The 115,343-nt window shown below is 61.3% G+C and carries 105 protein-coding genes and 2 pseudogenes (1 of these 107 running past the window's edge); 41 read left to right on the forward strand and 66 right to left on the reverse strand.

The window, feature by feature from the left end; all coding sequences use genetic code 11:
- Nucleotides 1–18 precede the first annotated feature (18 nt).
- A complete protein-coding gene (locus FJ938_RS01745; protein WP_246673133.1) occupies nt 19–489 on the reverse strand; it encodes a response regulator in 471 nt (156 codons plus the stop codon).
- A gap of 151 nt (nt 490–640) precedes the next feature.
- On the opposite strand from FJ938_RS01745, the gene FJ938_RS01750 reads away from it, so the two are divergent.
- A complete protein-coding gene (locus tag FJ938_RS01750) occupies nt 641–1,276 on the forward strand; it encodes a response regulator (RefSeq protein ID WP_140608619.1) in 636 nt (211 codons plus the stop codon).
- Nucleotides 1,277–1,889: 613 nt separating this feature from the next.
- Nucleotides 1,890–4,937, forward strand: a complete 3,048-nt coding sequence (locus FJ938_RS01755; RefSeq protein WP_140690643.1) for a PAS domain S-box protein — start codon at nt 1,890–1,892, stop codon at nt 4,935–4,937.
- Between the two features lie 29 nt (nt 4,938–4,966).
- Here FJ938_RS01755 and FJ938_RS01760 read toward each other — a convergent pair whose 3' ends face one another.
- From FJ938_RS01760 to FJ938_RS01855, 20 genes are all read right to left on the reverse strand, one after another.
- Nucleotides 4,967–5,854 carry an alpha/beta hydrolase gene (locus tag FJ938_RS01760; protein ID WP_140690645.1) on the reverse strand — a complete coding sequence of 296 codons (888 nt, stop codon included), beginning with the start codon at nt 5,852–5,854 and terminating at the stop codon, nt 4,967–4,969.
- Nucleotides 5,855–6,080: 226 nt separating this feature from the next.
- Entirely contained in the window at nt 6,081–7,601 is a 1,521-nt protein-coding gene (locus FJ938_RS01765; RefSeq protein ID WP_140690647.1) for a mechanosensitive ion channel family protein, read from the reverse strand.
- Between the two features lie 266 nt (nt 7,602–7,867).
- Entirely contained in the window at nt 7,868–8,233 is a 366-nt protein-coding gene (locus FJ938_RS01770; RefSeq protein ID WP_140690649.1) for an EthD family reductase, read from the reverse strand.
- A 19-nt stretch (nt 8,234–8,252) separates the two neighbouring features.
- On the reverse strand, nt 8,253–9,341 hold the full coding sequence (locus tag FJ938_RS01775) for a hypothetical protein (protein ID WP_140690651.1): 1,089 nt from the start codon (nt 9,339–9,341) through the stop codon (nt 8,253–8,255).
- Entirely contained in the window at nt 9,338–9,979 is a 642-nt protein-coding gene (locus FJ938_RS01780) for a HupE/UreJ family protein (RefSeq protein WP_246673134.1), read from the reverse strand. Before FJ938_RS01780 ends, FJ938_RS01775 begins: the two co-directional genes overlap by 4 nt.
- Nucleotides 9,963–11,480, reverse strand: coding sequence for a DUF4331 family protein (locus FJ938_RS01785; protein WP_140690653.1), 1,518 nt, complete (start codon nt 11,478–11,480; stop codon nt 9,963–9,965). Before FJ938_RS01785 ends, FJ938_RS01780 begins: the two co-directional genes overlap by 17 nt.
- A 33-nt stretch (nt 11,481–11,513) precedes the next feature.
- On the reverse strand, nt 11,514–12,464 hold the full coding sequence (locus FJ938_RS01790; protein WP_140608604.1) for an NAD(P)H-binding protein: 951 nt from the start codon (nt 12,462–12,464) through the stop codon (nt 11,514–11,516).
- 83 nt (nt 12,465–12,547) lie between these two features.
- A complete protein-coding gene (locus FJ938_RS01795) occupies nt 12,548–12,907 on the reverse strand; it encodes a hypothetical protein (protein WP_246673135.1) in 360 nt (119 codons plus the stop codon).
- A gap of 173 nt (nt 12,908–13,080) precedes the next feature.
- Entirely contained in the window at nt 13,081–14,451 is a 1,371-nt protein-coding gene (locus FJ938_RS01800) for an NAD-dependent succinate-semialdehyde dehydrogenase (protein WP_140690655.1), read from the reverse strand.
- A 35-nt stretch (nt 14,452–14,486) separates the two neighbouring features.
- Nucleotides 14,487–15,860 (reverse strand): peroxidase, encoded by a 1,374-nt coding sequence (locus FJ938_RS01805; protein ID WP_140690657.1) that lies wholly within the window; start codon nt 15,858–15,860, stop codon nt 14,487–14,489.
- A gap of 66 nt (nt 15,861–15,926) precedes the next feature.
- Nucleotides 15,927–16,556 (reverse strand): hypothetical protein, encoded by a 630-nt coding sequence (locus FJ938_RS01810; protein WP_140608595.1) that lies wholly within the window; start codon nt 16,554–16,556, stop codon nt 15,927–15,929.
- Nucleotides 16,557–16,602: 46 nt separating this feature from the next.
- Complete coding sequence (locus FJ938_RS01815; RefSeq protein WP_140608593.1) at nt 16,603–17,226, reverse strand: hypothetical protein; 624 nt, start codon at nt 17,224–17,226, stop codon at nt 16,603–16,605.
- Between the two features lie 341 nt (nt 17,227–17,567).
- A complete protein-coding gene (locus FJ938_RS01820; RefSeq protein ID WP_210241952.1) occupies nt 17,568–18,326 on the reverse strand; it encodes a sulfite exporter TauE/SafE family protein in 759 nt (252 codons plus the stop codon).
- Nucleotides 18,327–18,382: 56 nt separating this feature from the next.
- Nucleotides 18,383–18,751 carry a Rieske (2Fe-2S) protein gene (locus FJ938_RS01825; protein ID WP_140608589.1) on the reverse strand — a complete coding sequence of 123 codons (369 nt, stop codon included), beginning with the start codon at nt 18,749–18,751 and terminating at the stop codon, nt 18,383–18,385.
- 20 nt (nt 18,752–18,771) lie between these two features.
- On the reverse strand, nt 18,772–20,505 hold the full coding sequence (locus FJ938_RS01830; protein WP_140690659.1) for a GMC family oxidoreductase: 1,734 nt from the start codon (nt 20,503–20,505) through the stop codon (nt 18,772–18,774).
- A gap of 102 nt (nt 20,506–20,607) precedes the next feature.
- The gene (locus tag FJ938_RS01835; RefSeq protein ID WP_140608585.1) at nt 20,608–21,186 is read right to left on the reverse strand and encodes a transcriptional regulator; all 579 of its coding nucleotides are present in this window, start codon (nt 21,184–21,186) and stop codon (nt 20,608–20,610) included.
- Between the two features lie 480 nt (nt 21,187–21,666).
- Nucleotides 21,667–21,921, reverse strand: coding sequence for a DUF680 domain-containing protein (locus FJ938_RS01840; protein WP_140690661.1), 255 nt, complete (start codon nt 21,919–21,921; stop codon nt 21,667–21,669).
- 152 nt (nt 21,922–22,073) lie between these two features.
- Nucleotides 22,074–22,301 (reverse strand): DUF1127 domain-containing protein, encoded by a 228-nt coding sequence (locus FJ938_RS01845; protein WP_246671457.1) that lies wholly within the window; start codon nt 22,299–22,301, stop codon nt 22,074–22,076.
- Nucleotides 22,302–22,514: 213 nt separating this feature from the next.
- Complete coding sequence (locus FJ938_RS01850; RefSeq protein WP_140608581.1) at nt 22,515–22,709, reverse strand: hypothetical protein; 195 nt, start codon at nt 22,707–22,709, stop codon at nt 22,515–22,517.
- Nucleotides 22,710–22,750: 41 nt separating this feature from the next.
- On the reverse strand, nt 22,751–22,981 hold the full coding sequence (locus FJ938_RS01855) for a DUF680 domain-containing protein (protein WP_140608579.1): 231 nt from the start codon (nt 22,979–22,981) through the stop codon (nt 22,751–22,753).
- A 628-nt stretch (nt 22,982–23,609) separates the two neighbouring features.
- Between FJ938_RS01855 and FJ938_RS01860 the strand changes: the two genes are divergently transcribed.
- A complete protein-coding gene (locus tag FJ938_RS01860) occupies nt 23,610–24,293 on the forward strand; it encodes a hypothetical protein (RefSeq protein WP_140608577.1) in 684 nt (227 codons plus the stop codon).
- 71 nt (nt 24,294–24,364) lie between these two features.
- Here the strand turns inward: FJ938_RS01860 and FJ938_RS01865 are convergent, their stop codons facing one another.
- Nucleotides 24,365–25,039, reverse strand: coding sequence for a TetR/AcrR family transcriptional regulator (locus FJ938_RS01865; protein ID WP_140690663.1), 675 nt, complete (start codon nt 25,037–25,039; stop codon nt 24,365–24,367).
- Between the two features lie 229 nt (nt 25,040–25,268).
- On the opposite strand from FJ938_RS01865, the gene FJ938_RS01870 reads away from it, so the two are divergent.
- The gene (locus FJ938_RS01870) at nt 25,269–26,351 is read left to right on the forward strand and encodes an HlyD family secretion protein (protein WP_246673150.1); all 1,083 of its coding nucleotides are present in this window, start codon (nt 25,269–25,271) and stop codon (nt 26,349–26,351) included.
- 30 nt (nt 26,352–26,381) lie between these two features.
- Complete coding sequence (locus FJ938_RS01875) at nt 26,382–27,995, forward strand: MDR family MFS transporter (RefSeq protein WP_140690666.1); 1,614 nt, start codon at nt 26,382–26,384, stop codon at nt 27,993–27,995.
- A 227-nt stretch (nt 27,996–28,222) separates the two neighbouring features.
- Here FJ938_RS01875 and FJ938_RS01880 read toward each other — a convergent pair whose 3' ends face one another.
- The 7 genes from FJ938_RS01880 to FJ938_RS29300 all read right to left on the reverse strand — a co-directional run bounded on the left by FJ938_RS01880 (nt 28,223) and on the right by FJ938_RS29300 (nt 35,209).
- The gene (locus tag FJ938_RS01880; RefSeq protein ID WP_140690668.1) at nt 28,223–29,002 is read right to left on the reverse strand and encodes an alpha/beta hydrolase; all 780 of its coding nucleotides are present in this window, start codon (nt 29,000–29,002) and stop codon (nt 28,223–28,225) included.
- Nucleotides 29,003–29,312: 310 nt separating this feature from the next.
- Nucleotides 29,313–30,029 (reverse strand): hypothetical protein, encoded by a 717-nt coding sequence (locus FJ938_RS01885; RefSeq protein WP_140690670.1) that lies wholly within the window; start codon nt 30,027–30,029, stop codon nt 29,313–29,315.
- 115 nt (nt 30,030–30,144) lie between these two features.
- Nucleotides 30,145–31,041 carry an enoyl-CoA hydratase/isomerase family protein gene (locus FJ938_RS01890; protein ID WP_140690672.1) on the reverse strand — a complete coding sequence of 299 codons (897 nt, stop codon included), beginning with the start codon at nt 31,039–31,041 and terminating at the stop codon, nt 30,145–30,147.
- A 364-nt stretch (nt 31,042–31,405) separates the two neighbouring features.
- Nucleotides 31,406–32,728 carry an HlyD family secretion protein gene (locus tag FJ938_RS01895; RefSeq protein WP_246673136.1) on the reverse strand — a complete coding sequence of 441 codons (1,323 nt, stop codon included), beginning with the start codon at nt 32,726–32,728 and terminating at the stop codon, nt 31,406–31,408.
- 12 nt (nt 32,729–32,740) lie between these two features.
- Nucleotides 32,741–32,944: a DUF1656 domain-containing protein gene (locus FJ938_RS01900; RefSeq protein ID WP_140608564.1), complete on the reverse strand. Its 204-nt coding sequence runs from the start codon at nt 32,942–32,944 to the stop codon at nt 32,741–32,743.
- Complete coding sequence (locus tag FJ938_RS01905) at nt 32,941–34,884, reverse strand: FUSC family protein (protein WP_246673137.1); 1,944 nt, start codon at nt 34,882–34,884, stop codon at nt 32,941–32,943. The genes FJ938_RS01900 and FJ938_RS01905 overlap by 4 nt, the downstream gene beginning before the upstream one ends.
- A gap of 181 nt (nt 34,885–35,065) precedes the next feature.
- Entirely contained in the window at nt 35,066–35,209 is a 144-nt protein-coding gene (locus FJ938_RS29300) for a hypothetical protein (protein ID WP_181168996.1), read from the reverse strand.
- Nucleotides 35,210–35,500: 291 nt separating this feature from the next.
- On the opposite strand from FJ938_RS29300, the gene FJ938_RS01910 reads away from it, so the two are divergent.
- The 8 genes and pseudogenes from FJ938_RS01910 to FJ938_RS01945 all read left to right on the forward strand — a co-directional run bounded on the left by FJ938_RS01910 (nt 35,501) and on the right by FJ938_RS01945 (nt 42,489).
- Nucleotides 35,501–36,157 carry a VOC family protein gene (locus FJ938_RS01910; protein ID WP_140690674.1) on the forward strand — a complete coding sequence of 219 codons (657 nt, stop codon included), beginning with the start codon at nt 35,501–35,503 and terminating at the stop codon, nt 36,155–36,157.
- A 300-nt stretch (nt 36,158–36,457) separates the two neighbouring features.
- Nucleotides 36,458–37,759 carry an epoxide hydrolase family protein gene (locus FJ938_RS01915; protein WP_140690675.1) on the forward strand — a complete coding sequence of 434 codons (1,302 nt, stop codon included), beginning with the start codon at nt 36,458–36,460 and terminating at the stop codon, nt 37,757–37,759.
- A gap of 380 nt (nt 37,760–38,139) precedes the next feature.
- Nucleotides 38,140–38,229: pseudogene (locus FJ938_RS29765) on the forward strand (FAD-dependent oxidoreductase); the annotation flags it as partial.
- 55 nt (nt 38,230–38,284) lie between these two features.
- The gene (locus tag FJ938_RS01925; RefSeq protein WP_140690677.1) at nt 38,285–38,527 is read left to right on the forward strand and encodes a type II toxin-antitoxin system prevent-host-death family antitoxin; all 243 of its coding nucleotides are present in this window, start codon (nt 38,285–38,287) and stop codon (nt 38,525–38,527) included.
- Entirely contained in the window at nt 38,527–38,952 is a 426-nt protein-coding gene (locus FJ938_RS01930) for a type II toxin-antitoxin system VapC family toxin (protein WP_140690679.1), read from the forward strand. Before FJ938_RS01925 ends, FJ938_RS01930 begins: the two co-directional genes overlap by 1 nt.
- Before the next feature lie 408 nt (nt 38,953–39,360).
- The gene (locus FJ938_RS01935; protein ID WP_246673138.1) at nt 39,361–40,236 is read left to right on the forward strand and encodes an FMN-binding protein; all 876 of its coding nucleotides are present in this window, start codon (nt 39,361–39,363) and stop codon (nt 40,234–40,236) included.
- 25 nt (nt 40,237–40,261) lie between these two features.
- Nucleotides 40,262–40,981 (forward strand): FAD:protein FMN transferase, encoded by a 720-nt coding sequence (locus FJ938_RS01940; RefSeq protein WP_246673139.1) that lies wholly within the window; start codon nt 40,262–40,264, stop codon nt 40,979–40,981.
- Nucleotides 40,978–42,489: an RnfABCDGE type electron transport complex subunit D gene (locus FJ938_RS01945; protein WP_140690683.1), complete on the forward strand. Its 1,512-nt coding sequence runs from the start codon at nt 40,978–40,980 to the stop codon at nt 42,487–42,489. Before FJ938_RS01940 ends, FJ938_RS01945 begins: the two co-directional genes overlap by 4 nt.
- 7 nt (nt 42,490–42,496) lie before the next feature.
- Here FJ938_RS01945 and FJ938_RS01950 read toward each other — a convergent pair whose 3' ends face one another.
- The 6 genes from FJ938_RS01950 to FJ938_RS01975 form a co-directional block, all read right to left on the reverse strand.
- Nucleotides 42,497–43,840 carry a HAMP domain-containing sensor histidine kinase gene (locus tag FJ938_RS01950; protein ID WP_140690685.1) on the reverse strand — a complete coding sequence of 448 codons (1,344 nt, stop codon included), beginning with the start codon at nt 43,838–43,840 and terminating at the stop codon, nt 42,497–42,499.
- Complete coding sequence (locus FJ938_RS01955) at nt 43,840–44,505, reverse strand: response regulator transcription factor (RefSeq protein ID WP_140690687.1); 666 nt, start codon at nt 44,503–44,505, stop codon at nt 43,840–43,842. Before FJ938_RS01955 ends, FJ938_RS01950 begins: the two co-directional genes overlap by 1 nt.
- Nucleotides 44,502–44,831, reverse strand: coding sequence for a PepSY domain-containing protein (locus FJ938_RS01960; RefSeq protein WP_140690689.1), 330 nt, complete (start codon nt 44,829–44,831; stop codon nt 44,502–44,504). Before FJ938_RS01960 ends, FJ938_RS01955 begins: the two co-directional genes overlap by 4 nt.
- Nucleotides 44,832–45,038: 207 nt before the next feature.
- Nucleotides 45,039–47,315, reverse strand: coding sequence for a xanthine dehydrogenase family protein molybdopterin-binding subunit (locus tag FJ938_RS01965; protein WP_246673152.1), 2,277 nt, complete (start codon nt 47,313–47,315; stop codon nt 45,039–45,041).
- A gap of 50 nt (nt 47,316–47,365) precedes the next feature.
- Nucleotides 47,366–48,343 (reverse strand): xanthine dehydrogenase family protein subunit M, encoded by a 978-nt coding sequence (locus FJ938_RS01970; protein ID WP_140608544.1) that lies wholly within the window; start codon nt 48,341–48,343, stop codon nt 47,366–47,368.
- Nucleotides 48,340–48,885 (reverse strand): 2Fe-2S iron-sulfur cluster-binding protein, encoded by a 546-nt coding sequence (locus tag FJ938_RS01975; protein WP_140608542.1) that lies wholly within the window; start codon nt 48,883–48,885, stop codon nt 48,340–48,342. Before FJ938_RS01975 ends, FJ938_RS01970 begins: the two co-directional genes overlap by 4 nt.
- Before the next feature lie 434 nt (nt 48,886–49,319).
- Between FJ938_RS01975 and FJ938_RS29770 the strand changes: the two are divergent.
- Nucleotides 49,320–49,684: pseudogene (locus FJ938_RS29770) on the forward strand (IS1 family transposase); the annotation flags it as partial.
- A 571-nt stretch (nt 49,685–50,255) separates the two neighbouring features.
- On the opposite strand, the gene FJ938_RS01990 reads toward FJ938_RS29770, so the two are convergent.
- Entirely contained in the window at nt 50,256–50,609 is a 354-nt protein-coding gene (locus tag FJ938_RS01990; RefSeq protein ID WP_140608540.1) for a hypothetical protein, read from the reverse strand.
- A gap of 441 nt (nt 50,610–51,050) precedes the next feature.
- Between FJ938_RS01990 and FJ938_RS01995 the strand changes: the two genes are divergently transcribed.
- Nucleotides 51,051–51,575: a DUF1993 domain-containing protein gene (locus FJ938_RS01995; protein WP_140690696.1), complete on the forward strand. Its 525-nt coding sequence runs from the start codon at nt 51,051–51,053 to the stop codon at nt 51,573–51,575.
- 49 nt (nt 51,576–51,624) lie between these two features.
- On the opposite strand, the gene FJ938_RS02000 is transcribed toward FJ938_RS01995, so the two are convergent.
- The 5 genes from FJ938_RS02000 to FJ938_RS02015 form a co-directional block, all read right to left on the reverse strand.
- A complete protein-coding gene (locus FJ938_RS02000; RefSeq protein WP_140690698.1) occupies nt 51,625–53,415 on the reverse strand; it encodes a thiamine pyrophosphate-requiring protein in 1,791 nt (596 codons plus the stop codon).
- A gap of 168 nt (nt 53,416–53,583) precedes the next feature.
- Complete coding sequence (locus FJ938_RS29305) at nt 53,584–53,733, reverse strand: hypothetical protein (RefSeq protein WP_181165557.1); 150 nt, start codon at nt 53,731–53,733, stop codon at nt 53,584–53,586.
- Nucleotides 53,734–54,144: 411 nt separating this feature from the next.
- Nucleotides 54,145–54,327 (reverse strand): hypothetical protein, encoded by a 183-nt coding sequence (locus FJ938_RS02005; protein WP_140690700.1) that lies wholly within the window; start codon nt 54,325–54,327, stop codon nt 54,145–54,147.
- Between the two features lie 42 nt (nt 54,328–54,369).
- On the reverse strand, nt 54,370–54,690 hold the full coding sequence (locus FJ938_RS02010) for a plasmid stabilization protein (RefSeq protein WP_140608534.1): 321 nt from the start codon (nt 54,688–54,690) through the stop codon (nt 54,370–54,372).
- 288 nt (nt 54,691–54,978) lie between these two features.
- Nucleotides 54,979–56,916: an AI-2E family transporter gene (locus tag FJ938_RS02015; RefSeq protein WP_246673153.1), complete on the reverse strand. Its 1,938-nt coding sequence runs from the start codon at nt 56,914–56,916 to the stop codon at nt 54,979–54,981.
- A 352-nt stretch (nt 56,917–57,268) separates the two neighbouring features.
- On the opposite strand from FJ938_RS02015, the gene FJ938_RS02020 reads away from it, so the two are divergent.
- Complete coding sequence (locus FJ938_RS02020) at nt 57,269–57,472, forward strand: CsbD family protein (RefSeq protein WP_140690704.1); 204 nt, start codon at nt 57,269–57,271, stop codon at nt 57,470–57,472.
- A 243-nt stretch (nt 57,473–57,715) separates the two neighbouring features.
- On the opposite strand, the gene FJ938_RS02025 is transcribed toward FJ938_RS02020, so the two are convergent.
- The 6 genes from FJ938_RS02025 to FJ938_RS02050 all read right to left on the reverse strand — a co-directional run bounded on the left by FJ938_RS02025 (nt 57,716) and on the right by FJ938_RS02050 (nt 69,938).
- Entirely contained in the window at nt 57,716–59,746 is a 2,031-nt protein-coding gene (locus FJ938_RS02025) for a response regulator (RefSeq protein WP_246673140.1), read from the reverse strand.
- Nucleotides 59,747–59,756: 10 nt separating this feature from the next.
- Entirely contained in the window at nt 59,757–65,192 is a 5,436-nt protein-coding gene (locus FJ938_RS02030; protein ID WP_140691012.1) for a HAMP domain-containing protein, read from the reverse strand.
- Between the two features lie 232 nt (nt 65,193–65,424).
- The gene (locus tag FJ938_RS02035; protein WP_140690706.1) at nt 65,425–65,682 is read right to left on the reverse strand and encodes a hypothetical protein; all 258 of its coding nucleotides are present in this window, start codon (nt 65,680–65,682) and stop codon (nt 65,425–65,427) included.
- Nucleotides 65,683–65,919: 237 nt separating this feature from the next.
- The gene (locus FJ938_RS02040; RefSeq protein WP_181168985.1) at nt 65,920–68,094 is read right to left on the reverse strand and encodes a molybdopterin cofactor-binding domain-containing protein; all 2,175 of its coding nucleotides are present in this window, start codon (nt 68,092–68,094) and stop codon (nt 65,920–65,922) included.
- Nucleotides 68,095–68,108: 14 nt separating this feature from the next.
- Nucleotides 68,109–68,570 (reverse strand): (2Fe-2S)-binding protein, encoded by a 462-nt coding sequence (locus FJ938_RS02045; protein ID WP_140690711.1) that lies wholly within the window; start codon nt 68,568–68,570, stop codon nt 68,109–68,111.
- A gap of 297 nt (nt 68,571–68,867) precedes the next feature.
- On the reverse strand, nt 68,868–69,938 hold the full coding sequence (locus FJ938_RS02050; RefSeq protein ID WP_140690713.1) for an aldo/keto reductase: 1,071 nt from the start codon (nt 69,936–69,938) through the stop codon (nt 68,868–68,870).
- 108 nt (nt 69,939–70,046) lie between these two features.
- On the opposite strand from FJ938_RS02050, the gene FJ938_RS02055 reads away from it, so the two are divergent.
- Nucleotides 70,047–70,946 (forward strand): LysR family transcriptional regulator, encoded by a 900-nt coding sequence (locus tag FJ938_RS02055; RefSeq protein WP_140608520.1) that lies wholly within the window; start codon nt 70,047–70,049, stop codon nt 70,944–70,946.
- A gap of 101 nt (nt 70,947–71,047) precedes the next feature.
- On the opposite strand, the gene FJ938_RS02060 is transcribed toward FJ938_RS02055, so the two are convergent.
- Nucleotides 71,048–71,464: a DoxX family protein gene (locus tag FJ938_RS02060; protein WP_140608518.1), complete on the reverse strand. Its 417-nt coding sequence runs from the start codon at nt 71,462–71,464 to the stop codon at nt 71,048–71,050.
- An 88-nt stretch (nt 71,465–71,552) separates the two neighbouring features.
- Nucleotides 71,553–72,206: an isochorismatase family protein gene (locus FJ938_RS02065; protein WP_140608516.1), complete on the reverse strand. Its 654-nt coding sequence runs from the start codon at nt 72,204–72,206 to the stop codon at nt 71,553–71,555.
- A gap of 106 nt (nt 72,207–72,312) precedes the next feature.
- Between FJ938_RS02065 and FJ938_RS02070 the strand changes: the two genes are divergently transcribed.
- Both FJ938_RS02070 and FJ938_RS02075 read left to right on the forward strand, forming a co-directional pair.
- A complete protein-coding gene (locus FJ938_RS02070) occupies nt 72,313–73,173 on the forward strand; it encodes a LysR family transcriptional regulator (protein WP_140690716.1) in 861 nt (286 codons plus the stop codon).
- A 185-nt stretch (nt 73,174–73,358) separates the two neighbouring features.
- On the forward strand, nt 73,359–73,838 hold the full coding sequence (locus tag FJ938_RS02075) for a TetR/AcrR family transcriptional regulator (protein WP_140690718.1): 480 nt from the start codon (nt 73,359–73,361) through the stop codon (nt 73,836–73,838).
- A gap of 14 nt (nt 73,839–73,852) precedes the next feature.
- On the opposite strand, the gene FJ938_RS02080 is transcribed toward FJ938_RS02075, so the two are convergent.
- On the reverse strand, nt 73,853–74,515 hold the full coding sequence (locus FJ938_RS02080) for a TetR/AcrR family transcriptional regulator (protein ID WP_140608510.1): 663 nt from the start codon (nt 74,513–74,515) through the stop codon (nt 73,853–73,855).
- A gap of 540 nt (nt 74,516–75,055) precedes the next feature.
- Between FJ938_RS02080 and FJ938_RS02085 the strand changes: the two genes are divergently transcribed.
- Together FJ938_RS02085 and FJ938_RS02090 are read left to right on the forward strand one after the other, a co-directional pair.
- Complete coding sequence (locus tag FJ938_RS02085; RefSeq protein WP_140608508.1) at nt 75,056–76,705, forward strand: ABC transporter substrate-binding protein; 1,650 nt, start codon at nt 75,056–75,058, stop codon at nt 76,703–76,705.
- 108 nt (nt 76,706–76,813) lie between these two features.
- On the forward strand, nt 76,814–77,857 hold the full coding sequence (locus FJ938_RS02090) for a GlxA family transcriptional regulator (RefSeq protein ID WP_210243404.1): 1,044 nt from the start codon (nt 76,814–76,816) through the stop codon (nt 77,855–77,857).
- Nucleotides 77,858–78,067: 210 nt separating this feature from the next.
- Here the strand turns inward: FJ938_RS02090 and FJ938_RS02095 are convergent, their stop codons facing one another.
- The 6 genes from FJ938_RS02095 to FJ938_RS02120 form a co-directional block, all read right to left on the reverse strand.
- A complete protein-coding gene (locus FJ938_RS02095; RefSeq protein ID WP_181168986.1) occupies nt 78,068–78,817 on the reverse strand; it encodes an SDR family oxidoreductase in 750 nt (249 codons plus the stop codon).
- 35 nt (nt 78,818–78,852) lie between these two features.
- On the reverse strand, nt 78,853–79,173 hold the full coding sequence (locus tag FJ938_RS02100; RefSeq protein WP_140690724.1) for a putative quinol monooxygenase: 321 nt from the start codon (nt 79,171–79,173) through the stop codon (nt 78,853–78,855).
- Between the two features lie 30 nt (nt 79,174–79,203).
- The gene (locus tag FJ938_RS02105; RefSeq protein ID WP_246673141.1) at nt 79,204–80,922 is read right to left on the reverse strand and encodes a GMC family oxidoreductase N-terminal domain-containing protein; all 1,719 of its coding nucleotides are present in this window, start codon (nt 80,920–80,922) and stop codon (nt 79,204–79,206) included.
- Nucleotides 80,923–81,186: 264 nt separating this feature from the next.
- A complete protein-coding gene (locus FJ938_RS02110; RefSeq protein ID WP_140690726.1) occupies nt 81,187–81,468 on the reverse strand; it encodes an NAD(P)H-dependent oxidoreductase in 282 nt (93 codons plus the stop codon).
- Between the two features lie 65 nt (nt 81,469–81,533).
- Nucleotides 81,534–81,986 (reverse strand): nuclear transport factor 2 family protein, encoded by a 453-nt coding sequence (locus FJ938_RS02115; protein ID WP_140690728.1) that lies wholly within the window; start codon nt 81,984–81,986, stop codon nt 81,534–81,536.
- 161 nt (nt 81,987–82,147) lie between these two features.
- Nucleotides 82,148–82,354 carry a DUF680 domain-containing protein gene (locus FJ938_RS02120; protein ID WP_140690730.1) on the reverse strand — a complete coding sequence of 69 codons (207 nt, stop codon included), beginning with the start codon at nt 82,352–82,354 and terminating at the stop codon, nt 82,148–82,150.
- A gap of 141 nt (nt 82,355–82,495) precedes the next feature.
- On the opposite strand from FJ938_RS02120, the gene FJ938_RS02125 reads away from it, so the two are divergent.
- Entirely contained in the window at nt 82,496–83,410 is a 915-nt protein-coding gene (locus tag FJ938_RS02125; RefSeq protein ID WP_140690733.1) for a LysR family transcriptional regulator, read from the forward strand.
- Here FJ938_RS02125 and FJ938_RS02130 read toward each other — a convergent pair.
- From FJ938_RS02130 to FJ938_RS02140, 3 genes are read right to left on the reverse strand one after another with little or no spacing between them, the layout of a single operon-like run.
- The gene (locus FJ938_RS02130) at nt 83,368–83,727 is read right to left on the reverse strand and encodes a hypothetical protein (protein ID WP_140690735.1); all 360 of its coding nucleotides are present in this window, start codon (nt 83,725–83,727) and stop codon (nt 83,368–83,370) included. The two genes, FJ938_RS02125 and FJ938_RS02130, sit on opposite strands and share 43 nt — an antisense overlap.
- Nucleotides 83,728–83,731: 4 nt before the next feature.
- The gene (locus tag FJ938_RS02135) at nt 83,732–84,061 is read right to left on the reverse strand and encodes a nitrate reductase (RefSeq protein ID WP_140690737.1); all 330 of its coding nucleotides are present in this window, start codon (nt 84,059–84,061) and stop codon (nt 83,732–83,734) included.
- A gap of 31 nt (nt 84,062–84,092) precedes the next feature.
- Nucleotides 84,093–85,055: a GTP-binding protein gene (locus FJ938_RS02140; protein ID WP_140690739.1), complete on the reverse strand. Its 963-nt coding sequence runs from the start codon at nt 85,053–85,055 to the stop codon at nt 84,093–84,095.
- A 326-nt stretch (nt 85,056–85,381) separates the two neighbouring features.
- Here FJ938_RS02140 and FJ938_RS02145 point away from each other — a divergent pair, with 326 nt between their 5' ends.
- Nucleotides 85,382–86,026, forward strand: coding sequence for a HupE/UreJ family protein (locus FJ938_RS02145; RefSeq protein WP_348642263.1), 645 nt, complete (start codon nt 85,382–85,384; stop codon nt 86,024–86,026).
- Nucleotides 86,027–86,102: 76 nt separating this feature from the next.
- Nucleotides 86,103–86,804: a hypothetical protein gene (locus FJ938_RS02150; RefSeq protein ID WP_140690742.1), complete on the forward strand. Its 702-nt coding sequence runs from the start codon at nt 86,103–86,105 to the stop codon at nt 86,802–86,804.
- Nucleotides 86,805–86,846: 42 nt separating this feature from the next.
- Here the strand turns inward: FJ938_RS02150 and FJ938_RS02155 are convergent, their stop codons facing one another.
- From FJ938_RS02155 to tssH, 4 genes are all read right to left on the reverse strand, one after another.
- Entirely contained in the window at nt 86,847–87,650 is an 804-nt protein-coding gene (locus FJ938_RS02155; protein WP_210243405.1) for a metal ABC transporter permease, read from the reverse strand.
- The gene (locus FJ938_RS02160; RefSeq protein ID WP_140690744.1) at nt 87,634–88,428 is read right to left on the reverse strand and encodes an ABC transporter ATP-binding protein; all 795 of its coding nucleotides are present in this window, start codon (nt 88,426–88,428) and stop codon (nt 87,634–87,636) included. The genes FJ938_RS02155 and FJ938_RS02160 overlap by 17 nt, the downstream gene beginning before the upstream one ends.
- Nucleotides 88,425–89,306: a zinc ABC transporter substrate-binding protein gene (locus FJ938_RS02165; RefSeq protein ID WP_210242630.1), complete on the reverse strand. Its 882-nt coding sequence runs from the start codon at nt 89,304–89,306 to the stop codon at nt 88,425–88,427. The genes FJ938_RS02160 and FJ938_RS02165 overlap by 4 nt, the downstream gene beginning before the upstream one ends.
- Nucleotides 89,307–89,820: 514 nt before the next feature.
- Nucleotides 89,821–92,655, reverse strand: coding sequence for a type VI secretion system ATPase TssH (tssH, locus tag FJ938_RS02170; protein WP_140690748.1), 2,835 nt, complete (start codon nt 92,653–92,655; stop codon nt 89,821–89,823).
- Nucleotides 92,656–92,980: 325 nt separating this feature from the next.
- Between tssH and tssA the strand changes: the two genes are divergently transcribed.
- The 17 genes from tssA (at nt 92,981) to FJ938_RS02255 (ending at nt 112,999) form a co-directional block, all read left to right on the forward strand.
- Nucleotides 92,981–94,156, forward strand: a complete 1,176-nt coding sequence (gene tssA, locus FJ938_RS02175; RefSeq protein ID WP_140690750.1) for a type VI secretion system protein TssA — start codon at nt 92,981–92,983, stop codon at nt 94,154–94,156.
- 5 nt (nt 94,157–94,161) lie between these two features.
- Entirely contained in the window at nt 94,162–94,698 is a 537-nt protein-coding gene (gene tssB / locus FJ938_RS02180; protein WP_140608481.1) for a type VI secretion system contractile sheath small subunit, read from the forward strand.
- A gap of 3 nt (nt 94,699–94,701) precedes the next feature.
- On the forward strand, nt 94,702–96,207 hold the full coding sequence (tssC, locus tag FJ938_RS02185; RefSeq protein ID WP_140608479.1) for a type VI secretion system contractile sheath large subunit: 1,506 nt from the start codon (nt 94,702–94,704) through the stop codon (nt 96,205–96,207).
- A gap of 83 nt (nt 96,208–96,290) precedes the next feature.
- Nucleotides 96,291–96,740 (forward strand): Hcp family type VI secretion system effector, encoded by a 450-nt coding sequence (locus FJ938_RS02190; protein WP_181165554.1) that lies wholly within the window; start codon nt 96,291–96,293, stop codon nt 96,738–96,740.
- The gene (gene tssE / locus FJ938_RS02195; RefSeq protein ID WP_140608475.1) at nt 96,727–97,479 is read left to right on the forward strand and encodes a type VI secretion system baseplate subunit TssE; all 753 of its coding nucleotides are present in this window, start codon (nt 96,727–96,729) and stop codon (nt 97,477–97,479) included. The genes FJ938_RS02190 and tssE overlap by 14 nt, the downstream gene beginning before the upstream one ends.
- Before the next feature lies 1 nt (nt 97,480).
- Nucleotides 97,481–99,355, forward strand: a complete 1,875-nt coding sequence (gene tssF / locus FJ938_RS02200; RefSeq protein WP_140608473.1) for a type VI secretion system baseplate subunit TssF — start codon at nt 97,481–97,483, stop codon at nt 99,353–99,355.
- Nucleotides 99,319–100,386 (forward strand): type VI secretion system baseplate subunit TssG, encoded by a 1,068-nt coding sequence (tssG, locus tag FJ938_RS02205; RefSeq protein ID WP_140608471.1) that lies wholly within the window; start codon nt 99,319–99,321, stop codon nt 100,384–100,386. The genes tssF and tssG overlap by 37 nt, the downstream gene beginning before the upstream one ends.
- Nucleotides 100,383–101,840: a type VI secretion system-associated FHA domain protein TagH gene (tagH, locus tag FJ938_RS02210; RefSeq protein WP_140608468.1), complete on the forward strand. Its 1,458-nt coding sequence runs from the start codon at nt 100,383–100,385 to the stop codon at nt 101,838–101,840. Before tssG ends, tagH begins: the two co-directional genes overlap by 4 nt.
- A gap of 3 nt (nt 101,841–101,843) precedes the next feature.
- Complete coding sequence (gene tssJ / locus FJ938_RS02215) at nt 101,844–102,296, forward strand: type VI secretion system lipoprotein TssJ (RefSeq protein WP_140690752.1); 453 nt, start codon at nt 101,844–101,846, stop codon at nt 102,294–102,296.
- Between the two features lie 39 nt (nt 102,297–102,335).
- Complete coding sequence (gene tssK, locus FJ938_RS02220; RefSeq protein ID WP_140608464.1) at nt 102,336–103,670, forward strand: type VI secretion system baseplate subunit TssK; 1,335 nt, start codon at nt 102,336–102,338, stop codon at nt 103,668–103,670.
- A 4-nt stretch (nt 103,671–103,674) separates the two neighbouring features.
- A complete protein-coding gene (tssL, locus tag FJ938_RS02225) occupies nt 103,675–105,003 on the forward strand; it encodes a type VI secretion system protein TssL, long form (protein WP_140690754.1) in 1,329 nt (442 codons plus the stop codon).
- A gap of 1 nt (nt 105,004) precedes the next feature.
- Nucleotides 105,005–108,544, forward strand: coding sequence for a type VI secretion system membrane subunit TssM (tssM, locus tag FJ938_RS02230; protein WP_140608459.1), 3,540 nt, complete (start codon nt 105,005–105,007; stop codon nt 108,542–108,544).
- Entirely contained in the window at nt 108,526–109,068 is a 543-nt protein-coding gene (gene tagF / locus FJ938_RS02235; protein ID WP_140608457.1) for a type VI secretion system-associated protein TagF, read from the forward strand. The genes tssM and tagF overlap by 19 nt, the downstream gene beginning before the upstream one ends.
- A complete protein-coding gene (locus FJ938_RS02240) occupies nt 109,068–110,168 on the forward strand; it encodes a DUF2169 domain-containing protein (protein ID WP_140690757.1) in 1,101 nt (366 codons plus the stop codon). The genes tagF and FJ938_RS02240 overlap by 1 nt, the downstream gene beginning before the upstream one ends.
- Entirely contained in the window at nt 110,165–111,187 is a 1,023-nt protein-coding gene (locus FJ938_RS02245) for a 3-oxoacyl-ACP synthase (protein ID WP_140690759.1), read from the forward strand. The genes FJ938_RS02240 and FJ938_RS02245 overlap by 4 nt, the downstream gene beginning before the upstream one ends.
- Nucleotides 111,187–112,146 (forward strand): DUF4150 domain-containing protein, encoded by a 960-nt coding sequence (locus FJ938_RS29775; protein WP_226890552.1) that lies wholly within the window; start codon nt 111,187–111,189, stop codon nt 112,144–112,146. Before FJ938_RS02245 ends, FJ938_RS29775 begins: the two co-directional genes overlap by 1 nt.
- 10 nt (nt 112,147–112,156) lie before the next feature.
- Nucleotides 112,157–112,999: a hypothetical protein gene (locus FJ938_RS02255; RefSeq protein WP_140690761.1), complete on the forward strand. Its 843-nt coding sequence runs from the start codon at nt 112,157–112,159 to the stop codon at nt 112,997–112,999.
- Here FJ938_RS02255 and FJ938_RS02260 read toward each other — a convergent pair.
- The 3 genes in view from FJ938_RS02260 to tssI are tightly spaced (at most 9 nt apart) and all read right to left on the reverse strand, a layout consistent with a single transcriptional unit that may run on beyond the window.
- Nucleotides 112,990–113,358 (reverse strand): hypothetical protein, encoded by a 369-nt coding sequence (locus tag FJ938_RS02260; protein ID WP_140690763.1) that lies wholly within the window; start codon nt 113,356–113,358, stop codon nt 112,990–112,992. The genes FJ938_RS02255 and FJ938_RS02260 overlap by 10 nt on opposite strands.
- Complete coding sequence (locus FJ938_RS02265) at nt 113,358–113,783, reverse strand: DUF6484 domain-containing protein (RefSeq protein ID WP_140690765.1); 426 nt, start codon at nt 113,781–113,783, stop codon at nt 113,358–113,360. Before FJ938_RS02265 ends, FJ938_RS02260 begins: the two co-directional genes overlap by 1 nt.
- Before the next feature lie 9 nt (nt 113,784–113,792).
- Nucleotides 113,793–115,343 carry the 3' portion of a type VI secretion system tip protein TssI/VgrG gene (gene tssI / locus FJ938_RS02270; protein WP_140690767.1) on the reverse strand. The gene runs 777 nt beyond the window's last position, so the window shows 1,551 of its 2,328 coding nt (coding positions 778–2,328); the start codon falls outside the window, past its right edge — the gene reads right to left on this strand; its stop codon occupies nt 113,793–113,795.

Consider the following 115,343-nt stretch of genomic DNA (forward strand, 5'->3'; position numbering starts at 1 on the left):
CGAAGCGGGATCATAAGCTCATGCTTGTTCAGCCCGCGTGAGAGCCGCGCGAAGGCACTCCGTCAGTTTCTGTTCATCAACCGGCTTGCGAAGGTAGCAGAGAACTCCATCATTCGCGGCACGGATCTGGTCAGCGTCATCGGGGTAGGCCGTTACGAGGATCGTCGGTATGGTGCTCTCTTGTTCGACGAGGTGCCGGAAGAGTTCAATCCCGGTCATCTCGGGCATGTTGACGTCGGCGATCAGGCACCCCGTTTCGGCGAGATAGGGAGATGCCAGCAACTCGGCCGGCGACGCAAAAGCTTCTGCGAAATAGCCAAGCGATTTGATGAGTCTTCGCATGGATTCGCGAAAGTACCGATCGTCGTCGACCACCGAAACCAATTGCTTTTTGGTCATGCTGCCTCCGACAGCGCGCTCGAGCCAGTCGTGCCGGCAGACAATGCCTAGCTCCTCACGTTCTAGTTTGATTTGTACGAGGAATGCCATTGGCGCGCTGGCGCCTTGCCATAAATCTTGGTTTAGGTGACGTGCGCAAGAATTGGGGTGTTCAGGCTCACGGACAGCCACTAAAATAGCCGTATGGCGAAGCAGCCGAACCGAGCCTATTTCAGTGATCTCTTAATTCCGAGCAACAGCGATGTCTGACGCAAATTCCCGCGTCTTGGTCATCGACGACGACCCGGACCTACGTGCCTCGGTCGGTCGTCTGTTGCGTTCGGTCGGCATCGATTTTCAGCTCTTTGCGTCTATTTCCGATTTCCTCGGAGCCGAACTGCCCGATGTCCCCATCTGCTTGGTGCTGGATATCAGAATGCCGGGACAAAGCGGTCTCGATCTGCAACAGGAACTTGGTCGGGCAAAAAGGGACCTGCCGATCATCTTCATCACTGGGCATGGCGACATTCCGATGTCCGTCCAGGCGATGAAAAGGGGGGCCATTGAATTCCTGACCAAGCCATTCCGCGATCAGGACCTCCTCGACGCCATTCAAGTTGGCTTGTCACGCGATCGGGCGCGACGCGAAAGTGATCAAGCCCTAGCGGACCTGAAGAAGCGTTTCGCATCGCTGAGCCCGAGAGAACGCGAAATCTTGATCCAGGTGGCGCGCGGCCGTCTCAGCAAACAAATCGCGTACAATATCGGCATCGCGGAAGCCACCGTCAAAGTGCATCGCAGCAGAGCGATGCAGAAGATGAAGGCGGGTTCGCTTCCGGAGCTCGGGCAGATGGCCGACAAACTCAAGCTGATAGTCGACGAGCCGCTACGCTCCTAGGGCAATTCCAGGATTGCGTGAAAGCAAAGAGTTAGAGCGGGTCGTTCTCCATCAAACGCTGAACCGCTCCAAGTCGCAAAACCATCCACTTCGGGCGACACAATGGTCGCGCCGACGGACCAGCGGTCTCCCAGGGCAACAATCTGGTGTGTGGCAGCAGCCGGGTTCGGTGACATCGTCGCGCGTCGCGCATATAAACTTTGGCTTACGAGTCTCAACCACTTTGTCATCGCCCGCTACCCGCGTGCAATAGCTGACACTCCCTCCAGACGGTCAATATCCTTACCTGTAGACCAGCTTTCAAACTCAACTTTCGAAGGACAAGTGAGGTTGCCATGCGCTCATCAAGCCTTCGCGAATTCGACGACTGCGACACCTGTCCAAGGGCCTCACGCATGAGGCCGGAGGAGGTTGTCGAAGAGTGGACCAGCGTTCGAAATTGCATCGGACACCGAGCCTGCCGTCCATATCTAAGCAAGGCGGGAAACCCGGGCACGTGAATGCAATGATGCTGTGTTCGATTCACCGACAGAACAACTCAAAGTGTTTAATCAAGCTATTTTGTACGTTTGCGATGCGCTGACGCATCGTGCATTCGAAGGGATGCGAAAGAATGGCCACGGGGGACATCGATCTCGGCCGCGTTTTTGACGCGCTATCAATCATGGTATGGATGGCCTTACCCGACGGACAGATCGATTTTGTCAATCGATGCTGGTCGGAATTCATCGGCCTCGGCCTGGAAGATATCCGTGCATCGAAATGGCAAGCTTTCGTTCACCCGGAAGATCTCGAGCGGCTGCTTGAAAGATGGCGATTGATCGTGGCATCCGGCACGGCGGGGGAGATGGAGGCGCGTGTTGGTCGCTTCGACGGGCAGTATCATTGGATCAACTTCCAATGCAATCCAATCCGCGGCACGGCCGGAGACATTCTCAAATGGTGTGGAGTGGCCACAGACGTCGAGGATGCACGGCGCGCCGAGGAAAAGCTGCGGCGGCGTAGGCTTGATCTCCAGACAATCATCGACAGCATTCCAATTCCGGTCGCGGTAACGACACCTTCGGGCGAGGTCGAGGGACTCAATCAACTTACACTCGACTATTTCGGTAGAACGCTCGATGAACTCAAAGGTTGGAAGAGCTCGGACGTTGTGCACCCGGACGACCTGGAGCGGACGGTGGCCGCACAGTTGGAAGCGCATCGGACGAGCACTCCCTACAATGTCGAGAGCCGCCATCGTCGTGCCGACAATGTTTACCGCTGGTACAACGTTCTGGGGCTGCCTCTTCGGGATTCGCAAGGCGAGATCGTCCGCTGGCTTCACCTGCTGATCGACATCGATGATCGAAGACGAGCGGAGGATGCGCTACGTGAAAGCGAGCGGAATTCGAAGCTGATCGTCAACACCATCTCAGCAGGATTTTGCGTCTTGTCGCCAACCGGCGAAGTCGAGGCACTGAACGATCAATTGCTCGAATACTTCGGCAAATCGAAAAAGAAATTGAAGCATTGGCAAAACGCCGACGTGGTTCATCCTGATGACCGTCAGCGCATCACTCAAACGATCGAGCACTCGTTCGCGACAGGTGACCCATTCGATACGGAACAAAGACTTCGCGGAAAGGATGGCGTCTACCGTTGGTTTCGAGTTCGCGGTTTGCCTATCCGGGATACGGACAACCGGATCGTCCGGTGGTACGTCCTGCACATCGACATCGACGAAAAGAAACGGGCCGAGCAGGCTGTCGCAACCAGCGAACGCAATCTGAAAGCCATAGTCGACACCATTCCAGTGTTGGCCTGGTCCGCGCGGCCGGATGGATCCGCCGAGTTTTTCAACCAGCACTATCTCGATTACATCGGTCTTTCCGACGAGCAGGCTCAGGGCTGGGGCTGGGCGGCCACGGTTCATCCAGATGATATGCCCGGGCTGGCCGGCACCTGGCAGGCCATATTGGCAGCGGGCGCCCCGGGCGAAGCAGAAGCGCGCCTTCGCCGCCACGATGGTGAGTATCGACTGTTCCTGTTCCGGGCTAATCCGCTGCGCGATGAGCACGGCACTGTCGTCAAATGGCATGGCGTCAACATTGACATCGAAGATCGCCGGCGCAGCGAAGAAAGTTTCCGCACCATCGTCGAAACCACGCCCGAATGCGTCAAAGTGGTCGCGCGTGATGGGACCGTGCTAAGGACCAATCAGGCTGGCGCGATAATGGCGGGCGTGCCCTCGCCTGACGTCGTGGTCGGACACAACTTCTTCGATTTCGTGGTCCCCGAGCATCGCGATCAATATCGTTTATTTCACGAGCGTGTCTGCGACGGACAGAAGGGCTTTCTGGAGTTTGACCTCGTCAGTCTGCAAGGCGTCCTCCGGCACGTCGAAACCCATGCTGCTCCCATGCTTGGCAGCGATGGCTCGGTCATGCAACTTGGAGTCACGCGCGACATTACCGAGCGGAAAAAGGCCGAGGAGAGATTGCGACGCAGTCAGGCCTTTTTGGCCGAAGGTCAGCAACTGGCTCGCATGGGAAATTTTTCGTGGTGCATCTCTGCAGGCGAGATCGTATGGTCGGAGCAACTTTACCGCATCTTTGCGTTCGATTCAAAAGACCCTGTGACGATGGAGCTAGTCGCATCGCGGCTCCATCCTGAGGATTTGCCACTCATGGCTGATTTTCTGGAACGTGCGCAATATGGCGCGCATGACTTGGATTATCAGCTTCGCATTTTGATGCCCGACCGCTCAGTCAAGTACCTGCATTTGATTGCGCATCTGGCACGGGATCATCCCGGTCGCCTGGAATACACCGGGGCCGTTATGGACATCACTCAGCGCCGGCTGGCAGAAGAAGCGCTCAGCAAGGCTCAATCGGAACTTGCCCACGTCACCAGGGTTACAAGTCTGGGAGTTTTGACAGCGTCGATCGCCCACGAGATCAATCAGCCACTCTCGGGTATTGTCACGAATGCCAGCACCTGCCTTCGCATGCTGTCTGCTGCCCCCCCAAACATAGCAATGGCGCAGGAGACCGCACGACGCACCATGCGCGATGGGAACCGCGCCGCTGAAATGATCGCACGACTGCGTTCGCTATTTAGCAAGAAAACTGTCGAAATCGAACCGGTAGATCTCAACGAGGTGGCGCGCGAGGTGATCGCTTTGGCCAAAAATGACCTTCAGCGAGACAAGGTGGTTCTGCATACCGAACTTGCGAATGGCATCAGGCCTGTTGGCGGTGACCGTGTGCAGCTTCAGCAGGTGATCATGAACCTGCTGCGTAACGCATCCGATGCAATGGCCAGCGTCGTCGACCGCCCAAGACGCCTGCTTGTTCGAACGGAGCCGGCCGACAATGATCAGGTGAAGTTGATGGTGCAGGATGCGGGTGTTGGATTCGGGCCGGAGGGAACGACACGCCTGTTTGAGACTTTCTACACCACCAAGAGCGACGGCATGGGGATCGGCTTATCCATAAGCCGCTCGATCGTCGAAAGCCTCGGCGGGCGGCTGTGGGCCGAAGCGAACGCCGGCCCGGGAGCCACATTCTCGTTCTCTATCCCGGAATATTCCGGGGACGGGGTGCAGGACAACTTTGCCATCCTCCCCTCCGTCCGCAATGGGCGAGGTTCAATGGAACTTCGTGCCAGTCATCATTGACGCCAAATCGGCACAATGTGGCTGGGTGCCTACGATGTGGATTGCGGTTCGGCTGCAGGACCCCTGGGGCGGCGGCGGTCGGCTATGTAGCCTCCATCCCACCAAGAGGTGACAAAGCCCGCATACGCGTCGGCGGCGTCCTCCCAAATGAAATGTCCTGCCTCGATGATCGCAAGATCACTGTTGGGCAGGCGTTCAACCAGGAACTCTGCATTGGCCAACGGAACAACCTGATCGTGACGGCCAGCAATCACGCGCACCGGAGTTGGTATCTGCCGCAGCAAGTCACGGAGTATCGGGAGGTCGCGAGGGTACGCCCGGACGTACTGCATCGATTCGGCAAAGCGGGTGCCTGCGTATGAAGCCAGGTAGTCCTCGAATGCAGCTTGCGAGAGTGTGTATCGTTCGAGCGTACTCGTGGCGGCGCGCACGATATCGCGGCCATCGATGCGACGATATGGATCCAGGGAAGGCGCCTCAACCCAATCCTTCAACACCCCGCCAAGTTGCAGGGGAACGGCAGTGCCGCCTGTCCCGACGATGATACTGCGGAATCTCTCAGGCGTGCGGGCGGCCGCGAAAAGCACCGCGGGAGTGCCAACGTCGGGTCCAACGACATGTGGTTGCTCCAGTCCCAATTCATCCGCCAGTCTTATGATGAATTCGCCCATCGCCGACGGTGACATCAGCGAGTCCCGTCGTTCCGACTGGCCAAACCCCGGCAAGTCGACCGCGATGAGATGTGCGTGCTCGGCAAGCCGCGACCATGTCGCTCCGAAAGCGTATATGCTTTCGGGCCAGGGGCTGAGCAGGAGCGCTTGCACCTTGCCACGCTCTTTCGAGCTCTCGGCGATGCGGATGGACAACCCATCGATCGAATGAAACAGGGGCTGGATGGAAAGATGCGAAGCTTGCATGAGCTCATTCCTTCAAAACGAAGTCTCTCTTTTCAAAATCCCCGCGCAGCATTTCAAATGAGCTGAAAACACTCAATTGCACAAAGGTATGCGCGACACCTTTGTATCGATTTCAGGGAAAAAGCGGAGAACACCGATGCCGAAGCACGGCTTTTCGTTGCGAGAGCCCCGGTCTGGAGACGGCGCCGAAGTGCCCTCAATGCTGAAAACTGACTCTAAGACACGTTCAGAGATTGAACAAATGTCTGATCCTGGCGGTCAGATGCGGAACGGATTTCAGGGCCGCGCCGCCATGGCGTTGATCGAATTTGGACAGCTCGACAGCCGTTTTCTTCGACAGAAGGGCGCCGAGCTCGTCGGCGATGGCCGGTCGGTCCCGTATCAGCGGTGCCAGCCCTTCTTGGGTAATTTCGTACACGACGACGGCAGTGAGCGCGGTGATGGACCCGAACTCGCCCGCACCAGTCAGCAGACCACCCTCTCCGAAGAAGTCGCCCGGCGCTAGCCTCGTGAGTTCGGTCGTTTCGCCCGCCGTGTCGTCGCTCCGTCGTGTGACAATTGCCACACCGCTGCGCATGATCATCAGCGACTTCGACACATTTTTCTGTTCGATCAGCACGTCGCCCTTGCGAAAGGTGCGACGCGTCATGGTCAAAGCGAGGGTCTCCTTCTCTTCCTCGGTCAGGTGGGCAAACAGCGGAACCACATCCAGCAATCGCAACTGCGTGGTACGCAAACCGGCTCGCACCGCGCCCGTGGCCGACGCGGCGGCTGTAACACCGCCATTCGCGGGCTGGGCAAGAACCAGTCCTGCAGCCTTGGCATGGCGGTAGATCAGATCGAATACTTCTGTTCTCGCCGTGCCCACGGCCGACACGTCGGCAACCCTGGACGTCACCTCCAACTCGACCGCATTCGCATCGAGAGCTGTCACGTGGATGCTGGGTTCGGGAAGCGTCAGGATTGAATTGCTGCTCAGCAGGACTGAACGCATCACCTCGACCATGGCCGATGGCGCGGTCGACGGTCGGAAGCGTACGCTAAGCGTCATGCCGTGGCTGGGCTCGGGGCTGCTGAGATTGGTGAGCCTCGCTTTGGCTAGCTCGCTATTGGGAACGATGACGAGATCATTTGCGCTGGTCAGCAGATGCGTTGCTCTCCAGTTTGTCTCGACAACCTTGCCTTCGACCGCATCGCCGAGGGCGAGCCAGTCACCGACCCCATAGGGCCTGTCGAGACTAAGCGCGATCCCGGAAAACACGTCGCTCAAAGTGCTTTGCAGGGCAAGCCCAAGGATCAGCGCCACGATGCCGGACGTGGCAATCAACGTACCGACCGGCGCATTGAAAACATACGTCACGATGGACAGCACGGCGCCAATGTAGATCACGCCAACAATGAGATCCTGCAGGAATCGGCCCTCGCGGGCTCGCCCCTCGAAAATCAGAAAAACACGGACGGCGCTGATCAGCGCCCATGCAGCGCTGGTCCACCATGTGATCTTGGCGAGCCCGAGGAAAAAACGCTGGAAGCTGGACGCGCCCGGCGGCCCCGGCGCGTACGGTACGATGCCGTGGGACATCAGAAGGATGGTGAGAACAGCCAACAAGGCCAATTGGCCGATGAGGTGGAACCGGGGGCGATTGCGAAGCATCACCCGTGTGGTGACGGCACCGATGACGGCAAGCGCTCCCGTCCTCACGATAGGGTCGGCGACCACCTGGGTGATGTCACCATAACTCGGCATTGGCTCCGGACTCCGTGCGCGGCTACTATTGCCTGAGAAGGTGCGACCACCGCTGCCGGTCATCTGGCGGCAGTTGAACGCCGGCAGAGACTCTAGGTGAACGAAAAGTCGCTCAGATCGGCGGCGATCATAGGCAGGTCGCGTACCAAGACGTCTTTCAAAAGGTCATTCATGGCTTGCAGCCGGGGATCCCGTTTGTTCGCGTCCGGCGCGTGAACCGTATTGGTGAGCTCGCGCGTATCGTCGCGGATTTTCTTGACCCGCAGTCATGGTGAGCGGGCAGAATGTCGTAGCGCTTCGGTCTCGCCTCTGGCCGAGTTCTCGACCACGACTTCACTGATTTGTACGATCGGCGTCCGATCGGTGAAATTGCGGATGTCGCCCGAGATCTCCTGGGCGTGCGGGCCATACGCGGACTGGTACGCCTGCACTGAATCGCAGAGCAGGTGACACGTTGCGACATACGTAGCCGGGATCTCTGCCATCCCGTCCGCCAGCTTCCTGTCGATCGCGTAATATTTCAAGGCCGGCCCCATCCTGCTCTTGATGAGCGGCAGGTGTCTGTCGCGATAATAGTCGTGATCGAACCGCGTCCCGAGGCTGGCGGGGTACATGACACTGACTTTGATCATCGCTTCTCTCCGTGGGTAGTCATTCGGGCACTTGCACGTGGGGCGCTTTCGCCTGGGTCGCCACGGTTGTGACTTTGGCTTTTGACACGATGGCATGCGCCTGCTGGAGCGCATGGCGTGTCGGCCGGTTCGCGATATTGGCGCGCGCGAGTTCGAGCGCCCGTTTCAGGTTGTTTCCGCTGCCGGCGTAGAACTCCGCGGCATGGTCCGCGAATGCGAGCAAATGTGTCTCAAGAAGCTTTTCGAAGCCAAATCGTGCAGCCTCGAGCTGTGTCTCGGCCTCCTCGAATCTCTCTTGCGCGATCAAAACGTCGGCAAGACGCCACCGCACTTCCGGATCGCTGCTCGAGAGCACTGGCAGGAGTAGCGCCTCCACCTTACCAGTCCGGCCTTGACTGGCATGTATTTCCGCAAGGTGCACGCGGGCCCTCACATAGACCGGCACGTAAGCGATGGCGCGCCGATACCAGCGCGCGGCCAGATTGAGGTCCGGTACCGGATTGAGTTCACCCCACAACATGCCAAGCTGAAAGCAGACCCAGGCCGGCGGGAAAGGCGACGTGCCGGCATATGCATCAAATGCTTGCTGATACACCGCCTCCGCTTCGGTGAAGCGCTCCAGATCGGCAAGCACGGCACCGAGAGGCAGGAGATCCTCAAGTCGCGCGCCCGCTCTTGCAATGCGGCGCCGGGCGTCAAGCACGCGGTCAAGCTCCATGCCACGGGCCTGGTCGATCGACAGCGCCTGGCGGTCTGCTGCCTCGCGCGGCGCGCCCAGCACGGTGGCGCGCGCCAAGTGCATCGTTGCGTCCGCGAAGCGATGCCCTGTCGAGGCGACCTCGGCCTGAACGAGTGCCGCCCGAAAGGATTCTTCCGCATCTGAAAGTCGAGCGGCGAGTGCTTCCAGGCGGTCGAGCGCTTCCACGTCCCCAGCGAACTGGATCCTCAGCCTCTCCATATCCACGATTGCTTCGGCAATATCTGGAAGCGTCGGGTCTTGCCGGAAGCGCATCCATGCATGGCGGCGCGCACTTTCCAGGTTGATGACCGCAATTTCCCCGTCGGTGGCCTGCGGCCAGGACGCTGTCGATGAAGCCGCCGCGCTCATGGCAAAATCAGGAGAGCGATGCCCGCGAACGAAATGGCAGCGCCAGCGACCTGTGCCAGTTGACGGCCCGTGGCCGGACCGGTCCTGCCAATCGCGATACCCAAACCAACGCCGGTCGCGTGAAGCAGCGCGGTGGCGCAAATGAAGCCAAGCCCGTAGGTCAGCCCCGACATACTTTCCGGCATTTCTGTGCCGTGAGCGTGACCATGAAAGATTGCGAAAAATCCAACAAGGAATGTGGCAACCAGCGTCGGCACGCTAAGCTGAAACGCGACGGCCAGACCCAGCACGATAACCGACATGGCGATGCCGATTTCCGCGAATGGTAGTTTGACGCCGGCCATGCCGACGATGCCTGCCAGCGTCATGACGAAAACAAATGTCAAAGGCACCAACCACCGCGCCCGGCCTCCCATATGAGCGGCGAACAAACCGACCGCGATCATTGCCAGAATATGGTCCATCCCGCTGAATGGATGTGTCCAGCCGGACGCAAAGCCGTGCGTGAGGCCAACAACGCCGGGATGAGCCGACGCAGCGACGGGCACGAAGACGATTGCGGCGGCGCAAGCCCCCAGGATAGCGCGGTTCATTGCCGTTCGGCCTCCAGTTCGGTTCAGTTCAATGATTGGGGTCATGTCGCACCTCCAAGCGGGATTTCAGGCTTCCCAGACCGGTTTTGAGCAGCGTCGCCACCCTGGCTCTCACGACGATATCGGGTTGATTGTCGGCCTGGTACTGCACGCTCCATTCGGCGACGCAACAGTCGCCCCTCGGCGTGACCTTTATCGTGCCGGTGTAATGGCAAGCGGGAATCCCGGCCACCAGGGTGTAGCGATAGAGCCGTTTCGCGTTGTCGACCTCCTCAAGCCGTTCGACGACTTCCCCGCCATCGCGCGTCTCGATCCTTCGGAGTTGACCAGTACCGGCGCCGGTCAGGCGAACCTGGGCGACCAACGGATGCCAGTCGAGGTTGAACTGTCCGATGACCGACCACACCGCGTCGGCGGCCGCCGCAAGCTCGACGCAATCATCGACGCTTTGCAGGTCTGTGTTGGGCATCGCGAAATACGGAAACACCTTCATGCCGGGCTTCGTCGCTTGGGTCGCCCCACCCTGGAGAAACTTCCGATCGTGGTTGACGAGCCAGGTGAGCAGGATGTCGATCACGTTCGCATCGATCGTGCGGCCACCGCCGGTCTGATAAGGTCGGCCGTAAAGCGTGCTCTTCTCGATTTCGAGATGGCTTTCGTCAGTGATCGGCTTCGCCACATCGAACAGCAGAAAATCGTCGAGGAAGATGTTGGCGTTGGCGGAGAGCGCTTCCGGCGTCCAATCGGCTTTGCCGTCACGCATGTCCCAGTCGGCGAAGCTGTCCTTCAGGCGCTGAAGGAAAAGCGGTTGCAGCTCTTTCGAAATCTCGAATGGCTTCTGCTGATTCCACAGGTCGCGGATGTCCTCCGCGCCCCGCAACCCGGGATTGGTGAGGCGAATATTCGTCTGCTCTGGCTTTCCGACCCAATCGATGCGGGCAACCGGATGTGAGACGTTGCCTGCCGGCGAGCGGGCGGGGACAGTCTCGGCGATCGCCCCGAACAATGAGCCGGCAGCGGGATTGAGTAGGCGATGTGTGTCGAACTCGACGACCACGCAGAGCACGTTGTCGTGCTGGAGCAGATTTGGAACCCTCCTGAGATCGGAGGCGATTACCGCGAGATAAAAGGGGTCGGAGCGCAGCCCGGCGAACACGCGCACATCGCCTTCCGGAGTCGATGCGCCCTTTTCGTCGTTCACAATGAGCGACAGCTCGCGACCGTCCGGCAAAGTGCACGTGCCGCGCTGGATGACATTTCCCGCGGCATCGCGCTCCAGCACCTCGAACCTGAAGCTGAAGCGAATTTCCTCGTGCGCAGGTTGAAACTTCGCCGCCTCGCCAACGCCGGCAACGGTCACGCGGCGAACTGCAATCGCGTGATCGATGACGTTCGAGAAGATCGCACTTTCGCCGGCGGAAGGGAAAACGCACATCGCAAGCACGGTGCGCACCGGGTTCTCCGGACTGATGAAGGCGAAGAGGTCGGTGACGTCGGCTGGGGGATCGCCGATCGAGCGCGGACCGTCAACATGATCTGACATCATCAACCTCCATTCATCGGCTCGGTCGCCACGACTTCAAGCCGACTCCAGCGGATGCGCCGGTTCATGCTGCTTGAACTCAGCGGCATGGAGATTGACGAAGTCGCGCATGCTCGTGGGTGCTTCGCCGGTGAGTTTGCGCAGGGTGTCCGTCATGCGGTCGTAACGCCCCTGCTTGGTCAGCTCAGTCATGGCTGAGAGATGCCTGATGACGAATTCAGGAAACCGCATCTGACGAAGGTTTTCGCTCCACCCTGGGAGTGGGACGTCGTGATATCGGATCGGCCGGCCGAGCGCCTCGGAGAAGAGACGCGCGTAGTGGTCCAGATCGGCCGATTCCGGCCCGGTCAAATCGTAGATCTGCCCGATATGCGGGGTGGGATCGTCGAGGATCACCGCCACCGCGCGCGCCACGTCCACCGCGGAGATCGGCGAGGTCTTGCCGCTGCCGAACGGCAGAGCCAACGCATCGGAGGCCCGCACACCGGCGGCGGCGAGTTGAAGAAAGAAGCCCTCGAGGAAGACTGTCGGCCGCATGGTGACAACCGGCAGTCCCGACCACGACAGAGCCTGCTCCGACAGCCAGTGCAGCTTGTGCTGCGGACTGTCGGTAGTCTCGCTAATGCTCATCTGGGAGACCGTCATCTGCGACATGTTCACGAACACCTCGACGCCGTAATGGCGCGCCACCGCGGCGGTGTTGAGTGTGGCTTCCAGGTAGGCCGCCGAGGTAGACATTCCAAAATAGATGCGCCGGCAGCCTTGGATGGCGCGATGCATCGAGGCAAGGTCCGTCAGGTCGCCCACAACGACCTCCGCGCCGATTCGTCGTAAGGCCTCGGCGCGCTCGTCCTCACGCCGAACCATGGCGCGCACCTTGTACCCCCTCGCGAGCAGAAATCCCGTGAGGTTGCGCCCGATGCCACCCACAGCGCCGGCTGCTCCGGTCACGAGAATCGGGTTGTTATGTCTATGTTTGGTCGTCATGTCGCTGGCCTTTGGATACATTCAAAAGACGAACTGGTGGGATCTCCGCGCCTGGGTCGAGTCACTTGCGATCCGCCGAAGCTCTAGTTCGAATATTCCCAGAAATCGTCTGGAATAGAGCTTCCCATGGCAGCCCGCATGGCATCCCGAAACAGTTTCGCTGCCGGCATTGGACGAAAAGCTATTGCGCGATCGACGATGAGCCCCTCATCGTTTTCTTCGATAATATCGAAGCTTTCCAGCTCGTGACCCTGAATTTTTCCCTTCCATCTCAGCAGGGTTCTTCGGTCGTCCAGCTTCCACTCGCCCGTATAGGCACCTTCTCGTAGTGTAGTCGAGGTCGCGAAGATCTTGGCAACGACCGCACGACCCTCGATGGTCCGAATTAATACTGGGCTGTGAAAAACAACATTTGCAGCGAGAATTGCCTCGTAGTCAGCCACGGTGGCGTGGCCTGACTCCCGAAGTTTTCGAATTGCATGCATGGCGGATGATCCTTCGATGGGTAACGACCCCACGGTTGCTTCTTGGTGATGTTGGCGGGTCAAGCCGGCATCACCCGTCTTAAAAAGCCGCGTCAGGAGACAACAACATGGTTGGACATCTTACCGTCCCTTCAAGCCGCAACGCGGATCAGCTTTTTGTTCACAAATTCGCCGATGCCCAGATGCGACAGCTCGCGGCCATACCCGGAGTTCTTCACGCCCCCGAACGGGAGGTCAGCTGCGGTGCCGGTCACCTCGTTGATGAAAACCATTCCGGACTCGATCTGGCGCGCAACGCGTTTTGCGCGTTCGATGTCTTTGGCAATCACCGTCGCACCGAGGCCGAAGGGTGAATCATTGGCCAGTTGCACGGCCTCTTGGTCACTCTTGACGCGAAAGACCATGGCGACCGGGGCGAAGAACTCCTGTCGATAGGCGGGATTGTCCGGCTTTACGTCGACGAGGATAGTAGGGGCGAGGAAGAACCCGCGCTGATCGAGCTTCTTTCCGCCCAGCAACACCTTGGCGCCCCTTATAACTGCAGTGTCGATCTGGTTCAGGACGTTGTTGAGCGCTCCGTCCGTACAAAGGGGCGCCAGCGAGGTTTCAGGGTCCATGGGATCACCAGCCTGCAGTTTCTCAAACCCGGCCTTGAATCCGTCAAGGAACGCGTCGGCCATGCTTTCCGGAACGATGAAGCGCTTTGCCGCGATGCAGGTTTGACCGGCGTTTTTCATTCGACCGAACACGGCCAATTCCACGGCCGTGTCGAGGTCGGCATCATCAAGGACGATGAATGGGTCGCTGCCGCCGAGTTCCATCGTGCTCTTCTTCAATGCCTGGCCTGCTTCGGAAGCGACTGCCGACCCCGCCCTTTCACTGCCGGTCAGCGCAACGCCCCTGATCCGTCCATCTGCGATGATCTGTGCCGCTTGCTCGTTGGTCGCAAACACATTTGTCCAGGTTCCTTCCGGAGCGCCGGCGTCGAGAAAAAGCTTCTCGAACGCCAGCGCGCATTTCGGCACATTCGGAGCATGCTTGCAGATGATGGTGTTGCCGAGCATCAGGTTCGGCGCCGCTACGCGAACCAGCTGATAGTAAGGGTAGTTCCAGGGCTCGATGCAGAAAAGCACGCCCAACGGCGCGTTCTCGATAAAGGCCTCCCCGTTTCTGACCTGGAGTTTCTCCGGAGCAAGGAACGCATCCGCGTTATCCGCAAAGTAGTCGAGGATGTCTGCACACAGCCCGACCTCGGACCGCGCTTCTCGGAACAACTTGCCCATCTCGAGAGTGCTGAGTTTGGCGTATCTCTCGACGTCGTCGCGCAGAATCGAGGCCGCCTTCTTGACGACGGCTTTGCGAGCCGCAAGCGATCTCCGGCTCCAGTCGGTCGCGTATACCGTCTCCGCTTTGGCGATAATCGTTTCGATTTCGCCATCAGTGTGCAGCGGGAACGTTTGAACCAGATGCTCGGTGTAGGGATTAATCGTTTGATACAGCATGGAAGGCTACCTCTGCTTCCTTTGGGTTGCCGTTCTCAGCCACCCTGATTCCCGATCCACTTCAATGCGGACATGCTCGGCATGAAGAAATACTCGCCGCCCTTGAGCACGTTGAACGTTTGGATGCCGTGGACGCGCCGGCGGACGGGCGCCTTCGGGATCGTGAAGGTCGCGTCTTCCGGTTGGAGCCCGACGATTGGATCGCGCTCGTTGTTCGCGCCGATGAAATCGCCGTCGTTGATCCACTCCTTTTGCAGGAATTCGATCGTGTCCATCGCCTTGGCGCTCATGAACAGGAAGATGGCGCCGCGCGGCACGTGATCGTCTTCGTCGGACAGTTGGTTCGGGTCGTAGGGCCGTCCGTAGGTCGTGCCGCGCCGGATCAGGCGATGGATGTTGACGTCAGTCAGCCGCTGAAGCTGCGTGTCCCTCGGATTCATGCGCCGGATGTGGGAGCTAAAGGGTATCTGCTGGCCCCGGGAATCGCTCGCATAGTCGAAATCGTTGTTGCGTTGTGGATCGGCGCCGAGCGCTGGATTGTCCTTGTCAGGCGCCAGTGCCAGCGGCGCGCCGCTGCGCCAGCGGCCGACCAGCTTGGCGGCCAGCAATTCCCGCTCTTCCTCAGTGCTACCGTGCTCCCGCAGGAAGCGATTGAACGAGGCGACGAGCGAATGATACTTGCGATAGCCGACATAGGTTCCATTGCGACCAAGGATATCGGGTTGCGGCATCGGCAACGGGACGCCGGTCTCGCCGGGGTATCCCAGGATGAACTCCCCCGCCTTGATCGGGCGGCCCTGGCCCGGTAGCGGATCGACGCCGCTGCCCTCGACCGGCGGCTGGTCGATGCCGTCCTTATAACCCAGCGAATTGCGGTCATCCGGTTGGGCGCCGAAATCCTGCATCACCACGACGCTGACGCCCGAGAAACCCTCGTACTGATCGCGTGCGACAGCAAGCGCGCGCTGGCGCATCTCCTCGGTATCGCTGAATGCACTGATCCCGATGTGGACCTGAGCGTTGCCGTACGGCGCATCCCAGTGTTTCGGATCGTTCAGATCCACATCGCCAAGTTCCTTGGCGCGGGCTGCCATCCCAACACGGAATGTTTCGGGAAAGCTCTGCAGGGAGTCTTGGGGGAGACCCAGTGCTTCCAGGCCCGCATAAGTGATCCCAACCCCGAGCCAGGCATTTGCGGCGATCCGCCAGCCGGCGGCAGAGTCGACGTAAGGTGTCAGCCGCCGAAGAAAGGCCCGGCCCGCCGCCGCATCATCGACCCGCAGCAGAATGTGCATGCCGAAATATGGCGCCGGCCTCTGTCTGAGCACAGTTGCCTGGATCTCATGCAGATCGAGCGTTGGAACGTGCGCCGGCAGGTTCTCGCCGACGGAGTCCTTGATGGACAACATGGACTTATTCCTTACGAGCCTGAGGAGTTGCGTTCCGCATGGACCCAAGCGAGTTCGCGGCTGCGGCTATCCGATTTCATCGAGGAATTCGTCGACGGCCTTGCCGAGCTTTTCGAGCCTTCTTGCCTCCGGGACGGTGAGGTTCGGCGAAGCGACATACCAGGCGTCAGCAGTAATCTGATTGCCAGCGATCCAGTCCTTGATCGCGGGATCATGCATCCCCTTTGGCGGATATCCCACCATATTGCTGAATAGGACGTCGAGCGCGTCGGGAATCTTGGTAGAGAAGTCGTCGATATAGGCGTCCCAGTCGCCGTCATACGTTGTGGCAAACAGCAGCCTCGTGTCGTTATCGAGGAATACGAAGCGCATGTCGTGCAAGGTACCCACCTTGTCCGCGCCCTGGAAATTGCCGCCCAAGACTTTGAGCAGAGCCCGGAGCCGCTTGGCGCCTCCCGGTGCAAAGGTGACAATGGACGTGAGTTCGGACACCTTGCCCTGACGCAGCCCGGTACGCCCTGCGCTCGCGGCTCTCTGCTGCCCATCAGCGGCCGCGGTGCTGAGTTCGGCGACCATCTTTTCAAGTCCGATGCGGCCCACCTCCGGCGCGTCGGCGTAAAGCCCGCGTACCTTGTCGATCAAGTCAGCGACCGTCTCGTGTTCCGACATCGTGCGTGCCTGTGCTTGCGCTGCCATTGTACTTCTCTCTTTGCGTTTCGGTGGTTCGTCCCCTCGCGATCGCCTAGCCGATCTTGTCCAGGAATTCGTCCACGGCCTTGCCGATGCGCTGGAGCCGCTGAATCTCGGCTACCGTCAGATCCGGATAGGCGACATACCAGCCCTCCGCCGTGATCTGGTGCTTGACGAGGTAGTCCTTCGCTCCCGGGCTGCGAATGCCGGGCCAGCCATCCCAAGCGGAGTCGATGATGTCGAGATAGTCGGGAATTTTCGCCACGAAGTCGTCGATATAGGTGTCCCAATCGCCATCGTAGGCCGTGGCGAAAAGCAATCTCGTGTCGTTATCGAAGAACACGAAGCGCATGGTGTGAAGCGTGCCGACCTTGTCGGCGCCTTGCGAAAGGTTGCCACCCAATAGCCTCAGGAACGCGCGCAAACGCTGCGCGCCACCTTGTGCGAGCGGGACGATGATCGTCAGCTCAGAGATCTTGCCGAGGCGCGCGCCGACACGACCGGCGCTTTCTATCGGCGGCGGCGGATCCGAAGCTTGGGACTTCAGCACTTGAACTGCGTTCTCCAGTGCCTTCTTGCCGATCTCCGGTGCATCAGCGAACAGTTCCCGGAACTGCTGGATCTTCTTCTCGACCGTCGAGTCCTGTTCTGGTTTAAGTGCGGTGGCGGTGGCCATTTGAATCTCCCGGTTGTCAGCCTTGGCCTCTAATTGGCCCCGAAAGTGCCGCAGGGACCAGTAAAGCCATGCAAATCGCGCCAAATTCTTGCTAAGGTTACGCTGGATCGGGGTGCGTCGGATCAGATACGCTTCGTCTTGAGGGATTCCGGATCAGAGCCTGCACTGGCGTGGCGCGCCGCTGATGAAAGTGCTCCGGCCATATTGGAAATGGTCACGGGGAGCCGCAGGCCCAGCTGCCGCCAGGCAGTCGACGGGTGCTGGTCTCAGCGACGCCCAATTGGCTCGCCGTGGAGACTGCCGGGATCACATGTCGGCATTTGCGCCAGCGCAGGCCAAATTCACGCGAGATAGCCGGAAACGCCGTCCCACAACAATTTCAACGCCGTCACGACCAGCAATCCGTAGCAGGCCCTGTAAAGCTGACGTTGGTCCAACCTTCCGTGCATCCGCCAACCAAGCCAGACCCCGGCGGGGATGGCAGGCAGGCAAGCCGCCATCAATATCCAGACGTTGCCTTCCGGTTTCACCAGCAGCAGCCACGGCATCGCTTTGGTCGCGTTGCCGACAGTGAAGAACAGGCTCGTCGTGCCCGCGTAGACTTCCTTGCCGAGGCCAAGCGGCAATAGATACATCGCAAGCGGAGGTCCGCCCGAATGCGCCACCATGGTGGTGATGCCCGATGCCAGACCGGCGGCAACTGCCTTTGCCGACGAACGCGGACGGATACTCACAGTCGCGCCTCCGACAAACCATAGACCGACAAAGAGCAGGGTGATGGCCGCCATCACGATCGCTATGGCGCGGTGGTCCAGGACACGAAACAGCAGATAGCCCAGCGCTATCCCGATCACGAGTCCCGGTAACAGCAGCACAAGGTCCTGCTTCGACCAGGTCGAGGGCTTCCAATAGCGCAACGCGAACAGGTCCATCGCGATGAACAGCGGCGCGAGGAGGCCACCGGCTGTCACCGGGTCCATCACGATCGACAGCAGCGGAATGCCAATGATGGCGAAGCCGCCGCCGAAGGCACCTCTCATGAAACTGATCAGAAACACCCCGACAGAGGCGACAAGAACCGTGGCAGCCGTCAATTCCAAGCGTCCGCCTCCAAAGAAATATTCAAGTTCCATGGGGCGCGTCGTTACTTTGCCGGCTACCGACGAGACTCCCATGCAATCGTTGACGCGCCCATGCGGATTTGAATGTCGCCTCCGACCTCCCGCGCTTCGTAGACGTTGAGCGGCCTGATCGCCGGGCCGTCGATCACCGCTCCGGTCGGAATGTCGAACCGGGAGCCGTGGCATTGGCACATGACGGTCTTCCCGGTGAGCTGGCCGCCGGACAGCGGGCATGCCTGCGGAGCGCACGTGCACAGGTCGTCGAACGCGTAAAGGCGATCGTCAATCCGCACGAGAGAAATTCGCAGTTTGTGATCGTCCAGATAATAGGGGACGACCAGGTTGTTGGGGATCGCGACGCCCGGCCCGATCGAAAGCAGAATATCAGCAGCGAGCGTCGCCATCGCCTTCTCCTTCAACGGGTTCAATAAGGATACTCGGGGATGATGTCGGACTTCTTGGCGTCGAGGCGCAACTCGCCTGGAGCCCCGGCGGGCACGAACGGGCGGTGCGGCATGATCGGGGCGAGGCGTATATAGCCGGCCCCCAGCGGAGGCCTTGTGTCCGGATCTCCCTTGTTCGGCCAGAGCGACATTGCGCGCTCGGCAAGAGCCGTGATCGTGAGCGACGGGTTCACACCGGGATTGGCCGGCATCACGCTCCCGTCCATGACGTGAAGCCCGGGCTGCCCGAACACGCGTTGATAGGGATCGACAGCGCCAGTCATACTGCTGTCGCCAAGCGGAATCCCGCCAGTGAAATGGGCCGTGGCCGTGCGGTTGATGACCTCGGTGACCAGCGCCCCTTCGCCGCTGTCCATTTTCTTTGCCAGTCGGTCGGCGAACTCCTCGACGACCGGAATGTGCACCGAGGGCGGCGCCCCGGAGCCGCGCCGGCTCCGCAACAGGCCGTCGTGCCAGTACAGGTCGATCGACGTATCGGTCGTCTGCATGCACAGCATGATGGCCGCCCGCTCTGGCCAGTGACGCGGATCCGCGACGCCAAGCACCTGGGCCGGGTGTTCGACCAACTCCTTGAGCCACGACAGCGTCGGATGCTTTTGCTCGCCATGCTGATGGTGGGTGAAAAGGAGCGCGAATAGCGAGCTCCCGGTCCCGTAGTAGACGGGCTCGATGCTCGTCACCGGATCTGGCCAGACGCCGCAAGTGATTGCGACAGATCCCGGCGTGATGTGAATCTTTTCCGGATCGCGCTTCCATTGTCCGTAAGGCCGGGTGATCTCGAGGAGCTGTTCGGAATTCGTCCGTGCCCGTTTGCCCAGCTCACTCGATAGACCCCTCAAGCGGCCTTCATGCTGCGTGTGATGAAGGAGCTTCGACGAGCCATACGCGTGGGCAGCGACGATCACCTGCTCGGCGGTGTATGTGTGGCGGTGCAGATGCGCCGCGCGCTGGGCCCAACCGGGATGGCGCGCATGCACCTCGAACCCGTCACCATCGAGCGGGGAGAGGTCGTAAACTTCGTGCAGCTCATGGATCTCCGCGCCGAGCTTTTCCGCCAGATAGAGATAGTTGGTCGTCACCTTGTTCTTGGCGTTGTGGCCACACCCGACTTGGCAGTTGCCGCATGAAATGCATCCGGTGCGCCGAGGTCCGACACCGCCGAAATACGGATCATCCTCCTCGACGCCCGGCCGACCGAAGTACACCCCCACCGGTGTCTTGTTGAAGGTTTCCCCTCTCCCCATCTCGGTCGCGACCTGCTGCATGTAGCGATCGACGTCGGTCGGCATGTACGGGTAGCGAACGACGCCGAGCATCCGCCTTGCCTGGTCGTAACAAGGCGCCAGTTCGTCGGCCCAGTCGGTGATACCTGCCCATCCTGGCGCATCGAAGAACTTTTTCGGAGGGACATAGAGGGTGTTGCCATAGACATGCGAGCCGCCGCCGACGCCCGACCCACAGAGGAGGAGCACGTCGTCCAGATACTCCATCCTCTGGATCCCGTATAACTCTGCGGCGGGGAACCACAGATAGTCCTTCAGATCCCAGTTGGTCTTCGCAATGTCTTCGTCTTTCCAGCGCCGGCCGGCCTCCATGACGCCCACACGGTAGCCCTTCTCGGCGGCGCGGAACGCGGCAACGCTTCCACCGAACCCGGAGCCGATGATCACCACATCATAGTCGAAGGTGGCCATGAACACTTTCCTTCCGGCTTGTTGGTGGACCCGATGATCTAGCACTCAGGTCCCGAGGAGGGCCCGATCGGGGTCGGGCGGCTGGAATAAACCGCGGCTGCGCTACGTGGGGCCGCGGTCTGAAAATGTGGCGGTTTCCAGGCACCCTCCAAGCTTCGGCGCCGTTCGACTTACAATCGCAAGCGGCGTTCTTCGGTGATGCGCCTCGGCGACCGAGGCTACGAACTTGTAGCCACGCCCGGGGATGTTGATGATGAAGCGGTTTCCGTCTCGTCCGTCACGCAGCGTCCTGCGCAATGCGGAAATATGGACCGTCAAATTGGCGGGCCCCACAAAGACATCGGGCCAAACGCGCGCCATCAATTCTTGCTTGCTAATCAATTCGCCAGGACGTTCGAGCAAGGCAATCAGGATTTCCAGCGCGCGGCTTCCCAACGGCGCTGGTCTGTCGCCCTCCAGCAGAAGAAACTGTGCCGGAAGCAGACGAAATGGCCCGAATGAAACTTCGGTTGGCGCGGTGCGAACCGGCTCGGCTCCGTTCGTCAAGAGTGGCCCCTCCACGTCCGGAGTTTGAACGACGCGTCCATCATGAAGCCCCTGCTCGCGATGGAATTCAGACACCGCCGGCGCCTGGGGCCAGCGCGAATATCCGAAGTCCGGTGCTGATCCTGATGCGCGCATGGTGATCTCGTTTTGGAAACCAGGTTTGAGACAAAGATGTTGGTGGGCGTAATCTGATCGTTTGAGGGGGCGCGAGCAATTGCACGTAGGTATCGGACAAATGAGCGAGCGAATTAGCCCGCCTGAGCTCAAATGCAGGTCGCATTGCTAGTCCACGACATTTCCGGTGAAATCGTTTTGATTTCTGATCTCCTCAGCGGATTGGCTGCCGGAGACATTTCTCCGCGCGCGGGAATTGTCCCCTCTCCGCGCGGGATTGTCCCCACGCCGCCCGATCGGTTGTTTTTCTCCATCCGGCTATGGGAATTTACCGATTGCTTTTAACGCGACGAAAGCTGGACCGGCGAATTTCGGGAGCCACCGTTCAGTGAACAAAGACCAATGGCGGATCCAACGACCGGAGTTCGTTTTAATCATGTGTCGGCGAGCAAGTCCCGGTCGCTTGAATCCCGCCGCTTTGACATTCCAGGGCTTCGCAAATCATCTGCCCCAGATTTCGGGCCCGACTTCCGGCCAGGACTGGCTCATGGCAGGTATAGTATTCGTTTTTAGGTCAACCTGCCTGTGTGTGGCATGTTTCCGAATCGAAGCCGTAAAGCTGTTGTCGATATTTGCAGAGAGGTGCGCTGGCGACTTGTAGACATCCTCCGAACCGTAGTGATCGCTACCGGCGAACGCAGTGGCAGTGGCAGTGGCAACAAGCATGGCGGCGGCGCCAAGAACAATCCTGGTCATTTCAAGTACTCCTGATTTCAGTGTCTCTGTCCGTCAAGTGGCGCGCCTTAGGAGGAAATCGCGTCACTCGGACCGGCAACAAAGCTTGCTGGTAAGCCTTGATCGCGTTGTCGTTTCGCCATCCACGCCAGGTCGATGGCCGAGGGCTCGCGTCAGTCCCAGAACCGTCGGCGCGCCTCGCGGACGGCGTCCGATCGTGAAAGGCCGATGTCCTTCAGCTGGTCGACGCTGATTTCGAGCAGCGCCATTCGCGAGCGCCGTCTCCCGGATTGCCGCTTCAGCAACGCCAGAATGGACGCGGCGCCGAAAAGCGATCCGCCTGGCGAAGCGTCATACTCGTTATCCCCGGCTATCCGGTGGGCCTTGTCGGTGGTGACCACTGTCGTTTCCTCATTCTGTTACTTGTGGCGATCAATCTTGTACCGCTGTTGCCGGCAGCCCATTGCACGATGGTGTCGGCAATACTTTTGGATCGTTTCCGACCGGCATGCGCCCGACGCCATAGCAGACGCAGGAAAAAGGGCGGACCACGTCGCAAAGCCGTCGGGGTCAATCGTTCCAGATCAGCTGGCCGAAGTCGGGCCGGGGACCGGCTATTCGATGGTATAGCCGTCGTCCTCGGATCGACGATGACGTGCCTGGTTGCCCCTGGCCTGTGAATGGGCGCGATAGACATTTTGCCTAACGGTCCAAGTGGTCGCCGTCAGTGTGCCGTAATGGTCGCTGCCGGCAAAGGCCAAGCCGGATGTGGCAAGTACCGCGGCGGCGACAAGCGCCAGCCTGGTCACTCCATTCTCCTGATATCGGGTTTGTGAAGGATAGGACCGCGTTAGCGGCCCCAGATCCCCTGGCCCGGTTCGTCCTGGAAGATACCAGTCGCGGAGTCGACATTGTTGTGCTTGGCCGAGTTGTGGATAGACCCGGTGAGGCTACGGTCGATATTGCTGGAAACCGGTGCCGGCTGCCAGTTCACATTCTCCGACCCATAGTGGTCGCTGCCAGCAAACGCGGTGCCGCTCGCAAGAAGAATTGCGGCGGCGGTAAAAGCGATCTTGTTCATTTCAAATACTCCTGGATTTAGTGATCTGTCCGTCAAGCAACGCAACATGGGAGGAAGTCACCGTCGCTCGGACCGCCAGGAGATGGCCATGCGCCACGGCCGCTTCCATCATACAAAGGTGTTGCACCTAAAGTCTAAGCGGGGCGGAAGATTGCCGGACAGGTTATTTTTATATTTATCCTCAATCACTTAGACGCTTACAGCGGATTACGTTTCCAAACCGCGCTCTGTCGCTCATTGTTCGCACACAAACGATCCGCAGTGTCGAATTGAACTGCTCGGTTCGCCATGAGCGACACGATGGGGGGATGGCCAGCCGCAGCAATCGGGTATCAACTCATCCGGCATAACCGCCCGTGAAGGCCGCTCCGGCGCGCTTTGGGAGCCGGCTGACAACTCAGCCGATCTGGCTTCCGTCTCATCGCGGTGCTGTTGCCCTGGAAGGTCCATCAATCGCCATTCAAAATCCCCTTCAGGCGCACGCTGGCCCTCGTTCGAACCGATGGAACCGTTCGGCCCGACCGAACCGATACGAAGGCATCGCGGACACCTTCGTGCAATGGATTTACCGCCGCTGCTGGCCGATCCTTTGGCGCATCGGATCGGCATCAAGCCACAGGAGTACGTCATGACCGCAATTTCGACATCAACCGCGATAACCGATTCCTCTGTCGGACTTTCCGGGTGCCGGCTGTTCTCGAGGCTGGGACCGGAACACTCAAGCCGATCGGAGCCATCAGCCAAAGAGGCGGGGAAGAACCCAGGGCTGTCGATAGCATCGCTCGGCCGACTGGCTGCGAAAAAGGCGCTCTCGAGCGACGGTGAAACCGTGGAGATGACGGGAACGACAATCGTTGAGGCCTCCATTGACAAGATCGACCTCGCCCAATGGTTTCATGGGCCTGTCGAGCCCCACGGACGTTCGACGCCTGCCCTTGCGTCCGGATCGATGGCTGCTCCCGACGGCAAGCCTATGTCGGTCCAGGTCGAACTCATCGGGGGCAGCCTGATAATGCAGTACTACGTCGAGACAAACGCCAGGAAAGACAATCTGGTGCTGGAATCGCATTCCGACCTGTTTACGTCGCAAGGACCCACGTCCATCCACATACGATGGGAAGTGAGCGTGACGGCGCTCGAAGGCGGAAGGTCCAAACTCACAAACCGCGTCCAATCAAGGACTTCCCAGGCGTTCATGGCCTTCCTTGACCGGCAAGGCATTGAGATAGAGGCATTCCGTTCACAGTGCCTTCCCACGCCTGAACTGAGAGCCCTTGCAAAGAGCATCAGCCGCGCTGCCGCTCGAAGCTAAAGGCGTCGGTTCGAGAAGGAGTTCGCCTTCATGAGCAGCACGTTTCCATCTTCAGCGGCAGCACAGGCGGTTCACGCCAGCGAGCCTACAGCGGGCCGGCCCTTTCGTCGCCTGCACCCATCGAGGAACAGGCGGGCACAATAGTGCGCCCGTTCAACGATCTCACGCTGATCAGGCGGCTGACGCTGGCCCAGCATCAGCGCTCGCTGCGGCTCCATGATCATCATGCCCCTGAGCATGCCGACGGCCGTCGACGGATCGTCGATTTCGATTTCGCCGCTGTCGCGCTGCCGAGTGAGCCAGCTTTCCATGGTTTGGATCGTGCGGCCGACGGCGAGTTCGGCGAAAGCAGCGGCAATCTCGGGAAAATGATCGCATTCGGCAAAGACAAGCCGCAAGGTGGACACCGTGTCCCCGTCGAGCGTCAAGGTGGCGTAGGCGATAAGTATCTGCTCGAGCGCTTCCTCGATCGGCAGCATGTCCAGATGCGCTTCGTCCAGTTCCAGAATGAAGCGCGAGATCCGGTCGGAGATGACCGATCGGAACAACTCCGCCTTGGTCGGTATCAGACGATACATGGTCTTGGTCGAAACCCCCGCGCGCTCGGCTATGCGGCTCATGCTCGCTCGGGCATAGCCGCTGGCATTGAACTCCTGGCGTGCCGCCGTGACGACGAACTGGCGGGTCTCTTCGTCTGATCGCAGCTGGGGGCGGCCGCGCCTTGAGACTTTGGTATTATGGACCATGATTGTTTTCCAAATTCATTGACAAGCTTCATCATCAGGCTCATATAAGAAAATATAAGTTTTCCTAAATAGCGCAAGCCCGATTTCCGCGCAAGGCGGCAACAGAAAGGAACAGACCATGAGCCGGCACCAGAGGGACTTTACGATGGAGAAATCCCTGCCAGCCGGTGAAGCGGCGCCAGGAATAGAAATGCCCCGCGACGCGGATGTCCGCGAGGCGGTTGCCGGCATGCGTGGCGGGCAACCAAAGCGGCTGCTGCGTCGGCTGCTCTTTGCCGGGGTGGCCGTTGCCGCTCTTGCGGGCGGTGCGCATTGGGGCTGGCAGTACTGGACTGTCGGCCGCTTCCTGGTCTCTACCGATGATGCCTATGTGAAGGCCGACAGTACGACCATTGCGCCCAAGGTTTCGGGATATATAGCGGCGGTGTTGGTCGGTGACAACGATGCGGTAAAGGCCGGACAGGTGCTGGCGCGCATTGACGACCGTGATTTCCAGGTGAGCCTCGAACAGGCCAAAGCCCAGGTCGAGGCGGCCGAAGCCAACATCGCCAGCAAGCAGGCGGCCCTCGCCGCCCAGCAGTCGCAAATCGAGGCGGCGCGGGCGACAATCACGGTCGATCAGGCAAACGAGACATTCGCCGAGCAGGAAGACCAACGCCATGCCGAACTGGCCAAGAAGGGCTTCGGCAGCATCCAGAACGCGCAGCAGGCCGCGTCCCAGATCGCCGCCGCCCGTGCCGCGGTGAGCCGCGATACGGCTGTGCTCGCCAATGCGACCAAGGAACTCGATGTCCTCAAGGCCGAGCTTGGCCAGGTCAGAGCCGCGCTCGCCAGTGCCAGGGCGGCCAAGGATCAGGCCGAACTCAATCTCTCATACACTGAAATCACCGCGCCCATCGGCGGCATGATAGGCAACCGCACCTTGCGCGTCGGTCAGTTCGTGCAGGCCGGCACGCAGCTTATGGCCGTTGTGCCGACCGACGGGGCCTATATCATCGCAAACTACAAGGAAACACAGCTCGCCAATGTGAAGGCGGGGCAGCCTGTCGAGATTGAGGTCGACAGCTTCCCAGGGCAGGTATTGAGTGGTCATATCGACAGCCTAGCGCCGGCGAGCGGCCAGGAGTTTGCTCTCCTGCCACCGGACAACGCCACCGGCAACTTCACCAAGGTAGTGCAGCGCATTCCGGTCAAGATCGCCCTGGACCCTGGGCTCTTAGTGGAATTGCGCCCGGGCATGTCGGTCTACCCGACCATCGACACCAAGTCGTCCACGACCGAGATCGCCTCGGCCTCCGGACGTTTCAACTGATGCTTCTCGACCGGCCCGTAGGAGGGCGTAATGTCCACGACGACACAAACTGCGGCGGCTTCGCCCACGGAGCCCCGCGCCTTTCCGCCAGTCCCCTCCGAGACAGCGACGACCGCGGCCTGGATAGCAGTGTTCGCCGGCATGATCGGCGCCTTCATGGCGATCCTCAACATCCAGATCACCAACGCGTCCCTGCTCGATATCGAAGGCGGGATCGGCACCGGCGTCGACAACGGCGCCTGGATCTCGACGTCCTATCTGATCGGCGAGATCATTGTGATCCCGCTCACCGACTATCTCAGCCGTGTTTTCTCCTTCCGGCGCTACATTCTGGTGAATGCGGTGCTGTTTCCGCTGTTCTCGGCGGCTTGTGCATTCGCTCACGACCTCGGCTCGATGATCCTGCTGCGCGGCCTGCAGGGCTTCGCCGGCGGCGTGCTGATCCCGATGGCGTTCACCATGGTTCTGACCAAGCTGCCCAAGTCGCAGCAACCATTCGGGCTGGCTTTGTTTGCGCTCTCCGTCACCTTCGCGCCGGCAATCGGGCCGACGATCGGCGGCTTTCTGACCGAAAATTATGGATGGCAGACAATCTTCTTCGTCAACACGCCACCCAGCATCATAATGGTCGTGGCACTCTATTTCACGCTCGAAAAGAAGCCCATGCAGCTGTCGCTTCTGAAAGAAGGCGACTGGGCAGGGATCGCTACAATGGCGATCGGGCTGGCTGCACTGCAGACCGTGCTCGAAGAGGGCAACAAGGACGACTGGTTCCAGTCGCCGTTCATCGTAAAGCTCGCCTTGACGGCGGCGGTATTCCTTTCGGCTTTCATCCTCATTGAGCTCAAGGTGGAGAAGCCGCTGGTCCAGCTCCGCCTTCTGAAGCGCCGCAACTTCGGCATCGGCATAATCGTCAATGTCTTGGTCGGCATCGCGCTGTTCGGAACCGTCTACATCCTGCCTCAGTATCTCGGCCAGGTGCAGCACTATAACGCGGAGCAGATCGGCTTGGTGCTGGCCTGGACCGGTCTGCCGCAGCTTCTCATAATTCCATTTGTGCCATCCCTGCTGAAGCATTTCAACGCGCGCTCCGTCGGGTTCGTCGGCATCAGTATCTTTGCCGTCAGCTGTTTCATGAACGTTCATCTGTCGCTCGACAGCGCCGGAGATCAGTTCTTCCTGCCGAACATCGTGCGCGCCATCGGTCAGGCGCTGGTGTTGACCCCAATCACCGTCATCACGACCGCGGGCATTTCTCCGAGCGAGGCGGGTGCGGCGTCGGGTCTCTCGAACATGCTGCGCAACCTCGGTGGAGCGGTCGGCACGGCTACGTTGGCCACGGTGCTGACCAAGCGCGAGCAGTTCCACTCCAATGTCATCGGTCAGTCCGTGACCCTGTACCGAGACGAGGTGCGCGACAGGATCGACCAGCTCACACAATACTTTGTCGCTCATGGGGTAACGGATCTGGCTGTCGCACGGCACAAGGCCATCGGTGTGATCGGCGCCACCGTGCATCGCCAGGCGCTCATTTTCGGATTCAGCGACACCTTCGGCGTGATCGGCATCGTCCTCGCGCTTGCCGCGGTCGCCCTCCTCTTCACCAAAAAGATCGAGCTGGGTGGCGGAGGCGGTGCTCACTAATCACGCGAAACAATCCGAAAGCAGCGGCGACATCTTCGTGCAACTACCCCCTACGTCGTCGAGTCATCGCAGACTAGAGGCTTCGCCGGCGGCGAGGCAGCCGCCGGCAAAGCCCGGAAATGGTAACGCTCACTGCCGAATCTCTCCATCATGGAAACATCTGGATTCTCACGACAGAGCATCCCACGACGAGGCCTTAAGGCCTTCATGCCCTCCATTGGGTCGCCTTATTGGGCGGTTGCCGCATCCTCGATCACTTTCGCCACGGCGTCGGGATGCGAGATCATAACCACATGCGAGGCGCCCTTGACCACCACGGTTTCACGAGAATGCGCGCGCTCGGCCATCCAGGCGTGCAGTTTCGGGGGAATGGCGGTGTCGTGGTCGCCATAGACGAACCAAGACGGGATGGTCCCCCAGGCCGGCTCCGTCGCAGCTTCGCCGAACGCGATATCGGTGATGGGTCGCTGCGTCGCCGCCGCCAACTTGGCTTCTGCCTCGGGCAGGTCCGGCGCGAAGGCCTGCTGGAACTTGTCTTGCCGAACATAGAGATCGCTGCCACCGCCCGGCAGAGGCACCGGCGTCGCGAGCGTGTCGGGGCCGAGCAGGCTCCCTGGAAACTTGCTATCGAGGCCGCCTGCGCTTTCTCCCGCTTGCGGCGCGAAGGCCGCGACATAGACGAGAGCCTTCACGTTGGCCTGCCCGTTCGCCGCATTGCTGATCACCATGCCGCCATAGGAATGCCCGACCAACACGACCGGCGCCTTGATGGTTGCGAGGAGGCCGTGGACGATGTCGGCGTCGCCTTTGACGCTGCGCAGCGGGTTGGCGGCGGCGACGACCGGATAGCCGTGCTTCTCGAGAATGGCGATGACGCCGTACCAGCTCGACGAATCGGCAAAGGCGCCATGCACCAGGACGATTGTCGGCTTGGCCGGCTGGGCAGTTGCCGTGGCCCCCGTGAGCACGAGACCGGCAAATGCTAGAGTTGCAGCGAGGATTTTCATCTTAGGTTCCTTTTCTTCGACCGATAGGTTCAAACCGGGGACGTCGTCGATGCGATAGCGTCGCCGTGACGCTCGTGCGTCCGCATGCCCTCACTTGATGACGAGCGCCGCGTATCCTGATTTTCCAGGTGATACCCCGAGCGCGGGTGCGATCTAATCATGAGTTGTTTGTCGCGGCGATTGGACGAAGGTGTCGCCGGCTGCCGCCTGCGGCCGGCTCGACGTCTGCCCGCAGGCGCGATCACGCAGGATGCGTGCGAACCGATCTATGGCCGCCCCCTATGCAGGACCGGCCGCGGCGGCATCCTCATCACCATCCGGCACGCGTCGCGGGTGCCCTGCTCAGGAGAACCCGGCTCACGACCAGAACCCACAGCAAAAGCAGAATGGGAGAGACGAACCGCGAATAGGCCCCATCGGGCGCCCAGATTCCGTGGCCTAGCCACGTGGTACCGCCCAGCAGTCCGAGCACGACAGCCGCTACACCCGCTGCGAAAAGTGCGTTGGAAATCAATCTGGCCCGCCAAAGGCCGAACGCCCCTGACATGATCAGCATCGCGCGTGGAAACGACGTCAGCACACCGAGAACCCACGCGAAGTCGTTCAATCCGGATAGGAGCGTGTGATCTTGTGAACCGGCGATCGAGTAGGCGAGCGCCGTACCCATTGCTATCTGCAGGAGGATCAGGGCCCCGAGCGTGGCGCTGGCGGCGGTCGCGGCCGCGCCCCAGCCATCTTGTCCTGCATCCGCCAAGGTGGTCCGCAACGCTGCCGCGAACCACAAAAGATTGAGAACCGCCAGGCCGGAAAAAATCGACGCGATCAGGATCCGCGCGCGATCTCCATCGTAGAAAGCGACGAGGGCATCAGCCGACGAACCGACCTGCGGCTGATATCCATGGATCACGTAAGCGATGATGAAGAGGCCGACGGACTGGATGCCGCTAGAGCGCCACAAGCGCTCCCAAAAGGCTGGGGTGACGTACACGCTGGTAGACGGGGTCATCACTGGTGCGGACGTGCTCATGAGTATCTCCGATGGTTCGATCGTGCTGACAAATATTGCGGCAAGTGTTCTGGTGAATTCTGGTTTGGTCTCCTCCGCACGGGCGGAGCATAAAGCTTGTCCGGTGGCCCTCAGGTCAGTGATCGTCCAGCTCGCCCAGCAATCCAGCCAAATCCATTTCCGCCTCCCGGGTCTGGAAGCCGCGCTTGAACGCCGACTGGAAGCGGGCCTGACCCTCGGGGCTGCGTGAGGCCTCGCCAAAGAGGTCGGAATCGCGTCGAAAAGCGTCGACTGGCGCGAGCGCGATGTCGTTGACGCGGTTCTTGACCATGGCGAGGCTCCCGGCTGGAAATCTTGCAATCCGGTGAGCGAGCGATCCGACGAAATCGCCGAGGACGTCGGCGGGCATCGCGCGATTGATCCAGCCGTACCTCTCGGCCAGATCGGCGTCGAAGTCCCTCGCGCTCAACATAACCTCCAGCGCGCGCGCACGCCCCATCAGACGCACCAGGTGCTGAATGCCTCCTGCGCCGGGGACCGCTCCGAATGCCGCTTCCGGCTGCGCGAAGATCGCTGCCCCCTGGGCGGCGAAGCGCATGTCGCACGCCAGGACAAACTCGCTGCCCGCGGCGCGTACGCGGCCTTCAATCTGCGCGATGGTAACCAGTCGGCTCACGCTCATCCGGCGGAACATGAGCCCGATCGACGCCTCGCCCGTGAGCTTCGCGGCCTCCTCACGGTACTGCTGGATTTGGGTCACATCGACATGGGGAATGAAATAGTCCGGGTCGGTGCTCCTTAACACGAGCACCTTGAGGCCGCTGTCGGCCTCGGCCTGCTGAATGAGGGAAACCAGGTCGCGCACCATCGCCGGCCCCAGAAGGTTCATCGGCGGCGCGGCAATATCCGCGAACAGAACGGCGCCTTCCCTGCGCACCTTGAACGTTTCGAAGACCGCCGTGGTGCCCGATGGCGTGCCGGGAGCCGGAAGGCGATTGTGGTCGATGCGGTCGGCCACGTCGAATGTTTCCACTGGATGGCTCCAAATTTTCAAGACGTCGAAAGGCGGCTGAGCAGCGCGAGCCTTGCGGGCGCCGCGCTCAGCACGAGTGCCGAAGTCCGATGCTGGTCCTGATGCGTGCGTGGTGACCCCGTTTGGGGACCGGATATTTCCGCAGAGATTTTGGCAGGCCTAATGTGATCGCTTGGAGGCCCGCCAGCAATTGCACCTAGGTATCGGCCAGACCAGCAAGCGGCGGCGCTGCCGGGCCAATGTGCGAGATTCAACAGCCGGCGGATCGCGGAAACAGCCGCGCTGGAGCTGAAGGGCGATGGAAGCTAAGGCGCCCAAGAACGGTGCTAGCGCGGCAAATGACAGCGAAACGGCCGCATTCCCATCAGTGGCCGCCCTCGATGGCTTCCTCAGCTCGTCCAGCGGCGCTAATTGTGGCCGGGGTCATCTGTATGCCGGTGGCCAAGCCTGGATTGATCTGTTCCGGCTCCGGGGCCGCTTCCGCTTCCCATGCCGGGACAGATTGCGACGGGTCACCGTCGGTCGGGGCGGTGGCAACACAGTCTGGCCGCACCGAGGGTCCGTCCAGAACGTTCAACACGCTCGCTTGCGCCCGGTCGAACCAGGTCGAGCGATCGGAGGCGTCCCGGACCGTCACGGTGGCGGTCATGCCGGATACGAGCGGCACACCGGGCGGCACTTCGTCGATGGCAATGCGCACCGGAACGCGCTGCGCCAACCGCACCCAGGTATAGATCGGATCCACGTTCGGCAGTCCCTGTGCGCCGGCGGTTGCGTTGGAGACGCTGAGGCCACGGGTGATCGTATTGACATGCCCGATGATCGGCGCCTGGTAGCCGATCAATTTCGCCTCGACGCGAGCTCCGGTACAGACTCGCGCCATCTTGGTCTCTTCAAAATATCCGTCGATCCAGAAGCTGTCGGTGTCGATGATCGAGACATTGGTGATGCCCTGGCGAGCATAGTCGCCGGCGCGCAGCAGCAGGTTGGTCACGTATCCGTTCACCGGACTGCGAACCTCGGTGCGCTTCAGATTTATGTCGGCCTGGGTGACCTGCTGCTGCGCGGCTTCGAACGCGGCCTCGGCCTGAATCGCATTGCCGGCGTAGATCTGCTGCTGCTCGGGAGTTGTGGCAACGCTCGATAATTTACGCTGTCGTTCCGATTGCCGCGCCTTCACCTGCAAATCGGCGGCTCTTTGCTGCAGCGTCGCCCTGCTGGTGCGCAGAGCCACGTTAAAATCGAACGGATCGATCACGTAGAGGAGATCGCCTTTGTGCACGAACTGATTGTCGGCAACATGCAGATCCTTGATCCGGCCAGAAACTTCGGGAGCCACGCTCGCGACCTGAACGCGGACACGCCCGTCTCGCGTCCATGGGGCCGTCAGATAGTGGTCCCAGGCCAGAAGGGAAACCAGCACGGCGGCCAGCGCCACGACCAGAGTGGCCAGCCGCTTTGCCGTTGCGAGCAACGCTTCTTGCACGGGATGTCGCTTCTGCACGGAGCCACCTTGCGGCACGAGAGCCGTCTGAGCACGGTCTTGCGGCGGGGCCGGCGCAAGAAGGTTGAGGTTCGCGGTCGGTGCTGTCCCGTAGCCTGTTTGCGTCGATGGAGGACCAGGTGACTCCGTCGCCTGGACCGCCGGCGTTTCCCGGACAAGATCCATCTTGAGCTGCGTTTCCATTGACATTCTCCATCAGGCCAGAAGCACAAGGGCTCCGAGAACGGTCACATAGAGGCTGAACTCGGCGATCGACACGTGGCTGAAAATCCTAGCGAAGCCGATGAGGTGCAGGACCGGCCGAAGCACCAGCACGATAGCGAGCGCCGCGACCGCGTAGACAACGAACGGAGCGAACAGGACTCCGCCGATCACGAGTTCATGAAAGTCGTGCGTCATGACCCGCGTCCGTAAATATCGGGAGCGTCGGTGGGCGGCCGGTCGAGAACCGCATTGGCAATGACGAGCGTCGCACTCGTCGCGGCTGCGACGTCGCCAGCCCCGGCACGCCCACTCAGGCTGTGGGCGGAGGCGCGGATGTATTGTGGATCAAGCGCGGTCAGAGCTGCGTGCGCCTGCTCGACCAAGCCAGCCGCCGCGCAATCCGTCGGCCGAGCAAGCTGGGCTGCGCGCAAGCGGATCACCGCTGCTTGATCGAAGCAAGCCAGCGCTTGCTCGACGGAAATTCGGTACTCCGCATCGGTCGGGCCGGCCGCGGCGATCTGTCCGACCCGCACGGCATCGCGAAAGGCAGCCTCTTCGGGCGCGTAGCGTTGATCCGCGCCACCCGACAGCAGGCGAAGGTCCTCTCGAGCCGATGCAAGCAGCCAGCGCCTGCGCTGGCTGTCCGATATGGAAGGAATGAGGTATTGGGTCGCGAGCAGCAAGCCGGTCGCTACACAGATAAAGAATGAAATGAAGAGGAACGACTGCGGATTGTAAGTTTGCGGATTGCTCGCCGCCAAGATGGCCGAAATGAAGATCAGGTTGATTTTGCCGAGGCCGGACAGGATCGGGTTTGACAGGGTCACCAGGAGCGCCGCTCCGATCAGGAACGGAGCAAGGCCGATCGCCAGCAGCGGGAAGTCGGACACGCCATTGAGAACGAAGAATTCGAGGATGCCGGCCAGAGCGACCGCGATCGGTGCTCCGACAAAGGCGATCGCGGCGAATGCCCGCGGCGCAGGCGTCGTCGCGCTCAGTCCCAGGGTGACCGCAACCAGCGAGAGCGCGGAACTCGCGCTCGGCCAGCCCGCCAGAACAAAGAAGAGCGAAGCTGCCGCGACGCATGCTGCCGCCCGGATACCGTTTTCCATCGCTATGCGCTGCGAGCGGTAGAGCGGCGCCCGCCATGACCACGGTGGACGAACGGCGGATTTCAGCGCGGAAAAATGCAGGCGAACCTGCGTGTCCCGCCGCAGCAGTTCCTGCAGCGCCCATCCAGATGATGTCGACGCGGCGCCGGACAAAACGAGGTCATCCTCGTTCAGCGGGGTCCGCAAAGGCTCGCCGGCATCCAAATCGAACAAGGAAGCCAGTCGCTGGCGCAGAGCTGGATCGAAGGTCGCGGGAAGCACCTCCAAGGCACGCACAGCTTGCAACTCGGCTACAAGCGCGACCATCGCGCTCCGAGCCGCATCGCTTCTCACGGGGCCGCTGCTCGACTCCGTGGCGAGGCTTGAAATATCCGGGCGCAGCGCGACGATCTCTCTGATCAAGGTCGCGACCGCCACCGTATCGGTGGCCTCGCCGCGAATGGCGGCTCGTGCATAACTTCGCACGCGGCGGTGAAGGACCGCGAGCTGTGTTCCAAGTTGCGGATGACGGTCGGGGGCCAACAGCAGATCGTTCACGAGCGTGATCGACAGCACACCCACCGCAATCGCGGCACCGCGCTCCATTGCTGCTTCAAAGACACTCTGTGGATTGTCGATCTGCTGGATGGCGATGAACGCGACGGTGTATCCCGATAGGACCGCTGCGTAGGCGCGGTAGCCATCGAGCAGTCCGCACGCATAGATGCAAAGGCCCATCCATGCCGCGAATGCCACGAGCAGCAACTCCCTCGTCTGGGAAAGCGAACCCACGATCGCGATCGAGGCGACCACCCCGATGACAGTCGCAATCAAGCGATAGCCGGCCTTTTCCAGCGCCTGCCCGCGCGTCGGCTCCGCCAAAATCATCACGGTGAGCATGGCCGAGGACGGAACCTCGAGCTGAAGCCAGAAACTTACCAACAAGGCGACGATCGCGGCCATCCAGATGCGGACCGCAAAGGCCCATGACCAGACAGGAAATCCGGCGACAGTGAAGGGCGATTGTGCCGTGGTTGCGCTCACGTCCGAAATCCAATCTTGAGAAATTCCCCGCGGCCCGCGCGCTCGCGCAACCCTGCGCCTGACGGCGCATCTGAGGTGGGAAGATCGAGATCGATGATCCGAAAGAGCCGGCAGAAGGACGTCAAGGTCGAACCTCCTGGAAAGCCCGCCGACCGCGGCGAGGCCGTTGCATGGCTCCGGATCATCCGAGGACCACACCAACGATCGAGAACGCGATCCACAATCCGAACAGCGGCATGAGTATCCATCGCGCCTGGCTGACGCTGGTCTCCCTGGGCGCACTGATTGTCATGGTGTCGGAATTGAAAAATCGTCGATCGTTCATCGCGCATCTCCTCTGTCGGATACGCTAGAGATCGACTTAAGGCGCCCGCAAATCTATCACACGATGGTGTTGGCAATACTTTTGGATTGGTCCGCAACGAACCAATATCAAGGCATGATGGAGGATCGGAGGGCCGACGCGGGTCCATTTGTTGGGCAATTTGGACTGAGTCGACTTGGACTAAGTGAGGAAGCGGCAGCCACCGATACCTTCGCTCAATTGACCGCCTTTGGGACCATTACCACTCTCAAGGCAGCCAAACTCAAGCCAGCCAAATTCAAGGAGCCCGACATGAGCACTCTCGCAGCAACCAAGGAAGTTTCAACTGGGGCCGCCACTGCGCCCCGCGTCGACTTGAAGTTGGAAGTCGTCGTCATCCCTGTGTCCGACATCGATCGTGCCAAGGCCTTCTATACGGGCCTCGGCTGGAGGCTCGACGCCGACTTCGTCAACGGTGATGCGTTCCGGGTCGTGCAATTCACGCCGCCCGGTTCGCTGGGTTCTATCCACTTCGGCAAGGGTCTCACTTCGGCCGCGCCAGGATCGCAAAATCTCTATCTCGTCGTATCCGACATCGAGGCCGCCCGTGCCGCGCTCATAGCTCGCGGCGCCGATGTAAGTGAAGTGTTCCACCGCGCCGCCGTTGGCGGCCCTGCTATTCCGGGCGTTGATCCGGAGCGCCGCACCTACAACTCGTTTGCCATCTTCCGTGATCCGGACGGCAACAGCTGGCTGCTGCAGGAGATTACCACCCGACTCCCCGGACGCGTGGACTCGGGCGACACAGCGTATAGTTCGGCGGGCGAACTCGAGGCCGCGCTGCTACGCGCGGCGACCGCCCATGGCGAGCACGAGAAGCGCGACGGTGGCCGCCACGATGTGAACTGGCCGGCATGGTACGCCGAGTACATGGTCGCCGAGCGGGCCGGCAGGCCGTTGCCGCAGTAGGATTCCTGGCATCAGCAGTCCGTTGGCCTGCTTGCCAGCCGCTCACGCGGCAAGCGTTGGCGACGATCCGGTCGGCGGCATCGGCCGGAAGCGCGTCGATGAACATCCGTTTGAAAGCGTGCGCCGGGAATGGCGCGCGCTTTTGTCGTGCCTTGCGGTCGTGCAGGTTCCTCAAGCCGGCTGCTCATTGCGCGACCGATGCGAAGGTATCGCCAATACCAACGTGCAATGGATTTGCCTCGGCCGACAGTCGATTTGTGTAGCGCATCGTAACGCACCGACCGAAGAGAGGAGCACGTCATGTCGCCTATATCGCTATCGCCCACCCGGCGCGAAGTTCTCGCTGCCACCGCCGCCGCCGGCGTCATCAGCCTGCTGCCTCAGGCGCTGCATGCGGCGACTGACGCGGCGGCGATCCGCCCGTTCACTTTCAGCTTTCCGGACGAGGACCTCGCCGATCTCCGCCGGCGCGTCGCCGCAACCCGCTGGCCGAAATCGGAAACGGTAACGGACGCGAGCCAGGGCGTGCAGTTGTCGACGATACAGAAACTCGCGCGGTATTGGGCGACGGACTACGACTGGAAAAGGTGCGAAGCGCAATTGAAGGCCCTGCCCCATTTTGTGACCGAGATCGACGGGCTTGACATCCACTTCATCCACGTCCGTTCGAAGCATGAAAATGCGTTGCCGCTCATCGTCACGCATGGCTGGCCCGGCTCGATCATCGAGCAGCTGAAAATCATCGATCCCCTGACCAATCCGACCAAGCATGGCGCGAGCGCATCGGATGCGTTCGACATCGTGGTTCCGTCGCTGCCGGGCTACGGATTCTCAGGCAAGCCAACCGTCACAGGTTGGGACACACCGCGCATTGCACGCGCCTGGGTCACGCTGATGAAGCGGCTCGGCTACACGAATTTCGTCGCCGCTGGCGGCGACGTGGGTGCGCAGGTCGGCGACGAATTGGGCGTGCAGGCACCTCCCGGATTGCTTGGTGTTCACTCGAACATGCCAGGGACCCTTCCTGCCGATATCTCCAAGGCGCTCAATCTTCACGAGCCGGCGCCCGCCGGGCTCTCCGCCGACGAGCAGAATGCGTGGAACCAACTCGAGCTCTTCTACAAGAACGGGTTGGGCTACGCCAACGAGATGTCACTGCGCCCCCAGACGCTATACGCGCTCGAGGATTCGCCGGTTGGCCTGGCGGCCTGGATCCTGGATCACGATGCGGGCAGCTACGCGATGATCGCGCGCTCGATCGACGGACAACCCGAAGGCCTCACCCCTGACGACGTTCTCGACAACATCACATTCTACTGGTTGACCAAGACGGCGGTGTCATCGGCGCGTCTCTATTGGGACGCCAGCGCCACGGCGAAGAAGGGCTTTTTCGACGTCAAGGGCGTGAACACCATCCCATTCGCGGTGAGCGCGTTTCCGGACGAGATCTATACCGCCCCAAAGAGTTGGGCGGAGAAGGCCTATCCCAAGCTCATTCACTACAACAAGCTTCCCAAAGGCACGCACTTCGCTGCCTGGGAGCAGCCGCAATTCTATTCAGAGGAAGTTCGCGCAAGTTTCCGGCAGCTGCGGTCTGCCTGAGATCCCCCGGAGCGGAACATGAGTGTTCCGCTCTCCTCCCGGGACGTGGAGCGGGACTGCAATCCCGCTCCACGTTGCCCCAGTCTTGACCAAGCGCCGCTGGTTCGAAATCGATGACAGCCATTGTTTGGAGAGACTTGCGAACGCGCTCTCGTCAGACATCGAGCTTACCCCCAATATTGGCTACAACCTACCGCCGGCCTTCATCGACTCGATGGCGGGTCAGCCCATTTCTCCACGAAGGCCTGCGGAACCGGTCTTGGTCTGGCGATCGTCAGCCAAATCGTGGAGAACCCGAGGGGCAGATTCTCGATAACAAGGACACCCCGACATGGCAGCACCGCCTCCCGCTTCTCAGGATCATACTCTGAGGAACGACTATGGATGTGATCGTGCTGGGCGGCGGACTGATGGGGACGGCTTCGGCCTATTTCCTTGCCAGGCGCGGCGCGAGCGTCGAGAGGTCGCGCTGGAATTCTTGAGCTGAACACGCTATATGACCATCTACATGGTCAGGAGAATGGCATGGATGAGATCAATCTGGCAGACGCCAAGGCCCATCTGAGCGAGTTGATCGACCGGGTCGAGGCGGGCGATTCAATCGACATCACCCGGCGGGGCAAGCCGGTTGCACGGCTCACCGCCGTGGCCAAGCCTCGCAAACCAATCGACGCTGCCGTGCTCCGGTCTCTGACGGAGATTATGCAGCCGCAGACCGAAAGCGCTGCTGATCTGGTGCGAGCGATGCGGGACGGCGACCGCTACTGATGCTTTATCTCGACACGTCGCTGATCGTCGCGGCGCTCTCCAATGAAGCGATGACGCCGCGTGTTCAGGCCTGGCTGGCGGAGCAGGATGCGGCGCAGCTTCTGATCAGCGACTGGACCATCACCGAGGCGTCTTCGGCCATGGCGATCAAGCTGCGGACCGGCCAGATCAGCCTGGAACAGCGCGCCGGGGTGCTCGCCATGTTCAACAAGCTGGTCGCCGAGAGCTTCACCGTGCTCGGCGTGACGGTCAGGCAATTCCGGACCGCGGCGAAATTTGCCGATCAGCATATGCTTGGGCTTCGGGCCAGCGATGCGCTGCATCTCGCCACTGCATCGGAGCATGGCGCCACGGTGCACACGCTCGATCAGCGGCTCGGCGAGGCCGGTCCAGCGCTTGGGGTGCCGACGCAGTTGCTGACATGAAGCAGGCCCTCTCGCTGCTTTTACCCCTCACTCCCACTCGATTGTTTTGACGCGGTTAGGCCCTTTACCGCGTCTTTTTGGGTGTGGTCCCTAGCACTATCACTACAGTGCATTCGCCGGAACAGAAGCAGACAACTGGAAACAGGCTGAGTGCCTGGGCCTAATCAAGCAGCGCTGCTAATTGCGCGGCGTAGATGCGCTTGGCACCGAAAAGCCGTGGACGGGCAATCGAATTGCCGCCGGACTCGCGACGAGCAGAAGCGGGCGATCGTGCAGGAAACGGGGAAGCCCGCGCCGTCGTGGCGCAGGTTTGCCGCTGCTGAGGCCGAGGTCGAACGGCGGAGCCGCTGCCAACTGACAGCCAATTGTCAGCTTCGTCGTGGGATAATGCATCCCAAGCGATCCAGAATGGATTCGCCAGTGCATAAGCCAAGCTGGATTGAAACGCGGATGAAAAAGATTGCCCTGTCGCTGTTCGTGATCGCCGCCTCCGGCGCCTATGTCTGGGAACAACCCGGCAAGGCCCAGACGGACGATATACTTGGTTCGGCGCTTCCTGCCGACGCTACGGAGCGAGATGCCGGGCAGCCAGCCATCCCCGCAACACCCGCGGATACCGCCCCTAGTCCAGCGCCAGCCTTGCTCGAGCCTCGCCGGCAGAGCACGCGGCTGGAGCCCCGTGTCGACGTGCCGTCGTCGGCGATCGGCAAGGAAACGACGGCGGCCATTCCGATGCCCGCACCAGAGCCGGAGCAAGCCGCGGTCAGGCTATCGCAGGCGTCGCGGGTACCGGCCTCCCTGTCCACGGCCCCGGCACCGGAGCCAGCCGTGGCCAAACCTCAGCCGAGCGTCGCTGCTGAAACGCAGGAGACTTCGTCATTCGCCGTAACTCCCGCCGTGTACATCCCTATCCCACAATCGCGGCCGGACTATCCCCAGGCACCGGCTCGCGCCATCCGCGCAGGAATGAAGGCGATCGCGACAACTCCGGCCACGCACGGTTTCAGGGACGGAACATATGTCGGTCCCGTTACGGACGCCTATTACGGTCCCATGCAGATCCAGGTTTCCGTACAGGGCGGCCGTCTGACCGCGCTGAAAGTGCTGAAGTATCCCTCGGACCGGAGCACCTCCGTCCGCATCAACAGGGAGGCGCTGCCCCTGTTGCGCGACGAGGCGATCAGCGCGCAAAGCGCCAACGTGGACATCATCTCAGGCGCAACGCTGAGCAGCAGGGCCTTTATCCAATCGCTCCACGGCGCGCTCAGGAAGGCTTCTTCCTAATTCGATGCGCGAAACCCGCGTTCTGATGGGAATGCCCATTACGGTCGACATCGGTGGCGCATCCGGCGCGCTGATCGAGGACGTCTTCGGCTATTTCGACCGAATCGACCGGCGCTTCAGCACGTACAAGGCCGACAGCGAGATTTCCGCCATCAATCGCGGCGACGTTCCGGTCAAGGATTGGAGCCGCGAGATGATGGAAGTGCTGGCACTTGCCGAGCGCACGAAGAACGAGACGGGCGGTTACTTCGACATTCGCAGGCCGGACGGCTCGCTCGATCCTTCGGGGATCGTCAAAGGGTGGGCCATCCGCAACGCCGCGGGCCTCGTTCGCCAAGCGGGCGTCGACGACTTCTTCATCGAAGCCGGCGGCGACGTCCAGTCGAGCGGTAAGAACGCCTCCGGAACCGACTGGAGCGTCGGCATACGCAATCCCTTCAAAATGGATGAAATCGTCAAGGTTATCTACCCGCGTGGTCTCGGCGTCGCGACTTCCGGCACCTATGCGCGCGGACAACACATCTACAACCCGTATAGGTTCGATGATCCGATCACCGGGATCGTCAGCCTGACGGTTGTCGGACCCGACGTGCTCGACGCCGACCGCTTCGCCACCGCCGCCTTCGCAATGGGCCGGGATGGCATCCACTTCATCGAGCAGGTTTCCGGCATCGAGGGCTATGTCATCGACATCGACGGTCGGGCAACGCTGACAACCGGTTTCGGAGATCTATGCGAACCATGATCAAGGCCCTCGACCGATTCCTCGACCACCTGACCATGTACAGGCTGGTGCTCTATTATCTGACGGCCCTGCTGGTCACGGCCTTCGCCTTCACCTTTGCCAAGCTCGTGCCCTACGATCCGCTCGCGCTTGCCTTTACCTCCGCATTGGCGCTCGCGGTCTGCTGGGTCACCAACAAAGCCTTCGAACTGGTCTTCGAGGTTCCGGCAAACAAGGAGTCCGTCTACATCACCGCGCTCATCCTTGCCCTCATCCTCGATCCGGTGGCCGCAACGGACCTCAAGGGCATTGGCGCCGTGGCATTCGCCTCCGTCTGGGCGATCTCATCCAAGTTCATCTTCGCAGTCGGCCGGAAGCATGTTTTCAACCCGGCGGCGCTCGGCGTGGCGCTGTCGGCGCTGCTTCTGGACAAGCCCGCCACCTGGTGGGCCGGCGGCAATTCATGGCTGCTCCCCTTCGTGCTGGTCGGCGGCATTCTCGTTGTGCGAAAGCTGCGGCGCCTGGATCTCGTCGCGGCCTTCCTGATCGTGGCGCTGATCACCATCCTGGCCACGACAGAGCCATCGCTCTATGGCGAGGCGCTCAAGGAGACGCTGACCTCGTCGCCGCTGCTGTTCTTCGCCTTCGTGATGCTGACCGAGCCGTTGACGGCGCCTACCACGCGTTGGCCACGCATCGCCTTCGCGGCGGTCGTCGGTTTCCTGTTCGCTCCCAACGTGCATATCGGCTCGTTCTATTTCACGCCGGAGCTGGCGTTGCTCGCTGGCAATGTGTTTGCTTACGCGGCAGGGCCGAAGGGCCGCTTCGTGCTGACATTGGAACGCATAGAGCGCTCCGCCATCGACAGTTACGACTTCATCTTCAGTTCGCCGCGAAAGCTGGCCTTCGAGGCGGGCCAATATCTCGAGTGGACGCTCGGCATGAACCGCTCCGACAATCGGGGCAACCGCCGCTATTTCACCATTGCCTCGGCGCCGACCGAGGAAACCGTCCGTCTGGGCGTGAAATTCTACCCGCAATCGAGCGCCTTCAAGCGCGAACTGATCGCCATGAAGCCCGGCGGCAGAATCCATGCCGCGCAGCTGGCAGGCAACTTCACCCTTCCGGCGAACCATGGAACAAAGATCGCCTTCCTGGCCGGTGGGATCGGCATCACCCCATTCCGCTCCATGTTGCAACATCTGCTCGACCGCAACGAGAGACGCCCGATCGTCGTTCTCTACGGAACCGAGGGACAGCAGGATATCGCCTATCGCGATGTGCTCGGCACCGCCAGGCAAAAACTCGGCATCAGGACAATCCATGCCGTCGCGCGGGGCGCCGAGCGCGGCCAGTATCCAGGCTATATCGACGAGCGCCTGATACGCCTGGCGGTCCCCGACTATCTCGAGCGGACGTTCTACATTTCCGGCCCACAGACCATGGTCAAGGCGCTTCGCCAGAAACTTCGCGCCATGGGCGTGCGCCGTTCAAGGATAAAGGTCGACTACTTCCCCGGCTTTGCCTGACGAGCAGTCACCCGTGCCTTGGGACCGAAATGGTCACGATCAGGCCCGGGTCGGCATTTGCCATGGCAAGGCTTCCGCCGTAGGCTTCCACGATGTCCGAAACGATAGCGAGGCCAAGGCCGCTGCTGCCGCCCTTGCTGTCCAGCTGAACCCCGCGAGACAGGACGGATTGCCGGTCCGCGTCCGGGATGCCTGGCCCGTCATCAGCAACGGCGATAATTACGGCCGCGGCTGTCACGGATGCCGCTATGCGTACCGATGATCGTGCAAAGCGCGTGGCATTCTCAACGAGATTGCCGAGTATCTCCGACAGATCTCCTTCATCGATCGGCGCGACAAGATCATCGGCGACATCGATCTCGAAGGAAAGACGCTTGCCGCCAGGCGTCCGTTTTACCACGCCGACCACGCCGCCCGCGGTCTCGAAGACGCGGCAAGTGGCCTTGCCGAAAATGCCGGGTGCAAGGCGGGCCCGGGCCAGTTCCCGCTCGACGTGTCGCCGGATCGCGCTGGCGCTTCTTTCAATATCGTCGGCTAGCTCCGTCTCGCCCTTCTTCCGCAGCGCGCGAATGTCCGCTGAGAGCACCTGCAATGGCGTCTTGAGCCCATGCGCCAGATCGGTCGCGCGTGAGCGGGCGCGTAGAAGCGCCTTGTCCTGGGCCTCAAGCAAGCGGTTTATCTCATCGGCGAGCGGTTGCACCTCCCGAGGCGCCGCCACTTCGAGCCGCGTCGCGCGCTGGGCGACAACGTTTCGGACCGCGACCCGCAGGCTTTCCAGCGGGGCGAGACCCACAGTGATCTGGATGAAGAATGCGGCCATTAGGGCCAGGGCAAGAACGATCAGGGCCGGCGCGAGATCGCGGACATATTCGCTCACCGCCACTTCCACGCTGCGGTGGTTCTCGGCGACGATGGCACGAAACGATCGGCCGCCGGGATCGATGACCGTACGCGCGACCGCGATTGCGAGCTCTCCCTCCGGCCCTTTGAACTCCTTGATTTCCTTGAGCTCGCCACCGATCTGGTGTGCGTGCAGTGCAAGGGTCGCATCCCATAACGAACGCGAGCGGACAAGATAGCTCGATGCGATGTCCTCCACCTGCCAATAGTGGCCGGACAGAGGAATGGAAAAACGCGGGTCGGTCAGCGGCGCCTGGACGGAGAGGTGGCCGTCGGCACCGTAAGCGGTGGCGCCGATCAGTTCGTTGAGGTCTACGGTGAGCTCACTGACGATACGCCGTTCTACATTCAGTTCGAACAGATAGCGCAACCCAACGCCTGCGATGGCAAGGGCGATGAGAATTGAAATCGTGGCCGCCAGCCAGAGCCTGAACCGGATCGAGTTTCCCATCAGCTGCCATCATCGGCTATGAGATAGCCGAAGCCGCGCCTTGTCTTGATGATGTCGCTGCCGAGCTTCCTGCGCAGGCGGGCAACGATGACCTCGATCGCATTGGGATCACGATCGTTGCCGGAATCGTACAGATGCTCCGTCAGTTCGGTCGGTGCCACGACGCGCCCGCCATGATGCATCAGGTACGCCAGAAGCCTGTACTCGAGAGGCGAGAGTGAAACAGGGGCACCTTGGACCGAAACACGCATTTGAAGAGTGTCGAGAAGCAAGGGTCCGGATCTGAGCACCGGCGCTGCCTGGCCTGTCGAACGGCGCAGGATCGCCCGCAATCGCGCCAGCAGTTCCTCCATTTCGAAAGGTTTGGGCAGGTAGTCGTCGGCGCCCGCATTGATGCCTTCGACCCGTTCCGTCCACATGCCTCTCGCTGTCAGGATGAGGACTGGAAACCGGCGACCGTTGGCGCGCCATCGTTTGAGGATGGTTAGACCATCGAGCTTGGGCAAGCCGAGATCCAGTATGGCCGCGTCATAGTTCTCGACATCGCCCGCAAACCAGGCTTCTTCACCCTCGCGCACCACATCGACGGCCATCCCGGACGCCTTCAGCGCTGCAGCGACGTCCGCCGCGATCCGGGGTTCGTCCTCGGCCAGGAGGATTCTCAACGGTCGCCCCCTTCGCCTCTTACGATCACGCCGGCTCCAGCATCAACATCCACAAGCTTGCGGCGGCCGTCCGCGCCGACAACCTGCAAGCGATAGATCCATTTGCTCCCAAGGCGGACAAGGTCGACAGCAACAACATCGCCGGGCGCCTTGGCACGCACGATATCCAGAATCCTGGCAAAGCCCTTGATTTGGCCATGCTCGTAAAGGTCCCTTGCCCGGTCGTGATCGCCGTCGTCATCCTCGCCGGCTCGCGCCGCGAACGGCTGGGCGGCTGCGAGCCCAATAAGGCCAGCCACGACAAGTCGTTTGAGAATGGTTGTCATCAACCAGGCATCTCGCACACAAAGGCTGTCAATCCGCTGTCAGCCATCGTCCAGCAGACAGCAAAGGTTCGTGCCCAGCAAGCTCGACTCGAATATTGCGGATGCTGCGATTGCCGACAACCCGGCAATCACCGGTCAATCGAGGCCGGTCCGCGATCAGTAAGCAGATCGTGGGGCCTTACGCCCCCTGCTCCAGGCCGACATCGGTCACATCAGCTTGTCGAGCGTTACAGGCAGGTCGCGAATGCGCTTCCCGGTGGCGTTGTAAACCGCGTTGGCGACCGCGGCGCCGGTGCCTGTAATGCCGATTTCGCCGATGCCATGAGCGCCCATCGGCGTGTGCGGATCTGGGATGTCGGTCCAGATCACCTCGATCGGCGGAACATCCAGATGCACCGGCACGTGATAATCGGCCAGGCTGGCGTTCATGATGCGACCGTTGCGCTCGTCGAACTCGGTTTCCTCCATCAGCGCCAGTCCGAGGCCCATGATGATGCCTCCGCGGAACTGGCTTGCAGCCGTCTTCGGGTTGAGGATACGGCCGCAATCGAATGAGCCAAGCACACGGCTCACCCGCGTTTCGCCCGTCACTGCGTTGACGCGCACCTCGCAAAAGATGGCGCTGTAGGAGTGCATCGACCAATGTTGCAATTCCAGCGGCGCAGGCGCGCTCGCTTCGGCCACAACCTCGTCGCGTCCCGCACGCGACAGGATAGAAGCGTAGCTCTCGTGGCGTTCCGGCTCATCGAGCTTGGCCAAGCCTGCATCGTAGCCGCCGACCTGGTCGGCGCCGAGCCCCGCCAGCGGCGAGTCGTTTCCCGCGAGCTTGAGCAACTCGGTCACAAGCACGCGCTGGGCGGCGATCACGGCCGCTCCGATGGATGCCGTCTGCTGCGAGCCACCCGCCAGGATCACACCGGGAAGGGTCGAATCCCCGTATTCGATCGAAACAGAATGAAGCGGCAGGCCAAGCCTTTCGGCGGCAACGGATAAGTTCACGGTAGCCGTGCCCATTCCCATCTCATGAGCCGCCACCGCCACCGTCGCCCGGCCGTCGCGGGTGAGCGTGATGCGAGCCGCGCCACCAGGCATGCGGTAATAGGGATAGGTGCCGGTCGCACACCCCATGCCGACCAGCCATTCTCCTTCACGGCGCGTCCCGGGCGCGGTTCGCTGGCTCCACCCAAAGCGCTCGGCGCCAGCCCGATAGGCTTCGACGATATGCCTTGACGAAAAGGGAGTGCCTTCGGTCGGATCCTTCTCCGGCTCGTTGCGGATGCGCAGTTCGATCGGGTCCATGCCGAGTTCTTCGGCCAGTTCGTCAATGGCACATTCGAGCCCGAATGTGCCGACAGCTTCGCCGGGCGCCCGCATGAAGGTGTTAGCCGCCATGTCTATATACGCCACCTCGACATCGAGCTTGAAGGTGTCGGCGGCATAGCCGCTGCGCGTCGCAATAATAAACGGCTCGGGAAAGGCATTGTGCCGGGTCATCACGGTGACACCAGTGTGGATGATCGAGGTAAAACGGCCATCCGGCTGCGCGCCGATCGCCACATGCTGTTCGGTCAGGCCGCGGCCGCCGACCACCCTGAACACGCCTTCGCGCGACAGGGCGATCCGCACCGGCCGGCCGGCAAGCTTCGCCGCCGCCGCACCCAGCACCTGGTGCTGCCACAGGCACTTCGAGCCGAAGCCGCCGCCCACATAGGGCGACGTGACATTCACCTGCTTCTCGTCGATGTCGAAGATCTTTGCCAAGGACCAGGCGGTGTGCGCCACGCCTTGCGAGGCATCATGCACCCTCAGTTCCTCGCCATTCCATGCCATAGTCGCGGCGTGCGGCTCGATGGCATTGTGGTTTTGGCGAGGTGTGCGGTAGGTCACGGATATCTTGTGCGGGGCCGCAGCCAATTGCGCCTCGGCATCGCCGATTTCCAGCTTCAGCGGTTCGCCCATGAATTGACCCGGCTCGGTGCCCTGCGCCTTGGCAGCGGCCAGCGAAGTGGTCGCCGGCTCGGCCTCGTATTCGACGCGGATCAGTGACTTGGCATGATCCGCCTGCTCCTGGGTTTCTGCCAGGACGACGGCGATCGGTTGGCCGTTCCAGTGAATACGATCGTCCTGCATGACCGCCAGATTATCGCCGCCCGCCGCCTTGGCATTCGTCATGAACAGCGGCGTCGGCTTCATGGGCGGCGCATTGAGGTGCGTCATCACCAGAACCACGCCCGGCGCTTCCGACGCAGCCTTGATGTCCAGGGCAGCGATCCGGCCCTTGGCGATCGTGCTGAACGCCACAGCCGCGTAGGTCATGTCGGCGAGCGGGAACTCGGCGGAGAAACGGGCCGCGCCCTTGACCTTGAGAGGCCCGTCGATCCGCGACATGGGTTTGCCGACATGCCCATGCTGGTGATGGATGAGCGGATCGGGCTTCCCGCCTGGCAACCAGCTGTCGGGTGCCAGTTCAATGGCTTTCTTCATCAGGCCCTGGGCCGCGCCCTTGGCCGCCTCGCCGGCTTGTTCCAGGATGCTCATGCGGCTTCTCCCGCCAATTCGCCAAGCACGCTGACGATGGTGCGCTTGGCCAGTTCGATCTTGAACGCGTTGTCACGCAACGGAACGGCGTCCGCGAGTTCCGCTTCCGCGGCCGCCCGAAAGGCCTCGGCGGTAACAGGACCGTCTTTCAGCGCCGCCTCGGCCTTCCAGGCCCGCCAGGGCTTGTGCGCCACTCCGCCGAGGGCGAGGCGCACCGCCTTGACGGCACCGTTCTCCACCCGCAGCGCCGCGGCGACGGAGACAAGGGCAAAAGCATAGCTCGCGCGGTCGCGCACCTTGCGATAGGTTGAAGCCATTGTCAGCGGCGGCAGTTCGACGGCGGTGATCAACTCGCCTGGCTCCAGAACCGTCTCGATTTCGGGGTGTTCGCCTGGCAGGCGGTGAAGATCGGTCAGCGGCAGTGTCCGCTTGCCTGTCCTGCCTTCGAGATGGACCTTGGCATCGAGCGCGGCCAGCGCCACGCACATGTCCGAAGGATGCGTCGCGACACAGGCCGGCGAGGCCCCCAGAATTGCGTGCATGCGATTGAAGCCGTCCGCGGCATCGCAGCCTTGTCCGGGGGTTCTCTTGTTGCAGCGCGATCCCTCGTCGTCGTAGAAATACGCGCAGCGTGTGCGTTGCAGGATGTTGCCACCCACCGTCGCCATGTTGCGGATCTGAGCGGAGGCGCCGGCAAGGATGGCGCGGGCCAGAACGGGATAGCGCTCGCGCACCGCGCGGTGCTCGGCCAAGGCGGTGTTCCGGACTGCCGCTCCGATCAGCAATCCGCCCTCATGCTCATCTATGTTTGCCGGCAGCCCGGTCACATCCACCAGGATGGCCGGGCGCTCGATCGTCTCGCGCATCAAGTCCACCAGATTGGTGCCGCCGCCAAGATATTTGGCTGCCTCAAGGCCTGCTCTCTGTACCGCCTCGGCCGCGTTTGTCGCTCGGGAGTATTGGAACGGGGTCATGCTGCCATCTCCGGGCTATCGGGCCGGTAAGGCTGCGCGGCCTCCTTGCTGATAAACGTCGCGGCGATCGCATCGATGATGCCGTTATGCGCGCCGCACCGGCACAGATTGCCGCTCATGCGCTCTGCCAGCTCTTCGCGGCTGGCAGGGATTGAACCGGCTCTCAGATCGCCGGTCACGTGGCTGGGAAGGCCCCGCCCCAACTCCGCCACCATGCCGATGGCGGAGCAGATCTGTCCCGGCGTGCAATAGCCGCACTGGAAACCGTCGCGGTCGATAAACGCCTGCTGAAGCGGATGAAGCTCGTCTCCTTGCGCAAGACCCTCGACAGTGGTGACAGCGCGCCCTTCGGCCTGCACGGCAAGGGTCAGGCAGGAAACCACGCGTTCGCCGTCGAGCAGGACCGTACAGGCCCCGCACGCGCCCTGATTGCAGCCCTTTTTTGTGCCCGTGAGCCGGAGTTCCTCGCGCAGAAGATCAAGCAGCGAAACCCGTGGGTCGGCGGGCAGTGGCACGGCTGAGCCGTTGACGATAATGGACATGGCGACCTCGCTATCGGCGTAGAGAAGGTTACTTGGCGCTCGCGACGGAGGGGTCAACCCACGTCGAGACATCCGATAGCGATTGAGTGCAATCTTCGCTGCCTGGCCCGAGGGCCAGGACGCAAGGACTGTTCAGCCTCGGTGCGTCGTCACAGTTTGACGGCACCTTCCCTGGCCCATAGGCGCAGCTTGCGACAGGCCTCGATGAACGGCTGCACCGAGGCGGCGGAATCGAATTCGATGAGACCCACATCCGCCTCAAGAGCGATTGAGACCGGGCGTCACTCGCGGCCACGCTGCCTTGCATTCCGTGGCCGCGAGTATTTTTCTTATGCTGTACTCGTGAAAGCGAGGCGGCAGTCATCGGGCCATCTTCAGTCTTTCACATAGGCGCCAGGCTGGCGGCCGCCCTTTGCCGCTTTTTGGTAGTGGGTCAGTACAACCCTGCCGAATGCACTTGCGCACGTAAAGAGCGGATCGAAGGAAACCCCGACATCAAGCATGTCAGCACGTCATTTTCGGAACGCCAGAATCTTAAGATGCGCATGCACATGCGCCGCTTCACGCGCCTGACCAACGGCTTCTCAAAGAAGGTTGAGGCTCACGCAAATGCTGTTGCCCTGCACTTCATGTATTATAATTTTGTGCGAATTCATGCTTCTCTGCGCGTAACCCGGCGATGGCCGCTGGCGTCACCGACAAGCTTTGGGAGATCGCGGATATCGTGGCACTGATCGAGGCGAAGGAAGCTGAAAGGCCGGTCGTGCGCGGCCGTTACGAGAAGCGGGCAGTAGCATGACACTGAGGCAAAGGGTCTCGCTCGCCTCAAAAATCACGCTGTCCTATGTGTTCGGCGTGATTGGAGGTTTGTTAGCCGTGTCAAATCCTTCGCCGGAGATTCCATGGTCTGAGACACTTTCGCTTTTCGTCGTTTATGTTGCGGCCGGCTTCCTAATGTCTTGGCCGCTTTACTTAGCAGCAGTTGCTGCAGCCATCGCTTTCCCACGCTCTGTTGCCGCAAGACCGGGAACGTGGACTTCAGCGGCGGTTCTTATCGCAGCAAGTTTTTCTTTTTTGATCCTTCCGTGTGACGGGCATTTCAGATCACTCGCTACGCTAGGGGCACTCGCTGCTCTGCTCGCCGGCTTTTGTTTCTATTGCATAGCAAGGCCGACGGGTCAGATTTCAAACTGACCCACTACCCCGCTTTTGCATCCTTTGAGTGTTCGGCTATAGAGGGACCAGCGCCGGAGGTCTTCTCAATGGCCGGGCTCGGTGTTGCCTGCGGTCTTTGGTTTTGGCCGTTCGACTGAAGGGTTCGATCCTCCACTTCGCCTTGTTTTCGCGTGAGGCCCATTGCGCCGCCAGGCTTATGATTGCCGGCCGGTTGGGTGATGAATAACATCGCTGCTGAAAGAGGGTTCCATCACAGGCCGGCGGAAATTGCCGCTGTTTCCATGCAAAATCATAACGAGCGGTTGCGCCTCTAATCCGGAATAGCGCCAGGCACTGGCCCCAGTGCGGCGAGACAATGCTGATGGCGCCCCATCAGCGGGATCATCTCGAAAAAGCCGTGAACGTGTTTCGGCTCCCTTGTTGATCCGATCGTCGGACTCGATCGGGGCGTCCTGCTCGTTGATCGCCTCAGCGATGTATTCCGGGAGATCGCCCACCTCGTCGCGAATGTCGTCAGGATCGATGCCTACCGCGTGGCTTGACTTCACTCAATCCGAGGGCCCGATAAGCCAAGGTCGGAATTCACGGGTTAATCCCTCAAAGCGACCCTTGCGGGCTGCTATTTTGGTGTGGAAGTTGCATTGACGGACTCTACCGACCTGGGTTCGGAGGACATTGTGAGCTTAAGGCGCTGTTGGCGAAGACGTGCCGTTTTCGCCAGCCTCGCCTGGCGTTCAGCCTCCAGCACCAATTTGGACTCTCTGTTCGCTCTTTCTATTTTTTCCCTGTCGATTTTTCGACGTTTCAAGCCAACCTCCCTGCCTCCATCGATTCCGGTGCAAAAATGCGACGAGCAGCCAAATGTTCCGCACGAATCAGGGTTCCACTGGGCAAGACCGCCGCCAGTCGATAATTGCGCTTGCCTTGCGGTTGCAGCCATCGTGCCACATGCTGAATGTGGAAATTCAAATTGCTCGTGAGAATGACCGATGCGGACATCGCTCTACGATCTCAGCGTGCCAACCTTCCTGCAGACCGTGAGATCCATCGGAGGTTTCCTCGACCGTGCGGCCACGCATTTCTCGAACACCGGTGTCGATCCCGATAACATCGTGCACACCCGCCTCTTCGATGACATGGCACCCTTCCATTTTCAGATCGAGGCGGCGTGGCATCATTCCGTTTGGGGGGTCGAGGCCCTCAAGTCCGGCGCGTTCACCCCTCCCGCCTTGGTCGGACCTGTTCCCTTCGCTGACCTGCAGGCCATGATCGGCAAGGCAGAAATGATGCTGGAGGCGTTCATCCCCGATGAGGTCAACGGCTGCTCGGGCAAGCACCTGGACCTTCAGATCGGCCCGCGAAGGCTTGCCTTCACCGCGGAGACCTTCATCCTCTCTTTCTCGCTGCCAAATTTCTATTTCCATGCCGTCACCACATACAACATCCTGCGTTCGCGAGGCGTGCCGCTCGGTAAGCATGATTACGAGGGTCGGCTGCGCACCAGATCATCCTGAGATGAAATCTAGCCTCAACGGAAGGACCTCGGCACTCCACCAGTTTCTGCTAGTCTGACTTGCCCGGCAGTATCGAACCCAGAACCTGCCTGACGGTCCCGCGAATAACACCGGTTTCACTGGGATCGCCCTTTGCAAGCGACGATGTCAGGTTTTTGATCTGGTCGAAGGTGAAATGCGGGGGAAGTGGCGGGACCTCGGGATCGGTCTTGACCTCAAGGACGACGGGGTAATCGGACGCGAATGCTTCGTCCCAGGCCGGTCCGAGGTCTTCTGGGCGATCGACAAACAAGCCTTTAAGACCGATCAGTTCGGCAAACCGATGATAGGGCACGTCCGGGATACGCTGCGACGCCTCGAACTTCGGGTCGCCTTCCATGACCCGCTGCTCCCAAGTAACTTGATTGAGATCCTGGTTGTTGAAGACGCAGATGATGAACCGGCCGTCCGGCCAGGACGACTTCCAGTATTTGGCGACGGTGATCAGTTCCGCCATGTTGTTCATCTGCATGGCTCCATCGCCAACAAGCCCCACCACCGGCCGGTCCGGGTGCGCGAACTTGGCGGCGATCGCGTAAGGGACAGCGGCGCCCATCGAGGCGAGGCCGCCGGAGAGCGATGCCATCATCCCCGGCCTGATCCTGACGTCACGCGCGTACCAATTCGCGCAGGATCCGGAATCGCTCGTCAGAATGACATTGTCCGGCAATCTCGGCGAAAGCTCCCATGCCACCAGTTGCGGATTGACTGGGTCGGCTTTTGTCTTGGCTCGCTTCTCCAGAAGTTTCCACCAGTCGGCTACGCTCTTCTCGATCTGTTTGCGCCACTTGTTTTTCTTCTGCTTCAACAATGGCAGCAGAGCCTTGAGCGTCTCAGTTGCATCGCCGACAAGATTGACGTCCATCGGATAGCGCAAGGACATCATGCCGGGCTTAAGATCGATCTGGACGCCTTTGGCCTGACCTTCTTTTGGCAGGAACTCCGAATAAGGAAAGCCGGATCCGACCATCAGCAACGTGTCGCAGTCCCGCATCAGGTCCCAGGAGGGTTCCGTTCCGAGCAACCCGATCGAGCCAGTTACCCAAGGGAGAAAATCCGGTAAAGCCGCCTTGCCGAGAAGCGCCTTTGCGGCACCCGCGCCAAGGCGATCGGCGATGTCGATCACCTCTTGCGTCGCGGCAAGGGCACCAGCGCCGACGAGGATTGCGACACGCTCGCCTTCGTTGAGGATATCGGCGGCCGCTTTCAAATCATCCGCGTGTGGAACAACCAACGGCTTGCGATAGCCGACGCCGGAATGCACCGTGCCGTGAGCGCGGGACGGTTCCTCATAAGGCATCTCCTGCAAGTCGTTCGGCAGGACGAGCGCCGTCACGGTTCGGTTTGCCAGCGCAATGCGAACGGCCCGGTCAACGAGGTGACGGACCTGTGCGGGCACGGCGGCCTGATGGACGAAATTTCCCGCCACATCCTTGAACAGCGAGGCAAGATCGACTTCTTGCTGGTAGTGGCCGCCGATCGCGCTACGCGCCTGCTGGCCGACAATGGCCAAGACGGGCTGGTGGTCAAGGCGCGCATCATAAAGACCTGTCACGAGGTGCGTCGCGCCGGGACCGGAAGTTGCTATGCAGACGCCAAGTCCGCCAGAAAACTTGGCGTAGGCCGACGCCATGAACGCGGCCATTTCCTCATGTCGTGCCTGGACGAATTCAATCTTCCCATCCGCACGGTTGAGGGCCCCGAAGACGCCGTTGATGCCGTCACCGGGGTATCCGAACATCCGCCGTACGCCCCAGGCGTGGAGGCGCGAGATCAGGAAATCGCCAACAGTTTTAGACATGAGAGGAGCCTTTCGATCATGGCTGGAAAGCGAATTAACCAGCGTGGCGACGTCCCGTTCCCAGCCTCGCCACTGTTCTCCAGCTCTTGATCCGACCCATCGGTCTGCCGAGCTCCTTATCGATCAATGGTGTTCACCGCTCCCAGAAGCTTCCCTGCCCGCCGGGGTTCAGCTCCCAGCGACACGCCGGGCGGCTGCCTCGGGATCATCGCGTGCCAATTCAGACGGACCTTGTTGCAGAGCCTGGTCTCGACCGACTTCCTTGCCAATCTTGTAAGCGGCATAGACGATGCCGAGACCGATCAAAAACCTGAACATGGAAATCTCCTTCGGCGGGAAACCCAATCGTTGACGGGTGGTTCCGGGATGCGTGCGATGACATTGCGCGCGGGCAAGGGGTTTGGCCGAAGCCCCCGCGCCTATTCGCCCAATATGATCCCGGAAGCTATGATTTGAGCCGTGCGCCCTGTTAGCCTTCCGCGTTTCACGAGCGTGGGTTTGACATAGGGTTTTCTCGTCATCACAGATCCACTGATGCCGGATACCGTTTACCTGCCAAGGCGGCATTGCGGCCTAAACGGTCTTCGCGCGCCAGTGTTCCACAGGACTCACATGGTTCTGCTGATGAACAAATGCGATATGCAACGGCTTGAGTTTCCGAGGGGGGCGAGATCGATCTGAAATCGGCAGCCGAGGAGGGGGTCGAGCGATGTGTCCGGGGCCTGAGGGTCATGTGCCCGCGGCCAAATCGGTGCCGGTAAGGTTGATTTCGCGTGGCGGATAGCAGGCAGCGGTCTTCCTTGCCTGACGCAAAAAGACCACCAGTGAAGCAGCAAGCCCCTCGATCTTCGTGCGTCCAGCCAGGAGGCAGAAATCGGCCAGATCACGGCCGTGACCGCCGAACGACGTCACACCAACTCCATTGCCGTTAGCGCGAAAAGTGCTGCCTTTGACCTATGAGTGGGAGTGGCTTGCAGCATTCCTTTTCCTTGTCGCGGCGGCCTTCTTCGCAGAGGCCGACCTCTCGGCCGCGGAACGAGATGCCTGGGCTTTGCCGCCCTTCTCTCCCCCCTTGTGAGCCGCGGGGTGGCCGGTGTGCTTTCCACGTCCCGATCCGCCCTCTTTCTTGCCGCCGCCGTCATCCTTGTTTACCGTTGCCCAGGCACGACGTTCGGCTTCCTTTTCCGATACCCCTCGATGCTCGTAGCCCTCGGCTATATGATCAGCTTTGCGCTCCTGCTTGTCAGTGTATTTCGACTTGTCGCCACGTGGCATCGTGACCTCCTGTTTCTCTAACGGTTGCGAACGAACACATCCCGATTTGGTTCCAGATTGGCAAGACATCCGAGCGCGATGCCGCTGGGCGATCGAATATCGACCAAGCCCCACCCTTGTCGGACTCTCGGGCTGCCGCATCACCGAACCCGGCGTGGCCGATCGCTTCCAATCAGCTGCCTTGCAAATTCGCCCGTCCAGAAATGCAGCCATGCCCGGCGAGCACCGCCGACTTCACCCGGCAAGCACCAGGCGGTCCAACCCGCCGCAGCCCACAACGCGGCGGGGTCAATCGCTTCGTGACGTTTTTCGGCGGCGTGTGCGCCGCTTGGCGACGATTTTGAGCGGCACAGGCGGCGCCGAAGCCAGCGCGCCCAAGGCCGCCTGTACCATACCGGACGCGACGAAATCGGCGCTGATGTCCTTGGCCAGATTGTCGGCGTCCTCCTTGTCGGCCCCGTCGAATTTGAACCATAGCGCGATCCCGACCCTGAGGTCCGCTTTGGCCCGCTTCAGTCGGCGAACCAGAAAGCGGGCATGCTTGACGGAATCCTGGTTGAGGAAGCCGACCACCACTGTATCGACGCCGCCCAACTCAAGGCGACGAATTGTCGGCGGCTCCAAGTCTACAAAGCTCGCCCTTGACACCGTGGCGCCCTGCACTTCCAACACCTGCGCCAGCATCGCCGCCGCCGCGTCGTCGAGTGGACCGCGGCCGCCAGCACAAAGCACCGTCAATCCCGAGCCATCCGGCAATTCGGCGTAGCCATTGTTCGCGGTCTCATTGTTCTCGAGCGACCCCGCATCCTCGCCGACAACCGGGGCTTCCTCCTCGTCCATCTCGTGTTGAGCGCTGTCTTCGAGGTTCGCGACCAGCGTCAGCGCGCTGGCTGCGACCTGCTGAATCTGCTGGTCGTCCATTACGCCACGGACGCGGTCCTTCTCACCGAGCAGCAAGGCGGGCAGGGCCACCTTATCGTAGAATTCGACCAGATAATTCTCCTCGAGAGTTTCCTCGGCATGGTCTGTTGCCTCGTCAGGATCGCCTGCCAGCAGCCGTTGGTACAGCCGCGCGTGGGCGTCCAGTACCGGCTCGTTGCCGAACAGCACATCGAGGAATTCGAACTGCGGTACATGCCGGCCAAGCACCACCAGACAAACCGTGAGCGGTGTCGACAGGACCAATCCCAGCGGACCCCATAGCCATGTCCAGAAGATTGCCGCAACGATGATGGCCAATGGCGAAAGCCCCGTGCGCGATCCATACAGCCAAGGCTCGATGACATTCCCGGTAATCAACTCCATCACCACGAATAGAGCTGCCGTCCACAACACAAGCGACCATCCTGGCGCCACCGCCAGCGCAAGGAAGAGGGGCAGAAGCGCGCCGATCACGGGTCCGATATAGGGAACGAAACGAAGGGCCAGCGCCAGCAGTCCCCACAGGAGCGCGTTGGGGATGCCCAACACCCATAGCCCGATCGCAATCGGGATCGCGTAGATCAGGTTGACGACCAATTGCATCAGCAAGTAGCGCCCTACCCGCGAGCCGGCGTCCTGCAGCGCCTGCGTCGTCCGATGAAGGTCACCGTAGCCAACAAGGCGAATGAAACGGTCGCGTAGATCTTCCCGCTCCAGAAGCATGAAGATGACGACGATGACGATCAAGCCAGCTGACCCCAAAGGGCTGATCAGCGGACCGATGATGTTCTGGAGGATTTCGAGCGGCTTTTCCTTGGCGACGATTTCAACCGGCACCGGGTCGCGTTTCGGGGTTTGCGGGGAGGCTGGAAGCGAAGGCTCTTGCCTGTTGATCTCCTGGCCAACCCGCTCGACTACACTGCTCAATCTCGAGATCACGCCGCCGCCCACTCCCGTCTCTTTGAGAGAACGGACCTTGGTGAGGATGTTTGACTGGTAAAGCGAAATGTTCTGAGCGAGTTCGCTGACCTGCGAGGCGACAATAAAGCTGAACAGCGCCAGAACCGCGAATGCCCCGAGCACGCTCAGGATGACCGCGGCAAGGCGCGGCATGCCTGCCCGTTTGAGCGCCGAGACCAGAGGAGCGAGTGCAAAGGTCAGGAGCAGCGCGATCGCGATCGGCAAGAATACTTCTCGTCCGAAATACAACGCCGCAACAGTGGTTACGACAGTGGCGACGGTCGGCAACGCCGTGCGCCGACGCGCTAAGGAAAGGGGTCCTCCCAGTCCGGAACTGGGGGAGATGCCGTTACGATCGATCGCCAAGAAATTCCTCCGCCTGCCCACCAAGATCATAAACGCTAAAGTGGGATATGTTTTCCATCAAATAGCGGTTTCCCTGGCCGGAACGAGGGCGCATCGAGAGCCATGTCTATGGGCACGACGCCTGCGGCAATGCACTCCCTATGGCTTTGCCCGACCGCGCGAAAGCCCCGTCGGTACGCATCACAGGGCCGGCACTGAGCCCAACACCCAACCCGGCCAAATCGATGGCCCTCAAAATCAACACGCCGCACGCGCAAAAGCGAGCACCGACCTGGAACATCACAGGGCGCATGACGTTTGGCACCGTAATGCAATCAAGGAGGACCGTCTCATGGACTGGAATCGTGTCGAAGGAAATTGGAAGCAGGTCAAAGGCAAGGTCAAAGAACAGTGGGGCAAGCTTACTGACGACGACCTCGACCGTATTGCCGGCAAACGTGATCAACTCGAAGGCAAGATCCAGGAGCGCTACGGCATCGAGAAGGATCGTGTGCGGCGCGATATTGACGATTGGTACCGACGGCAAGACTGGTAGGTATCGCCTGGCACGCCGTGTGAGCTTCTTCTTACCGGCGACCGGCATGGGAACGCTGCAGCCGACGCAGCTCGCGGTTGCATCCCGGGGCCGCGTTATGATGCGCTCACCTCCTCCGCTGGGCCGCCTCGCGACGCTCTCTACACCCCATTGCTCTTGCTGGCGCGCCGCGTGGTGTCAAGCGGCCGGCGTCCTCACTTGGCTAGGCCGTTTTGAGTCCTTTAGACTCCACATTTGCGATCGCTAAAAAAATGGTTTCGAGCAAATCCTTGTCGTGGAAGGGTTTGCCGAGCAAGGGCACATCCGCCGGTCGATCGGCGATCTGGCATCGGCATAGCCGGTTATGATAACCGCAGGCCAGTCGGAGCGCAGAGTGCGTGCGAAGCGGATAACATCCACGCCCGATACGAGTGGCATGGCAAAGTCGGTAACGATGACGTCGAAATCATTAGGAGCGCGCTCGATCAACGCCAATGCCTCGGGCCCCCCTGCGGCGCAGGTCACATCAAAACCATGCTGACGAAGAGACTCGGCTGTCAGCTGCCGCAACGCGTTACTATCATCGATCAGAATGATCGATGGGCGCCTCGCATCGGCGTCCAGGCGCATATATCCGATGTCGGTCTCGGCAGCAGGACTGTCTGGCTCCGCGACGGAGCGTGGCAGCCAGAGTTGCATGCTCGTTCCACGATCAACGACGCTGTCTATGCGAAGCGCACCGCCGGATTGCCTCATAAAGCCATAGACCGTACTGAGGCCCAGACCGGTCCCTTTCCCGACCGGCTTTGTCGTGAAGAAAGGTTCAACGACCTTGGCGAGAATATCAGGAGCTATGCCAGACCCTGTATCCTTGACCGTCACAACGACATAGTCACCCGCCGAAACATCCGCCGAAGACCTTCTAAGTGAACGGTTGTGCGCTTGCACGGTTATCGTACCGCCGGAGGGCATGGCATCACGCGCGTTGAAAACCAGATTCATTAAAGCTAGCTCGAGCTGTCCGGCATCGACGTGCACCGGCCACACCGTGTCGTCGATTTGCCAGTCGAATCGGACCAACGCTCCCAAAACAGGTGCGACCAACCCGTTCATGCTGTCGCCCAGCACTGCCAGGCGCACCGCTTCCGGCTTTAAGGTCTGCCGTCGGGAGAAAGCCAGCATTCGCGTGACCAGGTCAGCTCCTTGTTTCGCGGAACGCCGCATCAAGTCGAGGACCTGCCGTGCTTGACCGTCCAATGTCGCGCGGCGTTCGAGCAATCCCAATCCACTGAGAATTGCAGCCAGCAGATTGTTAAAGTCATGCGCCAGGCCACCCGTCAGTTTGCCGATGGCGTCGAGACGTTGTGATTGTAGCAGTTGATCCTCGAGGCCACGCTGATCGGTAACGTCGAGCAGCGTCCCGAGGATTTCGGACTCGCGGCCGTCAGCGCCGTTCGACATGACGCCTTGATCAAGAAAGATGCGATATTCGCCGTTGGCGCACTTCCAGCGGAATTCGCACGTATACGAGCCGGCCGTTTTGGCCGCCAGAAGTGCCTGCTCGAGCCGTGCCAGGTCGTCGGGATGGACCCGCTTGAGCCCGAATCCTGGATCGGAAGTCAGATCCGCAGGCGAAAAGCCGGTCAAACGCTCGACACCTTTGGTGACAAAGCGCGTCGCAAAGGGCGGCTCGGCCGTCCGAGCGTGAAAGCAGACCGGCAGCGAACTCAGTATGGCATCCTGCCGTTCCTCTGCGCTGCGCAGAGCCCGTTCCGCCTGAAGCTTTTCCTTCTGCGCCTGCAGCGCCTGCGCCAGCAGTCCCTGCTCAATTTCCGCCTTCCGCTGGATTTCGATCGTCTTTTCGTGAAGCTCGACAAAAACCGCGACCTTCGAACGCAGCATGGTCGGATCAAATGGCTTGAACACATAATCCACCGCGCCGGCATCATAGCCGCGCAGCATATGGGCGTCCTCCTTGTTGATCGCGGTGAGAAAGATGATCGGCGTGCGTTTGGACTGTTCGCGCTGTCGGATAAGCGCGGCTGTCTCATATCCATCCAGCCCTGGCATGAGGACATCGAGCAGGATAACGGCGAACTCTTCCCTCAGCAGAAAACGTAGGGCCTCTTCACCCGATTGGGCGCAGATGACGTCGCCGATGGTCGCGAGCACTTCGCTGATTGCCAGCAGATTGCGCTCATCGTCGTCCACGGCGAGAATACGTGCCCGTGCCGGTCCTTCCGGCAGCTGAACGACCCCAGGTTTCTTTGCTCTGCTTCTTTGCAATTTTTGCATCGAATAGCCGTCAGTTCGCTGCCACGAGCATTTTTTCAGGGATGTCGCCGCGTGACCGGGAACGCCCAATCCAGACACGAAGCAGCGCCAGCAAGAGATCGAGATCGACTGGCTTGGCGATGTAGTCGGAAGCCCCCGCGTCCAAGCATTTTTGCCGATCACCCTTCATCGCTTTGGCCGTAACCGAAATCAGCGGAATGTGAGCTATCGAGGATGTGGTGCGGATTTGCCGCATCGTCTCGTAGCCGTCCATTTCCGGCATCATGATATCGATCAACGCTGCATCGACGTCAGGCGTCTGTTCCAGCAGCGCTATGCCGTCGCGGCCTCGTTCAGCGTGCAGAACTTGGATCCCATAGGTCTCCAGCACGCTGGTGAGGGAATAAATGTTGCGAATGTCGTCGTCGACGATCAGAACCTTCGCACCGGTGAGATCGGACTTGGCGTCCTGTTCTGTTTCGATCATGCTTTCTTCGCGGCCTTCTCCCGGAAGGGTGGCTGAAATATGCAGCGCCAACTGGGCGAAATTCTCGGCGCGCGGCGCATTCGCAAAAGCCGGATTCAGCGACAGGACCGGGTCAAGCGCATCGGGATGGGGGGCAAAGAACAAAAGTTTCGGCAAGGCTTCGCCGAATTGGCCGGTGACCTCGTCTAATGCCTGCGCATTGTCTTTGGCCGAGCGTCCAAACCCGAGCACGACGGCATCATACGAGGCGATCCCGATGTCGTCCGCATTTACCGCGACCCGACCAACCGCGGTTACCGAGGTGACGCCGTCGCGGATCGCTTCGACCAGCGACAGCCGGCGATCCGGATCGGGGTCGGCGACCAGAACGCGGCGTTGGATGCGCAGCTTTCTGGAATGAATGTCCTGAAACACCTGCATCAGTTCATCCGATGATACGGGCTTAGTGGAAATGCTGGAGGCGCCCTTGCGCGCGAGGCTATTAATATCTCCCGCACCCGAGATAACGTGGACGGGGATTGTCCTCGTCTTCTGATCATGGCGTAACAGATCAAAAAGCACCCAGCCGTCGATATCCGAAAGCCCGAGATCAAGCGTAATGGCATCGGGAACCAGCTTGCGCGCCAATGCCAAAGTGCCGGAACCCGCGTTTGACAAGACACCTTTCAACCCGGCCGAACGTGCGAGGCCAAGCAACAGGCCTCCAAAGGTCGGGTCGTCCTCAACGATCAGAACGACCCGATCGGTCGGCGAAATAGAATCGCGGTCATCGATTAGCTCGGCCGAAGGTGGACTGTTGGGGGATGCTGGCGCCGCGACTTCGTCCGCCACAGGAAGCAAGGCCGATTGCACTGTCGCCATTCTGGGGCCGTCGAATGGGATAACCAGCGTGAACGTCGATCCTTTGCCCGGTGTGCTTTCGACGCGCAATTCGCCGCCAAGCAACCGAGCGATCTCCCGACTGATAGAGAGCCCCAGACCCGTACCGCCATATTTACGACTGGTGGTGCCGTCGGCTTGCTGAAAGGCTTCGAAAATAAGCTTTTGCTTATCCTCAGGTATGCCAATGCCGGTGTCGGTCACGGCAATCGCGAGAGCCTTTATCGAGTGCGCGGCGCCGTTGCGGCGGCCAGTTTTCTCGACCCGAAGGTTCAAACCGACCTCACCTTCGGAGGTGAATTTGAATGCGTTCGAAAGCAGGTTGAGGACAATCTGCTGCAATCGCTTCTCGTCCGTGCGGACAGTATCTGGAAGGGCTGGGTCGACCGTTATGGTGAAGCCAAGTCCCTTGTCGGCCGCCAGCTGACGGAACGTGCGCTCCATATGCTGGCGCAGGTGTGACACCGGCATATCGTTGATATCGATGGAGACCGTCCCGGATTCGATTTTCGACAGATCGAGGATGTCGTTGATGAGGCTGAGAAGATCGGTTCCGGCGGAATTGATCGTGCGCGCGAACTCGACCTGCTTTTCGTTGAGATTGCCCTGCTGGTTGGTCGCCAGGAGATTTGAGAGAATGAGCAGTGAATTGAGCGGCGTGCGCAGTTCGTGACTCATATTGGCCAGGAACTCGGACTTGTATTTCGAAGTCAGCGCCAGCTGCTCGGCTTTCTCCTCCAATGCGCGTCGCGCCATCTCGATTTCGAGATTCTTGTTTTCCACCTGCTTCTTTTCGTTTTCGAGCAGCTGTGCCTTTTCCTGCAGCTCCTCGTTCGTGGCATGCAGCTCTTCCTGCTTCTTGGTCAGTTCAGTCTGGCGCGCTTGTAATTCCGAGGTCAGCAGTTGCGACTGCTTGAGCAGTCCTTCGGTGCGCATTGTCGCGGCTATGGTGTTGAGAACGATGCCGACGGACTCCATCAACTGGTTGAGGAACGACTGGTGGGTGTCGCGGAACTCGCCGAACGAGGCAAGTTCGATAACGGCTTTCACCTCATCTTCGAACAAGGCGGGAAGAATGATGACGTTGGCCGGCGAGGCGCTGCCGAGGCCTGATGTGACGCTCAGGAATTCCGGCGGGACATTGTCGAGCATGATTGCGCGCTTGTCGGCAGCACTTTGGCCGACCAGGCCTTCACGCAGGTCGAGGCGCTGCTTGATCGCCGCCTTGCTTTCAGCGCCATAGGACGCCGCCAGCTCGAGATAGGATTCCTCTTCGTCGCGATTGGTAACGTAGAACACCCCATATTGGGCGTTCACCAGCGGCGCGAGTTCGGACATGATGAGCCGCGAGACAGTTGCGAGGTCGCGCTCGCCTTGCAGCATCCGCGAAAACCGGGCGAGATTGGTTTTCAACCAGTCCTGTTCGGCATTCTTCAGCGTCTGATCCTTCAGGTTGCGGATCATTTCGTTGATGTTGTCCTTGAGCGCGGCAACTTCACCCGAAGCTTCGACGCTGATCGAGCGCGTCAGATCGCCCTTGGTGACCGCTGTCGAAACCTCGGCAATGGCACGCACCTGGGTTGTGAGATTGGCGGCGAGCTGATTGACATTGTCGGTCAGGTCGCGCCACAGGCCAGCCGCTCCTGGCACACGCGCCTGTCCGCCGAGCTTGCCTTCGATACCCACCTCGCGGGCGACGTTGGTCACCTGGTCGGCAAAGGTCGCGAGTGTCTCGATCATGCCGTTGATCGTATCGGCAAGGGAGGCGATTTCGCCTTTGGCATCCACCGTCAGCTTGCGTTTGAGATTGCCTTGCGCAACCGCCGTCACCACGTCGGCGATGCCACGCACCTGGTTTGTCAGGTTCGTCGCCATCAAATTGACGTTGTCGGTGAGGTCTTTCCAGGTACCGGCGACGCCTTCGACACGGGCCTGACCGCCGAGTTTGCCCTCGGTGCCAACCTCGCGCGCCACGCGCGTGACCTCACCGGCGAAGGAGTTGAGCTGGTCCACCATCGTGTTGATGGTTGATTTCAGCTCAAGGATTTCCCCCTTCACGTCGACCGTGATCTTTTTCGACAGATCGCCACGGGCAACAGCGGTCGTCACCTCCGCGATGTTGCGCACCTGCCCGGTCAGGTTCTCGGCCATCGAGTTGACGTTGTCGGTCAGATCTTTCCACGTCCCGGCAACGCCGCGCACCTGCGCCTGCCCGCCGAGCTTGCCTTCGGTACCGACCTCGCGCGCAACGCGGGTCACTTCCGAGGCAAAGGAATTGAGCTGGTCCACCATTGTGTTGATGGTGTCCTTCAGCTCGAGAATCTCTCCACGGACATCCACGGTGATCTTCTTCGAGAGGTCACCGAGCGCCACGGCCGTCGTCACCTCGGCGATGTTTCGCACCTGACCCGTCAGGTTGGCGGCCATGGCGTTGACGTTGTCGGTCAGGTCCTTCCAGGTGCCGGCAACGCCGCGCACCTGTGCCTGACCGCCGAGCTTGCCGTCCGAACCGACTTCGCGCGCCACACGCGTCACCTCCGAGGCGAACGAATTCAACTGATCGACCATCGTGTTGATGACATCCTTGATCTGCAGGATCTCGCCCAGGGCATCGACCGTGATTTTCTGCGTCAGGTCGCCCGTCGCGATAGCCGTCGCGACCTTGGACACATCGCGTAGCTGGACGGTCAGATTGCCGGCCATTGCGTTGACGTTGTCCGTCAAGTCCTTCCAGGTACCACCGACGCCTTCGACATGAGCCTGCCCGCCTAGTTTGCCTTCCGATCCCACTTCACGAGCGACGCGCGTCACTTCCGAGGCGAAGGAGTTCAACTGATCGACCATCGTATTGACGGTGTCCTTCAGCTCCAGGATTTCCCCTTTGACGTCGACCGTGATCTTCTTGGACAGGTCACCGCGGGCCACGGCCGTCGTAACCTCGGCAATGTTGCGCACCTGCCCGGTCAGATTGGCGGCCATCAGATTGACGTTGTCGGTCAGATCCTTCCACGTGCCGCCAATGCCCCTCACCTCGGCCTGGCCACCGAGCTTGCCTTCGGTGCCGACCTCGCGCGCCACGCGTGTGACCTCCGAGGCAAAGGAGTTCAACTGATCAACCATCGTGTTGATGGTGTCCTTGAGTTCGAGAATTTCGCCTTGCACCGCCACGGTGATTTTTTTGGAGAGGTCGCCGGAAGCAACCGCCGTCGTCACCTCCGCGATATTCCGCACTTGGCCGGTGAGGTTCTCAGCCATCGAATTGACGTTGTCGGTGAGGTCTTTCCACGTGCCGGCGACGCCACGCACCTGTGCCTGGCCGCCAAGCTTGCCTTCAGTGCCAACTTCGCGCGCTACGCGCGTGACCTCGCCCGCGAAGGAGTTGAGCTGGTCGACCATCGTGTTGATCGTCGATTTCAGCTCGAGGATTTCGCCCTTCACGTCGACGGTGATCTTCTTCGAGAGGTCGCCCAGAGCCACGGCGGTCGTCACCTCGGCGATATTGCGCACCTGACCGGTCAGGTTCTCGGCCATGGAATTCACATTGTCGGTCAGATCCTTCCAGGTGCCGCCGACCCCTTCGACGCGTGCCTGGCCGCCGAGCTTACCCTCTGTGCCGACCTCGCGCGCCACGCGCGTCACTTCCGAGGCGAAGGAGGCTAACTGGCCGACCATGGTGTTGACGATCTTGCCAATCCGCAGGAACTCCCCACGCAGAGGCCGGCCGTCAATTTCGACCATCATCGTTTGCGACAGGTCGCCCTTGGCAACGGCACCGATGACTCGGGCGACCTCGGCTGTCGGCTGGACCATATCCTCGATCAGATCGTTGACGGACCGGACACTTGATTCCCAACTGCCAGTGGCGTTGCGAACGCGACCGCGCTCACCTATGCGCCCATCCTTGCCGACAACCCTGCTGAGGCGCTCGAACTCACGCGTCACCTGATCGTTGAGGTCAACGATCTCGTTGAAGGTTTCCGCGATTTCGGAATCGACCCCCTTGTATACGTTGTCGATACGGACGGAAAAATCACCGCGGCGGAAGGCTCTTAGAGAATTCAGAATGATTACATGGTCCAGTTCCCTTTTGGATGCCTGCACGGTCACAGCGCCCCTCCGATGCCGATGGATTGCGTTTGGATAGAAAGCCCCACGGCCAAGCTACATCTCGCCGCAAGCTTGAAAACGTGCCATTTGGATAATGGTTCCATGTCGCTTGGGGGGTGCGCACCGACTGAAAACCCACGTTCCGGCACGATTGTGGTTCTGACGTTCAGCCTCGGACGAACGTTTCCTCAACGCAACGCCGCCAGTTGTGAATCGGCGTGCAAAATTACTCATCCAAGGCAACGAAGCCGGAATCGCTGACCTGCTGGTGTGGGGAAAGGCGGTAGCGGTCTAACGCCACCGTCATCAACCACACCAATCTCACCAGCCGATGCATCCTGTTCGCCCCCGAAGGGGTGACCTTCGGCCACCGCGTCACCATCGAGCCGACTTCGATGGCATTTTTCCACAAGAGGGTTTGCGGCGAAATTGGCGCGATCTCTCCTACTTCCGCAGTGCTTACGCACAAAAAGCGCGATGCCAATTGCTAAAATCGTTTTCTTCTAACTATCTGATATCCCTTCATAAGTTGGCGCTCAAGACAGGATTCGGCGCCGATTTTCGTAGGCTGTGGCAGGTCAACATTTTCTTCTGTCTGCTTCCGTGATCTCCTCACCGCCACCTCTTCGTTCCAACTGCCGATCAGACTTGCCAAGTCATGATGCTACGGCGTTATTTGCCGTCAGTTGCCTCGGTTGTGGAGCAAAACTGACGTCTTGCCTCAGACAGTATCGATCGGGAGAGACCGGTATCGCTTTCCAGTGAGACTCGCCAACGCGTTTACCACGGCCGGCGATATGACTGGGGTCGCGGGTTCCCCAACACCCAGCGGGGCGTCATCGCTTGGCACGATATGGACATCGATCGCCGCCGGCGCGTCGGACAGGTAAGGCGGCCGAAATCCATCGAAGTTCGACTGCTCAACCTCGCCGTCCTTGAGTGTGATGGCCGACATGAGCTGAGTGAGACCGAAGCCGATCGCGCCCTGGCACTGCGCTTCGATGGAAAGCGGATTCACCGGCAGCCCGCAGGCGATGGCAACGGTAACGCGGTGGACCCTTGGCCGATTGTCGACGAGCGACACCTCGGCCGCACAGGCGATACCCGTGTCCCAATAGTCGGCGCAGGCAATGCCGGCGGCATGGCCGGACGCAAGGCCATTTCGCCAACGGCTCTTCTCCTCGAGCAGGGTCAATGCATCGCGGACCTTGGTGGCCTCGGGATCGAGAAGCTTCAGCCGATAGGCGATGGGGTCGGCTTTGGCGCGAACGGCGAGCTCGTCGATCAGCGTCTCCATGACAAAAGTGTTCTGTGAGTGCCCGACGGAGCGCAGGGTGTAGACCGGCACGTTCACCGCCGGATGGTGTACCGACACCTCAAAGTTCGGAATGCGGTATTTGTTGTTCACCGCTCCCTCGATGACGAGCGGATCAACGCCGTCCTTGATGAAGGTCTTCTCCATCGCCGTTCCGATGATGAACGACTGGCCCACGGCGACGTGTCGCCAGGCCCATGGCATCCCATCGGCCCCGATGCCGATTTCGACGCGATGGGTGGTCATTGGTCGGTAGTAACCGCTCCGCATGTCGTCTTCGCGCGTGTAGATGAGCTTGACCGGCGTGCCGCGCACGCGCTTGGCAATGGCCGCGGCCTCGAAGGGCACATTGCCGTCGAGCGGGCTGCGCCGGCCAAATCCGCCGCCGGCAAAGACCACATGCAGTGTGACTTGGCTGGGATCCAATCCGAGCGCTTGGGCGAGCACGCCTTGGTCAAGCGTGGCAAATTGGGACGGAATCCATGCTTCCGCGCGGTCGCCGTCATAGCGAAGCGTCATGTTCAGGCACTCGAGCGCGGCTGCGGCCAGATATGGAAGTTCATAATCCGCGACGAGGCGCTTGGAGGGTTCTGTCCGCGAAAGCGCGGTCTTGTCGCCTCGGCTGAGAGCGACGTTTCCCGGCGTTTTGGCGAGGGCCTGATACCTGGCGCGCAATTCGTGGCTGTCGGCGCGCTCCACGCCTGAGAAATCCCAGTCGATCTTGAGCTGGTCCCGTGCCTGTTTCGCGCTCCAGAACCGATCCGCGACCACAGCCACGGCGCTCCCCTTGACGAGGGGAATTTCGAACACGTCCCGCACACCGTCCATCGAGCGGACCGCCTGCGCGTCGAACGCCTTGACCTTCGCCCCGAATACCGGCGGCCGTGCGATGAGCGCGATCTTCATGCCTGGAAGGTCGATGTCGAGCGCGAATTTTTGCGACCCATCCGTCTTCGGGCGGCTGTCCATGCGGCGTGTCGGCTTCCCGACAATCCGGAAGTCGCCAGGGTTCTTCAACACGACCTGCTCCGGCACGGGCCTGCGCGAAGCATCGTCCGCGAGTTCGCCATAGCTCGCCGATTGGCCGCTTGGACCATGGACCACGCCGGCTCCCGTGCGGCATTCGTCCGGGTGCACCTTCCATCGATCGGCGGCCGCGCCCACCAGCATCGCGCGGATGCGAGCGCCGAATTCACGGTGCTGTTGGTAACCATAGCGTACGGACCACGAACCGCTCGTGCTCTGTATCCCGAGCGGTGGCGCCTTGTAGGCGTCTCCCGCCGGGGCAAGCTCGGCGCTCACTTGGGACCAGTCCGCATCGAGCTCTTCGGCTACGATCATCGGCAGTGATGTGAGCACGCCCTGCCCCATCTCGATGTGCCGCACAGCGATCACGATCCGCCCGTCGGGTTTGATGCGAACATATGCGTCGGGTGAGACTGGTGGCGCCCCGGCGTCCTGCGCGAGCGCGGGAAGATCGAAATGCAGCGAAACCAATAGTCCGCCCGCGGCAACTGCCGATGCGCGCAGGAAGGTGCGGCGGCTCAAATGACCCTTGTCAGGCTGGTATGCGAACCGCATGGTCCGGCTCCTTGCTAGATCAACCGTGTCGAGGCGCCCTGAATGGCTGCGCGGATGCGCACATAGGTGGCGCAGCGGCATAGATTCGTCATCGTTCCCTCGACATCGGCTTCCGACGGTCGAGGCGTCACCTTGAGGAGCGCCACGGCGGCCATGATCTGGCCGCTCTGGCAATAGCCGCACTGCACGACATCCTTCTCCACCCAGGCCTCCTGCACGGCGCGACCGACACGATCGCCGCCGATGCCTTCGATCGTCACCACCTCCTGATCGCCGACGTCCGAGACCGGCAAGCCGCAGGAGCGGGTCGCTTCGCCGGCAAGGTGCACGGTGCAGGCGCCGCACAGGCCGATGCCGCAACCATATTTGGTGCCTGTCAGCTTCAGCTCTTCGCGCAGAACCCAGAGCAGAGGGGTCGATGGATCAACGGTTAAGTCCCGGCGCTGTCCATTCACCGTGATCTTGTATGTCGCCATCGAGGTTCTCCGTCGTATGACGTCGAGGTTGGTGCCTAGCCTTGACGGCTTGAGGCATCTCGCAGCCTATGGCGCGACGCTGACGATCGAAATGACATAAATCCCAGAAAAACTGCCGCCAACGCCGTGAGACATGGGCCTCGTCCAACCGCGCCTATCGCTGACGCGCCGTTGCCGCGAATGAAGCATCGAGCATCGTGGCCGGGCGCCGGATACCGACAATCATTCGGCACCCGACCACGGGGCAACCAGCGGCAGGCGAGGTGCCGGAGCGGTCGGCTTGCGAAGCGCCGTTCGCTACCAGGTTCGCTCCGGGAAGTGCGCCCCTCCGCTGACCGCCGCGCGAAGGAATGGGCCGTGCAGCAGGTTGTACGGAAAACCGAGTTCGATGGCGCTCACCGCATCCAGCCGTGCCATCTGTTCGGCGCTCAAGGTGACGTCGAGGGCGCCGAGATTGTTTTCCAGTTGCTGCAGCGTGCGCGCGCCGAGCAGCAGAGCCGTCACGCCGGGATTGGCCATGACCCAGGCCAGCGCGACCTGCGCCGACGACCGATCTGTTTCCCGGGCGATCTCGCCGACGACATCGGCGATGGCCAGGCTGCGTTCCGACAGGGACCCGTGGGCGCCGGCAACCGCCTTGCGCGACCCCGCGATGCCGGTCTGCGAAGCGCCGAGATCGGCGCGGCTGTATTTGCCCGACAGGACGCCATTGGCGAGTGGCCCCCAGGGCATGAAGCCCATACCCATCTCGTTGGCCATCGGGATCAGGTCGCGTTCCGAGGTGCGTTCGACCAGGCTGTATTCGCTCTGCAGCGCGACGAAGGGCGTCCAGCCACGCAGGTCGGCGATTGCCTGCATCCTTGACGCCTGCCAGGCTGGAATATCCGAAAGGCCGAGATAGAGCACCTTGCCCTGCCGCACGAGATCGTCGAGCCCGCGCAGGATCTCTTCGACCGGGGTCAGCCCCTCCCACTGATGGACGTAGAGCAGGTCGATATAGTCGCTTTTCAGCCGGCGCAGGCTTTCCTCGACCGAAGCAACCATGCTCTTGCGATGATTGCCACCCGAATTCGGATCGCCCGGATGCGTCGCCATCGTATATTTGGTCGAGATCACCAACCGGTTGCGCTTGCCCTCGGCGAATTCGCCGACAAGGCGCTCGGAGGAACCGTTGGTGTAGGCGTTGGCGGTATCGACGAAGTTACCGCCGCGATCGACATAGGCGTCGAATATGCGCCGAGCCTCGTCCTGTTCGGCACCCCAGCCCCAATCGGAGCCAAAGGTCATGGTTCCCAGGGCAAGCGGGGAGACGCGCAGGCCGGAACGGCCGAGCAGGCGATAGGTAGCAAGGTCAAGTGATTGGGTCATGGGGTGAACCTCCAGGAACGAGTGAAGTTATGGGACTGAAGATGCACCGTCGCGGCCGGTAAAATAATCCTCTATAATCCTGATGGGTCAGTTAGAGAACGATGCATAATGCGAGGATCAGACTTTGCCGAACTGAAGGCCTTCGCGGCAATCGTGGAGCACGGAAACTTTGCCCGCGCAGCCAACCATCTCGGCTTGTCCCCATCCGCTCTCAGCCAGACTATACGCCTGCTCGAAAGCCGGCTCGGTGCCCGGCTGCTCAACCGCACGACACGAAGCGTGGCGCCGACCGTAGTCGGCCAACGGCTTTATGAGCGGCTGGGGCCAATCCTGCTGGAACTTGATTCAGCGGTGACCGAAGCGGTCGACGCGACCGGCCGTGTGGCCGGTCTGCTGCGCATCAATGCGCCTGGCTATGCTGCGATCATGCTGATCGCGCCCAGGCTCGGGCACTTTCACAGGGCCTATCCGGACGTGGTGCTGGACGTCGTCTCCGATGACAGCCTCAGCGACATCGTCGCCGGGCGCTTCGACGCCGGTATCCGCGCCGGCGAGCGGCTCGAAAAGGACGTCGTGGCCGTTCGGCTGACGCCGGACATGGAGATGATGGCCGTCGCGTCGCCCGACTATCTGAGTACGCGAGGGATCCCGAACACACCGGCGGACCTGCACGCCCATGCTTGTATCAACTGGCGCTACCCCGGCAGCGGCGCGGTCTATCGTTGGGAGTTCGAGAAGGACGGAAAGGCGTTCGAGATGTCGGTCGACGGACCGTTGACCTCGAACATGCAGGAGGTGGTGCTGGATGGCGCGCTTCAGGGTCTCGGCATCCTCTATACATTCAATGATCATCGCATTGTGCGTTCAATCGAGGAAGGACGCCTCCAACGAGTCCTGGTGGATTGGTCGCCGACCTTTCCCGGCCTCTTCCTCTATTATTCGAATCGCCACTCACCGACGCCGGCATTGCGGGCCTTCATCGACTGCCTTCTGGATCGAAATTCGTAAAGCGGGGTCAGTTCGTATCGACGCGCCATCGGAAGGGGCACGCAAATCGCATGCGAGCCGCTCACGACGAGCGCTGGTCCTTGCGGGCACTCGTGCGGTTCTTATTGACCGCCAGGAGACCTGCTCTCCGCCGCCAGCCTCGCCACTGCCAGCAATCCACCGATGACCGCCATGTGTTCGATGGCGAAATCCAAAGAGATCGCGCGGTCGGCGCCCACTTGGTTCCAGAAGTCGTGGGCGACCGGAATTGTCAGCGCGACGAAGCCACTCAGCGCGATGGCGCCAAGCCATTTATATGGACCGACGATCAACATGGCGCTTCCGAGGAGCTGGACCAGGATCGTCGCTGCTGCATAAGGTGCTGGCGGCGACAGATGGAAGCGTGTCATCTCCGAAATCGCGCTATTCCAATCGCCTAGCTTGCTCAGCCCGCTTATCCAAAACGGCGAACTGACGAGTATGCAGAGCAGTCGCAGCGAGACACTGGAAAACAGTCGATGGCTTGATCTAGCGTTCATGCCGAAATCCTCTTTGGTTCCTGGCGCTGCGCCCGATCTTGAGCGTGGGATCGGGCGCAGTCGACCGTCAGGACCGGTGCGGGAGGAGCTAGGAAGCCTTCTTGGCAGGGTTTGCGGTCTGGGCCTCGTAGCTGTCCATCAACAGGCTGTAGCTGTGATAGTGATCGCGGACGACCGGCCCGAATTCCTGAGCGGTCGGCAGCCTCCAGTCGCGCTGCAGCTCGAAGCCGACGGTTGTCCAGTTGATGGGGGTGACCCCGTGATCCTGCATTCTGGCAATGGCAAGGTCGCGAAGGGTCTCGTCACTCCCGCCAGAGGCGTCGACCACGCCATACACATTGTAGCCCGCCTCGACCGCCTGCATGGCGGGGAAGGCGAGGCATACATCGATGGTGACACCGGCCATGATCAGGTTCTTGCGGCCCGTTTTCTCGACCGCGGCCAGGAATTCAGGATCATCCCACGCACTGATGATCCCTTGCCGCCGAATCAGCGGGGCGTCGGGGAACATGCTCAGCACCTCGGGGATAAACGGGCCGTTGGGACCTTGGTCAAGGCTCGTGGTCAGGATGGTAGGCAGGTTGAAGGCTTTGCCGAGCTTCGCAAGCCCCAGAACGTTGTTGCGGTATTCGGCGGGTGAATAGTCATGCACCAGCTGCAAGATTCCCGACTGATGGTCGATCAGCAGAAGTGCCGCGTTGTCTTTAGTGAACCTGGACTTTGTATAGCTGTTCGTAGTCATTGCTGTTTGCTCCTGTGGATGGATGTTACGGTGAACGGAATTTGGACCCGCGCCGGGTAGAACAGTAGACTCGCATTTGGAACTCCAGCGTCTTACATTTGGAACGATGACCGACGCCGTTGACCTCTCCGGGATGGCCCTTTTCGTAAAGATCGTGGAGTGCGGCTCCTTGAGCGCCGCCGGCCGCTTGCTCGGTCTTCCCAAGGCGACGATCAGTCGCCAGCTTGCGCTGATGGAGCAGCGCATGGGGGCGCCGCTGCTCCTGCGCTCGACGCGCGCACTCAGTCTCACCGACACCGGCCGGCGTTACTTTGAGCGGATCCGTCCGATCGTTCACGATGCCGAGCAGGCCCAGGTCGAGGCGCTTGCGGAACATGCCATCCCGAGTGGAACGTTAAAGATCGCCGCCCCTATTGCTTACGGCCAGCATGTCCTGGCGCCGAAACTCTTCACATTTCTGCAGCGCTATCCGGAGGTACGCATCGACCTGCACCTCAGCGACGAGCTCGTGAACGTAATCGCCGGCGGCTTCGATCTTGTGATACGGCTTGGCCAGCTTGGCGACAGCGATCTGGTGAGGCGTCGGCTTAGGCATGTCGACAGGAAGCTGGTCGCCTCGCCCGACTATCTCGATCGCGCCGGAACACCTCGGACGGTGGCAGAGCTTGCCAGCCACCGTGGCATCCTCACGCGCACGGATCTCGATCACTGGACGATCGATGATCAGTCGATACGCATCCCGTGGAAAATCAGTACCAGCAACATGCACATAACCCGCGATGCGGCGTGCGCAGGTCTGGGCATAGCCCTGTTGCCTGGCTATCTTGCAGACGTCCCTATCGCCGAGGGAAATCTTGTCCGAATCCTTCCTGAAAGTCGCCTTGATCAGATTGAGACGACTGCACTGCAGGCGCGCTCGGTTACACCGTCCATCGCCGTAAAAGCGCTCATAAAGCACCTTGTCTGACCCCGACAGCATTGTCGCTGCCGTGAGACGCCATCACCAAATCCCAGCCCTCGCTCTGTCTGATTCGTTGCGTCCTGAACCCGGACCGAGGTCCGCGCTCAGCCTTGCTGTCTTCAGTCGAACCTGGTCCGCTCCTGTGCGATCAAGGCGCCCCCACCCTGCGGGCCGTTGCCTCCGGCTGCGACGTGAGGATCGCCACCGTCCAACATTTCTTCGGCAACAAGGCAAAACTCTTCGAGGCCGTCATCGACTCCATTACGCATGACTACAACGAAGCCTTTAGCCGCCTCGAAAGCGAGACTCTCGGCAATGCAGAGACCAAGCTTCAGCGCATGCTGCATTTCCTGATCGAGGACAACAAGAACGCCCACACCGCCGGGTTCTTCTACGAACTCTGGAACCTAGCGCATCGCGATCCCATCGCCAGCAAAGCGCTGGATCCGCTGTGCGACGAGCAGCTTGTCCGCTTCCGCGATCTGATCCTGCGCATAAGACCGGAACTCTCCTTCGACGCCGGGCTGCAACGCGCTGCCGTCATCATGGCCGCTACGGATGGACTGCTGCTGACGGTTGGCTACGGTCGGAGTCCGCCGGAAGCGCTTCGAGGGTCGGGCCAGGATCGCCTGGTGGATATTTTGATGCACGTGGCAACGGCACAGGCCTGAGGACATCCTGCCCGCTATTTGAGGGCCGTTTGCCGTGATCGCGCCTGCATGACGAAGGTGGAAAAGTGGGCCACGTCGGCGTCGCTTGGTTCCTGCCCGGTGAAGCTGCGCAGATAGGCCGCAAGATGGCCAAGGCGAGTCTCCGCCGGCTCCTTCACGTCGAGCACATAGTAGCCTATTTGCATGTAATAGAGCACGCGGGCGCGAATGAGAGCGTCTTCTTCACTGTAGCCATGACGCAGATAAAGATCGCGTATGGCGCCCAGTCTCTCATCATCCGCCGTGTCAATGATCCTGCGCACTTCGGCGGAGCGGCGTGCCCACTCGCGCACAGCGAAATCGAAGCGCGGGTCGAACAGGCTCTCGTCCGCCCAGCACTCAAAGACGTTCATTACACCGCCTATGATATTCTGTGCAGGCCTTGCCGCCCGTTCGACTATTGCCCTGGTGTTGGTGTCGCGCCAATGCTCCAGCAGACGATTCAACAGATCCTGACGGTTCTCGAAATAATGGTAGAAGCTCGATCGCGACACGCCTAATCTCTCGCCTACCTGCAGGACGCGTACGCTTTCCACGCCCTCGGTGACCAACACCTCCAGAGCCAGATTGATCCAATCCCAGCGGGTCACCTTGATGTTGCCGGGGGTGGGCTCTTTCTGCGGCATCAGCTTGATCATCACTGACGAATGACACAGCCCAAAACATCGCGCAAGGAGTTACTGGACATAGCTGTCCAATCATTGTACATATATGTCCAATGGTGATCATCCTGATCTTGGGAGGCAGGATTGAAGTCACACTACCGAGCAGTCGCAATGGGAGGCAGGGTCGCTGGCGCTTTGGTGTCGTATCGCCTCGCCAAGCCCGGTGGGACGGATGTGGTCCGGATCGGTCGGGCTGAATTCGCAGCTGGCTCAACATGCCATGCGGCCGCTGGCTTCCACGTTTTGAAATGCCGATCCGAACGCCGCCGCTTTCGACGAGCCGCTGGTTCTCGACCTTTCGAACTTCGGCACTTCGACGGAGACCAGTTCGCGCACGGCAACCGAACGCGCCAACGGCATCTGGAGCGGACGCTCGAGGGTTTCCTGTGGCCGCTGCCTCGGCCGAGATCTCGGATGGGTTCATTGCGAGCCGCATAGAAGAGGACGGCGCCATGCCCGTCTCCTGACGGGCATGGCGGACGAAACGGGCCTGATGGCCAATGGGAGGAAGAAATGGGCTTTCTGACACGCAACGACAAACCTGTTCCCGAAACTGTCCAGCGGATGGCGGTGGAGGCCGCTGAGGGACGCATGGATCGCCGCGAATTCCTGGCACTCGCCAGCGTCTTCGGGCTTTCGACAGCCGTCGCCTACGGCATGATCGGTCTCGCGGCCCCGGCGGCGGCGGCGGCACAGCCGAAGAAAGGCGGCGTCATCAAGGTGGCCATGCTGGTCAAGGAGATGAAGGATATACGCAGCTTCGACTGGGGCGAAATGGGCAACATCGCCCGCCAGGTCCTGGAGCCGCTTGTCAGATACACGAAGGATTTCACTTTCAAGCCCATGCTTCTCGAAAAATGGGACGTGAACGACGATGCGACCGAGTACGTGCTGCATGTGCGCAAGGGCGTGAAATGGAACAACGGCGACGATTTCAACGCCGACGACGTCATCTTCAACCTCGAACGCTGGTGCGAAAAATCTGCGGAAGGCAATTCCATGGCCGCGCGCATGGCCAGCCTGATCGACCCGGCGACGGGCAAGGCCCGGAACGGCGCCATCGCCAAGGTCGATGACCATACGGTGAAGCTGACGCCGTCGGTGCCGGACATTTCCATCATCCCCGCCTTTTCGGATTATCCAGCCCTCATCGTGCATCGCGACTTCGAGAAGATGGGTTCGGATTTCGTGAAGAACCCGATCGGCACCGGACCGTTCGAACTCGTCTCCTACGAAACCGCGGTGCACGCGGTCTACAAGCGGCGCGAGAACGGCGGGCCCTGGTGGGGCGGCGAGGTTCATCTCGACGGCATCGAATTCATCGACTACAGCAACGACCCCAACGCCATGATCAGCGCCTTCGAGGCGGGTGAAGTCCATACCAACTATGAGACCACCGGCGACTATGTGGCGATCCTGGACAAGATGGGGCTGGTGCGCAGCGAGATTCTGACCGCCGGCACACTTACGGCCCGCATGAACGTCAACAACAAGCCATATGACGACCAGAGGGTGCGCAATGCCGTGCAACTCGCGGTCGACAATGGAGCGGTGCTCGAACTGGGCTACAACAATCTTGGCGAGGTGGCGGAAAACCATCATGTGTGCGGCATCCATCCCGAATACGCGCCGCTTCCCAAAGTGGAGAGGAATATCGAGAAGGCGAAAGCGCTGATGGCCGAGGCCGGTCAAGCGGACTTCGAGCATGAGATCATCACGGTCGACGAGGATTGGCAGAAGAACACTGGCGACGCGATCGCGGCGCAGATGCGCGAGGCGGGCTTCAAAGTGAAGCGGACTGTTCTGCCAGGCTCGACCTTCTGGAACGATTGGACGAAATATCCCTTCTCGCTCACCGTCTGGTCGATGCGGCCGCTCGGCGTGCAGGTGCTGGCGGTTGCCTACCGCTCTGGCGAAGCTTGGAACGAGTCCGGTTTCTCGAACAAGGAATTTGATGAGAAACTATCTCAGGCGATGGCTACCCCCGACGTAGAGAAGCGGCGCGCGATTATGAAGGATGTCGAGAAGATCCTTCAGGACTCCGGTGTCCTCGTTCAGGCTTACTGGCGCAAAATCTTCAATCACTCTGCACAGGCGGTGAAGAACTATAGCACCCATCCCATGCAGGAAACGATCTTCGAAGAGGTATGGCTGGAAACCTAGGTGAAGCTCACATCGAGCGGCACGGGCTGTCCGTCATAGACACGACCATAGTGTCCGCCCCGATCAACTACGCCGATACCGTTGCCCCCAGATGCAAGGAAACAAAACGTGGCCACACGCTTGACCGAGGAAAGGCATATCGTCCTTGCTGTTTATCCGGGTGTATCGCTGTTGGATCTGGGCGGACCGCTGGAGGCTTTCCGCGTGTTCTCGGAGTTCGGAGGCGAGCACCGCATCCGCTACAAATGCACCGTTGTTTCTTCGCAAGGCGGCCAGGTAGCCACCGCCGACGGAGTGCCGCTTGTCGCTCAATCGATCAAATCCCTCTATCGTGTGAAGATCGATACGCTGATCGTGCCCGGGGCGTTTCTGGTCGATGACGTCACGCGTGATGTCGATCTCATCAAATGGGTGGCAAAAACAGGCCCGCGATGCCGCCGCGTATGTTCCGTCTGCGTCGGCAGTTTCTTGCTCGCCGCGGCAGGCCTGTTGAAGGGTCGACGCGCCGCCACTCATTGGATGCACGCGAAATTGCTTGCCCAACGGTATCCCGAAATAACCGTGGAACCCGACGCCATTTTTGTCCGCGACGGACGTCTTTGGTCGTCTGCCGGAGTGACCACAGGTATTGATCTGGCCTTGGCACTGATCGAGGACGATTGCGGTCGCGAGGCGGCGATGAGCGTAGCGCGTATGCTTGTTGTCTATCTCAAACGCGCCGGCGGTCAATCGCAGTACAGCGCGCTTCTCGCGACTCAAGGAGAAGCGGATTCTGATACGTTCATCGAACTCGACCGTTGGATCGCCGAGAATCTCACCACCTCGCTGAATGTCGAGGCCCTGGCGGATCGTATGCACATGAGCTTGAGGAATTTTACCCGTGTTTACACCCAAAAACGCGGGCGCACTCCCGCCAAGGCGGTTGAAGCAATACGCCTCGACGCCGCGCGACGCCTTCTTGAAGAAAGCGACGATCGGATCGAAGGGATAGCCGAGACTTGCGGATATCGGGGCGAGGAGCAAATGCGGGCCGCGTTTGTGCGCGTGCTAAACATTCCGCCTCGTGAGTATCGCCGCCGCTTCGCCACCAGGAACAGATCGGTGGAGAGGTCAAACGAAGCCGGCGACGGCTGCCAACTCAATTCGCAATGATCCGGCTGTCTTTTGCGTAGTTGGTCGGTTCAAATCGTCGCCGCGACAGTCACCGAGCGACTTTTGTCGCCTATTTTTCAGCACCGCCTGCGGCGGCAATAGGGCCTTTACGCGGTTGGGAGCGAGCTCATTGCAAACGAGACACTTGCTCACGGTTATTCTCCCAGAGCCTCTATTTGACGGGGTTGGCCCGGGCCCAACGGGTGTCGATTACGGCGTAGTGAAACCTCCATCCACGGCATGAACAGTGCCTGTCGCGTAGCGGGAATCATCGGACAGCAAGAAAGCCACGAGCCCGGCTACGTCCCCCGGTGTGCCGTGGCGACCGAGCGGCACGGTCTCGGCGAAGGTCTTGTCGGACCCTGCGAACACTTCCTCGGCAAGCTTGAATGTCATGGATCCTGCTATTGGACCCGGAGCGCATGCATTGACCCTGATGCCGCGGTTCCCAACTTCGAGGGCTGCGGTCTTCGTCATGCCGACAATTGCATGTTTAGAGCCGACATAGGCGACGATGCCGGGGCCGCCGACGACGCCAAGCGCGCTCGACATGTTCACCACTGATCCTCCGTCGCGCATTCGCGGAAAAATGTACTTCATCCCGAGAAAGACGCCGCGAACGTTGACAGCCATGACCCGGTCAAAATCCGCTTCGGGAAAGTCGACAATCGGACGAACACGGGTCTGGATGCCGGCATTGTTGACGAACCCGTCGATCGCACCCCACAGCGAGAACGCCTTTTCGGCGTACGCTTTTACCTGCTCGGTGTTTGTGACGTCGGCGACAAAGGACTCCAACACGCCCGGCGGCGGCGAAATCTTGTCCAGCTTGGTGCGCTCTTCCTCGCGCTCCACCACGGCGAGCACGTTTGCTCCCTCCGATATCAGCCGCTCGGCGATTGCAAGACCAAGGTCGCCGCTGGCGCCTGTAATGACGATGTTCTTTCCCGTGAAGCGCATCTTATCCCCCGTGATCGGCTGTCGATCTCTGTTCGTCATGCGTCCCAGGCTCGCGTCGGGAACGCCGAAATCATGGAAAATCTGCGCAACTCGACGTCGCCGGTGATCAATATCGGTGCTGCTGCCAGGAACTCTCGGACATGTTTCGCATGCATGTGGGCGTCCAATCCGCTGGCTGTTTTCCAGTTTTCGTAAACGAACCAAACATCGGGATCCTCGACGGACTGGTGCAGGTTGTAGGTCAGACACTCCGATTCGCTCCGTGTAGGCTCGACAAGGGCCATCAGCGCAACCCCCAACTCATTCGTCCGCCCTGGGCGAGAGCGGAAGAATGCGAGATTTGTGACCGTGCTCATCTTCTTCGATCCTTCCGAAATCACCGGGCGTCACTTGGTAAGGATCTCGGCCAGGCGTTCACCAATCATTATGCTGGGCGCCTGGGTATTGCCGGTGATGATGTCGGGCATGATCGACGCGTCGGCGATGCGAAGATTGTCGACGCCGTAGACCTTCAGCTTTGAATCCACGACAGAAGCATCGTCTTGCCCCATCTTGGCGGTGCTCGTGGGGTGATGCATGGAGGTCGCGCCGTCGCGAATGAGATTGTCCAATTCCTCCCCAGCACGATCACCGGGCAGAAGCTCCCGCTTCACAAATGGCTTCATCGCTTCGGAATTGCCGAGATCGCGGGCCAGTTGCATGCCACGTCGCAAGGCCGCAAGATCGCGCGGGTCCGACAGGAAGTTCGAGTTTATTTCCGGCGCAGCGCGAGGATCGATCGATTTAAGTTTGAGAAAGCCACGGCTCGCCGGGCGAACCAGGCCAGGTGCAATGGTCCAGGCGCCGTTTACGGCATATTGTGCGGTGACTTCGGAGACATAGGGAACTTCGATCTGGAATATATGAAGATCGGGAGTGGCCAAATCGGCGCTGCTTTTGACGAACAGATTGGCTTCGGCGGCATTGTTACGGACCACCATAGGCTCGTGTGGTTCCCATAGCGCGGAGCCGATAATGGGATGGTCTTGAAGGTTCCGTCCAACGCCGGGCAAATGCGAAACCAGTGGAATCCCGAACCGGTCCAGTTCGGCACGATCGCCGATACCGGAGAGCAACAAGATCTTCGGTGTTTGAATGGCGCCCGCCGAAAGAACCACTTCCCGTGAAATCGCTACCCGGTGAATTTCACCCTGCCATTCGAATTCGATCCCGGTGACCGCGTTGCCATCGGCCAGCAGGCGGTTGACGAACGCGTTCGTCAAAACCGTAAGGTTCTGTCGGTCCATCACCGGGTAGAGATAGGAAGCAGCAGTATTCAGGCGGCGGCCGTCACGGATGCGGACGTTCGAGATGGCAGCGCCTCCGGAACCTTCCTGCATGACGCCGTTCTGATCTTCAAAGACAGGTATCCCCAAGGATTCAGCCGCCTTCAGGAAGGCCGGCGCGAGGGGGTTGGGGTCCGGTGCCGGTTGGACGAAGACTTCTCCGCCCTGGCCACGGCGTTCCGGGTCGGGTTCACCATGCCAGTCCTCGATGCGCTTGTAGATTTCCAGCACATGCCGATAGCCCCAGTCCGCATCGCCCGCTGCACTGGCCCAGGAGTCGAAATCATGTTTGTGGCCGCGTGCCCACACCATGCCATTGATGCTCGTTCCGCCGCCGAGCGCCTTGCCGGAGGCGTGCTTGATCGAGCGGTGGTTGACGCCAGCGCTCGGCGTGGCTTCGTACGCCCAATCAACGTCGCTGCCCTGGTTGAGATACCAGGATTCGGTCATGAGGATTCCTGGCCTGAGGTCATCGCCGCCTGCCTCAAGCAGGAGCACGTTGTTAAAACTATTCTCGGCCAAGCGGCGAGCCACCGCAGCGCCCGCGGCGCCGGCCCCAACCACGATGTACTCGTAACTCTTCCTCAGTCGAGATCGGAGCGCGGTCTGGTTGGCTCCAATGGCCATAAACTTCTGTGCCGCCTGGTCGGCGTCCTGGCCTGACAGGCCCAGTTGCGTCGCGCCGTCCAGGAAAACCCGACGATCGATTTGTCTCGTGACCAGTTGGCCTTCCAGCAGAGCAAGCCGGACAGCGTTCGACGCATTGGAAATTTCGTTCATGGCTCCCTCCCCAATTGAATGGCAGGCGGAAAACTGGAGCCAGCGATCGGATTGGGTGCGAAAGCGCCGCTCTGTCATCTCATGAGGGAATATCCGGCTTCACGGAGGTTCGCCGCAATGACAACTATCCCACAAAAACTGCCACCCGCGAGGCAGCCGCCGATCACCGCAGGGATCGCTGAGCGGCCTTTCGATGCCAGAATGGCACCAAGTGTTTGGTCTGCGGGGTCATTACAGCTATTTCCAGGAAGACAGGGCGACCGCTCACGCGGCCGCGCGGGCTGGCGCGCCTTCCGCGGCCCAGTCATTCAGCCTTGTGGCATAGCTGGAGGCAGCGTCGGCCAGTTCCAACGCGGCCGGCTTGTCGGCGCGATAGATCAGGAAGGGACTTGCGCAAGGCAACTTGCACCGGTGGGCGTGGCGCAGTGGGTTCAACAGTTCGCCGAGCGGAACCTGGTTTTGCCCATTCAGCGTATAGGCCTCAGGCACGTTGCCAGCCGTCGCCGCGATCAGGATTGGGGTCGAACGAGAAGGCGTCGTTCTCAAAGAGGAATTTCATGTCACTGGCTCCGGTACGGACGAATGCGTAACCCGGCTCTGAGGTATCGGCCCTACAGTTGAGCGCCAGGAACCTCGGCTACCCCCAGTTGCTGCATGAAAAGCAGGCTGTCGGCATTGGCCCAATATTCAGCCAGAAGACCATCCTCGATGCGCAACGTGTCCGTGCCGGTGAAGGTGATCGTGCGGCCGACCGCATTGGCCGATGCACCGGGGAAACCGCCATGGTAGGTGCCCCGTGCCCGCCAGCGAACAACCAGGAAGTCGCCATCTATGATCGGCCCCTGCTCGATCGTGAAATCGAGGCCCGTGAGGACGGAATTGATGCCGCCGACCCAGGCGTTAAGGGCGGCGCGGCCCTTGATGGTGTCATCGCCGAAGCCGGTCAGCGGCGCGGCGTGGGCGACGAAATCCGGAGCGATGATCTTGTCGGTGTAAGATAGATCGCCGTTCCAGAGCAGACGCCAGGGTTCGGCAAGAGCGGCATGGGATGATGTGTTGGTCATGGGATTCTTTCGGGTTTGAACGGCTTCGTTGATGATGGTGAGGGCGGTCCGTGGCGAGTTTTGCGGACCATGCGAGACGACAGGCGCATCCTCGGCATTCCGGCAACCGACCGACAGCAGAGCGACGGGATCCCCGTCGCTTGCTGCCAAAGTGTCGGCTGTCAATGGCTGCCAAACAGATTACGGTCGCTGCCCTGAACGACGGGCTGCTTGGCCGCGGGCTCCGATTTCTTGATCGAAGCCGTGTACGGGTTGTCGACGGCAGCGGCCGGCTGGTTGGCGTCAGCCGAGCGATAATTGTCGCTGCCGGCGAAGGCGGTGCCCATGGCAACGAGCATGGCGGCGGCGGTAATTGCGATCTTGGTCATGTTGGATACTCCTGGTTTTCAAGGTTGGTGGTTTCTTGGAGCGGCTGCAGGCCGTCTCCGTGTTTGCTTGCACCTGCTGTATGAAGCCTTTGACTTCGAATAGAAATTGACAGAAAACGGCGATCTGATATTCACAAATGAATGACAGAGATCGACTGGAACCTGATCAAGAGTTTTGTCACCGTGGCGGAAACCGGCAGCCTGTCCGCCGCCGCGCGAAAGCTCGCCGCGAGCCAGCCGACGCTTGGCCGCCACATCGCCGAGTTGGAACAAGCGCTGGGCGTGACGCTGTTCCGGCGCGGTCGAAGCGGCTATGCGCTGACGGAGGCCGGCAGCACGCTTTTCGAACGCGGCCGGGCGGTGAGCGAGCAGGCCAACGCCTTCTCAAGGCTGGCGCTGGGATCCGTCGAGGCCATCGAAGGCAGCGTGCGCATCGCGGCCAGCGAGGTGGTGGCTGCCTATGTCCTGCCGGAGATGACCGCCAGGCTTGCCGTCGAGGAGCCCGGAATCGAGTTCGAAATCGTCGCTTCGAACCAGGTTGAAAATCTCCTGCGCCGGGATGCCGACATCGCCATTCGCATGGTCAAGCCGGCGCAGAACGAGTTGGTGGCGCGCAAGGTCGCGGACATACCGCTGTGCACTTGCGCGGCGATATCCTATCTCGACCGGCGAGGCCGCCCGCGGGAGCTCAGCGATCTCGCCGCCCATGATCTGGTCGGCTTCGACCGCAGCGACGACATGATCCGCGCTTTTGCCCAGTTCGGCATCTCATTGACCCGCAATTCTTTCCGTTTCAGGGCCGACAACCAGATCGTTCTGTGGGAAGCGCTGCGGACTGGAAATGGCATCGGCATCGGTCAGGAGCCGCTGATCCGCCGCGACCCGTTGATGGAAGTGGTGCTGCCGAACCTGCCGCTGCCGGTATTGCCGGTTTGGCTCGCGATGCATCGGGACGTTCGCACCAGCATGCGTATCCGCCGGGTGGCGGATTTCCTGCATGAAGAATTGAAGCTTTATTCGGCCGGCGCCGGGTCGGGAGCTAATTCGGCGCGATGAGCAAGCCCCGCCAGACGGGCCGTGATGGTGGCAGCCGGCTGAACGGCACTGATGACAAAGCGCAGGAATGCACGATAGAGTTCGGGGCGCCAGTCGGCCTTAGGGCGAGGCAAGGTGCCGAAGCCGGGCCAGTCGATGGCGGTCGTCGCGAAGGATGTACCGAGCCGCTCCTGCAGCGACCGCATCTCGGTATGGGTCGAGATTGAGCTGAGCGCCGGCAGCAGGAGCAGGCTCTTGCCCGCTCCAAAACGGGTCAGGCCGATGGCGACCTTGTTGCCATCGGCGCTCCATTCGATTTGATCCTCGATCCAGTCCATGCCTTCAATGCTGTTTGACGTTTACCTTTCGGGGTGAACCCTCCGTCTCCTGGCTGGGAAGCCGCTGCTCGATTTGCAGCGCGAGTGCAATGTCAGGCTTTCCAATCATTGCCGCGGCCTTGCCGACGCGCAAGGAGCGCATCGGACGCCCCTCCTCGAATATGCTGATGACGGTCTCCAGATCAGGACAGCCGGATTCGCGGCAGCGAACCTCCGTAACGGTGACTGCGACGTCTTCCTTCAGATCAAGCCCATTGCGTATCCATTGTCTGATCCTGTCGGCATTCGATGATGGCGGCCCCCGTCTGGGAGCAAAGGGATTGACGAATTTCACCAGCTTCTCAGCCTCTCTTGATCGGCAAAGGTTACGCCCGGCACTCCATGAAGCCGCTTTCGATGATGTCCTTCGGCAGATTACGACCGATGAAGACAAGGCGACTGATCCGTTCCTCATCGGCCTTCCATGGCCGCTGGTGATCGCCCTCGAGCAGCATATGGACGGCTTGCACCACGAAGCGGTCGTCGTCTTGCTTGAAAGCGAGAATGCCCTTCATGCGCAACATATCCATGCCGAACCGCTGCGTGATCGCCTGGAGCCATGGCAGGAATTTTTTCGGGTCGAGCGCTTCCCTGGTGACCAGAGCGAAGCTGGTAACATGGTCATCGTGCTCATGCTCGTGGAACTCGACGAGGAAATCCGGCTCCACGTCAAGGATCCGGTCGAGGTCGAATGAATGGCGACCGAGAACCTTGTCGAGATCGACGTCGCAACGCTGCGTGCGGTGGATGGAAACGGTGGGATTGATGCGCCGGATGCGGCTTTCGACCTCCTTCAGTTCCTCGGCCGAGACGAGGTCGGTCTTGTTGAGCAGCACCGTGTCGGCGAATGCCAACTGCTCCTGGGCTTCGTGCGCTTCATCGATCTCGCCGAGCAGATGCTTGGCGTCGACCACGGTCACGATGGAATCGAGCCTGGTCTTGGAGCGAACGTTCTCGTCAACGAAAAAAGTCTGCGCGACCGGCGCCGGGTCGGCGAGTCCGGTCGTTTCCACCAGGATCGCGTCGAAACGGTCGCGACGGCGCATGAGGCTGTCGATGATGCGGATCAGGTCGCCGCGTACCGTGCAGCAGATGCAGCCATTGTTCATCTCGAACACCTCTTCGTCGGCGTCGACGATAAGATCGTTGTCGATGCCAACCTCGCCGAACTCGTTCACGATGACGGCATATTTCTTGCCGTGATTTTCGGACAGGATACGGTTCAGAAGCGTGGTTTTGCCCGCGCCGAGATAGCCGGTCAGCACGGTCACGGGAGTCTGGGTCTGCATGGAGGGAACTCCGTTGAGGGGCGGTTTTCATCTTGTTATCGGTTATAGTATAACGTATCAAGCAGAAAGATGTGAGACTTGGATGAACGCATCCATGCTTCACCGCGCACGACCCGGCGGTGGCCGCCGGTGTCATTGGCAAGCCCTCGAGAGATCGATGATACCGTCGCGCCGATCGAGGCCAAGGAAGCCGAGAAACTAATCATTCGAGAGCCTTACAGAAAGCGATCGAATGGCTTAGAAACCGACCCACTACCCATAAAAGTCCAATTTTGATGGCTCCATCAACGGCAATTGGCGTTTTGGCAATCGTGGCAGGTCCGTGAGTGGCGCAGTTTCCTGAAGAAAAAGCGAGCCTGCCGTCCGGCAGATACGAAATCCGGCTTGGCTACTATTCTTACAGTCTCGTGGCGGCTGCGACCGCTTTGACGGCCGGGTCGACAATGGCGCAAGCGCATATCATTCAGCCAGGGACAGGTGGATTTGGCAGCGGCTTTGAACATCCGCTGACCGGGCCCGATCATTTCCTGGCGATGTTTGCTGTGGGACTATGGGGCGCCCAGATCGGCGGACGTTCGATCTGGACGCTGCCGGTTGCGTTCCCGCTGATCATGGTCATGGGCGGGATCGCCGGGATTGCAGGGGTCGCGCTACCCGGTGTCGAGATTGGTATCGCCCTCTCGATCATGGCCTTGGGGCTTGCCATTGCATGCGCTTGGCGGCCGGCGGAATGGGTCGCGTTGCTTATGATTGCCGTGTTTGCAATCTGCCATGGATACGCCCATGGGGCGGAACTGCCCAATGCAGCCGACCCTGCCGATTATGCCATCGGGTTTGTCATTGCCACCGGCTTCATCCACTTGCTGGGCATCGGTGTCGGACTTCTGCTGGGCAAGGCATTCGGCGGGCGGTTGTCCCAGGCCTTGGGCGGATTGATCGCGGCGGGAGGCGTCTATTTCCTTGCCGTCTGAAGCAACTCCCGGGCGCTCGGCCGGGCGATTCCTGCTTCGATGGTCGGGCCCGGTTTTGGCTGTCGCCGGGATCGCCATGATCGCCGCGCTCGCAGCGTCCTCCGAAAGGACCCAGACATCATGGTGGATCCTCAACAGCGCCCTTTCGCCCGAACGCATCCTGCCCTTGGTCGGACTGGGCGTTGCAACCGCTTTGGTAGGCGTGAGGCTTCGAGTTTTCACACTCGCGATCTTCCTGCTGGGCGAACTGGTCGGGGCATTGGTTTATGATCGATATCTTGCCCTTATGGCCGGTGTGCCGGGCGCGACGACTCACGCTTTCCTCACTGCGCCGTTTTCGATGCTGATAGTTGGCATCGTCCTTATCGTTTCCGGTCGCTTCAGAGGCTGGACAATCGCTGTGGCGGCGGCGCCGATCGGCGCTTTTTTTGCCGTCGTCATAAAGCTCACCGACCCTACCGTGAACGACCCTCGAATCCCGCTGTTTGGGACGATCATTGCCCTCTGGGTCATCGTCGCGATCGGCCTGACCGGGCGGATTTTCCGACCTGCATGGTACACGATCGGCGCACGCATCCTGGGCAGTTGGCTGGTCGCGATCGGACTTCTGCTCGCAGGCGCGGCCATCGCCACCAAGCCTCCAGCAGCCATGCCCCAACCATCGGAGGCTCAATCCAATGGGTCGAGCCCTGGCAAATACCGCTACGAGCCGCCTGCTCCGCAATTCACCCGGCCGCGCGATCCCTTGAGGCAAGACACGCATAGGTCGATACCGTGAACGGCACGGCAGGCCTGAAGAAACGCGTGGCCCCTCAGCCCGTCAATGCGCCGCCCTCCAACGCTGGATGAGGCCGGCGGCCAGATAGGCGGCTGCCCCGAGCGACGTGATCCAGAAGCTCGTCGGCCAATCGGTCAGGAAAGCAAGCCACAGGCTGGTCCAGGCGATGACGACCGCTAGCGCGATCGAAATAAGAATGCCTCGCAGCACGCCGCGCGCCAGGCGCAGCGTTGTTGCCGCCGGGGCGACCATCAGCGCGAAAACGAGCAGCACGCCGACTATCTGGGTCGCCTCGGCAGTCGTCACCGCGACAACGATCATGAACATGGTCGAGACGAAATCGAGGTTCACGCCCTTCGCCTCCGCCAGTTCGGGCTGCAGGCTGGCGAAGAGCAGGGGCCGGGAAATGAAGATCAACGCCGCCAAGATCACCACGGACAGGACAGCAAGGATGATGACTGTCCGGTAACTTATGCCGAGCACGTTTCCAAACAGCACATTCGTCGCCTGTGACGCGAAGGCGGTGTAGAAATGCAGGAACAGCAAACCGAGACCGAGCGAAAGCGTCAGCACGATGCCGATCGCGACGTCACGATGCGCTCTTTCCCCCAGAAGTCCGATGCCGATACCGGCCAGAACGGTGAAGACGGTCAGCCCGAAGAATGGCGACAGGCCGAGCAAGCCGGCGCCTGTCGCGCCGGGAAATCCGACATGGGCCAACGCATGTCCGGCGAAAGTCTGGCCGCGCAGCACGAGGAAATATCCGACCGCCCCGGTCACGATGGCGACGACCGTGCAAGCCGCGAAGGCGTTGCGCATGAATTCGTAGTCAAACATCGTGAACATGCGCAGCCCCTTCCAACTCGATGCCGTCCGCCATGACGAAGATGCGTCCGGCTACCCGCACCACGTTGATGTGCGTGCCATAAAGCTTCGACAGGACCGGACCGTTGATGACCTCATCGACGCTGCCGATCGCGGCACTGGCGTTGCCGAGATAGAGCACGGCATCGACGACGCGCAGCAAGGGATTGATCTCGTGCGAGCAGAAAATCACGGCGATGCCCAGCCGTTCGCCGACTTCATGGACGAGTTCGATGATGGTGCGCTGATGCGCGGCATCGAGGCTGATCAGCGGCTCGTCGAGCAGGAGAAGCTTGGGGGCGCCGATCAAGGACTGGGCGATGAGGATACGTTGCCGCTCGCCCCCCGACAGCTCCGCGAATGGCCTCCTGGCGATATCGGCCGCGCCAACCTCTTCCAGCGCCTTCCATGCCATGTCCTTCTCGAGCGCCGACGCCGCGGGCCAGCGCCAGCGATGGCCGCCCGCCGCGGTGACGACGAGATCGAAGCCGCTGATGCCGGCATGGGTCACGATGCGGCGCGCCTGCGGCATGTAGCCTATAACGGGATTGCCGCGTGTCGGTGGCCGGCCAAGAACGGAAATCGCTCCACTGGCCGGGCGGATAAGTCCGAGGATGGCGCGCAGCATGGTCGTCTTGCCGGCGCCGTTGGCACCGAGCAGCCCTACGAACGCGCCTTGCGGAATGGAAAAGGAGACGTCGGAAAGCACCCGACGTCCCCCATAGGTCAATGTAACCCTGTCGAAGGCGATGACGTTCATTGCGTGCGCGCGGCAAGGGCTTTCTGCACGTCGCCGATCTGGCCACCGAACCACGACTGGATCGTCTGGCCGGCGGGCTCCGTTTCGGTGACGCCTATGACGGTGACCTTGTTCTGCTTGGCAATGTCGAGAAGGCGCGTCGTCGCCTCGTCCGTCACCTGCGAATTGTAGAACAGGATCTTGGCCGATCCGTCCTTCAGGCTGTTCTCGAACGCAGCCACCTGTGTCGCGCTCGGCTCCGTGTCGTTCATGACCGCCACCTGGAAGTCGTAATTCAACATCTTGAGGCCGAGGGCTTCAGCCATGTAGCCGAATACCGGCTCCGTAGCGGTTACCGCGGTCCCGCCATAGGCCGCCTTGACGTCATTTATCTGCTTGTTGATTGCATCCAGCGACGACTGAAACTTCGCCAGGTTGGCCTGATAATCCGCCGCGTTGGCAGGATCGAGTTTCGAAAGATCGGCGGCGAGTTCCTTGGCGATCGCCGGCAGCGTCACCGGATTGTACCACAGATGCGGGTTGTCGCCCGACTTCTTGCCGATCAGATCCGCGGCCACGATTGTCGTGCGCTGCGTGCTGGTCGAGGCCGAAAGAAGCTTGTCCATCCAAGGGTCATAGTCCGCACCGTTGTAGATGATGATCTTGGCGTCGGCGACAGTACGCGCCGTCGAGGGGCTGGTCTCGAACAGATGCGGGTCGTCGTTGGGGTTGGCAAGGATGCTGGTCACGGAAACGTGGCTGCCACCGATCTGGCGGGCGAGATCGCCATAGAAATTCTCGGCCGCGACGATGTTCACCTTGTCTTCGGCGCGAGCGCCAGCGCCTGCCAGCAGCGTCGCCGCGAACAGCAGCGCCGCCGCGAATGGAAAGGAACGCATGTCTTTCTCCTCTTGCAGTTCGAGAGGCCGGACCGGCCTGCCCCGCTTCACCCGTAGGTAACGGTATAACATTGTGTTAACATTATGGCCGATCTGCCTGACTGCGACCATGCCGCACAGATGTCATCCGAAAACCGTCCGGTTCGATAGGCCGTCTCCTGGTCGGGGCACATCCGCCTCACTCATCGGTGCTCGCCATAGAACCCTTGCGTCCTCGAATCGCTGACTGCCGGAAGCTGATCGCCGGCCGAACTGCGCATCTATCATGACGGTCTACCCGGTCATGATTCGCCTGATCGACGAATATTCTTCTGTTTCATGACAGCCGCGAAATGCAGCGTTTTGGCTACTGGCGTAGCGTGCGGAGGGGTCCCTCTCTGCCGGTGACAAACGTCGCTGGAGGCGGTCTCCACCAACTGGTGAGATATAGCCTGACACGGAAATTTGGCAACGACGTCGGGTAATGCGCTTTTGTCGGCGTGCGAATGCTCGAACGGCCGGTTCCAATCGAAGTCTATTCGAAAGAGTAGATGAACCCATCCGCCGAGGCGCCCACGGTGACCTTTGTCATCTTCGCCCCTTCGAGTGAACGGTTGAGCACGCCGCGGCTCAACTCCGGCAGCAGCGTGTTGGTCAGGATGGCGTCAATCATGCGCCCGCCAGATTCTATCTCGGTGCAGCGCGCCTTGACCATATCCATGACGCCGTCGCCGATCACCAGCTCGGCATCGTTGCTTGCCTTGAGCCGCCGCGCGATCTTGCCGAACTGGTGTCTGGTGATCGCCTCGATCATCGCATCGGAAAGCGGATAATAAGGGATTGTCACGACGCGGCCAAGGAAGGCGGCAGGAAACACTTTCAGCAGCGGACCGCGCAAGGCGCTGTCTAGATCGTCGATGCCGGTGCGCAAGGTGCCGTTCTTCGTACGGTCCATGATGACCTCGGAGCCGACATTCGAGGTGAGCAGGATCAGCGTGTTCTTGAAGTCGATCCGACGACCCTCGCTGTCGTCCATCATACCCTTGTCGAAGACCTGAAAGAAGATCTCGTGCACGTCCGGATGCGCCTTCTCGACCTCATCGAGCAGGATCACCGAATAGGGCTTGCGCCGCACGGCCTCGGTCAGGATGCCGCCCTTGCCATAGCCGACATAACCGGGTGGCGCGCCCTTCAGCGTCGAGACAGTGTGCGCCTCCTGGAATTCGGACATGTTGATCGAAATAAGGTTCTGCTCGCCGCCATAAAGCGTTTCGGCCAGCGCCAGGGCTGTCTCGGTCTTGCCGACGCCGGACGGGCCGCAAAGCAGGAACACGCCGACCGGCTTTTCCGGCGCGCCGAGTCCGGCGCGGCTGGTCTGGACGCGTCTCGCGATCATCTCCATAGCATGGTCCTGACCGACCACGCGCTCGGACAAGGTGGCGGCGAGATTGAGTGCCTTCTCGGTCTGGCTGGACAGCATCCGTCCCGTCGGGATGCCGGTCCAGTCCTGGACGACGGCCGCCACGGCATTGCGGTCGACCGACGGCAGGATCAACGGGGTCTCGCCCTGCGCCTCGGCAAGTTCCGCCATCAGTTCGCGCAGTTGTGCCAGATCAGTAGCGGTATCCGACACAGGAGCAGGCTCGTGGGCCACAACGGCCTCCGTCTTTGCCGCCTTTGTTTTCGTGAATCCGGTCTTCGAGCCGCTGGGCTCAGCCGCCTCGGACTCCGGCGTTTTGGCCCCAGGTGCCTTCTTTTCATGCGCTTCGGCCGCTGGCGCTTCGACAGCTTCGCCCGGAACAGCTTCGCCGTCCTCCACCACGTCAAGCGGCATGCCCTCGCCACGGAGTTTGGCGCGAAGGTCGAGAATCTCGGTCACAAGTGCCTTTTCCCGATCCCAGCGTCCTTGCGCTGCCGCAAGGGTGGTCTCGGTTTCCGCCAGCCCGGCTTCCACGCGGGCCTGTCTGTCGGCCACTTCGATGCCGATCGCTGCCTCGCGGCCAATGATGCCCTTCTCCACCTCGAGCGCCTGGCGGCGGCGCAGGATGTCCTCGACCTCGGCCGGCGTCGCGTGCTGCGAGACGGCAACGCGGGCACAGGCGGTGTCGAGGAGGCTGACCGCCTTGTCCGGCAGCTGCCTGGCCGGGATGTAGCGGTGTGAAAGGGAAACCGAAGCCTCGATCGCCTCGTCAAGGATCTGCACCTGGTGGTGCTGCTCAAGCACGCCGGCGACACCGCGCAACATCAGCACGGCCACCGCTTCGGAAGGCTCGTCGACCTTGACCGTCTGGAACCGACGGGTCAGCGCCGGATCCTTCTCGATATGCTGCTTGTATTCGGCCCACGTCGTGGCGGCGATCGTGCGAAGCTCGCCGCGCGCCAGCGCGGGCTTCAGGAGATTGGCCGCGTCGCCGGTTCCCGCCGCGCCGCCCGCGCCGATCAGTGTGTGGGCCTCGTCGATGAAAAGGATGATCGGCGTCTCTGAGGCCTGCACCTCGTCAATGACGGCCTTCAGCCGCTTTTCGAACTCGCCCTTGACGCTGGCACCCGCCTGCATCAGCCCGACATCGAGCATGCGCACGCTGACATTCTGAAGCGGCGGCGGCACGTCGCCCTCGGCGATGCGCAAGGCGAAGCCCTCGACAATCGCCGTCTTGCCGACACCCGCCTCTCCGGTCAGGATCGGATTGTTCTGCCGGCGCCGCATCAGGATATCGACGATCTGACGGATTTCAGGATCGCGGCCGACGACCGGATCGATCTTGCCGTCACGGGAGCGCTGAGTGAGGTCGGTGGCGTATTTGGCGAGCGCCGAATCCCCGCCCGGGCCGCGTTTCAATGGTGTTTCGGCGGCGGCGGCGGGAGGTGGGCCAGCTTCGAGCGAGCCTTCAGTGACATCGGCCAAGCGGGCAATGACCCCGTCGGCGTCGATCTTGTCGAATTCAGCGCTGATCTTCGAAACCAGCCCTTCCAACACAGGTGTCTTCAGGCAGGCGAGAAGAATATGCGCGCTGCGTACCTCCTCGACACCGAATTCCAGCGTGGCCAGGTTCCAGCCTTCCTGTATCGCGTGAAAAATATGGTCGGAGAATTCCTCCACCGAGGTCGCGCCGTAGGGCAGCTTGTCGATGGCGCGGGTCATGTCCGCCGTCAGCCGGCTGACATCCAGCCCGGCATCGGCGACGATCATCTGCACATCCGAGCGCTCGGACAACACCAATTGCTGGACGAAATGGGCGAGCTCGACATAAGGATTGCCGCGCAGCTTGGCCGTGTCCGCCGCGGCCTTGAACGCGCGCACCCCCGTGGGATTGAGCTTCGCAACGAGTTCCTTGCGCTTGAAACTTTGCGACGACCGGCGCTGTTCCATCTGGACCTGCCCCCGAAATCTGCTGGCCATACCCTGCCATAGAAGCGGCTGCTTGACAAAGCCGTATGACGAGCGAGTTCTTCGAAGCTTATCCGGGCGGCACCGCGCGGTTACACAAACCTTGCACACTTCTGCAACGATTGCGGTGCGAACCATGCGAGCCATTTACATGCCTGGTCCGCCAGTCGCCCAAGGGGTTCGCCGAAAGATAAGTGAGGCATTCAGCTTCTGTTAGTTTTCGAGCATGTGTTCAATTGTCGTGGCGTGGGACCGATGATAACGTTGCGTCACATCGGAGTCACGGGGCCGCCTGCTGGGGGTACGTGTGATTGATCTAGCACTCTGGCTGAATCCTCTGGACGGTGCGAATCCGTCGGGAGAGGATTTACGCAACGACCCGGCTTTCCACGAGCTGGAGCGGCTCACGGAAGCCCAGCTCAAGGTCATCCACGACGGCGGCAACAAGGCTTCGCAGTCGACCATCTCGGTGGACTGGGCGGCCGTCCTCGAAAAAGCGGAAGAATTGCAGTCGCGCGGCCGGGATCTGCGCCTTCTGGTCATCGTCACGCGCGCTCTGGCCAATGAAGAGAGGCTCGCCGGCCTCGCCCTGGGGCTGACCCTGATCGCAAGGACTTTCGACCAGTATTGGGATACGATGCATCCGGCTTTGCGGACAGGCGCCACGCCGCGCGAGGCGGCGCTGCGACGCATCAACGCGTTGCTTGACCTCCAGAACGGCCAGGAGGGCCTGCTGGCGAACCTTAGGCAGACTGTCTTCTTCTCACCGCGCGCGATCGGGCCGATCAGCGGGCGAGATCTGGAACAGGCAGCGCTCGACGAGCGCGTCATGCTCCAAGAAGCTGCCTCCGGCCTTGGGACCGCCGAAAAAGCGGCACTGACGGCCGCCCACAACCAGATGCTGAACCGGGTTCGCACAGGATGCGCGGCGCAAATCGATCAGGCCGCGGACACCATCATGACACTCTTGGCCGATGCGCGCGCCGCGATTTCGGCGCTGGAGGCGGTGGATACCTCGCTCAATGCCCGCATCGACGGCAATGGCGCGGCCATTCCGGATTTGAAGAAGTTCCTCCAGCGCATGCTGACGACGTTGGAGCGGAATTCCAGCGCCGGCGCCGTGGCCAACGGTGAGGCAAAGCCTGCCCCCCAGGCGTCTCCACCGGCATCGACGCCACCCCGAAACGGTCATGGAGCCGAGACGATGGCAAGTGCGGCAAGATCCGTGGAAGCCAGCACCGGCCTGCCTGACCGGATCAACTCGCGCGACGAGGTCGTCAAATGCCTCGATCTGGTGGTCGCATTCTACGACCGCACCGAACCGTCGAGTCCTATCCCGCATCTCGCCCGGCGCGTGCGTCGGATGGTGCACATGGATTTCGTGGAACTGATGGAAGATCTCGCCCCGTCGGGGCTGAAGGAATTCCGGCTGCTTGCCGGTGTCCCCGATCCCAAGAAGCCGACCCAGAAGGATGAAAGGTAACAGGCATGCCAGCAGAGAGCAAAGCGAAGGTCATCGAAAGAAACCGCGCCCCGCGCGTGCAGATCGCCTACGACGTCGAAACCTATGGCAGCCCGACGACGATCGAGTTGCCGTTCGTCATGGCTGTCATGGCCGACCTTTCCGGCGCCTCGCAGACCAAGGAAGCGTCAAAGTCGGTTCTGGATCGCAATTTCGTCGAAACCGACGCCAATCGCTTCCCCAAATTCATGGAAGCGATGGGACCGCGCGTGAAGGCGCGCGTGAAGAACACGTTGCCGCAAGCGGAAGGCGCCGAGCGGGACGAGGAATTGGCGCTCGATCTCACCTTCTCCAAAATGGGTGATTTCGCGCCAGACAAAATCGCCGAGCAGGTGCCGCAACTGGCCGAGATCCTCAAGATGCGGCGTCAACTCGAGGAACTGCTGGGCTTCATGGATGGCCGCGTCGACGCCGAAAAGCGTATTGCGCAGCTTCTGAACAACGAGCCGCTGCTGAGCAAGATCGCCGGCCAGGCGATATCTGACGGCAAGGGCGAGGAGTAAGTCATGGCCGAACAGCAAAAGACCGCAGCCGCTACCGCCGAGGCGGAAGCCATCGATCTTGGCGAGTTTAGCGGCCTCCTTGAAAAGGATTTCAAGGTCAAGAAGGACGACAGTGAGAAGCTGCAGCAGTTGGTGCGCAACCTGGCGCTGGCCGCTCAGTCCCGTTCCGAGACGACGAGCATCTCGTCCAATGCGATCAAGTCGATCAAATCGCTGATCGCGGGCATAGACAAGATGCTGACGACGCAGGTCAACGAGATCCTGCATGCCCCGGAAGTGCGGGAGATGGAAGGCACCTGGCGAGGCCTTTGGTATCTCATCAACAATACCGAGACGGATACCAAGCTGAAGATCCGGGTGATGAACATCTCCAAGGAGCAGTTGGCCGACACGCTGGAAGACTATGAAGGCCAGATGTGGGACCAGAGCCCGATTTTCAAGAAAGTCTACACGGACGAGTATTCGATGCTGGGCGGCGAGCCGATCGGCTGCATCCTCGGCGCCTACGAGTTTTCCAACCATCCACGTGACGTCGGCCTGCTGCGCAACATCTCGGGCGTCTGTGCCTCGGCGCATACGCCGTTCATCGCGGCAGCCTCGCCGCGGCTGTTCCGCATGGACAGCTGGCAGGAACTGCCGAACCCGCAAGACCTGCAGATGATCGTGAACAATCCGGCCTATGCCTCATGGCAGTCGCTGCGCGAGAGCGAGGACGCACGCTATATCGGGCTCACCATGCCGCGCGTGCTGGCACGCCTGCCCTACGGCTCGGAAACCGTTCCGGTGAAGGGCTTCACCTTCGAGGAAGAGGTGGGTGGCGACCACAACAAATATGTCTGGATGAACGCCGCTTTCCCGATGGGCGTGAACATCAACCGCAGCCACAAGCTCTATGGCTGGGGAACACAGATCCGCGGCGTCGAGAATGGCGGCACGGTACTCAACCTGCCGGTTCACTCTTTCCCGACGGACGACGGTTCGATCGCAATGAAATGCCCGACCGAGGTCGCCATCGACGACCGGCGCGAGGCGGAACTGGCGAAGCTCGGTCTGATGCCGATCTTACACCGCAAGAACACCGATCTCGCAGCCTTCATCGGCGCGCACTCGCTTCAGGATGACGAGACGCGGGCCGGGCGTCTGGTCGACCCCGACGCCCAGTCGAACGAACGGCTGAGCGCCAACCTGCCCTACCTCTTCCCGGTGTCGCGCTTCGCGCATTACCTCAAGGCGATCGCGCGCGACAAGATCGGCTCGTTCAAGGAACGCACCGATATGGAGATCTGGCTGACCGAATGGATCAACCGGTACGTGCTGGCCAATCCGGCCTTTGCCGACGACAAGGCGCGGGCCAAGCGCCCGCTTGCTGCGGCCGAGGTTCAGGTCGACAGCGTCGAAGGCCGGCCCGGTTACTACAATGCCCGTTTCTATCTGCGCCCGCACTACCAGCTGGAAGGCATCAACGCATCCCTCCGGCTGGTGTCGGAACTGCCGTCGGTGAAGGGCTGAAATCGCAGTGAAGTCATCCTGTTTCGTTTTGAAAGCGGTGGAGAAAGACAATGCCGACCACAGAGAGAAGCGATGCTCCTTCAATGAAGATTGATGGGTTTTTGAAAGTTCCGGATATCAAGGGTCCGAGCAAGCGCGACGGCCATGAAGACGAGATCGAAGTGCATGGCGTCGATTACAAGATGATTGCTCCCTACGACCCGAACTCGCTTTCGCGACGCGGCCGTGTGTCGATGGGCATGATCAAATTCTCCAAGCACTACGACAAGTCGTCGCCATATCTGAAGAAGGCTCTGTTCGAGAACAAGGCACTCGACGAGGTGGTGTTTTCGGCACGCCGCACCATTGACGGCGAGACCAGCGACTATCTGGTCGTGACGCTCACCGACGCCTCGATCATGGAATACGACATGCGGCAGGCCGCCGACGAGGCGGACCTCATCGAGGAAGAAGTCAGCTTCGCCTATAAGAAGATCAAGTTCGTCTACGACAAAGACGACGAGATCGAAATGGACGTCTATGTCGGCAAGTGAGGCCAAGCGGCCCGGCGCGAAGGCGCAGCTTGCCGGCAGTTCGCGGGCAAAGCGCGAGGCGGTCCAGCCCTCCCTCTGGGACCGCCTCGTCAACGACTTGCCGGGGCTGACGTCGGAGATCGACGGGCTGCGCCGTCAGCTGGATGAAGAACTCGGCGACGAGCGCGTCGAGGCCCTTCTTGCCGGCAGCGCGCGCGCCGTCGATACCGACGCCGAACTCACATCCGAGCAGAAACGGCGCCTGCACCGGCTGGCCTTCCAGACCGAGCATCGCGCCGAAATCGAAAGCCGCGGCGTGGTCGTTTCGGCGCGCGTATTGAGAGAAGCCGTGCGGCGCGACATCGAGGCCCTGTTCAACACCGAGCGTTTCGAATCCGTGCCGATGCTCTCCGACGCCGAACATGAACAGCCCCTGGACGAACTGCCGTCGCTCACCGACTTTCCGGAGGTGCGCCGCAGCGTGATCAATTATGGCGTGCCGTCCTTTTCCGGCCGCTCGTCACGGGATTTCGACCGCGATGCGCTGGCGCGCGAAATCCGCGCGGTGCTCGCCACCTTCGAGCCGCGCCTGAAGGAAAGCGCCACCACCGTCAACGTCACGCTCGGCGACAAGAACGTCGGCCTCAAGATCGAGATCGACGCGGTGCTGATCATGGCCCCGACGCCGGAGCGTATGCGGCTGCGCACCACGATCAATCTCGACAACGGCCTGGCACGAACCGAATTCCGGGAGACGTGAGATGGATCGGGTCTTCGTGGAGTACTACGAAGAAGAACTGACCCATATCCGGGCGCTGGCCGCGGAATTCGCCGACATGCATCCGGCGGTTGCCCGCAATCTTTCCCTCGATACGGTCCCATGTCCCGACCCTTATGTGGAACGCCTGCTTGACGGCGTGGCCTTCCTGGCCGCGCGCACCCGTCTGAAGGTCGACGCGGAGCGCTCGCGCTTCTCGCGCGCCGTGCTCGATGTGCTTTACCCGGATCTGGTGACGCCGGCGCCGGCGACGGCGATGGCTGTGCTGAAACCCGGCCAGCAGGTGCAGTCGATGATCGCCGGCCACGCCGTCGCGCGCGGCACACGACTGGTCTCCGGCCTCCATCCAGGGCTTTCGACGCGCTCCACCTTCACCACCGCGCAGGAGGTCACGCTGTGGCCGATCGCCATCACCTCGGTCAGCTATTTCCAGGATCGCAGCGCGCTCGCCGCCGCCGGAATCGCGCCGATCGGTGATGTGCGCCGCGAGGCGGCGTTTCGCGTCACCCTCGCCCGGACAGGAAAAGGCAAGCTCAGCGAGCTGTCGCTCGACCGTCTCGACCTTTATTTCGCCGGGCGTGCCAAGGCACCGATGCTTTTCGATGCAATCTTCGGCGCCTGCTCGGCCGTCGGCGCGCGGGCCCAAGGCAAGACCGATCGGTTATCGGCGCTGCCCGAGCCCGAAATGGTCGGCATCCGCGACGACGAAGCGCTGATGCCGCGCACCCGTCCGACCTTCGAGGGATATCGGCTGCTGCGCGAATATTTCATGATCCCGGAGCGCTTCCATTATGTGCGGGTCGCCGGCCTCCAGCCGGTGGTGCGCAAGTGCGATGCGGGGATCGAGATCATCTTCCTGTTCCGCCGCCCCGTGCCCGAACTCGCGGATGTGACGGCCGCCGATTTCGAGTTGTTCGTGACGCCGGTCATCAATCTCTTCGAACGCGAATGCAACGTCATCGAGATCGATCCGCGCAAAACGCGTCAGGTTCTGCACGCCGACCGCACCCGCGCGCGGGATTTCGAGATCTTCCGGGTCTCCCGGGTCGAGGATGCCGACGCGGAGAGCGGCGAGGCGACAATTCCCGAATTGTTCAGCCTGGGGCAGAACAGCGGCAGCGGCTGGGTCTATTCGACCGAGCGACGGCCGCGCCGGGCCACGGAAGACGAGCGGCGCGAGGGCCTGACCCGCACCTCCTACACGGGCGACGATGTCTTTATCGCCGTCTCACGCCCGGCAGGAAGCGCACCAAACCGGCCGCTCAAGCGTCTAGACATCACGGCGCTCTGCACCAACCGCGACCTGCCGATCCTGGACGATACGCCGACGCTGACGCTGGAGACGGCCGATCCGGTCGAAGCGGTACGCTTGCTCGGGGCACTACGGGCGCCGCAGCCGGCAATCCCGGCGTCCCTGCCGGCCGGCGCTGAAGGCGAATCCCGCGCCGACAATCTCGCCTGGCGGCTGGTGGCGCAGCTCTCTCTCAACTTCCTCAGCCTTGCCCAGGAAGGCCGTGGCGTCGATCCGCTGCATGCCTTGCTCGACCTCTATGCCGATCGGGGCGATCCGGGCCTTGCCCGCAACGTGCATTCGATCGTCCGTATCGATTCGCGCCCGGTGATCGAGCGGCTCCAGATCGACGGGCCAATGTGCTTCGGACGCGGCACCGAGATAACACTGCATGTCGACCAGTCCGTGCTGGCGGGTCAAAGCTCGCTGCTGCTTTCGGCCCTGCTTTCGCGGCTGTTCGCCCGCCACGCTGGGATAAACGGATTTGTGCGGACCCGCACGCGGTTGTTGCAGAAGCAGGAGGATGTGCCATGGCCGATGACGCCCGGCAATCGCTACCTGATCTAGAGGAGCCCGCAACGGTCGCAGCCGAACCGCTATCGGAGAGCTTCGACTTTTTCGAGCTGCTGCGACGCCTGGAGCAGCGCCGTGGATTGTTCGGCCATTCCGGAACGGCCGACCGCGAACCGGCGAGACTTGGCCAGCATGTGCGCCTGAGCTTCTCGGCCCGGGATGTCGTCAAGCTCCATGACACCGGGGGCAAGGCCCCGGCGCGAGTAACCGTCGCCAATCTCGGGCTGCTTGGACCGGAAGGACCGATGCCATTGCATCTGACGCGCTGGGTGCTCGACCGGCTGTCGCAGCGCTGGTTCACGGGGGCCGACGCCGAGCAGACCAGCGACACGACCTTCGTCGATTTCGTCAACATCCTGCAGCACCGCATGATGGCGCTTTACTACCGCGCCTGGGCTGACGCGCATCCGGCGGTTCAGGTCGAGCGTTCCGTCGGCGGGCGCGTTCGCGGCATGCTGGAGGCAATGTCCGGGATCGGCCTCCCCGGCACGCAGGATCCCGAACTAGACACTGTGCGACTGCGACAGGCTGGATCGCTCGCCAACCAGGTCGATGGCGTGGAGCGGCTTACCTTGTTTCTCGCCACCGCCTTCAAGGTACAGGTGCAGATCAAGGAATTCGTCGCCGCCTGGATCACCATACCGACGGCGCTGCAGACGCGTCTCGGCAAGGCCTATGCCGTTCTCGGACGCGGTGCGACGATTGGGCCGCGGGTCTTCAGCCGCCAAAGCAGGATCGAATTGCGCGTCGGCCCGCTGAGCCTCGATGACTTCAAGTCGTTCCTGCCCGGCGAACGGCGTCTTGGCCTGTTCAAGAAGGCGGTGCGCGACATGATCGGCGAGACGCTCGACGTCGATCTGCGCATCGTGCTCGCGCGCGACGCCGTGCCGCCGCCACGGGTCGGGACTGTCCAGCTTGGCCGGACGGCCTGGCTGGCACGGCCCGCCGAAAAGGGTGACGCCGACGATCTCAGGTTGCGCACCATCGTGGGTTGGCGGCCGGAAATCGCGGAGGCGGCCGCATGAGCCTGCTGCTGACGCTGGAACAGGGGCCGCGCTCGCAAGTGGTCAGGCAGACCCGGCTGGACGAGGGCGAATTGGTGATCGGGCGCGGCGCCGATGCCGGCTGGCAGATCGACGACCCGGACATGTTCGTCTCGCGCGCGCATTGCAAGATCAGCGGCGGCCGGGCTGATTATTTCGTTACCGACACGTCGAGCAGCGGATTGTTCGTCGACGATTCCGACAGCCCTCTAGGACCTGGCCGGTCGATGCGGCTGCAGAGCGGCATGCGGCTGCGCATGGGCGACTATGTGGTCTATGTCGAGGTTCAATCCAAAGCGAGCCAGACGTCGATCGGCCCTGCGCCGGTCGCCAGTCATCCCATGCCTGCGTGGTCATCGCCGGGAGCGCGAACGCCGGCCAGCATCGGCGGCGACGACTTCTTCTCGGCCAAGGTCGAGGAAGAGCCGCGGCCGCCGCGCCCGGCGGATCTGCCGAACCCGTTCGAGCAGCCTGTTCCTGGGGCTTATGACCGCCCATCGAGCCAACGCAGTTCGCCCGCCTTTGACGATCCGTTCAGCCTCGACCCGGTGGCGACGCCGGACTCCAGCGGTGCCGCTGCTCCAGGTCAGCCAGATCCGTTCGGGTTTGGTGAAATGTCTTCGCGCAACGATGCGCCCGAGCATGCGGCAAAGCCAGCCAGCCTCGATGACGATTTCAGCTTTGGACCGGTCGCGACGCCGCCTCTCACCAACGGCGCCGACTTGGCAGGACGTGCGCAGCATCAGGTTGAAAAGCCGCGAACCGCGCATTCTTGGGATATGCCGGCGCAGGAAGCGGCGTCACCACCGCCGCGCCGCGCCGTTCCAGCGTCAAAGCCGTCGCGCCCCGCGCGGCCTGCTTCCGGTGATATGGCGCTTCGTGCCGCATTTCTACGCGGCATGGGCGTCGACGAGGCCGATTTTCCCGGCCGCGATGCCATCGCCGAAATGGAAAAGTTCGGGCGCGAATACCGGCTGATGCTGGATGGCTTGATGCAACTCCTGCGCAAGCGCGCCGAGGAGAAGGGAAGCGCCCGCGTCGCCCAGACGGTGGTCGGTGCTTCCGAGGTCAACCCGCTTAAATTCCTGCCGACGGTCGAGGATGTCATCGTCACCATCATCTCGGAACGCAGTCCGGGCTTTCTCTCCGGCGAGGCGGCGATTTCCGATGCGGTGCGCGATCTTGCGCAGCACCATGTGCGCGCCTGGCGGGGGGTGCAGGCCGCACTCAGGCGCATGATCGACCGTTTTGACCCGGCCGCTATCGAGGAAGAACTCAAATCCAATTCCGCCATCGGCAATCTGCTCTCCGGCGGGCGCAACGCCAAGCTGTGGGAGCTCTACCAGAAACGCCACCGCGACATCGCCCAGAGTGCGGAATCGAGTTTCCTGGGCGAGATCGGCGCGGACTTCAGGGACGCATATGAAGAGGAGTAGGACATGATCGACAGACGCGAATTCGTCGTTGCCCTGGGCGCTACGGGGTTGCTTGCGGCTTGCCAGAGCGGCCCGCCGAAACCATCGGTTATCTCGGTCAACGTGACCGGCGGCGCCGGTATGAATCCAGGACCGGGCGGTAGCGACCGGCCGGTGACGGTTCTGGTGATGCGGCTTGCCAGCACCGGCAAGTTCAACTCGGCAGACTATTTCGCGCTGCAGGGCAACGCGAGTTCGGCGCTCGGGGCCGACCTCCTCGGCTCCGACACGATCTCGGTCGCGCCGGGCAAGACGGCGGCCAAGACCATAACGGTCGAACCGAACGCAGCGGCCCTCGGCTTCGTGGCCCTGATCCGCGAGCCTGGCGGACGCAACTGGCGCACGACCAAGTCGGTGTCGCTAGGGTCGAAATTCACCATCAACGTCAGCCTCGGCAAGGGCGGCATTTCCGCGTAGCGACAAAGCAGCAGATGGTTGCGTGCAGAGAGTAGCGGCATGAGCGATGCAAACAGGGTGCTGTGGTCGGAGGGCCTGTTTCTCAGGACCCAGCATTTCCAGCAGCAGGATCGGTTCTTCGAGGGCATGGTGCGCGGCGCATTGCAGGCCGGCCAGCTCCATACTTTCGGCTTCCAGCAACTGACCCTCGACCAATCGCTGCTCGACGCCGGCCAGGTCTCGATCGTGTCCGCCCGTGGCATTTTCCCGGACGGCACGCCTTTCTCCATCCCGGAACTGATGGATGCCCCGAAGCCGCTGCCGGTCACGGCCGATACCGGTGCCGGTCCGGTGTTGGTCGCACTGCCGCTCGAGCCGCCCGGTGGCGTCGGATTCGACCCGGCGCATGCGGCATCGACGGGCGCGCGCTACCACGGCAAGGTCGTTTCGGTGCGCGACGCCGTCCAGAGCGGCGCCGATCCGGAAGAGATCGAGATCGCCCGACCGCAAGCGGCCCTGATCGCGCCCGGCAAATCGGTCGGCGGTTACACCGCCTTGCCGATCGCCGACATAAAAGGTGTGCGCGCCGACGGCGGCGTCTCGCTTGATGAGACGTTCCTGCCGCCGACGCTGATCACCGGCGCGGTCCACTGGTACCGGCAATTGCTGCAGGAGGTCGTCACCGGCCTCGACCAGATCGCCGAAGCGCATGGCAAGATGGTGATGGGCGGCGCCGGCCGCAGCGTCGAAGACCTTTTGATGCTACACCTCGCCAATGCCGCTCGCCCACGGCTTGCCCATATGCTTGCCCAGGATGTCTTTCATCCGGCCGAACTCTATCTCGAACTTGCGGGACTCGCCGGCGAGATGGCAACCTACGGCTCGAGTTCGCGGCGGCTCGGCGAACTGCCGGCCTATGACCACATGGCACCTGGCCCCCCCTATATGGCGCTGGCGGACGCCTTGCGTTCGCTCATCCTCAGCCTGCGCTACATCGAGCCGAAATCGCGCGCGCTGCCGGTGATGCGGCACGCGACCAATGTCTGGAAAGTGCGCATCGACAACCCGAAGCTTTTGGTCGCCAGCCGGATCGTCATCCGCGTCGGATCGGAACTGTCGGAAGACGCGCTGCGCAAGATCTTCGTCAACCAGGCGACAGTCGGCGCCGCCGATCAGTTCGAAGGGCTCTGGAAGTCCCGCCTGCCGGGCATTCCGCTGAAGCCGCTTCATTCTCAGCCCCGCGAGATTCCCTATGATGGCGACCGGCTGTGCCTGGAACTGGATCAGAAAAGCGAGCATTGGGCCTCGTTGCTCGACGCCCCCGGCTTCGTCATTGGCGTTTCCGGTGTCCTGCCGAGCGAGCCGCAGGTCGACTGCTATTCAGTGAACAGGTGAGGCCATGAGCCGGGATGATCCTTTCGGACTGTCGGAGGATCGAGAGCGCACCCGCATCAGGCTGTCTGGCGCCGTGCCACGGCCGATGGCGCCGCTGGTATCGGGCGCGCCGGTCAAAAGGGCGCGCGCTCATCCCAACACGCTCATCAACATCTTCGCGCCATTGCTCGAATTCGCGCCCGAACTCGAAAGCGCGCTGGCGCCGGAGAACCCGGAAGTGATGCGGACGCGCCTGCTCGACGAGCTGGTTCAAGCACGCGACGCCACGATGGCAGCGGGCTCCTCGCTGGAGCGCGCGGACCAGGCGGCCTGGGCCGTGGCGGCGTTGCTCGACGACCTCGCGCTCAACACGCCCTGGGGCGGCGCCAGCGCCTGGCCGCGCCAGCCGCTGGTGGTCATGCTGCGCGGCGACGTCGATGCCGGCACCCAGTTTTTCACCCGCCTTGACGAGTTGGAGCGTCATCAGAACCGCGACCGCGAGATGCTGGAGCTTCAATACTACTGTCTGGCGCTCGGCTTCCGCGGCAAATACCGGGTGCCCGGCCGCGCCGGCGACCGCTCTCTCAATGCCGTGCGTGTGGCAGCCGCGCGCTTCCTGCGCAATGCGGACGCCGAGGACGCGCCGCTGTCGCCGAACTGGAAAGGCGTGATCGCTTCAGACGAGCCGCAGCGCTTCATCGTTCCGATCTGGGTGATGCCGCTTGCCGCGGTTGTCATCGCCGCCGCCGCTTATGTCGGTCTATCGATGGGCTTGAGCGGCCAGGCGGTCGAACTCTCCGCGCTCGTGCGCACGCTGCCGCCGGCCTCACGTGGCGACGTCATCCGCGCCGCACCCAAGCAAGATGCTCCCGAACCTGAACCGCCACAGCCGGTCGATTTCGCGCTGCTGCCCGAGTTCAAGGCCGAAGCGCCGGCGAACCTCAAGGGCGCGCTCAGCGGCACCGAGAGCGTCTCGCTGGCCAAGCTGATCATCCAGTCCTCCAACCCCGAGCTCTTCCAATCCTCGCGGCCGACACTGTCCCAAGGCTATGAGCCGCTGATCGAGTCGATCGCCAAGGTGATCCTCGCCAATCAGGAGCTGATTGGAAACATCACGATCGTCGGTCATACCGACAATGTGCGCCTGCAACGGTCCAATCCGCTCGCGAGCAACCAGCGGCTCTCGGAGGCACGTGCCCAAACCATAGCGGACCTCCTGGTGCAGGCGGGAGTGCCACAGGAGCGCGTCCATTCCGAAGGCCGCGCCGACGCCGAGCCGGTGGCCGACAACTCGACGCGCGAGGGACGCGCGCTCAACCGGCGCGTCGAAGTCCTGGTCGAGAAGAGGCTCTGAGATGTTCATCCTGCGCTTCCTCTGGGCGGTCATCACCTCGCGGTTTCTCTGGACGCTGATTGGCATTGCGCTGCTTTCGCTTTTGATCTGGGTGTTCGGCCCCATCGTGCAGGTCGGGCGGTACGCGCCATTCGAATCCGACAATGTGCGCATTGCCATCATCGCCGGGCTGATCATCCTGTGGCTGATCTGGCTTATCATCGCGCAACGGCGCGCGATCCGCGCCAACCGCATGTTCGTCGCCGAGATCGCGGCACCCGTGGCCGAAAAGCGGCTCACCCCCGGCGAGGAGAGTGTCGCGGCCGTCGGCGCCAAGTTCGGCGAGGTGATGGCCGAGCTAAAGCGGCGCAAGCTCGGCGGACGGAAATTCCTGCGCGAAATGCCGTGGTATGTGATCGTCGGCCCTCCTGCCACCGGCAAGACCACGGCGTTGCGCCAATCGGGCCTCAACTTCCCAATCGACCTCACCGATGATCTGCAGGGCGTCGGCGGCACACGCAATTGCGACTGGTTCTTCTCCGAGAACGCGGTGTTGATCGACACCGCCGGCCGCTACGTCCAGCAGGAAAGCCAGCCGGACGTCGACGCCGCGGAATGGCTGGGCTTCTTGGACCTTTTGAAGAAACACCGGGGTCGCCGCGCGCTCAACGGCGTCATTGTAGCGCTGTCGATCGATGCGCTCTCGGAGGGCGACGAGGCGATCAAGGCCCACGGCCGCAAGATCCGCCGCCGGCTGGCGGAGCTGAACGATCGGCTGGAAATTCGTCTTCCTGTCTACCTGATGCTGACGAAGGCCGACCTGATCAAAGGGTTCGAAGCCTTTTTCGGCGGCCTGTCGACGACCGCGCGCGAGCAGGTATGGGGAACCACTTTCCCGCTCGATGCCCGCGTCAATGCCGGCACGATCCAGACGGAGCTCGCCAAGCTTGCCACCGAGCTGGAGCGGCGGCTGGTGCCCCGGCTGGAAGACGAGGACAAGCTCGGATCGCGTGCCGAGATCTTCCGCTTTCCGGCGCAGCTGGCGAGCCTCTCCGAGCCGATCCAGGTGCTGGTCGAGGCGATGTTCGGCGAAAGCCGCTATGAGGAAGCCGCCTGGCTGCGCGGCCTCTATCTGACGTCGGCGACGCAGGAAGGCGCGCCCATCGACCGCCTGACCGCGGCGTTGTCGTCCTCCTTCGGACTGCCGCCGCGCCGTGCCATGCCGACGGCGCGCGTCGAGAAACGCAGCTTCTTCCTGAGGAACCTCCTCACCGAAGTCATCTTCAAGGAGGCTGGCCTCGGTACATACGATCCGCTGGCGCAGCGTCGCCGCGCCTGGATCTGGCGTGGCGCTGCCGCCGCCTGTGCGCTCGCGGCTCTGCTGGCAGGCGGGGTGTTCACATGGTCTTACCTCGACAACCGCAATGCAATCACCGCACAGGCCGGTCAGTTCGAAGCCCTGCAGGGGCCGCTCACCGACGTCGCCGCCATGCCGGCCGCGGTCGAGCAGCCGACCATGGATGGCGCGCTGGCGGCGATGGACGCAGTGACGACGGCTCGAACGCAGCCACCGGACGCCGTCCATAACCTGCTCGGCCCGACCGCTTCGGCGGAGCTGGTGCGGGCACAGACCGATACCTACGACCATGCGCTGCGCAATGTGCTCGAGCCGCATATGGTCGCCCTGCTCGAGGCCACGATGTGGCGGCAAATCCGCGATCCGGATTTCATGCTCGGCGCGCTGAAGACCTACCGGATGATGACCGGCCTGTCGCAGATGGACACCGATTTCGCCCAGAACTGGTGGGTGAACAGCCTGCCGCAATTCGCGGCGGCTCCGCCCTTCCCCACTGCCGACGCCGAAGAGCATCAACTTGCCGCTATCCGCCGCATGGCCGTCGACGACAGCTACATCGCCCCGGATAAGCAACTGGTCGCGGAGGCACTGAAGACCGTATGCACGATCTCACTGCCGGAGCGCGCCTACAAGCAGCTGCTGGCCGACCCGGAAGTGGCAGCCGTCAAGGAATGGGTGCCGGCCAATTTCGCTGGGCCGAACGGCGCCAAAGTGTTCGCGCGCCGCTCCGACAAGACGTTGCGCGTCGGTGTTCCTGGCCCTTATACCTATGCGGGCTTCCACGACGCGATCCTCGACCGGGTCGAGGATGTAGCGGGACAGGCGGCCCTCGATCGCGCGGTCTTTGCCGGCGGCTGCTCGGAGAACTCGGAGACCTCGGTTTCGGCGCTCTCCGAGGACATCTTGAAGCTCTACTATGACGATTATATCGCCCAATGGGACTCTTTCCTGCGCGACATGCGGCTTGCGCCGCTTACCGATCTCAACATCGCCAGTGAGAACCTCAAGGACCTTTCAAGCGCCGACTCAGCGCTGAAGCGGCTGTTGACGGCAGTGGTGCAGGAGACCGACCTCACCCGCTCCGACGACACGTCGGCCGACAAAGGTGGCGCTGCCGTCACGACCGGCTCGAAGCTGCTCAGCAAACTCGGCAAGCTGGGCAAGGTCGTGACCACAGGCGCGAAGCTTCTGCCGCGCGCCGGTTCCGCCAGTCAGGTGGACATGACCGGCAGCCTCGTTGCCGAGCATTTCAAGCCGCTCAAAGGCACCATCGCCCAGGTCGACGGCCAGCCGCCGGCGCTCGACGCCGCCGTTGTGGCGCTGACGGCGCTGTCGAATGTGCTGCAGACAGTGACTGCCAATCCCAATCCGCAGGATGCGATCAAGAAGCAGGGCGGCCTTGCCGAACTGACCGGCGCGGTCGCCAGGCAGGCGCAGATCCTGCCTTCGCCGATCAATGACTGGCTGGGCGGCATTGCCGGCGACACCAGCGGCCTCTCGCAGAAGGCCGTGACCAACGAGCTCAACGCCATCTGGCGGGCCGACATACTCCCCTTCTGCCAGGCGGCGCTGAACAACCGTTATCCATTCAGCCCGGACAGTGCGGTCGACGTCAATGTGCGCGACTTTCAACGTCTGTTCGGACCGACCGGCATGATCGATGCCTTCACCAACGACCATCTGATCAACTATGTCGACACCGCCAGCGAGCCGTGGAAGTGGCGGGCCGATTTCGGCCTCGATCCCGCGGCGCTCGCCGCGTTCGAGCAGGCGAGGCATATCCGCGACGACCTGTTTCCCGGCGGCACCGGCCCGGTGATGAACTTTACGCTGGAGCCCAAGGACCTCTCACCCAACGTGGCGCGGGTCACGCTCAACCTCGATGGCCAGAACCTCGTCTACTACAACAATGCGACCAGGCCGCAGCCGATGACGTGGCCCGGCAAGGATGGCACCGGGGTGATTTCGCTCGCCTTCCAACCGGTCGATGGTTCGCCCGAAGTGATGCTCAACGAGACCGGCAGCTGGGCGTGGCTCAGAATGCTGCGCGGCGGCCGCTTCGCCGCGACCAAGCTCACCGACGTCTACAGCCTGCGGCTCGGCACGAAGGGAATGTGGGCCGATTTCGAACTCAAGGCCGCCAGCGTCGAGAATCCGTACACGCTCGAAATGTTCAAGAAGTTCACATGTCCGCCGCAGATCTGATAGTGCCCGGCTTCTACGGCAAGATGCCCGCCACCGGCGATTTCGTGACCCGGCGGCTGCCTGGAGACTTCGTGCGCACATGGGACCGCTGGCTGGCCCAGCACATCGTGCCGTTGTTCGAGCTCGAAGCCTGGCCCCAGAGCATGGCGTTGCGCTTCCTGGCTGGCCCCACCACCTTCGGCGCCTCGGCCGGCATCGTGCTGCGGAGCGCTGACAGGGTCGGAAGGCGGTTTCCGTTGAGCATCGTGGCGCAGCTCGCCGGAACTCCCCTTCAGCTGGCCTACGCCGATACATGGTTCGACAGCATCGAGGACGCTGCCTTCGCCGCACAACGCGGCGAGATGACGCCCGACGAACTGGACGCCGCGCTTGTCGCCCTGCCGGTGCCATGCGTCGAGCAGAATGGCGACGTCGTTGACGACCTGGTCGTTTGGACAGCGCGTTCGGATATTTTCGATGTCGATCCGCAGGCGCCTCAACCGACCCTGGAGCAGATCTTCGCCGCGAACTGGGAGACCAGTTGATGCAGATCTGGAACCAGATGGGCTATCCGCATCAGTTCACCATGGGCATGGACAAGGCCGGCCATGAGTGGATTGTCATTGTGGTGAAAGGCACGTTCGATTTTCCGGCGAAGCCTGGCGGCCTGGTGCAGAAATCGGCGCAGCAGGTCCCGCTCGTCATGGCCGATACGCAGACCGGCGCGCCCGGCTATTCGGCGACGCTCTGGGAGACTGATTTCGCCTTCCGCAAACCGCGCTGCGACGTGATCGCCAACGGTTGCGCCTATGCGCCGGGAGGACGTCCGGCGGAGCGCGTGCCGGTCGGCATCAAGGTAGGCAACTGGTCGAAGCTGTTCGAGGTTGTCGGCCATCGCGAGTGGCGTTCGATTGGGCCGGTCTTCACCGCAACCGCGCCGCAGCCCTTCCTGAAACTGCCGATCTCCTACGACGTCGCGTGGGGTGGCGTCGACCGGCTGGACCCGGAAGACAAGCTTCCCGCCAGCTACAAGTACAATCCCGTCGGCACGGGCTGGTCGCGCTCGAAGAACCAGCGTTTCGTTCCGGGCCTGCGGTTGCCGAACACCCAGGCCGTCGGCGAAGAGATCCGCTCGCCGTTCGGCGAGTACAAGCCGATGAGCTTCGGGCCAATGGGCCGGGGCTGGCCGGGCCGCATCGAATATGGCGGCACCTACGATCAGAACTGGATCGACAACGTTTTTCCCTTCCTGCCCCAGGATTTCGACGAACGCTATTTCCAGATGGCGCCGCCCGACCAGCAGATCGACCATCCAAGAGGCGGGGAGGAGGTGGTGCTCGTGAATTTGACTCCAGAGGGACGTGTTGGCTTCCGGCTGCCCTCGACGGCACTGCCGATCACCTTGTTCAAGGGCAACGAGAAGTCGTTGGAGGCGAGCATTCACCCGGACACTATCCTGCTCGATCCCGAGAACCGTCGATTCTCGCTCGTGTGGCGTGTTTCGCAGCGCATCCAGAAGACTATCCTCGATTTCTCGGAATGTTGGGTCGGTCCGCCGACGGAGTCGATGCTGCGTGCCCGTGCAACCGGCAGGGACTATGTCCGAAGCGAGGGAGCCGCGTCCGAGGAGGTGGAAGACGCATGAGTACGAGGCTCGACATAGCCTCTGTCGGCATGGTGACGGCCGTCGGTCTCGATGCACCCTCGGCCTGCGCTGCAATGCGTGCGCGCCTCGACGGCTTCCAAGAGACGAGATTCGTCGGCTCGGGAACCGATCTGCTGATCGGCGCGCCCGTGCCGCTGCCACGGGACTGGATCGGCGAAAAACGTATGGCGCACCTGGCCGCAGCCGCGATCTGCGAGGCGTTCGAGACTATCCCTCAGGCGCGTGGCCAGACCGCGCTCATCCTTTGCCTCGCCGAGGAAGATCGCCCGGGCCGTCCGGCCGGCGATAGCGTGCGCCTGCTCCGCAATGTTTCGGAGATTACCGAAATCGAACCCAACATGCGCTCACGTATTGTCGCGCATGGCCGGACTTCCGGACACATAGCACTTGATCAGGCGCGCAGGATGATCGCTTCGGGTGAGGTTCCCTATGTGATGATCGCGGGCGTAGACAGCTATCTGACGGCGCCTGCCATCGCTTATTATCTCGGCGAAAATCGCCTGCTTGCCGCTGACAATCCGAATGGCTTCATTCCAGGCGAGGCTGCAGCCGCCGTTCTATGCACGGGCTCGCGTGGCGACGGCCTCCGCCTCTTCGGACTGGGTTTGGCGCGTGAATCCGCAACGATCTACAATGCCGAGGATCTGCCGCTGCGTGCCGACGGCATGACGTCCGCTTACAGCGCTGCATTCAAGGAAACCGGCATCGAGATGAACCGGCTTGGCTACCGCATCGCCGATCTCATCGGCGAACAATATTGGTTCAAACAGAGCGCCCTGGCGAGCCTGAGGTTGCTACGCGGCCGTCACGATTTTCAGGACATCTGGTCGCCCGGCGAATCCCTCGGCAATGTCGGCGCGGCCGTGGTCCCGCTGATGATCGGCATGGCCTGGATGGCGGCCCGCAAGGGATACGCCGCCGGCAATCCAGTGCTGATCGAAGCGTCGAACGATGCCGGTGCCTGCGGGGCGGCAATCCTCGCCGCGAGGGCAGCCTGATGACTGTCTACGCGAACGGTCTCGAAGTTGCCTGCAAGGCACAGGCCAACAAGGTGATCGCCGCCTTTCCGGACGTCTGCTTCACGCCGCCCGAAAACCCCGCGACGCCGCCGGGCGTCCCCATTCCCTATCCCTCGTTCGGACTTGATTCCGATACCGACAACGGCACCGGCACCGTCAAGATCGGTGGCGAGACCATTACCCAGAAGAATAAGTCGTACTACACCAAGACCAGCGGCACAGAGGCCGGATGCGCCGCCAAGAAAGGCGTGATCACTTCGGTCAATACCGGCAAGGAATATGCTGTCGCCTGGTCGAGCGACGTGAAAGCCGATGGCGAACCCGTCAGCCGCATGACTGACCTGTCGACCAACAATCATGCTTCTCCGACCGGCAACGCACCGCCTTGGCCAAAGATCGGAAAATTGAAGGTCGGCAAGCAGTCCTGCGCGTCAATTCTGGCAAAGCTCGGCATGAAGGTGCACCGCTACGGCGACGCCAGCAAGGAATGCTCGTCCAATCAGCAATCGGACCACATCCTGCAGAATGCCTGTTTCCAGAATTCGCGCGGCGGCCAGGCCATCAGCACGACGCCGAGCTATACGATGAACGATGCGCCCTGCGTCTGCCTCCAAGACGCCACCGATCCCAACACCGAGCATGGCCGCAAAACAGCCGCCCAAGGCGAATGGGCAAAGGCACAGCGCGCGAAAGGCACGAACCCAAGCTACGAGGAAGTTCGGGAAGCCAATATGGAGGCCATGAAAAAGGCCAAGAACATCCCGGATGGACCACGAGGCAAGGAGCACCCCGCCATCGAATGCCTGAGGATGATTTGCGACATTCACTTCAAGGAGATGATGAGCGGACCGGAGAAAAAGAAAGACAGCACCGAGGCGCGTGCACCAGCAACCGGCAAGTTCAAACCAACCCCATCGAGCACGGTTCGCAGACGCTAGGAGAGATAACATGGCTGATTATAGCGTAACGGTAAATGGCACGGTTGCAGCGGATGACGGGACCATTTTCTCCGCCGTCGCGTATTACGACGGAGAGAGTTTTTACTCATTCGTCATTTCGGAATCCGACGTGGCCAGCGACGACAATCAGACTGAACGAATTTACGAAAAACCATGTTGGTTCACCGACATATGGCGCTCCGGTTCCGGTCGTCTCTATGTGTGCGACGACAACGGCATGGTGCATTCGGGCTCGGGGAGCGAATGGACGTCAAGCCAAGTTTCGCCTCGCCACTTGAATACCGTCTGGGGCTTCGACGACAACACCGTCTACGCCGGGGGATCGGAGGGGGTTGTCTATCGCTGGGATGGCGCACGCTGGGCCGCCGTTAGCCCCGCGCTCGGCAACACCATTCTTTGCATTGCAGGGTCGTCGCCGAGTGACCTTTATGTATCCGGCGAAGGAGCGCTTTTCTGGCACTATGACGGCAGGCAGTGGACTCAAATCCAGTTGCCGACCAACGCGATCCTGGTTGGACTGCTGGGATTGTCGTCGACGGATGTCCTGGTCTCAGGCAGCGCAGGGACCCTGTTTCGCGGGGCGGGCCTTGCCTGGACCGACGTCTCGCAACGCGGTCGGGATTTCTACAAAATGGCATTCTACCGGAAGACAATCCACATTGCCGGCGGCGGACAGGGGGTGTTCACGTTCGACGGGGCAACGGTTTCCAACCTGAAAGACGGTTTTCCCGTCTACCGTCTTTCGTCGAACGGCTCGTATCTAACGGTGGCCGGCGGGAACTCAGCCATAAGATATGACGGCTCGGAATGGGTCGGGCCTGACTACACCTGACGGCCTGAGACGGCCGGCGTGTCTGGGTTGGGCTTCGCAGCCAGATAAGCCCGCACCCTTCTGAGGTCGAGATCGGCAATGCGCAACGCCTCTTTGATCGACAGCATGCGCACGACGAATAACTCCCCGGCTTCGGGATATTCGGCGTAGCGCTCGCTCGCGATCTCGATGCCGACCTCGCCAGCCACTCGCAATCCGTCAAGATGCGCTTCCAAACGCTCGACGAGTCGGGCAAGCCGCTCCTCATCCATGTCCGGATTCTTGCCGGGGGTGAGCAGGTTGTAGTCGTAAACAGTCCAGAGGAACGCAGCCATCTCAGCGTGTTGGCGGACAATCTCGTGAAGAACGGGCGCTGGCATCAGTTCAGATTGACCGAGCCACCGCGGAGGCGGTTGGTGGCACTTGCGTGGCTGGTCACATAGGTGCCGCGGATGGTGATGTGCCCATCCTTTTCCATGATGATCGTAGCTTTGCCGCACCGCAGCTCAAGACGTTCATTCGCAGTGATCCTCATTTTCTCACCGTCTCTGATGACGTGGGGAACATTTGACCGGTGCGCGGGATCGATGATGCGCCCGACAATCAACGGTCGACCGGGATCTCCATCCTGGAACAACAGCGCCACCTCCGCGCCGATCATGTCCGACGTGAGCTCAGTGAGGCTGCGCGCGGCCGCTGCTGTTTCTCGAGGGTTTCCCGGGAAGACGACAAGGGGCGCGTCCTCGCCGAAGCCCAGGAATATGCCAATCACCACGCCTTCAATTCGCTCTACGATCTTTGTCATCGAGGCCCCTCAGTTCTGCTTTATCTCCGAGCCTTTCATGGTGATGTCGCTCGATGCCTTCACATTGATCTTACCCGACCCATTCACGGTAATATCCTTGCCGGAAATGTTGATCGTGCCGTCCTTCTTCATAGCGATCGCAGCCGAGCCGCATGTAATTGTGATGGCATCGCCAGCTTCAATGATCAGGGTCTTGCCGACCTTTATGGCTCCGTCCTCACCGACCTCTACCAGACTGCCTTTGGCTATTTTCAACGCCCGCGAACCGCCGACATCGGTCGCATCGTCCTCGGCAATCTTGGCGTCCCGTCCCTTGCCGATCTGGGAGGCATGCGCTCCACCTATGTTGAAGCTCTGGTTTGCGCCAACATCGACCGATTGGTTTGCCCCCACCGTCCAGCTGTCCGATGTGCCAATGCTGTGGCTCTGTCCCGCACCGACGGTCACGCTCCGCGAGGCCCCGATCGTGTTCGTCTGCACCGCTCCGACACTTCGCGTCTCGGAAGCCCCCACCGTGTCGACGCGCGCGGCACCCACCGTGATGGTCTGGACGATCGCCACGGTCTGCGAATGACTGGAGTCAATGTTTTCCGTCGAATTGCCAACGACATGGATGGTCTCGTTGGCGCCGACGGTCAGCGAGCGGTTCGCGCCCACCGTCTCGGTGTCATTGCTGCCGATATGGGTGGTCTGATCGACGCCGACCTTGACGGTCTTGTTGTTGCCGACGTCCTCGTCAAGATTGTGGCCCACGGAATGCTTGGCGTCGTGATCGATGCGATCGGACTGGTCGTGCTGCACCGTCTTGTTACGGTCGTGCTTGATCAGCAGATGGTGGTCCTTCTGAGCCTGGAAATTGACGAGTTCGGAACCAGCCTTGTCCTCGAACATCAGCTCGTTGTAGCCGCCGCCCCCTTTCGAGGAATTGGACTTCCAGCCAGATTGCGTCGCGTTGCCCGGCAGCGCGTAAGGCGGCATCTCGGCGGCGTTGTACACGCGGCCGGTGATGATCGGCAGGTCCGGATCGCCCTCAATGAAATCGACGATGACCTCCTGGCCGATGCGCGGGATCTGGATGAAGCCCCAGCCGCTGCCGGCCCAGGTCTGCGACACGCGCACGAAACAGGACGAGTTCTGGTCCTTCTTGCCGAGGCGGTCCCAATGGAACTGCACCTTCACTCGGGCATATTTGTCGGTGAAAATCTCCTCGCCCGAAGGACCTACCACCGTCGCGGTCTGCGGGCCACGCATGATCGGTCGCGGTGTAATGCGCGCTGGCCGGTAGGGCAATTTGGTGGGCGCAACGCCGAGCACCACCTTGAAGTTCTCGCTATGGGCCTCATTCTGCGTCCGGTAACCCGGATCGAACAGCCGGTATTCGGCGCTGACCACCAGATATTCCTGGTTCTGGTCGTCGCGCGGAAAACTTTCCAGCGTGAATTTGCAGCCGGAAAAGAGGCCGCGCACAGTGCCAACCGCTGTGCTGTGCTGGTGAACGGCCTGCAGTTCCTCACGCCGGATGCCGGCGATCGTGTCGCCGCGCCCGACATCCAGATGCGC

The organism is Mesorhizobium sp. B2-4-14, assembly GCF_006442155.1.
Classification (GTDB): Bacteria; Pseudomonadota; Alphaproteobacteria; order Rhizobiales; family Rhizobiaceae; genus Mesorhizobium.

Coding starts and splice junctions, on each gene's coding strand:
- FJ938_RS29305 (WP_181165557.1), bottom strand. CDS start 53,733: ATGTTCAGGTTTTTGATCGGTCTCGGCATCGTCTATGCCGCTTACAAG.
- tssH (WP_140690748.1), bottom strand. CDS start 92,655: ATGGAACAGCGCCGGTCGTCGCAAAGTTTCAAGCGCAAGGAACTCGTT.
- tssK (WP_140608464.1), top strand. CDS start 102,336: ATGAGCGATGCAAACAGGGTGCTGTGGTCGGAGGGCCTGTTTCTCAGG.
- FJ938_RS02125 (WP_140690733.1), top strand. CDS start 82,496: ATGACAGAGATCGACTGGAACCTGATCAAGAGTTTTGTCACCGTGGCG.
- FJ938_RS01765 (WP_140690647.1), bottom strand. CDS start 7,601: ATGCCGAGTTATGGTGACATCACCCAGGTGGTCGCCGACCCTATCGTG.
- FJ938_RS02150 (WP_140690742.1), top strand. CDS start 86,103: ATGATCGCCGCGCTCGCAGCGTCCTCCGAAAGGACCCAGACATCATGG.
- FJ938_RS02060 (WP_140608518.1), bottom strand. CDS start 71,464: ATGAACGCTAGATCAAGCCATCGACTGTTTTCCAGTGTCTCGCTGCGA.
- FJ938_RS02080 (WP_140608510.1), bottom strand. CDS start 74,515: ATGATCAAGCTGATGCCGCAGAAAGAGCCCACCCCCGGCAACATCAAG.
- FJ938_RS02115 (WP_140690728.1), bottom strand. CDS start 81,986: ATGACCAACACATCATCCCATGCCGCTCTTGCCGAACCCTGGCGTCTG.
- FJ938_RS02105 (WP_246673141.1), bottom strand. CDS start 80,922: ATGAACGAAATTTCCAATGCGTCGAACGCTGTCCGGCTTGCTCTGCTG.
- FJ938_RS02065 (WP_140608516.1), bottom strand. CDS start 72,206: ATGACTACGAACAGCTATACAAAGTCCAGGTTCACTAAAGACAACGCG.
- tagF (WP_140608457.1), top strand. CDS start 108,526: ATGTCCGCCGCAGATCTGATAGTGCCCGGCTTCTACGGCAAGATGCCC.
- FJ938_RS01925 (WP_140690677.1), top strand. CDS start 38,285: ATGGATGAGATCAATCTGGCAGACGCCAAGGCCCATCTGAGCGAGTTG.
- FJ938_RS01975 (WP_140608542.1), bottom strand. CDS start 48,885: ATGTCCATTATCGTCAACGGCTCAGCCGTGCCACTGCCCGCCGACCCA.
- FJ938_RS02165 (WP_210242630.1), bottom strand. CDS start 89,306: ATGCGTTCCTTTCCATTCGCGGCGGCGCTGCTGTTCGCGGCGACGCTG.
- tssL (WP_140690754.1), top strand. CDS start 103,675: ATGAGCCGGGATGATCCTTTCGGACTGTCGGAGGATCGAGAGCGCACC.
- tssB (WP_140608481.1), top strand. CDS start 94,162: ATGCCAGCAGAGAGCAAAGCGAAGGTCATCGAAAGAAACCGCGCCCCG.
- FJ938_RS01810 (WP_140608595.1), bottom strand. CDS start 16,556: ATGGCAGCGCAAGCACAGGCACGCACGATGTCGGAACACGAGACGGTC.
- FJ938_RS01945 (WP_140690683.1), top strand. CDS start 40,978: ATGATCAAGGCCCTCGACCGATTCCTCGACCACCTGACCATGTACAGG.
- tssJ (WP_140690752.1), top strand. CDS start 101,844: ATGATCGACAGACGCGAATTCGTCGTTGCCCTGGGCGCTACGGGGTTG.
- FJ938_RS29775 (WP_226890552.1), top strand. CDS start 111,187: ATGACTGTCTACGCGAACGGTCTCGAAGTTGCCTGCAAGGCACAGGCC.
- FJ938_RS02085 (WP_140608508.1), top strand. CDS start 75,056: ATGGGCTTTCTGACACGCAACGACAAACCTGTTCCCGAAACTGTCCAG.
- FJ938_RS02095 (WP_181168986.1), bottom strand. CDS start 78,817: ATGCGCTTCACGGGAAAGAACATCGTCATTACAGGCGCCAGCGGCGAC.
- FJ938_RS01770 (WP_140690649.1), bottom strand. CDS start 8,233: ATGATCAAAGTCAGTGTCATGTACCCCGCCAGCCTCGGGACGCGGTTC.
- FJ938_RS01790 (WP_140608604.1), bottom strand. CDS start 12,464: ATGACGACCAAACATAGACATAACAACCCGATTCTCGTGACCGGAGCA.
- tssF (WP_140608473.1), top strand. CDS start 97,481: ATGGATCGGGTCTTCGTGGAGTACTACGAAGAAGAACTGACCCATATC.
- FJ938_RS02255 (WP_140690761.1), top strand. CDS start 112,157: ATGGCTGATTATAGCGTAACGGTAAATGGCACGGTTGCAGCGGATGAC.
- FJ938_RS01830 (WP_140690659.1), bottom strand. CDS start 20,505: ATGGCCACCTTCGACTATGATGTGGTGATCATCGGCTCCGGGTTCGGT.
- FJ938_RS02025 (WP_246673140.1), bottom strand. CDS start 59,746: ATGCAAAAATTGCAAAGAAGCAGAGCAAAGAAACCTGGGGTCGTTCAG.
- FJ938_RS02155 (WP_210243405.1), bottom strand. CDS start 87,650: ATGTTCACGATGTTTGACTACGAATTCATGCGCAACGCCTTCGCGGCT.
- FJ938_RS01855 (WP_140608579.1), bottom strand. CDS start 22,981: ATGAACAAGATCGCTTTTACCGCCGCCGCAATTCTTCTTGCGAGCGGC.
- FJ938_RS02130 (WP_140690735.1), bottom strand. CDS start 83,727: ATGGACTGGATCGAGGATCAAATCGAATGGAGCGCCGATGGCAACAAG.
- FJ938_RS01840 (WP_140690661.1), bottom strand. CDS start 21,921: ATGACCAGGATTGTTCTTGGCGCCGCCGCCATGCTTGTTGCCACTGCC.
- FJ938_RS01930 (WP_140690679.1), top strand. CDS start 38,527: ATGCTTTATCTCGACACGTCGCTGATCGTCGCGGCGCTCTCCAATGAA.
- FJ938_RS02260 (WP_140690763.1), bottom strand. CDS start 113,358: ATGCCAGCGCCCGTTCTTCACGAGATTGTCCGCCAACACGCTGAGATG.
- FJ938_RS01815 (WP_140608593.1), bottom strand. CDS start 17,226: ATGGCCACCGCCACCGCACTTAAACCAGAACAGGACTCGACGGTCGAG.
- tssG (WP_140608471.1), top strand. CDS start 99,319: ATGGCCGATGACGCCCGGCAATCGCTACCTGATCTAGAGGAGCCCGCA.
- FJ938_RS02070 (WP_140690716.1), top strand. CDS start 72,313: ATGACCGACGCCGTTGACCTCTCCGGGATGGCCCTTTTCGTAAAGATC.
- FJ938_RS01935 (WP_246673138.1), top strand. CDS start 39,361: ATGGATTCGCCAGTGCATAAGCCAAGCTGGATTGAAACGCGGATGAAA.
- FJ938_RS01825 (WP_140608589.1), bottom strand. CDS start 18,751: ATGGCGACGCTCGCTGCTGATATTCTGCTTTCGATCGGGCCGGGCGTC.
- FJ938_RS01745 (WP_246673133.1), bottom strand. CDS start 489: ATGGCATTCCTCGTACAAATCAAACTAGAACGTGAGGAGCTAGGCATT.
- FJ938_RS02045 (WP_140690711.1), bottom strand. CDS start 68,570: ATGGCGACATACAAGATCACGGTGAATGGACAGCGCCGGGACTTAACC.
- FJ938_RS02100 (WP_140690724.1), bottom strand. CDS start 79,173: ATGAGCACGGTCACAAATCTCGCATTCTTCCGCTCTCGCCCAGGGCGG.
- FJ938_RS01775 (WP_140690651.1), bottom strand. CDS start 9,341: ATGAGCGCGGCGGCTTCATCGACAGCGTCCTGGCCGCAGGCCACCGAC.
- FJ938_RS01875 (WP_140690666.1), top strand. CDS start 26,382: ATGTCCACGACGACACAAACTGCGGCGGCTTCGCCCACGGAGCCCCGC.
- FJ938_RS02010 (WP_140608534.1), bottom strand. CDS start 54,690: ATGCCACGTGGCGACAAGTCGAAATACACTGACAAGCAGGAGCGCAAA.
- tssM (WP_140608459.1), top strand. CDS start 105,005: ATGTTCATCCTGCGCTTCCTCTGGGCGGTCATCACCTCGCGGTTTCTC.
- FJ938_RS02000 (WP_140690698.1), bottom strand. CDS start 53,415: ATGTCTAAAACTGTTGGCGATTTCCTGATCTCGCGCCTCCACGCCTGG.
- FJ938_RS01900 (WP_140608564.1), bottom strand. CDS start 32,944: ATGACGCACGACTTTCATGAACTCGTGATCGGCGGAGTCCTGTTCGCT.
- FJ938_RS01870 (WP_246673150.1), top strand. CDS start 25,269: ATGCGTGGCGGGCAACCAAAGCGGCTGCTGCGTCGGCTGCTCTTTGCC.
- FJ938_RS01800 (WP_140690655.1), bottom strand. CDS start 14,451: ATGCTGTATCAAACGATTAATCCCTACACCGAGCATCTGGTTCAAACG.
- FJ938_RS01910 (WP_140690674.1), top strand. CDS start 35,501: ATGAGCACTCTCGCAGCAACCAAGGAAGTTTCAACTGGGGCCGCCACT.
- FJ938_RS02140 (WP_140690739.1), bottom strand. CDS start 85,055: ATGCAGACCCAGACTCCCGTGACCGTGCTGACCGGCTATCTCGGCGCG.
- FJ938_RS01960 (WP_140690689.1), bottom strand. CDS start 44,831: ATGACAACCATTCTCAAACGACTTGTCGTGGCTGGCCTTATTGGGCTC.
- FJ938_RS01780 (WP_246673134.1), bottom strand. CDS start 9,979: ATGACCCCAATCATTGAACTGAACCGAACTGGAGGCCGAACGGCAATG.
- FJ938_RS01785 (WP_140690653.1), bottom strand. CDS start 11,480: ATGATGTCAGATCATGTTGACGGTCCGCGCTCGATCGGCGATCCCCCA.
- tagH (WP_140608468.1), top strand. CDS start 100,383: ATGAGCCTGCTGCTGACGCTGGAACAGGGGCCGCGCTCGCAAGTGGTC.
- FJ938_RS02160 (WP_140690744.1), bottom strand. CDS start 88,428: ATGAACGTCATCGCCTTCGACAGGGTTACATTGACCTATGGGGGACGT.
- FJ938_RS01970 (WP_140608544.1), bottom strand. CDS start 48,343: ATGACCCCGTTCCAATACTCCCGAGCGACAAACGCGGCCGAGGCGGTA.
- FJ938_RS01940 (WP_246673139.1), top strand. CDS start 40,262: ATGGGAATGCCCATTACGGTCGACATCGGTGGCGCATCCGGCGCGCTG.
- FJ938_RS29300 (WP_181168996.1), bottom strand. CDS start 35,209: ATGAACGATCGACGATTTTTCAATTCCGACACCATGACAATCAGTGCG.
- FJ938_RS02020 (WP_140690704.1), top strand. CDS start 57,269: ATGGACTGGAATCGTGTCGAAGGAAATTGGAAGCAGGTCAAAGGCAAG.
- FJ938_RS01915 (WP_140690675.1), top strand. CDS start 36,458: ATGTCGCCTATATCGCTATCGCCCACCCGGCGCGAAGTTCTCGCTGCC.
- FJ938_RS01995 (WP_140690696.1), top strand. CDS start 51,051: ATGCGGACATCGCTCTACGATCTCAGCGTGCCAACCTTCCTGCAGACC.
- FJ938_RS01895 (WP_246673136.1), bottom strand. CDS start 32,728: ATGGAAACGCAGCTCAAGATGGATCTTGTCCGGGAAACGCCGGCGGTC.
- FJ938_RS01750 (WP_140608619.1), top strand. CDS start 641: ATGTCTGACGCAAATTCCCGCGTCTTGGTCATCGACGACGACCCGGAC.
- FJ938_RS02120 (WP_140690730.1), bottom strand. CDS start 82,354: ATGACCAAGATCGCAATTACCGCCGCCGCCATGCTCGTTGCCATGGGC.
- FJ938_RS02190 (WP_181165554.1), top strand. CDS start 96,291: ATGAAGATTGATGGGTTTTTGAAAGTTCCGGATATCAAGGGTCCGAGC.
- FJ938_RS02240 (WP_140690757.1), top strand. CDS start 109,068: ATGCAGATCTGGAACCAGATGGGCTATCCGCATCAGTTCACCATGGGC.
- FJ938_RS02265 (WP_140690765.1), bottom strand. CDS start 113,783: ATGACAAAGATCGTAGAGCGAATTGAAGGCGTGGTGATTGGCATATTC.
- FJ938_RS02055 (WP_140608520.1), top strand. CDS start 70,047: ATGCGAGGATCAGACTTTGCCGAACTGAAGGCCTTCGCGGCAATCGTG.
- FJ938_RS01835 (WP_140608585.1), bottom strand. CDS start 21,186: ATGCGCGCATCAGGATCAGCACCGGACTTCGGATATTCGCGCTGGCCC.
- FJ938_RS01965 (WP_246673152.1), bottom strand. CDS start 47,315: ATGAAGAAAGCCATTGAACTGGCACCCGACAGCTGGTTGCCAGGCGGG.
- FJ938_RS02245 (WP_140690759.1), top strand. CDS start 110,165: ATGAGTACGAGGCTCGACATAGCCTCTGTCGGCATGGTGACGGCCGTC.
- FJ938_RS01865 (WP_140690663.1), bottom strand. CDS start 25,039: ATGGTCCATAATACCAAAGTCTCAAGGCGCGGCCGCCCCCAGCTGCGA.
- FJ938_RS01755 (WP_140690643.1), top strand. CDS start 1,890: ATGGCCACGGGGGACATCGATCTCGGCCGCGTTTTTGACGCGCTATCA.
- FJ938_RS01950 (WP_140690685.1), bottom strand. CDS start 43,840: ATGGGAAACTCGATCCGGTTCAGGCTCTGGCTGGCGGCCACGATTTCA.
- FJ938_RS02050 (WP_140690713.1), bottom strand. CDS start 69,938: ATGACCCAATCACTTGACCTTGCTACCTATCGCCTGCTCGGCCGTTCC.
- FJ938_RS02040 (WP_181168985.1), bottom strand. CDS start 68,094: ATGCGGTTCGCATACCAGCCTGACAAGGGTCATTTGAGCCGCCGCACC.
- FJ938_RS01885 (WP_140690670.1), bottom strand. CDS start 30,029: ATGAGCACGTCCGCACCAGTGATGACCCCGTCTACCAGCGTGTACGTC.
- FJ938_RS01860 (WP_140608577.1), top strand. CDS start 23,610: ATGACCGCAATTTCGACATCAACCGCGATAACCGATTCCTCTGTCGGA.
- tssE (WP_140608475.1), top strand. CDS start 96,727: ATGTCGGCAAGTGAGGCCAAGCGGCCCGGCGCGAAGGCGCAGCTTGCC.
- FJ938_RS01880 (WP_140690668.1), bottom strand. CDS start 29,002: ATGAAAATCCTCGCTGCAACTCTAGCATTTGCCGGTCTCGTGCTCACG.
- FJ938_RS01805 (WP_140690657.1), bottom strand. CDS start 15,860: ATGTTGTCCATCAAGGACTCCGTCGGCGAGAACCTGCCGGCGCACGTT.
- tssC (WP_140608479.1), top strand. CDS start 94,702: ATGGCCGAACAGCAAAAGACCGCAGCCGCTACCGCCGAGGCGGAAGCC.
- FJ938_RS01760 (WP_140690645.1), bottom strand. CDS start 5,854: ATGCAAGCTTCGCATCTTTCCATCCAGCCCCTGTTTCATTCGATCGAT.